A 108,193-nucleotide genomic window follows, 5' to 3' on the forward strand; every position below is an offset into this window, starting at 1 on the left:
ATTAATAATTTTTATTTTTTATCCTCAAATTTAAAGCATAAAAAAACCGCTGTAAGCATTAGCTTGCAGCGGTTTTTATTAAAGCTTAAACGCTAGAATTACTTCTTAGCAGCAGCTTCACGTTCTTTAACGTCAGCAATTACTTTTTCAGCAACACTGTTAGGACATGGGTTGTAGTGAGCGAATTCCATAGAGAATTGGCCACGACCTGATGTCATAGTACGTAGTGAACCGATGTAACCGAACATTTCTGATAACGGTACGTCAGCTTTAATACGAACGCCAGTAACACCAGCCATTTGGTCTTTAATCATGCCACGACGACGGTTAAGGTCACCAATAACATCACCAACGTTGTCATCTGGGCTGAATACGTCAACGTTCATGATAGGCTCAAGAAGTTGTGCGCCAGCTTTAGGCATAGATTGACGGAATGCGCCTTTAGCAGCGATTTCGAACGCGATAGCTGACGAATCAACTGCGTGGAAAGCACCATCTGTAAGTTCTAGTTCAACGTCTAACACAGGGAAACCAGCAACAGTACCGGTATTCATCATGCTAGCAAAGCCCTTCTCAACTGCAGGCCAGAATTCCTTAGGAACGTTACCACCAACAACTGAAGACTTGAAAGTAAAGCCAGTATTTTGCTCGCCAGGACGGATAACATAGTCAATTTTACCAAACTGACCAGAACCACCAGACTGTTTCTTATGCGTGTAGCTATCTTCTGTAACCTTAGTGATAGTTTCACGGTAAGCAACTTGAGGTTCACCAACGATTAAGTCAACACCGTAAGTACGCTTAAGGATGTCTACTTTAATGTCTAAGTGAAGCTCACCCATACCTTTAAGGATGGTTTCGCCTGAGTCTTCGTCAGTTTCTACGCGGAAAGATGGATCTTCTGCAATCATTTTACCGATAGCGATACCCATTTTCTCACTGCCGCCTTTATCTTTTGGCGCTACAGCGATAGAGATAACTGGCTCTGGGAATACCATTGCTTCAAGAGTACAAGGATGTTTAACATCACATAAAGTGTGACCAGTTTGAACATTCTTCATACCAACGATAGCGATAATGTCACCAGCTTGCGCTGAATCTAATTCGTTACGCTCATCAGCTTGCATTTCAACCATACGACCAACACGCTCAGTTTTACCTGTAAACGAGTTAAGGATGGTGTCACCTTTGTTGATCTTACCAGAGTAGATACGTACGAAGGTTAGTGCACCAAAACGGTCATCCATGATTTTGAATGCTAACGCTTTGAATGGCTCGTCAACTGAAACTAAAGCGTGTTCGCCAGTTTCGTTACCTTCTTCATCAGTAAGAGGTTGTGGGTCAACTTCAACTGGGTTAGGTAGGTAGTCAACAACAGCATCAAGAAGAAGCTGCATACCTTTGTTCTTGAACGCAGAACCACAGTATGTAGGGAAGAATGACATATCACGGGTACCCTGACGGATACAACGCTTGATTTCTTCCATAGATGGCTCTTCGCCTTCCATGTAAGCTTCCATTAGGTCATCGTCTTGCTCTACAGCAGTTTCGATTAGCATTTCACGGTATTCTTCTACCATGTCTACCATGTCAGCTGGAACGTCTTCGATTTTGTAGTTCTCAGCTTCGCCAGTTTCGTCCCATACCCAAGCTTTACGAGTTAGTAGGTCAACAACACCACTAAACTCATCTTCGATACCAATAGGAAGAACCATAACTAGTGGGTTAGCAGCTAGAACATCTTTAGTTTGCTTAACAACACGTAAGAAATCAGCACCCATACGGTCTAATTTGTTTACGAAGATGATACGAGCAACTTCTGATTCGTTAGCATAACGCCAGTTAGTTTCTGACTGAGGCTCAACACCACCAGATCCACAGAATACACCAACACCGCCATCAAGCACTTTTAGTGAACGATAAACTTCAACAGTGAAGTCAACGTGACCAGGAGTGTCAATAACGTTAAAACGGTGGTCATTCCAGAAACAGCTTACTGCTGCTGACTGAATAGTAATACCGCGCTCAGCTTCCTGTTCCATGAAGTCAGTAGTAGATTCACCATCATGAACTTCACCGATCTTATGGATCTTACCGGTTAGCTTTAGGATACGCTCGGTGGTCGTGGTTTTACCCGCGTCAACGTGAGCGAAGATACCAATGTTTCTGTATTTGGATAATTCGGTCATGATTCAACTTTAATGATTAGTTAAGAGGTAGACGGAGCGTGTAAAAACTTAGACACACCGCACATCAGGTTATTTAAGGCGCATATTGTAAGTTGGAACCTGCAATAGCGCAAATAGGACTTGCAATTTTTATCGCATTTTACGTAAATAAATTCGATAAAAATACACATTTCTTATATAAAACAGAGAAATAAAACTTATCGTTTATTTTTCGAACAATAGTGTTTTTTTACTTCTAAGCTGTTTAAATTGACCTTAGGTTACTACAACAAGGTTAATATTGACTTAATAGCCTTCATTTAGGTGAATTTAAGTTGTTCTTCGTCGACTGATGCAAAAGTATTTAATTCGCTGTCGGACATAAAAAAATCCCTAAAAAAGCTTTAGGGATTTTTGTGTCATCAAGCAATCAAGCGTTAAGCTTATTCGCCATCAAGGGGCAAAATCACAAACAGTAAGTCACCTTGAGAAACTTGCTGACCATTACCGTTTAGAATGCGCTCAATGCGATACTTTTTATCTTCAGGGTACAGCACTGCATTTTGACGGTTAAAGCCGGCTAAGCTTACTTGAGAGAACATCTTCATCGCTTCAGTTAGCGCTAATGTTTGCTCTACTGTGACTATGTCACCTTCTTTAACAAAGTCAGGCTCACCCGGTGCTGGTGAGGTATAGAAAATACCAGCGCCTTGGGCTAACACTTTAAGCTCGTTACTTTCAGCAACCCGTAAAGACTCGGTATCTAAACCAACAGTTTCGGCCGCCGCTTCCATTTCAGCAATCAAGGCAGGTACATCTAACTCAGCCATCAAGCGTGGTAGATAGTTAGTATCGTAAACACCTTGATTGAAGGTCGCATCCTTAAGGATAAGCTTCAATAATGGAATGTTAGTGGCAATACCTTTGATGTAAGCTTCATCTAAGTAAGCAGACATCTTAGTGATCACATCTTCACGAGACTCACCGCGAATAATAATTTGCGCGATTAAGCTGTCGTAATATGGCGATACTTCTTTACCCGTTTCAGCAATTGAGATGATTTCAACATCGTCTCTTTCAGGCATGAAGCACTCACTGATCTTGCCAGGGTTTGGCAACAACTGCAGTACACCATCACTATCAAGGGCTGCTTTTTCAGCAGTAATACGCACTTCCATGGCGTAACCTTGTTCAACTGGCTCTAGATCTTCAATTGAGCGACCCGCAGCAATATCAAACTGGGCACTAACAATATCGATTCCTGAGGTTGCTTCAGTCACTGGATGCTCAACTTGCAGACGGGTATTCATTTCCATGAAGTACACTTCGTTAGCATCAAGGTTGTAGATAAACTCAACCGTACCCGCACCCATGTAATCAGTGGCGTCACCTAATGCACGAGTGTATTCAAGTACCCGTTGCTTAAGCTCTTCAGGCAACATGGTTGAACCCGATTCTTCAATCACTTTTTGGTTATTACGTTGCACTGAACAGTCACGAATACCCAACACTTTGGTGTTACCAAACTTATCACGCAGTAACTGCACTTCGATATGACGCAATGAGGTGACGTATTTCTCAAGGTAAAGGTCACCGTTACCAAATGCTGCAGCCGCTTCAGTTGAAGTCTTTTGGAACAAACCAATCATGTCCTCAGCTTTAGTTACCACTTGGATGCCTTTACCACCACCACCTTGTACCGCTTTAAGCAATACAGGGTAACCAATTTCAAGCGCTACGTTTACCGCTTGCTCGGCGTTGGTCAAAATACCGTGGCTACCCGGCACAACAGGCACGTTTTGGCCTTGTGAGGTTTTAATCGCGTTTGATTTGTTACCCATAGTCGTCATCGAATGCACGCTTGGGCCAACAAAGTTTACGCCATTGTTAACACATAAAGCAGCAAATTGCGGGCTTTCTGACAAGAAGCCAATACCAGGGTGAAGCGCATCAACGTTTTCGTAATCTGCCACTTTCAGGACAGAGTAGGCATTTAAGTAACTCTCATCAGAGGTGTTACCACCAATACAAACCAGCTTATCGTTCACTTTAAGCATGTCTGCAGGCACTGAGGTCATATCAGGATCTGATGCCACCAAAACAACATTAATTTTGTTGTCATGGGCTTTACGGATCAACTTAACCGCAGTACAACCACGTGCATGGATAAGCACTTTATCAATCGGCTTCATTAACGCACGAGGATCGTCTTGAACAATCTTCTCTTCAATGGCTTTAACTTCAGGCACTAAGGTTGATACCGCTTTAGCAATGATCTCTTGGGCATGCAATGTTGGCAGTGGCATTAACGGATCAATACTTGATAATTGGCTATCAAGAGTATCGGTGAATGGGTTATGCACTAAGCCCGTCATCGCACCCGGTACTTTAGATAAGTAGTTAGATAGCGTTGCTGTTGATGGCAAGTATGCAGGCACCACCATTTGACCAGCAAATGGCATATTAGTGCCTGATAGGTAATAAGTTTGCACTAACGGATGGGTCACAAAACTTGCCTGTGCGCCACCGGTACAATCACCAAAACCAAACATCAATACCGGTAATTCATTATCACGTACAAAACGGGTGATACGGTCATTAACCACAGCCATTGAGAATAGTGCCGCTGCACCTTCTTTGGTTTGCATACCACCAGAACTGATAAAACAAACCACTGGCAATTTACGCTTAGCACATTCAATTAATAGCGCGCTGAACTTCTCAGCACTGGCCATATCAAACGCACCAGCCTGGAAGGCAATGTTTGATACCGCAACACCGACACGCAGTGTTTGACCGTTATTATCAAAGTCAGCTAAACCGGTAATTAAACCACATGGGCGAATACCTTTGTCTAATGCATCTTCAATAGATAAACGGAAACCTGGGAAGTTGAGCAAGTTGGCAGACATCTTATCGCCATTAAGCTCTTCAAATTCGGTGAAGAACTTACCAATAATATTTTCCCAACCCATTTTCCCTTGGCGCTTTTCATCACGAAGGACTTTTTGGATCAGTAGATCTTGGTAGCCCATGGTGAGGCGGTTCCAGAAATCTTTACGACGACCAATACGCACAGGGTTGATAGCACCTGTGTACTTAGATTGATCTTCTTCACTGTCGAAATACTCTGGCAATAAACGCTCAAAGAAGTAGGTTAAGATAACAAATAAACTGTCGTTTAATTGCGGGAAACCGACACTCTTCCATTGCTCTACACGGGTTAACAGTTCTGCACGGTTAGATTGCGCCATGAAGAATTTAAGCCATTTATAGAACTTGCTCTTATCGTTGGCTTCATCATTATTTGATAACGCAGTATCGATGGCGTTATGCAATAACTTATCAACTGATTCACGTGACAAGCTCTTAGACATCATCGCTTCTTTGGAAATCGACGCTAAGTTAACCACCACATTGTCATATAGTGCATTAAAGATTAATACGTTATGACATTGCCAAATGAAGTCTTCACGCAACTCATCATTGACCACAATATCAAGTACAGTCAGTTGATTCAGCTCAGGCCAAGGCGCTTGAGTAGTAGATGATGGCAATGATTCAAGGTGCTTAATTAAGCCTTTGAAGTTGTTAGCTGAGTTACCTTTCCAGCGATGATACAAAGACCAGCCGATGTTAAAGAGCAATGCCTTACGGGCTTTCTTATAGTTCTCTTTCGGCTCACCTAAGATGAAACGAGTGATCACGTTACGTTCAGCTGAAATCTCGCTACGTTTGGCATCAAAAGTGCCCCAAAGCTTATTCAACTCTTCGTCGTAAACTAATTTATCAGGCGTCGCTAACCAAGATTGAAATACACTGTCTTGCTCTTGCTGAATACGCGCCAGTAAATCACCTTCAGGTACACTCACTTTCGACAAACGGCCATACTGTTCAACCGAAATTGAATGAATACGACTGCGCACAGTGAGATAACGCAAATAACGATAAGCACTACCAAACACATTGTGGTGCATGGTTGGACTGTTCGCCACAGCTAAGCCTTGGTTATTTTCTAAGGCTGAAAGGTTTTTAGAGGGGTCTAAATAGCGCGCTAAACTACGATCATAATGCTCTCGTAAATCGTCAGATTCACGTACAAAAGTGATGGCTGCATTTTCTACCGCTTCAATACCACTGATAATCGCGCGGCGCAGGTTATGCTGACGCTCGTCTTTATCATAAGGAGAAAAATCAACTATACCGTCAATACAACCAGCAGAAAGCAACTCTTCTGGTGATACCCCCACAGACTTAGCACATTCTTGCCATGACAAGTTGTACTTGCGGGCAATGCTTTGTAAGCCTTGCGGTTGAATAGTGTTAAAAATACCGTCACGTAATGACAATAAGATGTTTGCCGCCGCTAATGGAATCGCGCCACCAGAGTAACCTGCGCCGATCACGATACCGACAGTTGGGACGTCAACATTGGCACTTTCTGCAATGGCTTTTGAAATGGTATGGGCTTGGTTTTGGCTGTTAGCCACTTCTCCCGCATCGGCGCCAGGAGTATCAATTAAGTAAACGATTGGCATTGATAACTCAGCAAAGTGACGGATCGCTTTACATGCAGCTAAATGATGCTCAGGCATCCACGCACCGTTTGCCGAGGTTCTTTCTTGGGCGATAAAACCAATGCGGCGAGTACGTGAACCGAAATTTAATTCAATTTCAGCACTGTAAAAAGAACCTAAGTGAAACTCAGTGATCAACTTACCTTTTAGATCAGCGATAACACGTTTTGCACTTGGGCGGTTTTTATCTAAAGTCGGTTGAATAACTTTAGCCACATAACTATCGACATCTAAGGTCGACAGTTCTTTTAAATTTGCTTGGATCGCATCTTCAGATAACAATCCTTTGATTTCTTCAGCTAAAGTTTGCTTACTGTGAGCTGGAAATAATGAAAAATCTTTAGCTAAATGCTCCGCTTTAAGAAAGAGCGGGTCAGCCGATTGTGCCGATGTCTTGTGTACGGGCTGCTTTTTGCTAGTCATCCTTAGATCCTCTGCTTATATAGCCTCTAAAATTTTTAGTCGGTAAATATAACTTTGTTCCCTGTACAATTACCATTAAACTATTGGGGACGCTTTGTTCCATTTTTGAGACAGTGAGGCTAAGGTGCCTGATTTAAACGGTATGATGCTGTTTGCAGCAGTAGTTAGAGCAAAAGGTTTCTCCCAAGCGGCCAGAGATATTGGCCAGCCAAAATCAACCATAAGTCGTAAAGTCGCTCAGCTAGAAGAGCAACTTGGTGTACGCTTGCTGCAACGTGATACCCGTAATTTAAGTCTGACTCAAATTGGTGCTTTGTTCTATCAACATTGTGATTCTATCCGCCAAGAAATTGAAGCCGCCAAAGCCATTATCGAAAATACCCATAGCGATATCTCCGGTTCATTGCGGATTGCCATTCCGGTGTCATTCTCTCAAGACGTCATTGCCACCCTTTGCAGTAGCTTCATGCGCCTTTATCCCAACATCGAGCTCGACGTTCAATTCACCGACAGTAATGTTGGCTTAGTCGGCGAAGGTTATGATATTGCCATAAAATATGGCCCATTAGAATCTTCTGACTTAGTGGCGCGGTTATTGTTTGAACGCCAACCTATATTAGTTGCAAGCCCTGGATATCTCAAAAAATCAGGCACACCAGCAACCCCTCAAGAGCTGGCCCAGCACAGTGGCATATTATTAGGCACCAGCATGTCGGCGCCTATTTGGCCGGTAGGTAAAGGCAATCGCAAAACCATGGCCACCTTTAAACGCAAGGTCAGGGTCAATAGTGCCAGTATGGTCAAACGCCTCGCTCAAGATGATTTTGGTATCGCCATGCTATCCAATAATAGCTGTAAGCAAGAACTGGCAGCAGGCAGTTTAGTGCCATTACTGCAAGAGTGGCCTATGGAACCCTTCAAAGTGTACGGGGTGTATTCAAGTAGACGGCAATTAGCCAGTAATATTAGCGCCTTTTTAGATTTTTTCGCGAAACGATATGGTAGCCAAGAGTCATTACAATCAATAATGAATTAGTGCTAAAGCCGTGTTAAATTAAACTCATAAAAATAAAACATCCTAAAGGAATAGTCATGTTCAAGCCCGTGTTTGCCCCCTTATTTAACCGTACTGCTTTGGCAGCTTTTACTGCCTTATTGCTAACTTCAGCCCCTACTGTTGCCCAAGGCTTCAGCATACAACGAGACGTTGAAGAGTTACGTTTACCCACAGCCCTGAGCTCAATGCCTGCCGTGGTTAATCAATATGAACACTTTAATAGCAGCTTAGGTAACAAGCTGGTTAACTCAACTGATGAGCTAGTCATTACCCAAATGGTCGCAGCCCAAGGCACCCAACTATGGCAGCAAGCGGTAGCCAATGTTCAGTCAGGCAAACACGATGATCGCGGCCTATATTGGAGTCGCCTTGCTATGCGAGAGACCTTAAAAACCGCCCATGCGGGTTATAATATTGTCCCTTGGCAGCGTGACATCTTGATTAAAGCGTTTGAGAAGTCTTCAAGAGGCTTAAGCGACATTCAGTTTTTACCCGAAAGCCAAATTAAAATTCTCGTCACAGGTTTTGACCCATTCTTTTTAGATAAGCATATTGATCAAAGTAACCCATCAGGATTAACAGCCTTGGCTTTAGATGGCGTCACTTTTAATGTTAATGGCAAACAAGCTCAAATCGAAACTGTGATGATCCCGGTGCGTTTTGCCGACTTTGATAACGGCATGATCGAATCACTATTAACGCCTATGTATCGTGATAATAGTGTTGATATGATTTTTACTGTCAGTATGGGGCGTGATAATTTTGATTTAGAGCGCTTCCCCGCAAGAGGTCGCAGCGCAGCAGCACCTGACAATTTGAACGTTTATACTGGTGCAAATAAAACCACCCCAATGGCTCCACTTTTTAATGGCGGTAACTTAAACGGTCCCGAGTTTGTGGAGTTTTCACTGCCTGTCTCTGCCATGAAGCAAGCCCAAGGTGACTGGAGCATCAATGACAATCATCAAGTGACCAGCATTAGCAGAGGTCAATTTGATGCTAAGTCCATTTACGAACTGGCTAACGAGCAATCGGTAGAAGGCTCTGGCGGCGGTTATTTATCTAATGAGATTTCATATCGCAGTATTTTATTAAAGCAACAATTTAACCGTACTTTACCGGTTGGCCATATTCATACTCCCAGAGTCGCAGGTTTTGATGCAGAAATGGAATGGAAAATGGTGCAGCAAATCCGCGAAATGATAAAACTTGCTGCGGGTTCGCTTTAGCATTAGTTTTATGCCCTGCTGATAATGCTATTATAGCCTTATCAGCAGGCGATTTCGCCTACAGCAACTTACAACTCTTTACGATTAGCTTATTATGTTCAAATCTATTTTCGCACGCCGAACATCAACCCCCATAGCAAATACCTGTACTAAACATCTTGCTTCAGAGGCTCGTATTCCATTACCGAAAACCGAAGCCCAACAGCAAGTATTATTGAAAATAGAATCCGACTATCAATTGGCCGAGCAGCAACTGCAGCGAAAATTTCCCCGTCCGAGCATTCTATTTAGCTTAAGAGGCAAAAGCGCTGGCACTGCGCATCTACAATTGAATAAACTGCGCTTTAACCCAGTGTTACTAGAAGAGAATGTCGATGCATTTGTAACCCAAGTGGTGCCCCATGAAGTTAGTCATTTATTGTGCTTTCAACTGTTTGGCAAAGTGAAGCCCCACGGTAAAGAGTGGCAACAGTTAATGAACGGCATTTATCAAATACCTGCAGACACCACCCATCAATTGGACACTAAATCCGTTGCAGGTAAACAGTTTCAGTATCATTGTCAGTGCGGCCCGGTCATGCTCAGTATTCGCCGCCACAACAAAGTCACTCGCAATCAAACTCAATACCGTTGTATCCGCTGTTCACAGGTACTAACAGCCAAAACATAGCCGTAAATAATTTTACTTTATCCTAATATTTATCATTCACTTATAGTGATATTTGCCATTGTTAGCATTGAAATAACACAATTGATTGCATCCCCAGTTTCAATCCCTTACCATCCTTCGCAAATATCAGGCTATACCACCCGTATAACGCCTGTGCCGTATATAAAAATCAGGGTCTTTTGTGCAACAGTATTTAAAACATATTTTACAGCCTCTGTGGCTGTTAGTGCTTTTCACCGCTATCATTTTAACGTCATCAAATTTACACGCAGCTGAACACCCGAAAAGTTTTCGAAGTGCTAAAAAAATTGCTCAGCAGATTTATAGTAGCTCGCTCCCCATGAGCAGTTTTTATTGTGGCTGCGACATTAAGGTGGTCGGTAAGCAGTGGAAACCCGATTTAGAAAGCTGTGGTTATCAGGTTAGGAAACAAATCCCTAGAGCTAACAGAATTGAATGGGAACATGTGGTTTCAGCTTGGGAGTTTGGCCATCAGGAACAATGCTGGCAAGATGGTGGCAGAAAAAATTGCGGCAGAGTTAGCCCAGAATTTAAGAAAATGGAAGCCGACTTACACAACCTCACTCCAACCGTGGGTGAAGTCAACGGCGACAGAAGCAATTACCGTTTTAGTCAGTGGAATGCAAAGTCTACCCTATATGGCCAATGTGATATGGTAGTCGACTTTAAGGGCCGAAAGGTGCAACCACCTGAGCAAAGCCGCGGCGCTATTGCCAGAACCTATTTTTACATGCAAGACACTTATGGGTTGTCGATTTCATCTAGCCAACAACGCTTGTTTGAAGTTTGGAACAGCTATTACCCTGTCAACGAAACAGAATGCCTGCGGGATCGTTTAATTGCAGAAAAACAGGGTAACCATAATAAAATTGTCTTAAAACAATGCCAAACCCTCAGCCTCATTGATTAAGGATTGTTATTTATGCGAGTTCCAAGAATTTATCAGCCCGTCAATGAGCTAGCGCTCAACCAACAAGTAAAGCTTGATGAAGACGGTGCAGCCCACATTGGCCGAGTGCTGCGTATGACACAAGGTGAGCAAATCAGTTTATTCAGCGGTGATGGTTATGACTATTTAGCCAATATCATCAGCGCCAATAAAAAGAATGTCACTGTGGAAATCATTACAAAAACGGCAAATGATTCAGAGTCACCGTTAGATTTACATTTAGGCCAGGTTATTTCTCGTGGTGACCGCATGGACTTTACTATTCAAAAGTCTGTTGAATTGGGTGTCAGCACCATAACCCCGCTATTTTCAGATCGCTGTGGAGTCAAACTTAATGGCGAACGGCTCGATAAAAAAATCGCTCAATGGCAAAAAATTGTCATTAGTGCTTGCGAGCAATCAGGGCGAAGTGTGGTCCCTGTTGTGCGCCCAGCCATGACCTTAAGTCAGTGGTGCGCTGAGCAAACCGATGCGCTAAAGTTGAACCTACACCCAAGAGCGGCACATGGTATTAATGGTCTGTCATTGGATGAGAGTAAAGATAGCCATAAAGTTCGTTTGCTAATTGGTCCTGAAGGCGGTTTATCAGAAGAAGAGATCGCCATGACAGAAACCCAACAATTTACCGATGTATTGCTCGGTCCAAGAGTATTACGAACAGAAACCGCTTCGCTAACGGCTATCACCGCCTTGCAACTTAGGTTTGGTGATATTGGTTAATCAATGATGCATGCATTGAGAATATAAGGATAAAAGTATGATTAAGCTCGGCATAGTAATGGATCCAATTAGTGAGATTAACATTAAAAAAGATTCTAGTTTCGCCATGTTAATGGCAGCGCAAGCTCGCGGTTATCAGTTGTTTTATATGGAAATGAATGATCTTGCTATGGTTAATGGCGAGGCTACTGCCACCATGCGTTCATTGACTGTTGCAGCAAATTCTGAAAAATGGTTTGAATTAGGCGACAGTATTGATACGCCACTGGCTGACCTTGATGTCATCTTAATGCGTAAAGACCCACCATTTGATACTGAGTTTATCTATGCAACTTATATGCTTGAGCGCGCTGAAGAGCAAGGTACACTGATCGTTAATAAGCCACAAAGTTTACGTGATGCCAATGAAAAGCTGTTTACTGCGTGGTTCTCAGAATTCACCCCAGAAACCATAGTCACCAGAGATGAGCAACGCATCCGCGCTTTCCATAAAGCCAAAGGCGATATCATTTTAAAACCACTTGATGGTATGGGTGGCAGTTCAATTTTCCGCGTTAAGAAAGATGATCCTAACTTAGGCGTTATTATTGAAACCTTAACCAATGAAGGTCAGCAATACGCCATGGCACAAGCCTTTATTCCAGATATTACTTCTGGTGATAAGCGCATTTTAGTGGTCGATGGCCAGCCAGTGCCCTTCTCACTGGCACGCATTCCACAAAAAGGCGAAACCCGTGGCAATTTAGCCGCTGGCGGCCGTGGTGTGGCGCAGCCGTTATCGGAATCTGATTGGCATATTGCTAACACTATCGGACCTGAGCTTAAAAAGCGTGGGCTTATCTTTGTTGGTCTTGACGTGATTGGCGACAAGCTAACTGAAATTAACGTCACCAGCCCAACTTGTATCAAAGAAATTGAAGCCGCATTTGATGTGGATATTACTGGGATGTTGATGGACTCAATTGAAGCGCGTATCAATAAAAAAGCATAAATCAAAAGGATAGCAGCAGTGGAGATCATTGCTGCTGATATTGTCGAACACATTTGGGACTACACATGCATTTAAGACGTACGCTAGGCTTACTGCTTAGCTTAACCCTGTGGTTTTCTAATACCACTGTTGCCAATGAACTTATCGCTGAAGCCGCCATTAATACTGATACTGCTAGCCAAACTCAAGCTGAAGCTGCTGTTACTTCCGAAGCCATTTCGGAAAAAGCAGCAATTGAACAGGTTGTAATTGATGACCCCGTAATCGTCGCGCCAATTACAGCACTAAAAAGCACTAACAAAGCTTCAACTACAGCAGCTAAACCTAAAAACATGGTCATCATGGTGGGAGATGGCATGGGCCCAGCTTACACCAGCGCCTACCGCTACTTTAAAGACAACCCCAATACCCAAGAAATCGAGCAAACCGTATTCGATCGGCTGTTAGTGGGCATGGCAAGTACCTACCCTGCTCGCAGTAGCGGTTATGTGACTGACTCTGCCGCCTCGGCAACCGCGTTAGCCACAGGATTTAAAACCTATAATGGCGCGATTTCAGTCGATGAAAATAAACGCCCACTGACCACCATTATGGAACTTGCCAAAGCGGCAGGCTTATCCACGGGTGTCGCGGTATCAAGTCAGGTGAACCACGCTACTCCTGCGGCGTTTTTAACGCACAATGAGCACCGCAAAAACTATAAAGCCATCGCACAATCATATTTAAACACCGATGCTGATGTCATTTTAGGCGGCGGCCAACAGTATTTTTCAGCTGAACTGTTGCTGCAATTTAAAGACAAAGGCTATCAACACATTACCGAGTTTGAGCAACTTGATAGTATCACTGAGCCAAAAGTACTGGGTTTATTTGCCCCAGTGCAACTGCCATGGGTCATTGATGATAAGCAAGGCCATAAACTTAGCAGCTTAACGAAAAAGGCCTTAGAGCTATTAGCTCAAAACGACCAAGGCTTTGTGTTACTGGTTGAAGGCAGCCTGATAGATTGGGCTGGACATGATAATGATATCGCCTCAGTGATGGGCGAAATGGATGAATTTGCCAATGCCATTGAAGTGGTTGAGCAATTTGTTCGTCAACGTAAAGACACCTTGATGGTGGTTACCGCCGATCACAACACCGGCGGACTTTCTATTGGTACTAATGGTGAGTATGAGTGGCAGCCACAACTCATTCACGCCATCAATGCCTCACCAACGAATATTGCTCAGCAGTTAATTGCTACTGATGACTGGCAAACTAAGTTTAATCAACTGATTGGCTTTGACGCCAGCCAAGAAGAATTGACTCAATTAAGTAACGCCCGTATGCAGGGTGAAAAGCAGCTTACTGCCACTATATTAACAATCATTGATGCCCGCACTAATACCGGCTGGACCACACTGGGTCACACTGGATTAGACGTGCAGGTTTTTGCCGCAGGTCCAGGAGAAAGACTGTTCAGTGGCCATCAAAACAACACTGATATTGCCACTAAGATGATGAGTTTATTACCCCAAAGCCAAACTGTTATTATCAGTAATTAATTACTGATGAAGAAAGCTTAAAGGGTGACAATTTTGTCACCCTTTTTATTGCCGGTATTTGCTATAATCGACAGATTATTTTTTCAAAGGTTAATCTCGTGCTTACTAACGCTTCTCAAGTCATTTTAAGAAATGCTGAATTCATTGAAAACCAAGATGTTTTAATTCTAAATCATGAAGCTGATACCTTGGCGGCTGAGTTGCTTAACAGCGCTGCATCTGTGACGAGCTTAGCATTAGACTTTAACCATTATTTATTATTGCCGCAAAAACAACAAAAAGGCTTAAGCAGTCACTTTGGTCATCAGCTGCCAACTACCGATGCAGAAAAACGCTTTGATGTCGCTATTATCTATTTCCCAAAAGCTAAGCCCCTAGCGCCTTATTTATTTAACCTCGCCGCCAAGCATTTAAAGCAGGGCGGACACCTAATTGTCGTAGGCGAAAATAAAGGTGGGGTTAAATCGTTAGCAAAGTTACTACCTGAGTATTTCTCAACCCCAAGTAAGCGCGATAATGCCCGCCATTGTTTATTATTTGTCAGTGAGTTAATCGCCCAAGCACCTGTATTTGACCTTAATAATTGGGTCAGCCAATACTCATTATCAACCCCTCAAGGGGAGATCACCATTTGTAATCTTGTGGGCGTGTTTAGCGAAAAGCGTCTCGATCAAGGTACAGAATTATTGCTATCGCATTTGCCGACATTAGAAAAACGCGTATTGGACTTTGGCTGTGGTGCTGGGGTTATTAGCGCGGCCTTACTAAAAGCAAACCCAAGTTTATCCGTTGAGTGTATTGATATTAATGCCATGGCTTTAAAAGCCTGTGAACTCACCCTTGCCGCAAATGGCATGCAAGCAAAAGTGTATCCCTCTGATGGCTTTAACCAAATTAGCGGTCAATTTAATGGCATCATTGCTAACCCACCATTTCATGATGGCTTAGCCGCAACCACCCAAATTGCCAAAGACTTTGTTAAATCAAGTGCATCAAGCCTTGCAAAAGGCGGCGTCTGGCAAATTGTCGCTAACCGAAACTTGCCGTATGCCGACACCATAGCCGCTGAATTTGGCCAAGTAAATGTGCCAGCAGAAAACAATAAATATAAATTATATCAATTTAATAAATAACAAAAATGGCTCCACGGCTATGGAGTTCACAAATTATTTGATTTAGTTATAAAACAACCAATTACTGACTAGTTTTTATCCCTAAAAAACGCTACATTTTGTTAGCTAATAATAAACGTCATCTAAGGCGTATCGTTCTACCTATTGGGCAGCCTAATAAGCTCAAATGTAGAACGTAAAAATAAGGGATTTTATGCTAGCATCAGATTTAGCGGTTTTTAATGTTGATCAAACTCAAGTTGAGCTTCGCGTTACGCCTAGCCGTCACGGCCCCATCACTGGAGATGATATAACCCAGTTACTTAATCAGCCTGAATTTGCCATGCTGCGGCCCTTAGAGCAAAACATTGCTAAGGCGACCGCTGAAGTAAATAGTCACTGCAGTGTCGATAGCGGTAAACACGAATTATTTTTTATTATTGCTGAGCGCCTTGATGGTAAAGTCATCATCGAGATCAGCGAAGATAAAATGTCAGCCTCAATGAGCTTGGTGTCTGCCTATGGCGGCCAAGACCCAACACTGCCAACCATTTTAAATGCGCTTAAATTCCATAAGGTTAAAATGGGCTTAAGCAAACCCAACATCCTATCGCTACTACAACAATTAGACACCTTACCGCCAGGTGAGCAATGTCGCTCGCTGATCGCCCACGGTAAACAGCCCCAAAATGGCACCAATGCCAGCCTAGCAAGGCAAGTGCCATTAGCCCGCGAGCGCTTATTGCAACCCCAAGAGCGAGAAGATGGATCGGTGGATATGCGCGATTTGGGCGCCATGATCATGGTAAAACCAAACGATGTATTAATGATTAAAACCCCTGCTACAGATGGTGTTGCAGGTTATAACGTCAATGGTGATGTTTTGCCGCAAATCCCCGGCAAAGACATGATTATGCAGCCAGGTAATGGCACTCAACTGGCCGTCAATGATCCTAACTTATTAATTGCGACAGTTTCAGGTCAGCCAGTTGAAACCCGCCTTGGCATGCAAGTGGATGATGTACTACAAATTAAAGACGTTGATGTCAATTTTGGCCATGTGAACTTTGAAGGCAGCGTGTTAATTAGCGGTGATGTCCATGAAGGCATGCAAGTGAAAAGTAGCGGCGATATTACCGTCATGGGGTTTGTGGACTCAGCAACACTGGATGCCAAAGGCGATATCATTGTCAGTAAAGGCATCATTGGTCGCCAAATTAAAGAGCATCAACTTAGCACCACAATTAATGCCCAAGGACAAATTTGCGCACAATTCGTGCAATACTCAAGCCTTAATGCTGACAATGATATCTTAGTGACCAAGCAATTACTTCATAGTCACGCATGTTCAAACGGTGTCATCACAGTGAGTGATCCTAGCGGCAGACGAGGCGATCTGGTTGGTGGCAAGGCGAGCGCTAGCAAAGGCATTCATGCGGTGGCAATTGGCGCTACAGCAGGCACTAAAACCGCATTATTTTGCGCCATGGATCAAGCTCAAATTCGCGCAGAAGTCAAAACTACCCATGATAAAATCAAACAGCTTGTCATTGCAGGCCTTGATATTGAAGCTAGATTACGCAAGCTGCCACCTAAAAGCGAATGGCAAACCGATGCAGGCATGATAGAGCAAGTAAAAATGATGCTGGATGAAAAGAAACAACTCGCCAGCAATCGTGCGCAGTTAGAAGCGCAGTTCAAGCAATTACAGCAAGATGCCGATGGCTACTATAATAAGCATTTTATTCAGGCCAAAAAGCATATCTTTACCAACGTTAAAATTAATATTGGCCCGTCTAAAAATACAACCCAACGGGAGCACGGCCCTTGCCTCGTCATGAATAAGCAAAATGAAATTAGTTTTGATTATGGCAACCGATAGTTGCACTATGTAACGGGTACATACTTCAAGCGGCAATAGTGTGGCCTTAAATCATTGAGTTTATCAATGGTTACTCAGTGTCACCGCCTACAGGTTTTATCATGCAAAGTATTTGTTGGCCCGCAGTCATCAAGCAGCAAAGCTGTGACGAGCTTATTTATCTAGCTAGTGATAGAGACTGGCTAGAGTTTTGCTGCTTAACTCCTCATATTGCAGGTACCTGCGATAAGTTACTCGACAGTGAAGGCAATACTTTCGATATTTCCATCAACTCAGCAACAGATACCAGCCAACCTATAACCGTAGCCGCATTGCCTCAATTAGCATTAAGCACTCAGGCTATCGACTTAATGACTTTCATTCATTATGTACGCCAACATGCCCAGCTAAATGGTCATTGCTGCAGCGCAAAGCTTATTTTCAGTACTATTAGACAAGGAATTGAAACGGTTGAATTTCTTGAGTCTGAATTTTCTTGAGTCAGCATCGCTACTCAGGCAAAATGCTGTTCCACATTTTATCCCGTAATACGAGTATCAAGCATGGAACTGTTAAACATAGAATGCCTAGGAAAACGCCTACGATTAGAGGGCTCCATGGCTGGCTGGCAACAGCTCTATTGGGATAATCAACTGGTTTCGCAAAAGTCGGCTTCTGCTGATAATCAAAGCTTTACTATCCACGAATTTGAGTTGTCTAGACCGAGTTCACTAGCAGAACCCAGTCATGATGATGTCATCACCCAAACCAACCGCCAAGTCATGAAAGTGCGCTTAGAGTCTGATTTGCAGTGGCAACCATTTATCATCAACTATACGGTTTTGGTGGACAATAACACCATTGCCGATGGCCAGCGTAACAGCAAGGACATAGAACGACAAACCCCTGAAGTGGCCCCAGTTAAACAACAAAAATTCAGTTTTGTTGGCTTAACCTCTCTAGGTTTTAAGTTACTTAAAAGCGCCAAAGTGATTAAAGCCATGCTCGCTGCAGCCAGTGTGGCGGCCTACTCTTGGCTATTTTCAATTGAGTTTGCTTTAGCCTTGATTGCCTGTTTGGTTATCCATGAATATGGTCATATCAAAGCAATGAAACACTTTGGCATGAAAACCAAAGGGATTTATTTGATCCCATTTATGGGCGGCCTTGCTGTTAGTGACGAGCGTATTAATACCCGTTGGCAGAACGTGGTGATCTCTATTATGGGGCCGACTTTTGGCCTGTTTATGTCCATCGGCTGTATGCTGGCTTATTGGCTGACGGGTAATATCTTTTTTGTCGGACTGGCCAGCTTTAACGCCCTATTAAACCTCTTTAATTTATTGCCGATACTGCCTTTAGATGGTGGTCATATTTTAAAAAGTATCACCTTTTCGATGAATAGCATGGTGGGTCTAATCGCCTGTATCGCAGGCGCAGCCGCTGGGGTATTCATTAGCTACAGCCTTGGACTGGCATTACTGGGCTTCTTATTATTAATTGGCAGTCTTGAGATTGTATTTGAATGGAAAAGCCGTCATCAAAGTCATTTATTGCCCCTTGACCGTTATGGGCAAATCTTCTCGACCTTGTGGTACTTCATTACGGTTGGCTTACTGATTGCTATTATTTGGTATTTTGCTGCATCTGGCGATGAAATGCTGTCGATGCCATTAGAAATATTAAGAAGCTAGTCAAATAAATAGCAGTGCTTAACATCAACTAAGCTAGCAAGAACTAAGCCTGAGAGAACTAAGCCTGAGAGAACTAAGTCCGTAAAAACTAAGCCCGTAAGAACTAGCTACGGGCTTAACTTGCTGAAAAAAAATTAACTTATCTATTTAGCTTATGGAATTTCAAATACCTTAGTCATGACTTTATACAGCTCAGTGCCTTGATGGACTGAAGCTGAAGCAAAATGCAGCACTGGCACGCAATCTATCGGCAAACTCACCGAAGTGACGGCATTATCACTGCCGTACTGATCTAACCTTAATAAGGTCACTAAAGGCTCGCCAGCAGCTAACGGCTCACCAACCGCTGCGCAGTATTCCACTAAACCCGCTTTAGGGGCATGAAACTTTTTATAATCCTTTAAGTAACAGCCCCAGCGTTTCATGCTGGCAGGAGCAACATGCTCTTTGATCACTCCCCGATGGCTCAAATAGGCCAAAATACCTAGGGCATCATTTTTAGCATCTGCCATATCAATACGTTCTTGGCTTGCTAGCTCTAAGGTAAAAGCCGCCACAGGCACATCGAATACGCGCCCTTTTAACGCTGCATATTCAGTTAATTGCCACCATGGACAAAAAACCGCTTCATCCATGGCGCCGCCAAATTCATTGGGGATAATTAACGATAAGGGGATCGAGAAAAACGCGGCTGCGGCTGCATCATACTCAGGGCAATAAAGGTGCTTTGCAGATTTAGGCCCGGTATGTAAATCAAGCACGATATCAGCGCCATGGGCCATATGTTGTAATGTCACAGCTAAGCGATGCCCGGTACTAATACCCCAAAGGTTGGCTAAACGTTGCTGGCAATTATTGACTAAGGTTTGCCTAAAAGCACTAAACAAGTCCTTGTCGGCAAAGTGTTGATGCTCAGTGAACCAGCTCGCAATATCAAGTGACTGATCATAATACTCTCGGTTCCAATTCACCCCAGTGATAGGATCAAATCGCCCTAAGGTAAACTCGCCACTTTTTTGATTAATGCCTAAAGGGTTGGCTAATGGCACGCAGTGAATATCGCCTAATACAGTGTAGTCTTGCAGTAAAGTCATCAGCTGATGTATCACCGCATTACCCTGCACTTCAGCCCCATGAACATTGGCCTGAATATAAACACTGGGCGCGGCGTCATCTGAGCCTTTAAAGCTAAACAGTGGCGCCGTTAACGCTTGGCCTGTGGCAAGCTCTCCCACTTCAACCCGAGACATGGTGGCTGAATAATCGTTAGCCTGTTCTGTAATTGAATTCACTGATGTCATACCTGCCACGTTAGCAATTATTCAAATAAGTTTTGGTGCAGAGAGTTAACCACATCTGCGGCTTCAGATTCAGCGACGAGAACACATAAGTTATGTGGGCTAGCCCCTTGGCAAATCATGCGCACATTATGCTGTTCAAGTACCCCAAAAACTCGGCTGCAAATACCTGCTGTTGACGCTATTTGATTACCAATAATCGCCACTAAAGCTAATTTATCTTCCACTCTTACACGGCAATTTTGTGATAGTTCTTGCAGTAATGACTCGCTTAATAACCCCTGCCCGCTGGAGTCAGAACCGGTTTTATCAAGCGTTAGTGACACATTAACTTCTGAGGTGGTAATCAAATCAACTGAAATTTTATGCTTAGCAAGCGTGGCAAAGGTGTGCGCTAAAAAGCCCTGAGCATGGAGCATTTGTAAGCTATGCAGGTTTAATAAAGTTTGATCGCGTCTTAGAGCCACAGCTCGATAAACCGGGGCATCTTCTACTTGATGACGGATCCAAGTTCCACCTTGTTCAGGTGCTTTACTGGAACCAACAAACACCTGAATTTGTTGACGCACGGCCGGTAAAATCGTCGCAGGGTGTAATACTTTAGCGCCAAAGGTAGCCATCTCAGCCGCTTCATTAAAGCTAATTTCAGCGATAGGTCTCGCATTAGGCGCTAAACGTGGGTCAGTGGTATAAATTCCGGCCACATCAGTCCAAATCTCTACCGCATCTGCTTTTAAGGCTTCAGCTAATAACGCAGCTGAATAATCACTGCCGCCACGGCCTAAGGTGGTGGTGTTGCCTGCTTCATCAGCGCCAATAAAACCTTGAGTCACGATCACTTGCTGAGCCAATAACGGCTGTAAATGCTCCGCGCCTAGGAGCGCAATTTGCTCAATTTGCGGCTCTGCTTTACCAAAATGGCTATCGGTTCTTAATACTTGGCGCACATCAAATGAACTTGATGGCGTGCCTTTTTGGCGAATAACCGCAGAGAACAATAATGATGAACATTGCTCACCCATGGATAACAGCTCATCAATGATGGCTTTGCTTCTATCGAGCACTAACTTATCACTAAGCACTGCCATTCTGCTTAATAGCTTATCAATCGTAGCAGCTACATCTTGTGGACGCGCCAGCTTATCAACAATGTCATATTGAATTTTAGCAATTTGAGTGACTAAACTTAAGCGGCGTTGGTCGTTCACATTGGCTTGAGTTAACTCAACCAGTAAATTAGTGACACCGCTAGAAGCACTAACAACAACGACGCGGGTATTGGCATTGGCTAAAATAATGTCCGCACAGCGGTTCATGGCGTCAAAATCAGCAACTGAGGTGCCACCGAACTTAGCAACAACTAAACTCATGCTGATACCTCCACGACATTCGCAGACGAACTTTTACTAGACAAAGTTTTAGTAGACAAAGTTTTAGCAGACAAACTTTGACTAAACATACTTTCAGTAGACATGGACTGAGTAGACATAAACTGCGTACACAGTATTGGAACAACTTGAAATTTAATACGTAAAAACATGATTACACTCCGAACTTACTTCGTTCGAAGAGCCTGGTGCAGTGATAACGCACCCTTAAAGAAGGGAAACAGCAATCTTTCACCAGAAGCTCTCCACCAAATAATAGGTGACAATCGCTAGGATTCAACCTAAACGACCGATACCGAATGCCAACCAAACATACCAGTACCTCGGCGCTAATCTCCCTCATAAGCTGTCATAGGAATTGGTTTTCCTCGAACTTACTACCTAGCTAACGCTCCTCTTCTGTTTCTTCCCACAGGAAGAGCATGAAAATACCAATAAATAACAACTCAAGTCAATTGGGATATGCCATAAAATCGTCAAATAACACAATACGTAAATAGAGACACTGAGCTAAATATAATGCCATTTAAGGTATTATTTAAATTTCACATAAAAAAACGATATAAAACAACAGTAATATAAAACTAAAAATCATTTTACCTAATATAGAGCCGATGTAATACTAGGCGGTCTACCAACCAAACTACGCAATTAATCAGCACTTGTTAACTATAAGGCTTCAAAAGTATAAAAATAAGCATATATCTTAGAACTGCACAAAAAAATCAATAAAAAAAAGCACTTACTTAAGTGCCTGATAAAAAATATTTACTTACTGATACATATGTCGTGAAAGTGCTCTTGATGTTACTCATCATGCAAATCAGGTAATTCACTAACCAAAACCGTCCGTTGACCAAACTCGCCAATTAACACTTCCTTGTCAGGTGCTTCACCACAGGCAAGTAATGACAACACCCCATTATCAACATAGTAAATAGCGAGCTGTTTAAACTCTCGGCCTAACGCTAACGCTTGGTCTTTTTCTATAAAGACTGCCCAACTTTTTTCCATATGAGATAAGTCTGGCGCCGCGCCAATTAAGCAACGATAGGGGCTATTAAATTGCTGAATTTTCCGTTGAAGTCGCCTATCTAACAAACGGTTTTGACACGGATTCAATTGGCTGCCTAAGGGATTATGGGCGGTGACAATGGCGAAGGGGACAGCGTAAGAAAGGCGCTGAGTAAGTAGAAATTGGGTCCCTTGATACTTAAACCAAAGGTTATCTATTGAATTATTCATCATTTATTTTTCTCAATTAAGACCAATTCAGTGTAGCAAACCAAGACTTGGACCAACACCCTGTGTGATGTAAGTCACAAGAACAATAATTATATTTGACTTAAAAATCATAAGCTTACACCAAAAAGCATTTTTGTAACAAATCTTCCCCGTAAATTTGTTAACATTTCATTTGTTAACAAATGCCTAAAACGAGTACAATATCTCACACTAGCTAGATTTTGCTACATAACGCTAAGTTGTGACACAAGCGACTACATTTACTGAAATTAAATCTTGGTAAAGTGTTCAAGCTTTTAAAATGTGTTCTACATTTTAAAAGACTGAATATAAATGTAGGACAAAATTAGGTTGCGAAGGAACTTTAATCAGCAATTTAATCTCTTAGTTTATATGAATCATCGGTTTTACAGATATTTTGACAGGTTGTGAGCTTACTCAAGCTCAGCATACGATCTGAATATTGATTTTTTATGATCAAAATTTACGTCACGTATAACTCTTTTATAGAAGTGCGATAAATATTAGTGCCTTAAACTGGTTTATATAATGTAGTTAGTCATGAAGCGTGTTTTGTTCAGGGCAGACATAGATAAACACCTATCGTGAATTTATAAATTATCGGCGTTTTCTTAGCTATATAACGCCACAGCCCTAGTGCAACATGACTAGAATCGAATTGTTTTTAATTTAGGTAAATGACATGCAAAACCCACACATTCTTATTGTTGAAGATGAAGCTGTAACCCGTAATACTCTACGTAGTATTTTTGAAGCCGAAGGGTATGTAGTAACTGAAGCAAACGATGGCGCAGAAATGCATAAAGCCATGCAGGATAATAAGATTAATCTTGTTGTTATGGATATCAACCTTCCTGGTAAAAACGGTTTATTATTAGCCCGTGAACTTCGTGAAATTAATAACATTGGCCTTATTTTCCTTACTGGCCGTGATAACGAAGTTGATAAGATCCTTGGTTTAGAAATTGGCGCTGATGACTACATCACTAAGCCATTTAACCCACGTGAATTAACTATCCGTGCTCGTAACCTATTAACTCGTGTAAACAGCGCTGGCGCTGAAACCGAAGAAAAAGGTTCAGTTGAGTTTTACCGTTTCAACGGTTGGAGCTTAGAAATCAACAGCCGTTCTTTAGTTAGCCCACAAGGTGAGTCTTACAAATTACCTCGCAGTGAATTCCGTGCGATGCTTCACTTTGTAGAAAACCCAGGCAAAATCTTAACTCGTGCAGACTTGTTAATGAAAATGACTGGCCGTGAGCTTAAGCCACATGACCGTACTGTTGACGTGACTATCCGTCGTATCCGTAAGCACTTCGAAAGCTTACCAGACACGCCAGAAATCATCGCAACTATCCACGGTGAAGGTTACCGTTTTTGTGGTAACTTAGAAGATTAATTTCGTCTGCAATTAATGTGCTTATTTGATTAAGCTCATTGGGTAGCAAATGAAAATAAAAGCCAAGTCAGTGACTTGGCTTTTTTATGGGCTATTAAAAATGAACTATCACTCATGGACGATAACAAGTGATCTATAACTAATGGGCTATTATTGCTAACCCATTACCTATTACCCATTTGCTATAAACAGCGCTACTTAAGCTCGCGTTCTAAAAAGGCAGCTAAGGATTTATACAAATGATTCCTCACCTTTTCACCGCGCATAGAATGCTTTGAGCCAGGGTAGTCTATCATTTGAAATAACTTACCTTCATCTTGCAGCGCTTTATATACGCGGGTGCTATTTTCAAACAACACATTATCGTCAGCCATACCGTGATACATCAGCAAACCAGACTGATAATTTTCCACATAAGGGGTAATGCTGCTGGCATCGTAACCTTGTTTATTCTTAGCAGGGTGACCCATATAGCGCTCGGTATAATGGGTGTCATACAAACGCCAATCGGTCACGGGCGCACCTGAAATTGCCGCTTTGAAATAATCAGGGGCTTTAAACTGGCTCATTAACGCCATATAGCCGCCATAACTATGACCATAAATAGCGATATTATCGCCATCAATAAATGGCAGACTTCTTAAGTAATCTACGCCCACTTTTTGATCGTTAACTTCTGCATCACCCATATTCTGGTAAATAACGTATTCAAACTTAGTACCACGATGGGCTGAGCCGCGGTTGTCTAATTGAAATACAGCAAAGCCTTGTTGTAATAGATATTGGGTAAAGTAATCCGCTTCACTCCAGCTATTAACCACTAATTGCGCATGTGGCCCACCGTATACTCGAACAACTACTGGGTATTTTTTGCTGGCATCAAAATCAGTGGGTTTAAATAATCGGTACTGCAGATTTTGGCCATCTTCAGCCTTTAATTGGCCAAAATCTGGTATTTGCCATAAACCCGCAACGTCATACAAAGGATGGGTTTGGTTAATTTCATTTTGTTCTACCCACATTAAATGCTCGCCAGTGTCATTGTGCAAACTCACCTGTGGCGGCTGAATTAAACTATTGAAGTAATCTAAATAAATTGGTTTTTTATCAGCAAAGACTGCTGAGTGCATCCCGGCTTTAGTTGATAGTTTTTCAATCTTGTCACTGGTTAATGACACTCTATATAAATGGCGTTCAACAACTGTGTCTTTTCGGCCTGAAAAATACACCCAGCCCGCCTGCTCATCCACAAACTCAAGATCATCAACCGCCCACAGCCCTGTGGTTAATTGCTTTATTTGTTTACCCGACAGGTCAAATAAATAAAGGTGCTTAAAACCATCACGCTCTGAGGCCCAAATAAACGCTTGTTGTTGCTTTAAGAAATGTAAGTCATCGTTAAGGTTTACCCATGCTTGGCTGCGCTCTTTGACAACCGTGTTAGCTTTAACGTCTGAACCAGGTTTTGAACCAAGGTTAATGATGCGTAAGTCCAATGCCTGCTGATCGCGGCTTTGCCATTGAAATGATAACTGCTTGCTATCTGGCAGCCATTTTACTCGCGGTAAATACATATCCTTCTCTTTACCTAAATCAATCCACTGCACTGCTTTACTCGCCAGCTCAATCACGCCAAGTTCAATCTCAACATTGGCTTTACCCGCATAAGGATAACGCTGCTCAGTCAGTTTTATACCGTCAGCATAAATCTCATTACGGGTGACTAATTCAACACCTGACTCATCAATACGAGTAAAGGCGATAGCTGATTCATCTGGCGACCACCAGTAACCTGTCATTCGGCCCATTTCTTCTTGGGCGACAAACTCTGCCATGCCGTTTTTAATCGGCCCTTTACCATCAAACGTCAGCTGAGTTAGCTTTTCTGTTGCCAGCTCCAGTACAAAAATATTTTGCTCGCGCACAAATGACACATAACGGCCTTTAGGGGACAAACGCGCATCAGTGACAAAGCCTTCACCGGTATTTAATGCCTGCGCCTTTTGATCCGCCAAGGTATAAAAATACAGCTTGCCTGCAGCTGGAATTAATAACGCTTGGCCATCATCAGCCCAAAAGTACTCCATGATCCCTTGACCATAAATACGTTGACGTTCGCGGCGGGCTTTTTCTTCATCAGATAATTCGCCCCCAGCCAGCTTATCGGCATTAAGCAACATACTGCGCTTTGCAGTGCTGATATCCATTTGCCATAAATCATAAAAATGCTGGTTATCTTCACGGCTAGCAAGATACGTCACTCGGCTACCATCGGGAGACAGTTTTAATCCCCGAGGGCTAGCGCCGGTCAAGGCTGGTGATGCATGAATTCTTTCTATGGTCAGTGGAGTGGTATTGCCGGATATTTTCATGGTAGAGGCCATTGCATGATCTGAAATAAGAGCGCCAGTAAACACTAGCGGAATTGCCGACAGCATCAACGCCGCGGTCGATTTCCATTTTTTAGTCATTATCAATCCTTGGGAAGCCATAAATTTATATTTATCGTTATTATTATTTTCGCTGCCAATATTAATTTAACCAAAAATCAACTGAAAGCATTATTTACCAGCGAGTTTATAACAAATCTACTGCAAGTCATATATTGCTCATCTTTTTCACGCTGTAATATGGACAAATCTGAGGTATTATCCTTGATAATAAAATAAAACATTAACCACTGGTTACCGACCTTAACCTCTACTGTCTTAGGAACAAGCATGCAAACTTTGACACAAACCCTGACCAACCAAGCAGTATCAGCTTCGCTTTCACAATTAGTACTTAGCCTTGCCGATTGCTCAAAAGCAATAAGTAAAGCAGTGCAACATGGTGCATTAGCTGGTGTTTTGGGCGCTACTGAACAAGAAAATGTTCAAGGCGAAACCCAAAAGAAACTCGACGTGATTACCAATGACATGCTCAAAGATGCACTTAAAGCTGAAGGCAATGTTCGCGGTCTTGCATCTGAAGAAGAAGATTATGTTGTTGAAGTCAATCAAGACGGCGAATACTTAGTTTGTTTTGATCCTCTAGACGGTTCATCAAATATCGATATCAACTCACTGGTAGGGACGATTTTCTCAGTGCTACCTGCTGGCGAAGGCGAGTTTAACGAGCAAAGCTTTTTACAAAGTGGCCGCAAACAAGTTGCCGCAGGTTATGTGCTTTACGGCCCATCAACCATGATGGCGCTCACCACAGGTCAAGGTACTCAACTTTATACCTTAGATCCTGACACTAACGAGTTCCTGCTCACCACAGCAGAAGTGAGTATCAGTAAAGATACCGCTGAATTTGCGATCAATATGTCCAATCAGCGCTTTTGGGAAGCACCAATGCAAACTTACATTGCTGACTTAGTATTAGGCACTATTGGGCCCCGTGAAAAGTCATTCAATATGCGCTGGATTGCTGCAATGGTGGGTGATGTTCACCGCGTATTATGTCGTGGCGGTATCTTTGCTTACCCAACCGATAATAAGAACCCTGAAAAGCCGTACAAGCTGCGTTTAATGTATGAAGCCAACCCTATGGCTTTATTGGTTGAACAAGCCGGTGGTAAAGCATCTACAGGCTATGGTGATATCCTAGATATCGAACCAACAGCTATCCATCAACGTGTTGCTGTTATTCTTGGTAGCGCCAACGAAGTGGATACTTGCTTAAGCTACCATGATGTTGATTACAGCCAAGAGCCGACAATTGATTAATTGCGCTTTTAGCTACTATAAAAAAACCGCCTGCTGGCGGTTTTTTTGATCTTGCTAGCTATTAGTGATTAGTAATGATTGAGCTAATAGATAACTAAGTTTTAAAAACAACATGGCCTGCAATTGCAGGCTATGTAATGTTAGCGCTTTAGCTACGATTAAATAGCGAGCTTATGCCTCAGCATTAAGCTGATGTGGTTTTTCCGTTTGATCCACTATAGTTAATACCGCAGTATCACCCACTACGTTACAAGATGTCAGTACCATATCAATAATACGATCAAGTGCTGCCACAATGGCAAAGGCTTCGACTGGTAAACCTAATTGGTAGATAAGCACACCAATCATCACCATGCCGCCGCCGGGTACGCCACCAGCGCCCACTGACAATAAAAACACACTAAATAACAATGCTGGAATTTGCTCTGCTGTAATTGGCATACCAAAAGCATTGGCCACAAAGAAAATCGCGATAGTAATGTAAATTGACACTCCGCCCATGTTCATCGTTGCCCCGAGTGGCACCCCGAATCCAGCGACAGCGCGGCTAACAGCTAACTTATCGGTTAAGGTACGCATGGTCACAGGGATGGTCGCATTTGAACTGGCGGTAGAAAGCGAGAATAAAATCTGCTCTTTGGTTTTTTCACGAAAGCTCGAGGCTGATACCGGGGTGAAAATCGACACTGCTGTAGGGTAAACCACAAAAATCCATAACAACAGCAATGCTAAGATGATAACCAGGTATTCAACCACGCTGACAAAAATAGCCGGCTCAAGGGTTGCCGCTAATTTAAACATCAAGGCAAACACACCAATTGGCGCAAGGCTCATTACCACAGTGATTAAGCGCATCATGATTTTATTGGCTGTTTGAAAACCTTGCACTGCGCCGCTAACGCTCTCACCCATTGATTTAATCACGCCGCCTAACAGCAAGGCCATGAAAATAACTTGCAGCATATTACCTGAAGTAAATGCGGCAAATGGGTTATTAGGCACTATGCTAACAATCAGCTGCATTAAGTTAGGTAACTCAGTTGCAGTAATGCTCACGCCGCCATCGCTAGACATATCAACGCCTTTACCTGGCTCCAGTAACATGGCGACTAAAAATGCCGCTGTGATAGCCACCAAGGTATTAATAATATAAAAGCTAAAGGTTTTACCGCCCAAACGGCCAAAGCTCTTTAAATCTTGCAGTTCACACACGCCGCAAACAATACTGACAAATACCAGTGGCACCACTAGCATCATAATCATATTAACGAACATGGTACCAATACCGCTGGCAGCATTGACTAAGGTGCCTGAGAAGAAGCTGACATCATTGAGGGCAAATTGGACAATACTGCCCAATATTAGTCCAAAGAATAATCCGATAAAAATGCGGCTTGATAATGATTTGGTCATATCGCGAACGTTCCTAATAAAAGTCAAATTAACGCTGATTTCGCTGTTGTAACGACTTACACAGGCTCAATACTGAGGTTAATTCGACTGAAAATTTGTTTTAATTATTTTTAACGACAAGGATACTGGGACAAGAAGCAATTTAATTCAATGCTATCGATCAATTAGTTTGAGCGGCCACTGAGCAGCAGCATTTACAACTACCACCAAACTGTTGAATTAAAACAACTTAAACTAAAACAGTTGAATTATAAATATTTTTAGCAGGATTCAAGACTAAAAAACACAACACTAACAGTATTATACACTACCGCAAGAGTACTAATGAGTTGAGAACACTACAACTCTGACGACAATTTAAGCTAATAACTAGCGTTTTATAAAAGCGCAACATTTGCTTCTATTTATCCCATGCTGGCAGCATTAACCAGTGCCCAACAAAGACAACATTAATGCAAACAAGACGCTTAATTACCACAACATTACAGCTTATTCTATTATCGGTTAATGCAGCTTTGAAGCTCGGGCTGTAGCGCTAATGAAATGACATAAAAAAGCTGCTTGGTTGGCACCAAACAGCTTTTTTGTAAATCAGTTCTGGGATGATTCACTTATCAAGTTTAAGCCAGCCATAACTCCACATCATGGATCATAAAGTTACCGTTATAAACAGGATCAGGATGGCCTATGGGCTCAAGTTCAAAATAAGCTTTGTGCTCATCGGGCAAACCTTCGTAGCCGCCAATCACTTGATAAAGCCAATTCTCAGATGCCCAGTGCAACTTATGCTCTTCTAAGTATTCCAGTGCTGATTGACGAACTCCTGAATCAATCACGGCGCAGAAGTATTCATCTACCGCTAGCTTTAGTGGATTATCAGGAATATCAAAATCCTCCACCGCAGTCATGGTCATGGACACATCGTGCTCACGCACTTTTGCCGGCAATAAGTCGCGGCTAATGGTTTTAATTCTCGCCACCGTATCGAGCAAGATAAGCTCATGGCTGGCGTTATTAACGTCGACACTGGCAGGCTTAATGATGGCTTCAGCGCAGTTAAACAATTTCGGCACAAACTTATGCGCCACATGATCATCAGGTTGATAATCAGGATGCAAATCTGTGTGCAGTAAAAAGCCTTTTAATAATCGAGTACGCCCTTGAATTTGACGAAAACGCCCCAGTAGCTCTAGCAAGCGCCCTTGCACTGCACTAATTTCTTGAATGCACTGACTTAAGGTTTCTTGCAGATTGGTCACCAGTAAGCGTCTTAGCTCGCGAATATCACCGGCGGTATCACTAAGCTCACTAAACTGGAACATTTCTAAGCCGTTGAGTAATTCAGACACCTGACTTTGGGCTAATTCATTTTCACGAATTTTGGCACTAATACTACCAACATAACCAAACTCATTATTAATACGGCCCCACAATACCCGAATGGAGTAGCGCAGGCTGTCGGTAAAGCTGTAAACGTGCTCGTTTAAGTCAGCTAAATACGCCTCTGCTGCGCCATAATCAATATTGTGCCTTGCTTCTTTGTAATGATCAGCCAGTGTTTTAATGGTGCTAAACGCCGAGCCGACATTGGCATCAATTTGCCGATTACGCTCATCACTTAAAGCTTCTTCAAGTAACGCCCGTACCGAGCGTTTTAAGCGCAGTTCTTCATCGGGCTCTGGGCGCCATAAAATGCCACTTTTTCTGAGTTTCTCAATCACTGCTGCGTCATGGGTTTGCTCATTCACTGAGCCTGCAAGATAGGCATCCATAACCACATCAGAATGGCGACTCAGCTGTTTTAGTAGCTTAACCCCCGCTTGATGTAAATTATTGCTCATAATAAATCCTTTTGGGTAGCCGTTTCAGCTTGCGCTTCAAGGCTTAACCCTTCAGTTTCATCAATAAAGCGAATCACTTCGTACAAATAATCAAGCTTGCCGGTGGCAATATAAATTTGTTTCTCGCTATTAGGTTTTACCAAATACCCCAACTCCACTAAGCGCTTAAACACCAATTTAATTTGGTTGTCGGCATTGCTACTGGTTGAGCCAAATAAGCGATATTGGCTCAACTTAGCGAGCTGCTCCATAAACGCTGGCGTATCTTCAATACGCGCTTGCAGCTCAGTTAAGCGTATTGGCGCACCTTCACTTAAAGGCGCATCTTGGCCGCTACTTTCTTGTACTAGCACCAACCATTCCACCAGCGGAATAAGCGCCGAGCAAATATCTTTAAACTGGCTAGAAATCACTTTACGTTCTTGCTCGCCAAGTTGCTGGTAGCCGCAAAAGAACACATCACCTTCTGCTGCAGAAGAAATCGTGCGGTTGATTTGATTTAAATACTGCTCCACTTTATCAAAGGTGGCACTGCTTTTCAGGGCGCGCCAGCCATCTTCATTGGTGGTGCGACAAATAAACTCACCACGAAGCAGTTGCTCAATCAGCATGCCAGTGCCAACCAGTGTTGTTTCGGTACTTGCCGTAACCTCAGACATTAAATAGCCTCCTTATTGGCATGTTGACTTAAGCGTGCAGCCAATGGGTTGGCTTTAGGTTTCACCACTTGTAATTTACGGGTTTGCTTATTGATAATGTAGCGATTAGCAAACAAGTTCAGCACTTCAGATTCTGGGTTAGGAAACGCCCCTAATACGCTGATATTGTTATTAACGCAGGCATCAAATATCTTCTTCACGTTGGTGTGGTGCAAGGTGCCCAACTCATCAATAGGCCAATGAATAGTGACATCGGCTTTACCCCGTAATAGGCGAGTAAAGGCCAGTAAGAACTTACATAAAATCAGATAAGCCATACCATGACTTGAAGATTCATTAAGCTGTCTATCGGTGCGAATAATTAAGTCGCTGTTGCCTTCTTTTAAGCGCAGCTCAATTTCCAGCAGTTTAGCAATGCCGCCACTTAACGCCGAGCGACCAATAATATCTAAGGCGCGGCGCATACTTGAGGTGTAATGCTCATCAGGCAGCTCACTAAAGCCATCTGCTTTCCACTGTTTAAAGGCTTTAACAAACACTTCAAGCTCAGGCCAAAACTCAAGTTCGCTAATGCGAGAACGAATCTTAACCGCGGATTCAGATACCCCATCAAGAAACAACTCTTCACCCACTTCGCGAGTAATACGCGCGCTTTGGGAGGCGATACGTCTGTCGATGTCTGCTAATACATCGTAATAAGCGGTTAAGTCGATACCAAAAATACGCCCTTGCTCGCGAATGGCCATCAAGGATTGCGGCACCATCACATTCAATAACTGTTCAAGTTGTGGAACCAACTTGCGATAATCCAGTAGGCGGATACCTTTATCATTGCTAAAGCTTGATTCATCTCGGGCACGTTCCCAAAACTCAGCTAAGCTCGAGCCTGACTTACTGGCAATAACCGAATCAAAATGCTCAACGTATTGTTTTACTGAGCCCAGTAAATAATCACGCTGTAGTAATAATTCTTCACCTTGTCTTAAGCGCTCACCAATGCCACCAGCGGCTTCATCTTTAGTTGGCGGCAATTTAAGCTCAGCCAGTTTTCGCATCACAGCCCGCAGCTTGGTGAGGTTTTCAGAAGCCTCAACTTGCGCAGCATCCGAGGCTTTTTTCAAGCTTTCAAAGTGTTGTTTACGCTGCTTAACGTCAGTGGTTTTATTGGCAAGCTGCTGTTCTAACTCAAGGGCTGCTTGCTTAACTTTGGATAAATCGGTTTGCAATTTCGGCTTGGCAATTAGCCAGGCATTTTGATACCAATGTTCATAACGCAATACATCACTGCGACGCTTTTCCGCATTACTGATTTGGGTTTCAAGATCCCGAATTTGCCCTTTTAATGCCACGATAGCCGCTTCATCAACCCCGCGAGATTTAAGCTCGTTTTTGTACCATGATTCACAGGCTTTTTGCTCTTGCTTAGCATTACTACGGCGAGTGTCGATATTGGCTTTAATTTGCCCTAGCTGATTATCTAGCGCACCGACCACATCTTGCCAATAGGCATTTTTTTCCATGCGGGCTTCAAGGGCTTGCTCTTTTTGCTCACTAAGCCACTCTAGGTGCTTATTGTGCTGCTGCTTGAGCTCGTTTTCTAATTGAATCAGACACTTGCTGGCATGGGCTTTACGCTCGGATAACGCTTGATTGATTTGCTCTTGTGAGCTGCGCTTTTCATCAAATAAACGCCGCACATCTTCACGGCTATTTTTATAAGCAGTGCGAGCAAAAGTCAGCTCTTTATTAAGCGTGTCTAATTGATCGTTAATGGCTACCAGTTGATCTTCGTTTTCCGACTTTAACTCTTCAGCTTGAGCTAAGGCTTCTTCAGCTTTAGCTAAGCGCAGGCGTAAATCTTGCTCTGAGGCAGCATAATCAGGCACATCAATGGCTTTAAGATCTAAGCCAATACCAAATAATACCTCGCCATTACTGTCTGCAACATGGGGATGGAGATCGGTGCGGTGTAATAGTTCAGGGGCAATAACCTTACCAAAGCTTTGCTCCCAACCTGAGGACTCTTTACGCAAAAACTCTAATAGAGTGTGTGATTGTGGAAATAACACCCCTTTGACATCATCAACATCAGCTAAGCGCTCATTCACTCTCACACTGGCGATTCGAAGTGCCTCAGAGACTTGATCGCGTTTGGCGCGCAGTTTTCTTTCTTCTATTGATAAGCGATCGACTTTTTGATTACAGCTTTCTTGTTCTTCATCAGCGCGGCTAATGCGCTCATCAAACACTGCTAAGCTCATTTTCTCTTCTTCGGTGTAGCTGACACCGTCGATTTGATGTTTCAGCTCACCTTGGCTGAGCTTGAGTTTAAATTCTTGTTCAGCAAACTGCGCTTTACCGGCATCGGTTTTTTCACGCCATAAGCTGTCGAGTTGAGTTAAATCATCGTTAGCAGATTCACGCTGGGCATCACGGGTTTCACGAATGCTATCTTGCTCTTGATGCAGTGACTCAAGCTCTCGGTGTAACTGCTCAGCAATTTTACTACGGCGGGTACTGTAAGCCGCTTCAATGTCTTGGTGCTTTTCAGTTTGTAACTTATGACGCTCTGATAAGTTTTCTAAATCACTGCGCCAATTATCTAAACTGTCTAAGTCGGCTTTAGCTTGTTCAATATTGGCATTTAAAAAGCCTTCATATTGATCTTCAATGCCATCAAGCTCAGCTTCATATTTGCGGATATCACCTTGGGCGAATGACAATTCTTGGCTGATCTCATCGCGGGCTTCTTTCCATTCTTCGTCCAGAAGGCGCAGTTGTAAACTGGTCTCTTTAGACTGATTTTCACTGCGCTCTTGGCGCTGTGCTTCAAAGGTTTCATCGGCGCGATAGCCTTTAGCTAAACTGCCTAGTCGAAGCTCGGCGCTCAGTAACTGATTAAACTCTTGTTCTAGCTTTTCAAATTCAGGGCGAATTTGCTCAAAGCCTTGGACTAACTGACTTTCACGGATCCAGCTTTCTACTCGCTGTGGATTTAAGCGTGAGGTTGGCGGGTTAACACCATCCTCTTCTAAAATAGCGGCCACCATTGACTTAACGGTTTCCATTTTGCCTTCTTTAGAATGCACCGCTTTGGCCAGTTTTTCGATATGACGTAGCGAGTATTCGCTATCACACAATGAGAACTGATGGGCGTAATTACGTAGCTCGCTTTTATTGCCGCCGGTGGACAATAAACTGCGATCATGTTGAATAATCGCGCGGTATTCTCGGGTATTCAGCAAGTTAGTATGCGGCACCGACTGGCGCTTCATTTCACGGCCTAACTCCGCCATGGTATGACAAATGATGGTATCGCCATTACGGTTTTTAACGTAATCATCAAGCTCGAAACCTTTGGCAATAAAGCGGTAATTCACCCCTTTACCGTCACCGGCGGATGCCATTAGCGCTTGATAAAGCTGGCCGTCACTCTTTTGATATTCATAGATGATGTAACTTGAATCATGGGGAAGATACCAACGCTCAAAACTATCACGGGTTGAAGGCACGACTCGGCTAGGGTACTCACCATAAAACACTGGGACTAATCGCTGCAGTGTGGTTTTACCTGAAGCATTGGTACCACAAATGTTGGTGTGTCCATCTAGCTGCAGTTCCACCACACCAGGAAGGTGAGTATTAATTAACACTATTCTGATCAAGCTTGGCATTGGCATCCTTTTGCGTACTTTCCGCAACGGCTAAAAACAAGATTTTAGGGAATTTATTTTAATGAGCTATAAGTTAAATCAAAGCGCTGAATGAAGCAATTTAGCTGATAACAAAGCGTGAAATAATAACCGATAAAGGCTGCTTTACTCGCCTAACAAAGCAGCAAACGGCCAGTATATTGTTTTTACCAGCATGAAGTTGTGGGATATCACTTAGGTTTTATGCGAGGCTAAGGCGGATAAGCTGATTCAGAGATAAAAAAACCACCTTTGCGATGGCGTTAAAAATGAATATAACCAAATAAAATTTCACTATTAGTCAGCAGCTCCCCCCCCTTTTCACTGATTCAGGAGCCCCTTTAATAACCATTCCAGTGCGTTATTTTTAACAGCGCTAAACACAAAAAAAGCCAGCTTATTTAAATAAGCTGGCTTTTTGTCAAAATTCAATAATGCGTTAAGCACTTTATAAACGCTTTTCTATCAGCGCTTTTCGATTAAGAGCACGAACAAAGTGATTCGTTTTCGTTACAACACTGTCATTGCGACTAATTAAGCCGCTTCTGTCTCAGTTTTTTCAGACTCAAGCTCAACTTGCTCAGCCGCTGACATGTCAGCTTCACTGTGTCTAATCAGATAATCAAAGGCACCGAGTGAGGCAGTCGCGCCGCTACCCATGGCAATAATGATTTGTTTATAGGCTGAGTTAGTGACATCACCTGCGGCAAATACCCCTGGTATGGAAGTTTGGCCTTTGCCATCAACAATAATTTCACCACGATTAGTTAACTCTACAGTGTCTTTTAACCATTCAGTATTTGGCACTAAACCAATTTGAACGAAAATCCCTTCAAGCGCGACATTATGCGATTCGTTAGTACTGCGATCGGTATAAGTGAGCCCGGTAACGCGTTTGCCATCACCTAGCACTTCTGTGGTCATCGCTTCAGTGATGATGGTGATATTACCCATTGAGTTGGCTTTGCGCTGCAAAACTTCATCAGCGCGAAGGCTAGTATCAAACTCAAGTACAGTAACGTGCTCAACGATATTCGCTAAATCGATAGCCGCTTCAATACCAGAATTACCGCCGCCAATCACAGCGACGCGCTTACCTTTAAATAACGGCCCATCACAATGTGGGCAATAGGCTACGCCGCTGCCGCGGTATTCTTGCTCACCAGGGACGTTCATTTCACGCCAGCGCGCGCCGGTTGCTAACAATATGGTCTTACTTGATAAAATCGCGCCGCTTTCAAGTTCGATTTCAAAACGCTCACCAGATTTAAGGGATAGCGCCCGTTGGTTGTCCATGACATCAACATCGTAATCTTTCACGTGAGCTTCAAGATTGGCAACTAATTTTGGCCCTTCGGTTTTTGACACTGAGATAAAGTTTTCAATGCCGACAGTTTCTGCCACTTGACCGCCAAACTTATCAGCCACTATGCCAGTGCGCAGGCCTTTACGCGCCGCGTAAATGGCAGCAGATGCGCCTGCAGGGCCACCACCAACCACTAATACATCAAAGCTTTGTTTATTATTTAGTTGTTCTGCTTGTCGTGCTACAGCATTGACGTCTAACTTATTTAAAATTTCTACTACGCTAATGGCGCCAACAGAAAATGGCTCGCCATTCATATATACCGTCGGTACTGACATGATATTACGGTCATTAATCTCATCTTGGAATAATGCACCATCAATCATCACGTTAGTAATATTGGGGTTAATCGCTGCCATCATATTCAGTGCTTGTACCACTTCAGGACATGTCTGACAGCTTAGTGATACGTAGGTTTCAAACTTAAACTCACCGGGCAGATCTTTAATTTGCCCAATAACCTCATCGGTTAATTTAATTGGGTGGCCACCTGAGTGCAGTAGTGCCAACACTAACGAGGTAAATTCATGGCCCATAGGTAAACCAGCAAAGCTAATGTTGCTACCAAGTTCTGGGTTAATGATACTCATTGATGGGGTTCGGATCCCTTGCTGCTCTTTAAGGCTTACAAGGTTTGATAAGCCAACAATATCATTGGCTAAAGAGCTCAATTCTTTTGCTTTCGGGCTATCGTCTGCTGACACGACAAGTTCAACTGGTCGTTTAAGGTTTTGCAGATAAGTCTTCAGTTGATTTTTAATATTCGCATCTAACATACGTGTGCTCCTAGTATTGAAGTTGAGCCAAAAAAAAGCCTAATTCATAAATGCTAAACCCATTTAGCATTAACAAAGAACCAGGCAGATTGGAGTGTGATGAAACTTAGCTGAACCGTGGATGAGGCGACTCAGCTATTGGAGAGAATTAACGCCAGTGGTTTAGATTTTACCTACTAGGTCAATTGATGGTGCTAATGTGTCTTCACCTGGCTGCCATGCTGCTGGACATACTTCGCCGTCATGTGATGCAACATATTGTGCTGCTTGAATTTTACGAACTAATTCAGCTGCGCTACGGCCAATACCTAGATCATGAATTTCAGCAACTTTGACTTCGCCTTCCGGGTTCATTACGAACGTACCACGAAGTGCTAAACCGTCTTCTTCAATCATCACACCGAAGTTGCGAGTAATTGCGCCAGTTGGGTCACCAATCATTGGGTAGTTAATTTTACCGATAGTGTCTGAACTTGAGTGCCATGCTTTATGAGTGAAGTGGGTATCTGTTGATACTGAGTAAACTTCAACACCCATTTCTTGTAACTTAGCGTAATGGTCTGCCATGTCGCCTAATTCAGTAGGACATACAAAAGTAAAATCAGCTGGATAGAAAAATACTACTGACCATTTGCCCAGTAAATCTTGTTCAGTTACTGAAACAAAGTCACCATTGTGAAAAGCAGTTGCAGAAAATGGCTTGATAGTTGAATTAATAATTGATTGAGTCATGGGTGTGCTCCGTTATATTTAAAGTAAATTCTAATTTAGTGTGTAGCTGTATCTGTTTGATGGAATAGATAATAGCGACAAGTTAGAATTAAATATAACGGGTAAAAACTATCACCCTAATCGATTTTTTAGAAAGTGAACACTAAATAAACCTTGGCAATCGAAATGCTCGATAAGCGAGCATTCGTTGGTGTAAAGGTGAGCAATGGCTATTAATTAAAGCAAAAAATAAACAATTAGCAGGATAGCCAAACTGTTGAGGCAAAGGCTGTCATTAATCGGTTGCTTGTTAGTTAGTTATTAGTACTAGCACCGCAAGTGCCACTATCATTTGCTAACAGCTATTCCCATTGAGTGAAACGTGTCAGTGAACGCCCTACTGGGTAATCAAGCTGTTGCGATAATTGCTGCAACTGCTGTTTGTTATAAGCTGAGCTAAAAGAATGTGGCTGCTTACTGGCGTAAACCACCCAATTTCCCCCTCCTGTTAAAGTGGCATAAACATTGGCAAAGTGCGCTGATAACACTTGCTTTAGCAGCTCACTTTTACTGTGCTCTTTCCAGCAGTTAAGCACTAAAAAACCTTCCGCTTTAAGGCCTTTATGACAAGTGCCAATGAACTCGCTGGTTAATTGCTTTTCATCAACCCCTTGCTCGATATACATATCAGCAAAAATAATATCCACTTTTTTGTGTTCAGCTCTGGCTAAAAATGTGCCGCCATCATCAAGTTCAATTTTAAGCTTTTTGCCAATAGGCAATTGAAAATAGCGTTTAGCAATCTCAATCACATCAGCGCGCAACTCAACTGCAGTCAGCTTAATCCCGGCATCAAAACGTCTAAGTGCATGCACCAGCCCGCCGCCACCAAGGCCAAATATGATGGCACTTTTAGGTTTGCTAAATAGCAGTACCGCTAGCATGGCCTGAACATAGGTATGCTGAGGGATATGGGGCGCCGCTTTCAGTATTTTACTCTGCTCGTCATTGTCACCAAAAGATAACACGCGAAAATCGCCATCATCTAATACATAGATGGGGCCGATATCGTCACTGACATGGTGTAACTGCTGGTACTCTGACATGGAGTTCTCATGGTTTATAGGCAGGATATTCGGCGAAATTATACCGCATAAATAGATCTTTTAAGCAGTTTTTATTGCCCCTAAAACCCCAACATTTAGCTCACCAATCGTTAAAAACAACCAAACAATAGCAACAGTTAGCCAACCTGCACACAGTAAACAAACTAGTTCAACATTTCAGATACTTAGCCATAAATAACCCAACACACTGACGTGACAGCCATCACATACTCCAAGGGAGAAATGCCTATAATCCGCAGCTGATAAAAAAATAAGAGATTGATGAAATGAAAAAGAAGTTTTTAGCAACTGCTGCAATGATCGTAACTTGTAGCCAACTATCTGGCTGTATGGGACAAATGGCCACAAGCCAAATGGTCACTAAGTTAAATTTAGATACTGTCGACAACCGTTATGGTCGTGCGGGTTTATTCGCATTATTGTCGCCAGTTTATGGTTTAGCAGCTACAGCTGATCTTTTTGTATTTAACAGCATTGAGTTCTGGACCGGGACTAACCCATTAACAGATAAAGAAGCGGTAGTTGATTTACCAACTGATGCTATTTTTAAAATGAATAAGCACGTTAGCGACGACTTTAAAACGGCGCCAGTTAAACTATCAAGTGCACAAATTAGTCAACAGGATGAGCGCACTCTGGTGATGACCTTGGCTTATGAAGATGGCTCTAAGCAAGAGTTGATTGGCAGTAAAGGCGAAGAGCATATCGATTTTTATCTTGATGACATGCTAGTGGCTCAAGTAAGCCTTGCTGAATTAGCGCAATATCAACAAGCGGCTTAAGCCATAATTCATTTGCGATTATGTCGTGAATTAATAAGCCCTGAGTACCACTCAGGGCTTATTTTTTTACTGATCCTAACAAGGTTTTACTTTAAGGTGCGCTGAAAAAAGCTCACCGCTTGCAAATACATTTGCAGTGCTAATGCCGCATCATAACGCTCGCCTTCATCACGCATAAAGGCATGCTGAGCATTCACCTCTAACCAGCTAAAGTTGGTATCAAGCTGCTCTAACTTTTGATAAATGGCTTTTCGGCCTGCTTTAGATACATGAGGATCTTGCTTGCCAAAGACTAATACCAGCTCACCATTAATATCACCACAGCGAGTTAATGAATCGTTCTCTGGCTCACAGGGCAAGGTATTTGAATGGATATCTGTGGGATATAAGCAAAAAGCACCGCTGATATCGGGGTTTAACGCTGCACGAAAAGCCAAATGGCCACCTATGCACACGCCCATCGCGCCCACTTTACAGCTGCAATATGCTTGGCTACGGGCAAAGTCGATAATCGCCTGAGTATCGCTATCATGTTGCTCTAAGGGCTTAGCAAATTTATCAGCATTGCCCTTATCTTTACCCACATCGTCATACTCAAGCACAGTGCCTAGCGGATTCAGTTCATGAAACACTTCTGGCACTAACACCACAAAACCATGTCCGGCTAAGATGGCTGCACTTCTGGCAATAGGCGCAGTTTGTTGAAAAATCTCAGAGTAGAATATGATACTGGCAAATTGCCCAGGGGCATCTGGGCGATATACATAAGTCCGCATATCACCTGTTGGGGTTTCAATATCGTGGACTTCTTTGGTAATGATCATATTGCTGATTCCTTGTTAAGTAACCTAAGCTTGGGTTAAGTCGATTTTTCTCAATCCTTTACAAACTCGAGCGACAACGGCACTAGTTGGTGAGTTCATTTACGCAGCGCTGACCATCAAGCAAGTCGGTGACATTTTGCAAGGTCGTTTGGGCAATCGCATTAAGCGCTTCAACGGTTAAGAACGCCTGATGTCCGGTAAAAATAACATTATGGCAAGCAGAAAGCCTTCTAAAGACATCATCTTGAATAATTTCATTAGAGTTATCTTGGAAAAACAGCTCTTTTTCATTTTCATAAACATCTAACGCCAATGAACCAATTTTACCGGTTTTTAACGCTTCCATGGCATCAATGGCATTGAGCAAGCCACCACGACTGGTATTAACCACCATCACCCCAGGCTTCATTTTTTCAAATGTCTTAGCAGATAACAGGTGATGATTTTCAGGTGTTAATGGACAATGTAAACTAATTACATCACATTGAGGATAGAGTGCTTCTAAGTCAATATACTCAACGCCTAATGCCTCAACTGCAGGATTAGGGTACGGATCGTAAGCCACCACTTTACAGCCAAAGCCTTGCAATATTTTGATGGTAGCAAGACCAATTTTACCGGTGCCAATCACTCCAACGGTCTTACCTTGCATATTAAAGCCCACCAGGCCAGTTAAGGCAAAATTCGCGTCTCTAGTACGTTGGTAAGCTTTATGAATTTTACGGTTTAGGGTTAACATTAAGGCAATGGTATGTTCAGCCACAGACTCTGGCGAATAGGCAGGCACATTAACCACTGTGATACCTAAGCGCTTAGCGGCATCTAAATCAACATTATTAAAGCCTGCACAGCGCATGGCGATAATCTTAGTACCGCCATTGGCAAGCTCAACCAATACCTCTTCACATAGGGAGTCATTGACAAAAGCACAAACCACTTCAAAACCATCAGCCAGTTTTACTGTTTGCATACAAAGTCGATAATCGAAATATTCAATCTCTGCGTTAAAGCCTGTATTCATGGCATCAAAATGCTGAATATCGTAGTGCTTAGCACTAAAGAACCCGATTTTCATCCTTAACTCCTGTGTTGTTTATTTGGCTCATTAAAAATGGATTGCCCGACTTTACCTATGTCAGTGCAATTGAGCGTTTGGTTAAAGCATAACAATAATTGAGTTTTTGCTACAGATCGCTGAACATTTTAGATCTTCTTGTTAAGCTGAGACATTACTCACAGGAATATGTGTATAGACATGTCAAAAAAGCAGCAGCAAGCAGTTTCAGAAGTTCAATTTTGGATTCAACGTCTAGGAAAAACCAGCCTGAGAGCATTACATATTGTTGGTGTAGTCGGCGCTGGCGGTGGCATTCTTCTTGGCTTAGAGCAACCACTTTGGCTCAATTACTGGATCTTAGCCATGGTCAGTGGACTTGCATTATTGTCATGGGAAGTCATCAGAGATTGGCGCTGGCTTATCCAGCTAAAAGGAGCACTGACTATTTTTAAAGTACTGCTATTACTGCTGTTTATCCCTATGGCCAACTGGAAACCTGAAATTACTATTTTTATCATCCTATTATCTGTCATCGTATCCCATGGCCCTGCGGGTTTAAGACATTATTCAGTGGTTCATAGAAAAGTAATACATGGCAAAAAGGAAATAAAAGGTTAACCTAGGGTTACAACACATCAAACTTAAGGTTAACAAATGTTCCCTTACCCAGAACAATATCGATTAGCAACACCGCCTTTAACCACAAGTTTTATGGTTTTTTGGGCTTTACTCAGCCACAGTATTTTTGCTGATGCGAGCCCATTTGCACTCTACCCTTTAATGGCGTTATTTCCGCTAGTGGTGTTCAGTCATGTGTTTTTAATTTGGAACGCCCAAGGGTTATCGCGCTTAGATCAAGGTTTTTATGCCTTAGTCCATATTCCGCTAGCCTTTGTGGTGTGGACATTCACCATCATGCACGTTAACGGCAATGCATTTTCATAAAAGCTTTTTAATAAACCATTAGTTCAAGTTTTGTATAAAAGCTATAACCCTCTTAAATAGGCTCAGATGACTTGCACTCACGCCAAGGGATAGGTATCTTTGCCGCGCATTCTCTATTAAGGCTAGGCGCAACACATGGCAGACTTTATCTATACTCCCCCAACCGATCCTTGGTTAGATATTATTCATGAAGATAAAGATATTATCGTTTTGAATAAGCCATCTGGATTGCTGTCTATTCCTGGCCGCCAAGCCCAATATCATGACAGCATCTATAGCCGAGTGCTTGAACGCTTTCCTAATTCACACATTGTCCATCGACTTGATATGGCTACCTCAGGGGTCATTGTAGTGGCGTTAAGGCGTAACGCTGAGCGTGAACTGAAACGGCAATTTCGCGATCGTGAAACCGCCAAAACATACTATGCCAGAGTCGCAGGCCATGTCAGTCCGGCCGTTAAGCAAGTTGATTATCCCTTAATTTGTGACTGGCCTAATAGACCAAAACAGAAAGTCGACCACCTTGTGGGGAAACCGTCTTTAACCCATGTTGAAGTGGTAAGCTATGGGAAAAAATCAACACTGGTTAAGCTAACGCCTATTACAGGGCGGTCCCATCAACTTAGAGTACATATGATGGCAATTGGCCACCCAATTTTAGGTGATGGCTTTTATGCTGATCCTTGGGCCAAAAGTCTATCAAACAGGCTGTTATTGCACGCTGCTGAATTAACCATAAAGCATCCTTACCATCAAACGCCATTAACCTTTAATGCTGAAGTGCCGTTTATAACGCCCTTAGATACACAATAATATCAGTCACAATTGACGATAAGTGCTTAGTAAAAAACTAATCATGAGAACTTTTTGATAGCCAATTATCACATTTATCCGTAAATTAATGTCTAATTATAATTTAATTAGGCATTTTACTATGGAAACTCCATTTCAGCGTGACCAGCTAGATAACCAAATCCTAGAAGCATTAATGCAAGAGGCCAGAACCCCATTTGCAGAGCTGGCAAAGCGTTTTGCAGTAAGTGCCGGCACCATTCATGTACGAGTGGAAAAAATGAAGCAAGCCGGCATTATCACTGGCGCGCGCATTACAGTAGACCCCAAAGCTCTAGGTTATGACGTTTGCTGTTTTATTGGGATTAACTTAAAAAGTGCCGGCGATTACCCTGCCGCGATCTCCAAACTCAATGCCCTTGAAGAAGTGGTAGAAGCCTATTACACCACGGGTAATTACAGTGTTTTTGTCAAAGTGATGTGCCAATCAATCGATGGCTTACAGCACGTGTTAATTAACCGCATTCAATCAATCGATGAAATTCAATCGACAGAAACCTTGATAAGCCTGCAAAATCCTATCGTTCGCGGTGTTAAGCCTTAAGCACTGAATTGTCGATACAAAAATGCCCAGCAATTGCTGGGCATTTTTGTCAGTTAATCTGGCGATAGACTAATGGTTTATCACCACTGTTGATAGGAAGTAGCCTAATACTGTTGCGGTACTCACCCCAATAAATCCAGGCACAATAAAGCTGTGATTTAGGACGTACTTACCAATATTAGTGGTACCAGAGCGGTCAAAACTGATTGCCGCTAAATCACTTGGATAAAACGGGAAAAAGAAATAAGCATAACAGGCTGGAATAACCCCAATCAGCACAGGGGCAGGAATGCCTAATGCAAAGCCCAGCGGAAACATAATGGTTAGCACGGCTGCCTGACTTTTTAAGAATATTGATGCCATAAACATCGCAATGGCAAACGACCAAGGGTAAGCACTAACTAAATCACTCAATGAGCTCACTAAGTAACTCTTATGGTGGCCAATAATGGTGTCACTTAACCATGCGATACCAAAGATAATCACCACCGCCGTCATACCGGCTGTAAACACATTGCTGCTAACGATTTTTTGCGGCGAGACTTTTGTTGCCAGTAAAATAATGGCGCCAACGGATAGCATCATAAACTGAATGGCTACCGACATTTTTACGCCTTCAGGCAGTAATTCTTTGCTGAACATTGCCAACATGATCACAGATAAAATACCGCCTAAAAACAGCATTAGACCTCTTTTAGCTATGGTATCGGTATGGGCTTGATCATCCGTTTCAATTTCTGGGTCAATTAAGTTGTTTTTAAACTCGTCATCTTTTAAACGCGCTTGAAAGTCTTCATCTTTATCAAGATCTTTACCGCGATTTAAGCTCCAAGCACAACCTGCTAATACGCCCACTAAAGTCGCCGGGATAGTGACAGATAAAACATTGATTAAGCTAATATCAAGATGATTATCCATTGCCGTTGCCATAACCACTGCGGCGGCTGCGGCAATTGGGCTGGCTGTAATGCCCATTTGTGATGCCACGGTAGCCATTGCTAAAGGACGCTCAGGGCGGATACCTTTTTTATAGGCCACGTCATAAATAACCGGTAATAATGGATAAACCGAATGACCCGTACCCACTAACACAGTTAATGAATAAGTACATAATGGTCCTAAAAAGGTAATTTGATTGGGGTGTTTTCTTAATAGTTTTTCAGCATACTTAACCAATAATTTCAGGCCACCAGTTGCTTCTAACGTCGCTGATGCCGCGACAACCGCTAAAATAATTAACATCACGCTGACAGGCGGTGAACCGGGGGCGACTCCGAAAGCAAACGCTAATACGGAAACCCCTAAGCCTCCTAATAACCCAAATGCGACCCCGCCATGACGGATCCCCACAAAGATCACTGCAAGCAATAACAACATGTGAACATAAAACATTAGCCAATCTCCTTAGCAAAACCCTATCGTTTTCGAACCTGACTTGGGACAACTAAGCCATTAGCTAACTCAACAACAGCGTTAATTATCGACAAAATCATATCGATACAATTTCAAAATATGTTTCAATTATCTGAATTTATAGCTTAAATTTTAGTTATCTTTCTTACTTAGCCACATACAAGGTTATACATGAAAAATCATCCTCAAAAGTGGGCTAAAAAACAATAAAGTGACAAAGCGCATACAATCCCATAACTATCTTTCATATTTGTGATCTACCAATAATTAAGTCATATGTGATATGCCATCTCGATTCAAAAATTAATTCGATTGCAGTTTCCCAGAGCCTATTTAAGCCAAAACATTGCCAGCAAAAAACCAGTGATAAAACCAGTTCTACCCTGGTAAAAAATACATAACTCTTCTAAGCGATATGAAAATAGCAACGATTTTATTCAGTAACGATTCAGCTAGCTCGCACTATGGTGACCTCAACAGCAAAAAAACACTGTGAGAAATTATTAATAGTGATTATTTACACTTGGAGTAAAAAATGAAAACGAAGCATCTTGTTCTAGCGGGTTTAATCTCATCAGTAATGTCAGTTCCTGCTATGGCATCAGATTGGTTTGTGGGTGGCGCAGCAGGTTATCAGCAAGATACCTATAAAATGAAACCTAGTGCAGAAAGTAATCAGAGAAATATAGAAGAAGATATAAGCTACCAATTTAGAGTGGGTAACTACCTCAATGATAACAACCGTATATACGCCACCTACGGCTATAACTCTGATGATATAGCAAGACAACAAACCTTTTTATTATCATATGATTACCTTGTTGGCTTAGGTGACAGTAATAAAATGAACTGGTTTGTTGGTGCAACTGCAGGTATGACGCATAACGGGATTAAAGACAGTGGCTTTGACTCTAAAAATACCTTTGTATGGGGCGGTCAAGCAGGTTTGATGTATAACATTAATAACAGCTGGTCTACTGAAGTGGGTTACCGCTATTTAAAACAAGATTATGATGTAAACGCATCTAACGGGGCGAATAGTGCCAGCTACTCATTAAATGATACACAGCAAGTGTATTTGGCTATTGATTATAAGTTCTAAGCTTAACGCCAATTTAAAGTCTCTATAGCCGATGAAACAAATAAGGATGCCTTGGCATCCTTTTTCATTAGCTGAAAATAAGAACACTATTATTCAACTTTATTTACGCGATCGCATCCATTCCACATAGGTCACGATTGAAAGGATTAAAGACTCAGAGCTTGTCTGAGCAATCACCCCAATAATAACTAACCTTGCTAAGTTTCATCGCTGACGAAATCAGTTCGCCCGAGTATCAGAATAGTTTTACAACATTCCTGTTTATCTAAAAAACTGCGATTAACTGCAGAGTAATGTCATTTTATGCCTATACTCAATACAAAGACATTAATTAAGGATGATTATGAAGGGTATTATTTTTTCTGAGTTTTTAGAACTTGTTGAAACCACATTTGGTTTAGAAGTATGCCAAAAAATACTTGATGAAAATGCAGATGAAGGAGTGTATACCTCCGCTGGCACCTACGATCATAAGGATTTAGTAAAACTGATTATCTCTTTGAGTAAAATAACAGGTATCAGTATTGAAGAATTACAGGCTGTATATGGTAAATCAGTATTCACTAATTTACTAGACAGTATGCCAGAGCTTAAAATTAACTCGAGCTCGACTTTTCAATTTATTACCCAAGTCGAAGAATATATTCATCTTGAAGTTAAAAAGCTTTACGGCGATGCAAAGCCACCCAAGTTTGACCTTATTTCAAGCAGTGAATATGACATGGTGTTAGATTATATTTCTGCCCGTTGTTTTTCTCATGTTTGTTTTGGCCTCATTGAAGGCTGCGCTGAATATTATAATGAAAAAATTGATATCCAAATGAAACCGATTCAAGCGGACGGTTCTCAGGTTCGCTTTACATTGACCAAAGTTTAGGCTTTATAAATGGATAGTGAAAAAACAATAGAACTGCTTAAGAAAAAGATTCAACGAGAAACTAAAATTCGCAAAGCAGCTGAATCGCTATTGGAAGAAAAAAGTACCGAACTGTATTTCGCAAAATTACTTGTGGAAGACTCTTTAGTTGTTGCAAAAAAACAAGCTGAACAAGATGAACAACTGCTGATCTTCATCAATAAATTAGAATCCACCCTGTCACATTATAACTCGCAGTTATTACAAGTCCCTCCCAGTGAGCAGGTGATCCAACAATTACTTGAAGATCTGATGGATACTGCCAGTATTAAAGCAATCCGGCTGTCTTCCAGCTTGGATATATTAGAAAATGAACACTTACAATCCGGTGAAGCAACCACCTTTGATGAGTTTCCAACCCCGAAAAATAACTTCCAATGGAATCAAGATAAAACCGAGCTAGTAGTATATCTGCAATTTGGACCTAAAAAAGTGGGCCGATTACATTTTATTTTCCGTACCAGCCCTCAAGAAAGCTGGCATCGCGTGATTGAAAAACAGTACTGTTTAATTGCCGATATGATAAGTGCCTCTTTTCAGCGCCAATTATTACTTAACAAAACCATTAAGGAAAAAATAAGAGCGGAACACTCTGAAAAGTCGACCCGTGACTTTGTGGCAATGATTAACCATGAATTAAGAACCCCCTTAAATGGCTTACTTGGGGCAGCGGAGCTCATGGAGGACACCTCCATTACCAGCTACCAAAAAAAATTACTCATGAGCGTACATCAAGCGGGAGAAATGCTTCGAGTTATTATTAATGACTTACTTGATATCAGCAAAATGAACGCTGGTATGCTTGAGTTGAAATTAGCCACTTTCAGCCCGCAAACCCTAATTGATACCATAGAACAAATTTTTACTGAGAAAATCAAAGCCAAGGGACTGACATTCAGTTGCGAAAATGACCAATCAATACCTACCACCCTGCTTGGGGATGCAGACAGGATTAAACAAATCCTAATTAACCTAATCGGCAATTCAGTTAAATTTACCAATCAAGGATCGATTCATCTACACACATCATGGCAAGACACGTCATTGATTTTTATTATCTCTGACACTGGCTGCGGCATCCCCCAAAATAAGCAAGCAAGCTTATTTGAGCCCTTCACCCAAGTCGATAACTCTAGCCAAAGAAAGTTTGAAGGAACAGGTTTAGGGCTATCCATTTGTAAGCAGTTGATTGAATTGATGAATGGTGAGGTCAGCTTCGTCAGTACCCTTGATAAAGGGACAGAGTTTACCGTTAAGCTTCCCCTTGAACTTGCCGTAGAAAATAACCAAAGTGTTATTGAGGTAAACAGGAATACTCACAGTATCAATCATCTACGCATTTTAGCCGTAGAAGACATCAAGACCAATCAAGTTATTTTAGGGATGATGCTAGATAAATTTAGCATTAACTATCAGTTCGCTGATAATGGAGAACTAGCCCTTGAAGTCTTAAAAAATAATGAATTTGATATCATTTTAATGGATTGCCGTATGCCCATTTTAGATGGATTTCAAACAACAAAGTACTTACGTAAACAGGGTTATACTAAACCGATAATTGCACTAACGGCTGGCACAACATCCACTGAAGTCGCTGAGTGCGTTGAATCAGGCATGAATGACATTTTACACAAACCTTATAAACTTAAAGAGTTGGAGGCCGCGTTAAAAAAATGGAGCTATGGGCTACAACACTATGATATTTAGCTTTCGAAGCTAGCGCTTTAGCGGGTAATTGTGTCTCATACAACAAAGCAATGAACGCAATGAACGAAATGAACGAAATGAACGAAATGAACGAAATGAACGAAATGAACGAAATGAACGAAATCAACACAATTACTATTAGGAAATTAAACCTGGCTTGGTAAATTTCAAGCACAAAAAAACCGACTTACGTCGGTTTTATCCTCAAAGAGGAGATGGTACCAGCGGTCGGACTCGAACCGACACGTCTTTCGACAGGGGATTTTGAATCCCCCATGTATACCAATTTCATCACGCTGGCATCATATTGTAGTCAATCAAGCTTGGCTCAATTGAGTGACGGAATTATACCTAGGCCAATGACAATGGCAAGCCCTTTCATAAGCAAAATGATCAAATCAATCTCAATAGCTTAAATCTCATTCAAGTAGAGTAAATTTGCGCTAATCGACATTAATAAATCTTCCCCATTAAAAAGCGCTGACTTTATTGATCAAGATCATAAATGTTAAAAATTGAAAATAGTATGTTAAAGCTAGTTTTACAATGAAAGGATAATGATTATGGCTTTTTGGTTAGATTTAATGTTTGGTAACGCAATCGGATTGCTGTCAATGATTGTTATCTTCTGCACCATGGGGATCATGTCTTACATGATGTGGATGTTTATTGTGAAATCTGCTCCTAAGGAATAGTTACTACCCTCCTTCTATAATTTTTGTTATTTGTTATTTGTTTCTTTAGGGGGCTTTCGCCCCCATTTTTATGTTTATTAAACCTAATTTTTAGATTACGCGGCATGCTTTCTAGATTGCACTAGACCATTTACAAACTGTGGTCGCGCTTTAATAAGGTGATTAAGCTCTTCCTTACTTGGCTCGCCTGCGGGTAATCTCAATACTTCACGATTTAAATACAAACGCGCTTTCATTGAAATTTTATACTCAGCAGTCGGTCCTTGAATCGCATAGTGACGCTCATTACCCACTAACTCTAAAATATTACTGTCCACTAGACCTTTAACTGCCAATTCGTTTTGCGGTAGCGCCAAAATTGTCGCTCCCTGTAAAAAGAACTCTCGCAGTAACGCTCGCTCAGCGGGATCGAGTAACTTAACTTTGGCTTCTATGGTTTCAACAGCGCGTTTTTCTTTTAAAATCCCAATCGACTCGTCAACCACAAAGGTGAATAATTGGCTTAAGAAAAAAGCGGCACCAACAATGAGCCCTAAGCCAATAAAATGGCCATAATCTGACACCAGAGCCGACAAAGAAAGCGTCTCAAGCACGTGCTGAGGTGCAACTAATAATACCGCACAAGCGATCACTAACCACAGCATAGTGCTGACTAAAACGCGTTTGATATTCACTAAATTTACAGCCTTTAATTTCATTTTCATCATCATGCTATCCACAGTGTCAGATTTTTGAATCTAGACTTAGTAAAGCAATTTCAATGCCAATAAAATGAGAAATGAATAAAAGCAGTTAACGCAATGACTTATTTAGAGGGAAGAGCAAACAACGGCAGTTAGGCGCATCAAATAAGCTGTTTAATGCGCCATGAAGATCGAAACTAAGCTATAGGTTAAATGAGATTGATAAGCTAAACGTTAAGCTTAAAAATATTGGCATTCTGTATACATTATTTGGCTGCCAATTTGGCTAATACTCGACTTGCAGCAATAAAACCAAAAGTGCCAGTAACCATAGTCACTGCGCCAAAGCCTGACGCACAATCCATTCTCATACTGCCATCGGCGCTATTTTTAGTACTGCAGACGCTACCATCATTTTGAGGATATACCAGTTGTTGCGTTGAAAACACTGCGTCAACGGCAAACCTGCGGGCAACATTTTTTGAAAAGTTATATTCTCTACGCAAAATGTTTCTGACTTTCGCTAATAATGGGTCTTGATAAGTTTTAGCTAAATCGGTTAACTGAATTTGAGTGGGATCGGTTTGACCTCCCGCGCCACCTACGGTGACAATTTTCAGCTTATTTCTTTTACACCATGCAATTAACGCCGCTTTTTGTTTGACGGCATCAATACAGTCAACCACATAATCAATCGCTAACGGACTGGCTTTACTACCCAGATGCTCCGCCAAATTATCGACAGTGATAAAGTCTTCGACTTCATTCACCACGCACTCAGGATTAATTTCAATAATTCGCTGCGCCATTACTTCAACTTTGGACTGGCCGATGGTGGATGCAATTGCGTGAGATTGACGATTGGTATTAGTGACACATATGTCATCTAAATCAATCAGTGTTATTTGCCCTATACCACTTCGAGCCAGCGATTCAGCGACCCAAGTCCCTACCCCACCAATACCGATGATCACGACATGTGCATTAGCAAAGTTTTCCAATGCCGCTTGACCGTATAGTCGACCTATACCACCAAAACGATTTAAGTATGATTCAGACAACATGTATTGCTCTTTAAACTCTCAATGTGGGGGCGGTATTTTATACGAAATCAACGCAGATCTGAATGTATTCCTCAATTAAACCTTAGTTAAACCCTAGTTACACACTGAAACACCTATTACCTAAACCCGCAACATGCAGCAAAAACAAAGAAAGCCAGTTAACCGCACCAATAAAACTGTTAACTACGATTTAAGTCATTGTAAATCATAATGATACATATAAATTAAATCCAACCTAAAGTGACATAGATCACACTTTGGTATGAACTTTTTGTGGCAATATCCTCCACAGAACAGGAATTACTATGAATAACGATAAGGTTGATAACCCAGTCGTTATTTTCTATCAATATCAGCAAGCATAGCTGATAAAAATCAATCCCTTACCAAAGGAAGATTAAGATGATGAAAAAAAACCTGATCACTGCAGCTATTTTATCTTGCACTGCAATGACCTCTTTTACTGCTCTAGCTGATGGCCCAAATTTTTATGGCCGCGCCGATCTTGCAATCACTAACTCTAGTGAAGGTATTGCAACTCAAAACCAAAAAGATGGCACTGTCCTTGAAAATAACTTTTCATGGTTAGGTGTTAAAGGTTCTGAAAAAATCAGTGATGACGTAGAAATCTTATATCAAATGGAGTTCGGCGTTTCTAACTTTGATAACTCTGGTAATACTTTTGCTGCTCGTAACAGCTTTTTAGGTATTAAAACAGTTGCAGGTACTGCATTAGTGGGTCGTAACGACACTGTGTTCAAAGCAGCAGAAGGTGGATTTGATTTATTCGGTAACACCAACTCAGACATCGATTTATTATTTGCTGGTCAAAACCGTGAAGCTGATGGTGTTAGCTACTACTCACCAAAAATTGCTGACATGCTAACGCTAAATGCGACTTACCTAGTTGATGATAACCACGACTCACAAAGCAGCTCTATGTATGCATTAAGTGCCACCATCGGTGATAAAGCATTTAAAACCCATAACTTCTATGCTGCAGCCGCTTACCAAGATGGTATCAGCGATATCGAAGCATATCGTGCTGTTGTACAAGGTAAAATTGGTAACTTCATTGTAGGTGGTTTATACCAAAACAGTGAAAGCCAAAAAGCTGAGTTAGCGCATCTAGAAGGTGACAGTTACTCAGTAAACCTAGCTTATTTATTAGGCAACGTGAAAATTAAAGCAGGCTATAGCTACGATGATTCAGGTTTAGGTAAATATGCAAGTCGTTTAGTTGGCGCTGACAACCTTGAAAACATGAGCGATTTCGAAATCAACCAGTTCAGTGTTGGTGCAGATTACCGCGTTAGCCCAAGTACCTTAGTATATGGTCACTACACTAAGTATGATGGCGACATGGTACTAAACCAAACTAGCCAAAGCTTAAATGACGATATCGTGACTGTGGGTTTACGCTACGATTTCTAACTCATCACAGCGACTTATTAACGGCTTAATCATCGTTTTTAAGCGTTAATTTATCTACCGATATGATGATTAAAAACGGTCTATTTAGGCCGTTTTTTTTGTTTTAGTCATTAGAGGTTGATTTTAATGACCTAATAGCTAAAAAAACTGCAATAACAACACTTCAAAGCTCCCACTTAAGCAATCCCTAAACCTGATGTAGATCTCATAAATTACTGGGCTAGCGCATTTTTAATTAGATGTGAACCTCTCTAAATAGGTATAACGCTATAAAAGTGTTAACCAAAACCCAAATACACAGCATTTATCACATCTTTTACACACCAATTTCACCTCAAAACAAAAAACTTGATCTAGGCCACAACTTTTTAACGATAAACCTGTAAATATTGCAACAAGTTTGTTACGCAGAGTGTTCTGCGAAAAATACCACTAAAACAATCCCATATAAATGGGGATAGAACATCATGTTCTAAAGGGAGTATGAAAGATGAAAAAGACATTATTATCTGCATCAGTTGTATCGGTTTTAACCCTCACTTCGTTCGCTGCGCTAGCCGACGGTCCTGATTTTTACGGTCGCTTAGATTTATCTATCACCAACTCCGAAACCGGCGCAACCCTGCAAGGCGGCACTAACGGTGTAACCCTAGGTGAAAGTGGCACTTACATTGAAAATAACTTCTCGCTATTGGGTGTGAAGGGCAGTGAAAAAATTACTGATGGCGTTGAAGTGCTATACCAAATGGAATTTCAGGTAGAGAACACGTCTGGCAAAGGTGATGTTTTCAAAGCGCGTAACACCTACTTAGGAATTAAAACTGAAGGCGGCTCAGTGCTAGTCGGCCGTAACGATACCGTATTTAAAGCTGCTGAAGGTGGTGTGGATATTTTTGGTAACACCAATGCCGATATGGATCGTTTAGTTGGCGGCCAAACCCGTAGTGCCGATGGTTTTTGGTACTATTCACCGCTGATTGCTGACATGTTTACCATTAATGCCACTTATTTAATGGAAGATAATCAAGCCTCTGATGACTCTCAATATGCCTTAAGCGTGACCTTTGGTGACAAAGGCCTTAAAAAACACAATTACTATGTTGCTGGTGCTTATAACAAAGCCATTGGTGGTATTGATGCATACCGCGCAGTAGCACAATTTAAAGCCGGCGATTTTAAAATTGGTGGTTTATTCCAAAACTCAGAAAGTGTGACTAATTCAGATCAAGACGGCAATACTTACTTTATTAACCTAGCTTACAACTTAAATGGCGTAAACTTGAAAGTAGAATACGGCGCTGATGAAGCAGGTTTTGGCAATTATTACAAGAACCTAACAAAAGATACTGCCGGTGTAATGCCTGATGATGTCAATGTGCAAAATATCACTATTGGTGCTGATTATCGCGTTGCTAAATCAACCTTAGTGTTTGCTCATTACGCTATGTATGAAGGTGATTACACAGTGGTTAATACTAAGACTGATCTAAAAGACGATAATGTCTTCAGTGTAGGTATGCGTTACGACTTCTAACAACGAGTTAGTCTACAACTGAAAAGCGACCTGATGGTCGCTTTTTTATTGTCTGCAGCTCACTAAAACAATAGAGAAAAGTTTATGATGATTTGCGGGTTAACAAATAAGCCGCTTCATTTAGCCAAGAAACATTCTTATTAATAAAGCGTGGGTTTTCCGCTAATACATCAGCACACTCGAGTAATTCAATCTCGAAATATGGCGCCAGGTATTGTTCAATCCACTGCGGGCTCACCGCAAATGGCGGGCCATTAAGCTCGGCTTGTGGGTAATCTAAGGTAATCAATAACCCTTTAACTTTAGCCGGAATTAACTTGGCAAGCTGTTGTGCATATTGCTGGCGCATTTGCTCTGGCCAAGCAATTAAGGCGGCGCGATCGTAAAAAGCCTGAATCGACTTTGTCGCCGTTAATGGTAGGGTAAAAATATCACCTTGAATAAGGGTTACTTGATCAGCACAAAAAAATTGATGCTCAGCTTGCGAAGTCATGCTCACAGGCAAATTATTGTCGCTAAAAAAGTCCTCAACAGCGGTTTGGCTTAGCTCACAGCCAACAACATCATGGCCTTGCTCTGCAAGGTAACACATGTCTAATGACTTGCCACATAAAGGTACAAACACCTCTGCGCTGTTATCGACGGCAAGTGTAGACCAATACTTTACTAAAAATGGATTCACTTGCGGCTGATGAAAACCGATTTGTTGTAACTGCCACTTCTCATGCCAAAAACTCGCTTCCATGTAGATAAACTCAAGTCAGTAAATAATGCGTCTAACTCTAATCACTCTAAAAGTGAGATGCAACACTAAAAAGCTTAAACCCGTAAACCACAGTTTGAACCCGACAAACGACAACTTTGATTGACTAAACCTAAGCTATAAAGCAACAGTAATGGCAATGTCTGCTACTCTTGTTCAGCTTTACCTTGAAGCACATGCTGAACTTTTTTAAGCCACTTGCAGTTATCACATTGACAATTACGACGTGATAAATGATGTGGGCTCAAATTCGAGTCAATAAAGTCCACCGCAATCAACAACTGTTGTTTCAGATCTTCCACTGATTTTTTCTCAAGGGCCACCAGTTCATCATTATGATTCATCCAAATGCACTCTTCGCCCTGATGACAAGTAGTACATTGCTCATCACTGGCATTATAAAACACCGCATGTGGACAGTGAGTAACTTCCATCGACTGTAAAATACGTTGCCGTGGAAAAGGAAATAGTGAAATTAAATCCGCTTTGTTAATGGTAGGCATAAGCACTCCTTGATTAAACCGAATATTTTTACTTACTTAAATACTACCTATCTAACGCACAAAACAATTTGACTCACGTCAAAGTTTACAACAGCTAATTTTTACGATAGGTCGGTTTGAGATCTAGGTGAGGTTAATTTGCTTTATAAAGGCTAAAACAGAAAAAAAATCGGCTCAATCAATCCAATAGCTTGCCAGCAATGTGTAAATATGAGTTTATGAGATAAGCCAATACCAATACACTCAACAGGCACCTTGGTACATAGGAAGTTAATTTTGCAAACACCGCAGTTACAGCATTTTTATATCAATGAAGAGCAATCAGTTTACCTGCTCAAGGCTGAAGATGCCCGTAAGCATCGAGCCTGGATCCGTTTATGTAAACAGCAACTAAGCAAGCTTGGTTATCATGATATCGAGTTTATCGGCAAAGGTGCCTATGGCTTTGTGTTTGCGGGTATCAATGATATTAGCCAATCCCATGTGTTTAAGTTTTCCCGCATTACCCTGCCACGAAGCGTGCAAGATAGACTTGAAGAAGAAGCCTTCATGCTCAGTCAATTAGTGCACCCTAATGTCCCTAACGCCATCAAATTTGAGCGGGTCGGCAAGCAAGGCATTATGGTCATGGAGCGAGCCAAAGGTGAAGATCTCGATAAAATCTGTCACCGAATGGGGACGTTACCCATAGCCATGATCATCAGCATTGCACGGCAATTGGCCAATTTATTGTACTACCTGCGCACAGGTAAATGCTTAGTCCATGGCGATATTAAGCCATCAAATTTAGTGTATGACATTGAAAACGACCATTTATCACTCATTGATTGGGGCTCGGCGGTGTTTGCCCAACGTGATGAGCATAATAACTCGGTTGAAGACAATGTGATGTCCTTGATGTCGAGCGATCAACAACACACCAACGCCAGAATGGGCGATGTGTACTTTATCGGTGAAGATCAGCTTAATGGGGCGTTATCCAGTCCAAGATTTGATGAGCAAGGGGTGGCAGCCACCTTATACGCACTGGCATCAGGGCAAATTAGCCGCTTTGGCAGTAAAGTGATCACCGCCAGTAGTTTAGGTTTACCCATTGAGCTGGCCCGCACTTTAGATGGCATGCTTAGCGATGACCCCAGCAGACGTAATTTAGCCGGTGATTATTTTTTAAAGAGCATGCGCCACAATCACCGTATGCACTTGCCACACCTTGGGGCTCAGCCGTTAATTGAAGATATACCACTGTGGGTTTTACCAAAGCAAAAACAAGTCGAAACCGTGAGTTACAGTTCCAGAAAATCATTTTTAAAGGAACATAACACCCAAGACCCCATTACGAAGATGGATGATATTCAATTAGAAAAATATTACCGTAATTTTCTTGCGGGCATGGGTGACACTGAAAAAGGCTTTATTGCCGCAGTGGGTAAATTAGCCCAATACCCGATTGTGGGAGGCCTTGCCATTCATTGGCGTAAAAGCGGCGTCTATATCGACTCTAACCTTGCTATTTATGACCCCGACACTAAGGAAGTGTTAATCCAAGCGGTCAATAATATGGTGACCTTAGCCCGCGGCATTCGACGTATCGGGGTATTTAAAGCCTGCTTTTTTAACGCTAAAGACACCTTACATTTAGAGCGAAACAATCCATCTGAGCCATATAAAATGGTCAACGATGCGCAATTAAGTTTTGAAGTGGGTGATGTGCCCGCATCAGAAGGCCGTTCGCGGCTACATTCTTACTTTGAAGATGGTAAAGATCCTGAAGAGAACCTTGAGCTGCCCACCGAGATCATGACAGAACTTGGTTGGATAAACCAAATTCATCATACCGGCTGTATTATTTTTGAAGCCTTACCTAACCATCTAAAAATACACAGTTATTTGCGCTTATTAAACCCGAGAAAACAAGCAGCTTTTAGAGCTTCTCTGGATAGAATCTTATTTCATGCCAGTAAGATTCAAGGCCATGGGGTCTCAGGTTTTATGAAACTGCCTTATAAAAATACCCGTCAGTTTTCCCATATTGATCATAAAGCGGATCATTTTTACCCTAAAAATCCAAAGCAAATAGCAGAGTGATTATCTGCAGATGTCATCTCATCGGCTAAATTACTGCCAATAAAAAGCCCTGTTAGTCCGAGCATACCGGCTTAACAGGGCATTTTTAGCCACGCACTTATAACGAGCAGTTCATAGCAAAAAACTAAATTGGCGAACCCGGTGGCATCATTAGAGGTTTGGCAATAAAGCGATACTCCGCTGACTCAAGCCCTTTGGCTAAACCTTGCAATAACCATTCAAAATGGGCAGCTTGATAATTACTGGCGCGATTGCTACGGCGCTTTAATTGCTTCTCGGCATACGTTAAGCGCGCTAACAATTGCGCTTTTACTTCAGCTGAGGTGTTGTCGTTATGGTAGCTAGATAGTAACTCATCTAATACCACGGTATTGACACGCATCTGCACAGCTAACAACTGCCCACGCTGTAAATCTTGAAAAAGCGTTTTCGCCAATAACTTATCGATGAGACTCACCACAGATAACTGCTCTGAATCACCCATAAAGCCTTGATTGACACGGTTTAATCTTTCTGGAACTAATATTCGGCTTACCACATGGCGGCTCATCACCTCTGCCATTCCTATGGGGTCGGTTAACACCCCAATGCCAGAATCAAAGCTTTCTCGGGTTTTGCGGTAATTACCAGCTTTAGGCACTAATAACTCAGTGACTTCAGTCGGTACTGCTAAGCTTTCAGCCGATAGTAGCGCTAATAAAGAGCTTAAGGCTTCAGTTTGTAACTTGGGCGATAAATAATGCCAGCGCTCAGCTGAGCCATGCTGCTGATAGCTATAATCACTGCCACCAATCCACTTCGCTGCGGCATCCACTTGAAAACGGGTCAGTAAGTAAATTGGCACAAACACATCGGCAAGTTCACCTAGTGGCTGCTCTTGCAGTAAGGCATTGGCATTAAACTGCTCAATTGCCTTGCGGCGCACTTGCTCTAATCGTGTTAGTTCTGCTGCTGCAGAGTTACCGTTATCCCATAAACTTGCATAGGCATGGCTTGCTGATGCTGAGCGGGAATCTGCTTCACCAATGTAACGCAATCCTGCTGTTCTGGCTTGTTTCACTAGCTCGTCAGCATTAGCTTTATCGCCATAGCCGTAAGCAATAGTAAACTTGTCCCACTCACCAATGCCTTCAACGTATGGCGCTGAAATATCAACTTGCTCCCCTTTAAGGGTAATGTTGGGATGGGGATAATCCATCACCGAAGCATTGTCATTGGTTGAGGCGGCAAAGTTATGATCTAGCCCCAAGGTATGGCCAATCTCGTGAGCTGACAATTGGCGTATACGCGCCAATGCTAAGGCCATTGATGCCTCAGCAGCGGCATCTCGGTCTTGCCAACCTGCGGTTAAACCGCGAGCAATAAGGTGGTCTTGTTTAACCCGCAAACTCCCAAGGGTGACATGGCCTTTAATGATCTCACCGGTGCGCGGATCTTTAATTGACGCGCCATAAGACCAGCCGCGAGTCGCACGATGCACCCATTGGATCATGTTATAACGAATATCTTGTGGGTCGGCATCTTCTGGTAATATCTCCAGCTTAAAACCATTAATAAAGCCTGCTTCATTAAAGGCTTCTTCCCACCAGCGGCCACCATCGAGTAATGCTGAGCGAATAGGCTCTGGCACGCCAGGATCAAGATAATAAGTAATCGGTTTAACCACTTCACTAGGAGCAATTCCTGGGGTGACTTTTTCAAGTCGATGACGTAAAAGATATTGTTTGCTTACTGGCGAGTCGATAGGCGCAGAGTAATCAAAATACTCATCTGATAAATAACCACTCATCGGCTGATAAGCGCGGGGCTGATAACCCGCTTCTGGCAAGGCCACAAAAGAGTAGCGCATTCGCACTGAAACAAACTTGCCATCTGGAGTCACCTGCTTAACAAATTCGCCAGCTTTAGCGCTATTGAAAGTCAGTAAAACATCGACATCGGCATTTTGCTCAAATGACTTAACTCCTTGGGGTAAGATAACTGAGCGGGATTTATCCAAGGTATAACTGCCTTGCTTAGTGTCAGCTAAACGCTGAGAAACCCCATGTAAATCATTAATCATTAGATCATTAACCGCAACTAGCGGCGTTTTACCTTCGACCACTTTACCGCGCCATAATACCGATTCAGCAAACGCCTCTTTGACCGCTAGCTGTTCCGCTGGGTTATCGCTTGATGCCCGATAAAAGGTATTTAACTGTTTAAGCAGAATATAAGGACCGTGGCGCTCAAATTGCACCATGCGTGTTTGCCCGAGTTGGCCTCGGTCTAGGCCTATATCATTAGAACCAACGCCATGGGGTAAACTGCTGATCAGTAAAAAGGGCTCATTGAGTCGGTTTGCTTCTAAAAACAATTCCCCAGAGCTATTTTGGAAATAAAAGTTGATAAACCCTTGGGCTTTGTCACTTTGCTTTATCACTTTCTGCGCCGCTGAGGTCGCAGCGTAAGTCATAATTGGGGTTGCCATGAGTACTGGCGTTAATGCCATGACTGAAGCAAGCGCCATACTTTTACGATCCATTCAACACTCTCCCTTGTTGTTGTGCTCAGGTTAATTGTTATTATTGGCGACTTAACTGACGCCATTATTGTTGTTATTTTTGCTGCTGATTTTTATAGTCAATCCAATGCTCTAAGGTATCAAACAATTCATTTAATACTATCGGCTTGGTGATATGGGCATTCATGCCCGCTTGAATACTTTTCTCTCTGTCACCAGACATGGCGTGGGCCGTCATGGCAATAATCGGCATTTGCTCTGTAGTGTAACGCTTACGTAATTCTCTGGCAGCAGTCAAGCCATCCATGACCGGCATTTGAATATCCATCAATACGGCATCAAACGGACGAGTATCGATCATATCTAGTGCTATTTGACCATTATCAGCCACTTCAACTTCATAACCGGCGCTTTTAAGTAGCTCGGTGGCTACCTGCTGATTAATAAAGTTATCTTCAACCAGCAAGACTAATCCGGTTTGTTTGGCAGCTTCGGAATCCTCTTCAACCACAGGCGCTACATTCAATTGAGGCTCAGCGGCAAAGGCGCCAATAATCTCATCAAACAAGGCTGATGCTTTAAAAGGCTTTTGCAAAACAGCAAACACACGACTGACATCAAACTCGGCCTCTAACGGCTCAGCACTATAAGCGGTCATTAAAATAATCACCGGACGCTTTTTAATCCGCCCATCAGCAACCATTTCATCAATGATATTAATCACATCGCCGCCGCCCATTTCAGGCATCATCCAATCAAGCAATAATAAATCTATTGGGCTGTGGGCTAAAACATCTAGTGCCTGTGCACCACTTTGCGCGGTTTTCACCCCAAAGCTAAAGTCGCGCATCAAGGTGGAATATATCTGCAAAGCACTTGGGTTATCATCCACCACTAAGGTAGTTAAGTTATTTAACTGCTTTGGCACCACCAATGGCTCAACCACATTTTCTTCAGCAATTTCAAAACTAATGGTAAAGCTGAAAGTACTCCCTTGATTGAGCTCTGATTCAACGGCCATGGTGCCGCCCATCAGCGAGACTAAATGCTTACTAATAGACAGGCCTAATCCGGTACCACCATATTTTCGAGTGGTAGAACCATCAGCTTGGGAGAAGGCATCAAACAAGTTCGCTTGTTGCTCTTGGCTAATACCAATACCGGTATCGCGTACCCAAAACTTAAGGGTAATACGGTGATCTCGCTCGCCTACATCTTCACAGCCCAGTTCAATCTCACCATTTTGAGTAAATTTAACCGCGTTAGATAATAAGTTAACTAAAATTTGCCCTAAACGCAGAGGGTCACCACTGAGAATTAGCCCAGCGGTAACCGGGGCATATAGTAGTAACTCAACGCCTTTTTCTTGAGCCTTTTGGGCATTCATATCAATGACATGATCAAGCACTTTATCCAGTGGGAATGACACCCTTTCAAGCTCTAATTTACCCGCTTCAATTTTAGAGAAATCCAAAATATCATTAATAATGCGCAGTAATGACTGAGCAGAGAATCCCGCTTTATTTAAATAATCTTTTTGCTGAGCGGTTAACTGAGTTCGCAGCGCCAATTGCAACATGCCGATAATGGCATTCATCGGAGTACGAATTTCATGGCTCATATTGGCCAAGAATTCACTCTTATACATGTTGGCTAACTCAGCATCTTGCTTAGCTTCAAGCAAGGCCACTTCGTTACTCTTTTGGCGGGTAATATCTTTATGCGTACCCAGCATTCGCTTAGACTGACCATCGGCAGCAAACTCCACTGCTCGGCCCCGAGACAGCACCCAATGATACTTTCCAGATTTAGAGCGCATACGGTATTCAATCTCATAGGTTCCTTTGGGCTTTAGCGCATATGCACTTCGATACTCTTCGACTCGCATGCGATCGTCTGGGTGAATAAGTGCATCCGTTGCTGAAATAAGCGCTGGAAATTCGTTCGGCTTATAACCTAGCATTGAATAAAATGCGGGGTTACAAATCAGCTGCTCTGAATCTAAATACCAATCCCACAAGCCATCTTCTACTGCATCCATGGCTAAATGGTAACGCTCTTCAGATAATCGTAATTGCTCAGCCGATTCATATTCACGGGTGACATCACGCCATACTGAAATAAGCCCTAATAACTCGCCGCGGCGGTTATAAAATGGCAGTTTTAAGGTATCGAGCAGTACCGTTTTACCACCAATATCGGCTTTTTCTTGATAACGCATCAGTGAGCGTTCGGTTAATACTTTTTGATCTTCTTCGCGGCTACGCACGCCTTGATCGTAACTGGTATCAAGGGACAATTGCCCGATCATGTCACTTTCTTTGCAGCCCAGCATGTACTCAGCCGATTTATTACAGCCTAAATACTTACCTTCTTTATCTTTGTAAACAATCGCCTCTGGGATTGAGTCAATCAATGAGCGTAATAGTGCAAACTCACGTTCTCGGCGCTCAGTAGTATCGCGCAAACGTTGGGTGCGCCTTGCGACTAAGTTATCCAGACGTTTATTTTGCTCGGCTAGATGACCGGTATATTGTTTGTTCTCTTCAAAAATACGACTCACCAGCAAGAACCACGGCTCCCAACCTTCAGTGATTTTTTCAGGTGGCGATTTAGGCTCGCGAGAACACTCTTCCAAATGGGTCAATAAACGTGAGGCAGGGTTAACGAATGAGCGGCGAGTTTGCCAGTGAACAATGGTCACCAGCACTGACAAGGCGAAAACCACCAGTAAGAAACTCACTTTTAACTTATCCCAAGCGTCTTGGAATAACAGGTCTTCATCTTGCAGATATAGCAAGCGCCATGGCGGGTTTTGCAGCGCGACTGAGTGAATATAGTAGCCGTTGCGCAGTATGCCATCATGGGCATCGAACATTTCAGATTCAGGCAAAGAATGCAGCTCTGACGGAATGCGCTGACTGATATGATAAACCCGGTTCATATCGCTGGCTTCAAAATCACTGTGGGACAATATATTGTTATATTGATCCAGCAAAATCACTGTACCCGGCATTTTAAAATACATCCGCATTTGCTTAGCTAACGATGCCAAAGTCATGTCTAAATTGATTGAACCAATAAACTCATCTTCAAGATATACTGGCAGACCTAGGGTGGTTAACAAACCTTGATCGGCTAAATCTACATAAGCTTCACGCCAAAAAACACTGCGCTGCGGATTCATGGCAGGAGTAGCAAGTTGGAATTGTTTTTTATTAAGCAGCTCTTCTCGAAAACGGTACTCGTCATTGGTCCACGGAAATGACGACATGATCCTTTGTTTGGATATGTAATAAATCGAAGAAGCTTTAGGGGCGGCCTCTTTCGCAACAGGGAAAGACAACGACAGCTCAAATAGCATTTCTAATTCTTGATAAAACCTGTCGCTGCGGCCATCAAGGGTACCCATACCGGTAATGCGCCCCATATTGGTAAAGGGCTCACCACTAGTGGCATAACTTGGCTCTAAGGTAAAAAATTGACCATCTTCATTGAATTTTTCGTATTGAGGTAAGCGATCTTTACGGACTAACTCGCCTAAACGTAAGTTATCTACGGCGACGTTACGTAAGCTTTTTACTGCACGGATACTCGACTCCAGCAGTAAATCAATTTGCAAGACATGACGCAATACTTGCTCTTCACGCTCTTTAATTAGCTGGGTTTTTTCACGCTCAAACAATACCCATGCCGATAAAAGTGCCATAACAATTACACCAATATAAGTATAAAAAACGGCTCGGTTATACTTTCTTTGAATAAGCGATTTTAATTGTAATTCTGGCTCGGTCGATTTCATTGAAAACCCTTTGGCTTTTCTTAGCAGCGTAGATATTTAATAAGGTAAAAAAGGAGGTACGCTAACAATGTCTATTTATGCATATTATCAGGAACATATTCGCAAGCACACGAATAAATGTTCACAAAACATGACTAATTTATTTTTCACTCCATTCCACTAAAAACATAGCAAAAATCTGACCATTATTCTTGGCAATAACCCGTAAACTGGCCGCTTACATAAAAGGCGCGTTAAAAGAGCTCGTTGAAACAGATTGCTTAAAAATAAAAAATGGCCACCTAACAGGTAGCCATAAACGGTACTTTAAAGCAGAAGTGCTTATAAGTTCTCTTCAGCAAACTCTGCTAAGCGAGATCGCACCACACCATTAAGGTAAATATTGGCACTGCCGTCAAAGTCTTTAAAACGCTCCACAATATAGGTTAAACCTGATGTCACCGCCGTCAAATAGGTTGAGTCTATTTGCGCCAAGTTACCACAACACACTAGTTTGGTGCCCTCGCCCATGCGGGTGATCATGGTTTTGATTTGTGATGCGGTCAGGTTTTGGCATTCATCTAAAATGACCACTGAATTTTGAATCGAGCGGCCACGCATAAAGTTAATCGATTTAAACTGCACGTTCGCCTTCTCCATGATGTAGTTCATGCTGCCGGTGGGGTTAACATCATTTTTATGCAGCACCTCAAGGGTATCAGTAATTGCCGCAAGCCAGGGCGCCATTTTTTCCTCTTCGGTGCCAGGTAAAAAACCGATGGACTCGGCAATTTCAGGGGTGTTACGGGTTACAATGACTTTTTCGTACTGGTTTTGCTCAACCACCAGCTCAAGCGCAGCCGCCATGGCAATTAAGGTTTTACCACAACCGGCGGGGCCGGTGAGGATCACTAAGTCAATATCTGGATCTAGCAAAGCATTTAACGCCATCCCCTGATAAATATTCTTAGGTTTAACACCCCAAGCTTGCAAATGATTAAGCCTTTCGCGGCCATAATCGATGATATTAAGATGTGTTGCGGTTTTGCTGGCAACCTTGCCGCAAAAATCAGAGGTTTCATCGATAAGGTATTGATTACTGTAGAAGGGCTCGTTACCTACGGCATCGATATCCACCTGATGGACGACTTTGCCAGCTTCTCTATCAGTAGAGACTTTATCCACCTTGTCCCAAAAATCACCGTCAAACTGATAAAAGCCTTTCGCCAAAAAGCGAATATCATCAATTAACTGATCGGTGCGATAGTCTTCAACTCGCTCAATACCCGCCCCTTTAGCTTTAAGGCGCATATTAATGTCTTTGGTGACTAATACGACCTGACGAGGCTGATGCAGATTTTGTAGATGAAGTGCGGTGTTAATAATACGATTATCGTTATTATCGCCTGGCAGAGCGCCAATGATAAAGTCGATTTGATGGTCGGGGAAAATAGATAAACTACCTGATACGTCTAAATGTCCTTCGCGGCTTGGGAGTGCAACGCCGTTTAGAATTTGTTCCGGCGAGGTCTTACCGCCAAGTATGTCTTCCAATGCCCTAATCGCGACCCGGGCATCACGGCTAATATCGTGCTTTCTATCCTTTATATTGTCTAATTCTTCTAACACAGTCATGGGAATTATTACGTCATGTTCTTTAAACGAATATATCGCTAAAGGTTCATGTAGTAACACATTGGTATCCAGTACAAACAACTTTCTGTCGTCTCGTTCCATGGCGCCTCCAGAGTGCTCAATACAAAATGTAACTATGGGATTAAAGCAATATAAACTCCTGTTCATAAGCTGGATTAATCGAATCATCATGATTGATTTTCAACCAAACTTAAATTTACTATGCCAGTAATTATATCAAGTCTCAATATCATTTTATTGATTAAAGGTTCGAGTTTAAGTTGTTAAAGTTGGCACAGAGATGACACTAAGATGTCAAAAATTCGCTGGCGTAAAAGTGAAATTCCTTCAGATGAATATTTAAATCACTGCTAGAATTTAAATTGAGTAGCGTTTGGTATAACATACGCGCCCTTTGTGTTTATCCGTCCCGAATGAGAGTAAAAAATGCCGTTTTCTTTAGGTCAACGCTGGATTAGTGATACCGAGTCAGAACTTGGTTTAGGAACTGTGGTTGCTGTTGAAGGCCGTATGGTGACAGTATTGTTTCCTGCCGCCGATGAGAACCGTTTGTTCTCCCGCAGTGAAGCGCCATTAACTCGTGTAATTTTTAATCCCGGTGACTCCGTAGAAAGCCATGAAGGCTGGAGCCTAACCATCAGTGAAGTCGAAGAAAAAGATGGTTTAGTCACCTATGTTGGTATCCACAGTGAGACCAACGAGACGGTACGTCTGCGTGAAACCTTACTAAACCACAACATTCGTTTTAATAAACCACAAGACAGATTATTTGCCGGTCAAATTGATCGTCTAGAGCGCTTTGGTATTCGTTACCAAAGCCAAATGCTACGCCATAAACTTGCCACCTCAGATTTGCTTGGGCAACAAGGCCCACGTGTTGGTTTAATTCCACATCAACAGTGGATTGCCCATGAAGTCGGTCGTCGCTATGCCCCTAGAGTACTTTTAGCCGATGAAGTAGGTTTGGGTAAAACCATTGAAGCTGGCCTTATTATCCATCAACAATTATTGACTGGCCGTGCTGAACGTATCTTAGTGATTGTGCCTGACACTTTGCGCCATCAGTGGTTAGTTGAAATGCTGCGCCGCTTTAACTTACGTTTTTCTATTTTCGATGAAGATCGCTGCGTTGAAGCCTATGCCGATAACGACAACCCTTTTTACACTGAACAATTAGTCATTTGTTCATTAGAACTATTACGTAAAAAGCGCCGTTTAGAACAAGCTGTCGATGCCGATTGGGACTTAATGGTAGTGGATGAAGCCCATCACCTTGAGTGGAGCGAAACCGCCCCAAGTCGCGCTTATCAAATCGTAGAAGCCTTAAGTGAAGAAGTGCCTGGAGTGTTATTGCTCACGGCAACGCCAGATCAATTAGGCCATGAAAGTCACTTTGCTCGTTTACGATTACTGGATCCAGATCGCTTCTACGACTACAACGCGTTTCTTGAAGAAGAAAAAAGCTATCAAAGCGTTGCAGAGGCCGCCGAAGCATTAGCTGCCAACGACAAGTTAGCTGACAGTGCTGTTGTCAGCTTAACCGAATTACTCAGCGAGAAAGACATCAGCGCAAGCATTAAGCTTATCCAAGCAGATGATGTCGATGCTCACGCCCAGCAAGCTGCCCGCGCTGAGTTATTACAAGATTTACTCGACCGTCACGGTACTGGCCGCATTTTATACCGTAACAGCCGCGCCTCTGTCAGTGGCTTCCCGACCCGTATTTTTAATCCGCATCCACTGGCTATGCCGCAAGAATACGTCACGGCTGAGCGCGTTAATGCCATGATGGGATCGAAAAAATCAGCTCAAGATCAAGCTAAGCAATCTCTAAGCCCTGAAAAACTGTATCAAGCCTTTGAAACCGATAGTGCCAGTTGGTGGAAGTTTGATCCGCGAGTCGATTGGTTAATTGAATTCTTAAAAGATAATCGCAGTAAAAAAGTGCTGATTATTGCTAGCCAAGCAGAAACGGCATTAAGCCTTGAAGAAGCACTGCGCACCCGTGAAGGTATTCAGGCAACCGTTTTCCATGAAGGGATGTCGATTATTGAACGTGACAAAGCCGGCGCGTACTTTGCTCAAGAAGAAGGCGGCGCTCAGGCGTTAATTTGTTCTGAAATTGGCTCTGAAGGGCGTAACTTCCAATTTGCGAGTCAATTAGTGCTATTTGATTTACCGCTCAACCCTGACTTACTTGAGCAACGTATTGGTCGATTAGATCGTATTGGTCAGCAAAATGATATTCAAATTCATTTGCCATACCTTGAAGACACCGCCCAAGAAAGACTGATGCATTGGTATCATCAAGGCTTAAACTCATTTGAACTTACCTGCCCAAGTGGCCATGTATTGTTCAATGAATTTGCTGATGAGCTAATGAACGTACTCAACGATGACAACCCAGAGCTAATGACAGCGCTGCTTAACGGTACCCAAAGCCGTTACCAAGCACTTAAGCAAGCGATGGAGCAAGGCCGCGATAAGCTGTTAGAGATTAACTCCCATGGCGGCGAGCAATCTAAAAAGTTAGTTGAACGCTTAGCGGAGCGAGACTCAGATACCCACTTAATTGGTTCGGTGATCCGCTTGTGGGACATTATCGGTGTGGATCAAGAAGATCGCGGCGAGAACTCAATCGTATTACGCCCAAGTGAGCACATGCTATTCCCATCGTACCCAGGTCTGCCTGAAGATGGTATTTCTGTGACATTTGATCGTGAAACTGCCCTATCACGTGATGATATTGCCTTTATCTCCCAAGAGCATCCATTAGTGCAAACGGCGTTAGACTTAATAACTGACTCAGAAACCGGAACCACCAGTGTTGCAGTGCTTAAAAACAAAGCCTTACCTGCTGGAACCTTGTTCCTTGAGTTAATTTACATGGCTGATGTTTCGGCACCTAAGTCATCACAGCTTTATCGCTATATGCCACCAACCCCTATCCGAGTGTTATTGGATAAAAGTGGCCAAAACTTAGCTGACAAAGTCGATTATAAGAGCTTTGATAAACAGTTAAGTGCGGTTAACCGTCATATTGCCAGTAAGCTTGTGAATGCATCACAACCTATTTTGCACCCGTTACTGGCAAAAGGTCAGCAACAGGCTGAAATTGAATTAGCCAAACTGGTTGAGCAAGCCCGTGAAAAAATGACCACCCAGCTAACTAGTGAGTTGACCCGACTTGAAGCGCTAAAGGCCGTGAATCCGAATATTCGAGATTCTGAAGTGGACTTTATTCGCAATCAAATGGCTGAATTGAATGGCTATATTGATGATAGTCAATTCCAACTTGACGCTATTAGAATGGTATTAGTTAGCCACGTATAATACACTGCTAACTCGAAGCAAAAAGCCCTGAACTTCAGGGCTTTTTTGTATCTATTTTTTGTCGTTGTTTTAAGTGTTTAGCGTAAACATAAGCTCATAAACATAAGCTCATAAACATAAGCGCACAAGTCTATAGTGATGACATCGCAAGATTCGTTAAGGAAGCCACATTGCTGCTAAAGCCTCTGTTTGTTTTATCTGTTACCAGTCTTTTTAGCCTCAGCCTTTTCTGTCACAATGCTATGGCAGCCAGTGAGTTGCCTACTGCTAATGCTGGAAAACAATTTATCAGCGTCCAAGATCAACAACAGCCAGTTTGGGTCAAACCTTGGCAAGGCCCGCACCAGCGCGGCGCAGCTATTATAGTCGGTCCAACCGATTCCCCCGCCAGTGGCAGTGGCCTAATTCGCTATTTACGTGATGAGATCCCCGCATTTGGCTGGGCAAGCTTGAGCATAAAACCCACTGAAGGTTTATACCGACCAAATTTTGCCACTGACGCCGAAGAAATTCCCAAAGCCGGTGAAGCGCAGTTAACCCTGAGTCGTCACCAGCAAGCCCCCAAATTTAGCTCAAACCAACTACTTGAACTGCGTAACTTTCAGCAAGAACTTATGGTGGACAGTCTCGACCAATTGCAAGCTATTGAGGCGCAGTTCCCAGGAAAAAGACTATTAATCGTCACCGATGATAGTGCGGGCATGGTCATTAACTTACTTTTTGAAGCTAAGCTAGCCAAGCCCGACTTATTAGTGGTGATCAACCCCTATCGTGAATATGAGCAGATTATTGCGCCGCAACATCGCGGTTTATCCATTGCCCAACAGCTCAGAGAAATCGATATCCCAATACTGGATCTGCAATCAGCCGATGCTCATCAAATATCTATGACTGAAAGTGCTAGCAGAAAAGCACTCAATAAAGCTAAATCGAGCCAGTATTACCGCCAATATCAATTAGCGCTTAATCTCGATAATCAAAGTGGTTGGGAGCAAGTGCTGCATCATATTGCAGGCTTTAGTAAAGTCATTACCGCACGATAAAAAGGGCCAGCATATTGCTGCCCCTTAATGGCTATTTGCTTATTTTAAGACTGAGTAATAAGGCGTATTTTCAATTTTTTCAATAACATCGCATAATAATCAATCTCCAATGGCCTTTCAGCTATTCACTAAATTTGTGCAATGCAGTATTGGCCGCACTAGTCTAAAAGCTGATTAACTCACAACTGACTCGCTCATTATCACCACCAAGGCTGACGAGACTGATAAGCTTGCTCGGTTTGCTTTATTTCACGATTAGCGGCAATGATACGGTTTTTACCCGCTAACAGGCGAACTTGGCTTAAAGACTCACGACTTAATAACCGCCTTGTTGAGGCTGACCAACTATGATTAATGCTCATTTTAATGGCCGCATTCACATCAGGAGAGCGGGTCATAAACTGCTCGGCAAGCTCAATAGCACGCTGCAATGGCTGTGAACTTTTCTCGGTCACTAAACCAAAATCTAGCGCCTGTGCGGCTGATAGCACTTCTGCGCTATAGGTAATTTTTAAGGCCTTATCTTTGGGCATCACCTGTCTAAGCGCTGCCAGTCCAGCCATATCAGGCACTAAGCCCCATTTTGATTCCATAATAGACAGCTTGGCATCATCACTTGCAATACGAATATCTGCCCCTAGCGCAATTTGCATACCGCCACCAAAACAGCAGCCATCTAATACTGCAATCACAGGGATGGGTAAACGCTGCCAGCCAATAGACACCCGCTGGGCTAAGTTGGCATTACCTGGTAGCCATTTGAACAGCAATTTGGCAATCATGGAGGGGGATTTAGCAATCGCTTTAACATCTAAGCCCGAAGAGAAATTACCATCGGCGCCGGATAATATGACCGCATTAATTTCGCTATCTTTTCTAATATTTTTAATGGTTTTATCAATGGCTTTAAACATTTCATAATTGAGCGCGTTATATTTATCTGGTCGGTTTAGCGTCACAAAAGCAATACCGTTTTGTTTTTTTAACGCCACTAACTTCTTATTCATTGTTCATCCTTAATATAAATAATAACTGGTCAGTCCAGAAGTTACGTTAGCATAAATTGGCTTACTGGCGAATAGTTAAGCTAATTTGATATTCTTCATAAGCTGCTAAAACTACAACAATATATATGTTCCCGCAGGAACAAAAGTGCCGTCAAAATTCAGATTTACTGAATTTAAGAGCATTTTTTCGTTAAACGCCAAAAAATTGTCGATTTTTGGTGCGAAAAGTCAGCAATAAGTTGTAGTATGTTTGCCCATAAAAAGTAACATTACTCATCGACTCATTTTTCTTGTTTAATCGGAGTTCGTTTAAGTGCTCGATCGAGTAATAGCTAATGCATTCAAAATAATAATACCCTGTAAAAGGATCTGCTGTAGCCATGACTATTCCTATTTTAATCTGTGATGACTCAGGATTAGCCAGAAAACAAATGGCGCGAACACTTCCCAAACATTGGGATGTTGAAATCAGTTACGCAACCAATGGTGAAGAAGGCTTGGAGGTGATCCGTCAAGGAAAAGGGGAAATTGTCTTTCTCGACCTTAATATGCCCGTCATGGATGGCTATGAAGTACTAGAAGCCATTCAGCGAGAAGACTTGCCCGCCTTAGTCATTGTGGTCTCTGGTGATATTCAATTAAAAGCCCATGAGCGAGTAAAAGCCCTTGGCGCATTAGATTTTATTCAAAAGCCGGTTAGTGCTGAGTCCATCAGCAATATCTTAGAAGAATACGGCATTTTAACTTTAGCCCTTAAACAATCAACCAATGACACGCCAATGTTTAAAGTTGATTTACGTGACGCTTGCCAAGAAATTGCCAATGTCGCCATGGGCCGCGCTGCCGACTTATTAGCGAAACTACTCGATGTTTTTGTAAAACTGCCAATCCCCAACGTCAATGTTTTAGAAGTCAGCGAACTGACCATGGCACTTAAAGCCACCGAAGAAAGCTCGAAGATTTCTGCATTATGCCAAGGTTTTATTGGCGCTGGGGTTGCTGGTGAGGCGTTATTACTGTTCCATGACTCAAGCTTTGCTGACATGGCTAAACTCATGGGCCACAGTGATCCTGAAGATGCTAACAATGAAATTGAAGTGCTCATTGATACTGGTAATGTGCTTATTGGGGCATTCTTGAATGGCATTTCAGAGCAGCTTGATATGAAATTTAGTCAAGGTCACCCCGTTGTACTTGGTCGCCACTGCACGGTAAATGAGCTTATCCATGACAACTCAGAAAAATGGCAACGCACCCTTGCCATGGAAATCAATTATCAGATTGAAGACCACAATATTCAGTGTGACTTATTACTGTTATTTACGGAAGACTCAATCCCTACATTGAATGCAAAGCTTCACTATATATTTGAATAGATTAAGATAATAATCATATAAACAGTTAGTTAATTGCAATGACTTAACATTGCATATAAAAAGAATAATACAATACGGATGTTAGAGCATGGCTACTGATCAAAGCGCAATGAACGAGCTACACTGGCTTATTGATATGGTACAAACCATTGAAGTTGGCTTGGTGGTGTTAGATCGTGACTACAATATCCAGCTTTGGAATGGTTTCATGGAAAACCATAGCGGTGTGTCACCTAACAGTATTAAAGGTCGCAATCTTTTTGAAGCGTTTAACGATTTACCCTCTGAATGGCTTAAGCAAAAAATGGAGTCGGTATTTCTACTCAAAAACCGATCTTTCATCAGCTGGGAGCAGCGCCCTTATGTCTTCCAGTTTAAAAATTATCGCCCGATCACTGGCCGCGCTGATTACATGTACCAAAACATTACTTTGCTGCCACTGGCGTCGCTAACGGGTGAAATCACCCATATTAGTATTATCGTTTATGATGTGACTGATATCGCCATCAATAAATTACAGCTTAAATCAGTCAATGAGCAACTAGAAACACTCAGCCAAACCGACAGCTTAACCCAGTTGTATAATCGCCGTCATTGGCAAGTTTGCTTTGAAAAAGAATACGAGCGCTTTGCCCGTTATGGTGAAAAAGCCAGTATGATAATGATTGATATCGATCATTTTAAAGCCATCAATGATAAATACGGCCACCCTGCAGGTGACAAAGTCATTCAAAGCCTCGCCAACATATTAAAGCAATCATTACGTGAAACTGATTTTGCCGGCCGCTATGGCGGTGAGGAGTTTGCGGTAGTATTGACTTATACCACCGCTGCTGAATCAAAATACTTCACTGAGCGACTGCGTAAAAAAGTCGAAGCCTCGCAAGTGGTTTATAACAATCAAATCATTAAAATGACCATCAGTATTGGCGTTAATGATTTATCCTCTGCCACCACTAGCAGTGTAAGTTGGTTATCTGGCGCCGATAAAGCTTTATATCAATCGAAAGAAAATGGCCGTAATCAAACCACGGTATTTGAAAAATAACCTGCAGAGGTTCATTTTATCCCCACCGCGATAAGCCATTAAAAAGCCCACAATTAAGTGGGCTTATTTATTAAACGAGTGACGCTAGTTAAGCGATAGTCGTTAATGATTTAGAAACCGTCGTCATCTTGGTCTTCATCTTCATCAAGCTCTTCTTCGTCACCAATAAAGAAGGTGCCCCAGCCGTCATAATCAACTTTTTGCTTGGCAGCAAGCAGCATTAATTGCTCGCATGCTTTATCAAGTAACGATGCTTCAAGAGCATGATTGGCGATAGCATCAAAGCAAATAATGGTTGAGCCATCTTCAAGCTCCATCTCTTCAGCGTCGTTAACTTCAAAACCTAATTTGAAAGCATCAACTGCGGCTTTTTCTAAACGATCAAAGTTAGTCGAAGAGAAATGATGCTCGATAGTATATTCAGCATCAGCTTGTGAACCATCATCAAGCAGCGCCTGAATAATTTCACGGTTCTCGGCAAATTGCTCTTTAAGTTGAGCTTCAATAGACATGGATTCTCTCCGTTAACAAATTTAAATACGCTATAGGGCTAATTATACGTGATAAAGCTACTGAGGTTTAGCCATTAATAGCGATGCTTCTTGATTTAATTCAGCTAAACGCTGTGACATCACTTGATGCACCTTAGCACAAAGCTTTTTCGCATCGGCTTTATCCACGTTTGCGGTCGACATAGGTGCCATCATTTCGACAATGACCACACCATTATTCCACTTGTTAAGTTTAATATGATTTTGGCAAGATGCTAATACTGGCACAATTGACGCTTTGGCGGCGATAGCAGTATGGAATGCCCCGACTTTAAACGGCAGTAGACCGCGCCCTCTAGAGCGTGTCCCCTCAGGGAAAATCCATACAGATAACAGTTTTTCTCTCATTCTCTTAACAGTCTTGGCCATAGTATCAAAGGCACTATGACGGTTTTTACGGTCAATCAGAATATTGCCTGATAGCCAATAAATCTGCCCAAATAATGGCATCCAAGCTAAGCTTTTTTTACCTAAACTCACCGTGGCTTCCGGCACTGCAGAGGTATGGGTAAATAAATCAAAATTATTTTGATGATTCGCTAAATAGATCTTAGGTTGCTTAAGGCTTGCTTCGGTTTCAGTGTCAGTACCAGCGTTAGCCTCAGCGCCAGTGTCTACTTGAGGGTTAATCACCGCGTTACGGGTAATCACTTTAATCCCTAAAATAGGAGCAACAGATGAAAATAGTTTAGCAATCACATGGACATTATCACGATGCATAGGTCTAACAATACAAAGGATGATTGCGAAAAAAAACGCCAGTGTTAGTAACACTGCTAGAATAATTGAACGAGCAATTAACAGCACAGCAGACTCCTACAAATAAAGTGGCGACAGTATAGCCAGCACATCTGCTGGACTCAATAGCTTAAGTTAATTTCGGTGTACAAATGTAAGCTTAAAGTAGTTATACCAAGCGGATTAATGCTCTGAATAGCTCAGATAATTAATATGCTTGGCATTATACACTGCTAAAAGTGAATTAATGATGCCTTAAACATTAACGCATCATTAATTCTGCAGCGTTACATTTCAGCCTTATTAGAACGATTACTGAGCAGTAAACGCATTAACACAGCACTGACCGCTAATGCCGCAACAATGGCTGCGCCACTAGGTAAGTCATAACTAGCCGAAAGTATAAGCCCTGCTAGGTAACCAACAAATCCCACCACATAAGCCAGCAGCAAGGTATATTTACCCACATACTGATTTAACGCTAACGCTGGCAAAATTAAGGTGCTGAAAACAAGATAAACACCCACTAACTCAACCGATAGTGTAATCACTATGGCAAATAGAAAGTAAAAACCTGCGCCTTCGAGGATCTGAGGCTTCAATGCAATTAAAGCGAGGATCGCTACTGACACCAAAGCCGGCAGCACAAGCTGCGACCAATTTACCCACAATATCTGCCCCGACATTAGCTGCTTTAACAGCTCTGCGCCATGGGGATCATTAGACAATAACAACATTGCCCCAACCGCGCTAAGCACATAAAAACAACCAATAAAGGCTTCTAATTCATCGGCAAAACGCTTGGATAACCAAGCAATAAGCCCAGCGCCGCCCAAGGCAAATATGGCAGGCATCCACACATGAGAATAAGGAATATCTTCAATTCTATGATCCATATGAGCCACAATAGCCCCCAGCGCAGCCACTTGGGCAATCGCTAAGTCGATGAAAATAATACCGCGTTTAAGTACTTGTCGACCTAACACCACATGGGTAGACAAAATGATGATTCCGGCAATAAATGCCGGAAACAAAATCAATAGCAGCTCGATATCTAGCATAGGCTTATTGCGCCTCAGTTAATAACGTCAGTACGCTGTCATATAAGCTAATCAAATCCTGACTTTGACTGTTGCCACCTACTGACATTGGCAAAATCACCACAGGCAAATCAGTGCGCTCACCTAACCAATGTGCGCCACGCTCATCCTGATATGAGGCCACTATCACCGCCATCACATCACCTTGTTGGCTGCGACTTACAAGTTTAGCTAAATGGCTACTACTGGGTGGGATGCCCGGCTTCGGCTCAAGATCTGCCACTTGCTCCATGCCGAGCCAGTTAAACAAATATCGAAAGCTTGAGTGGTAAGCAATGACCTTTTTGCCCTTCAGCGATTGCGCTTGCGCTTCCCAGCGCGGAATAGCTTGCTGCCACTGCTCAGTAAACTCAGTTAATGCAACTTGATACTCAGCACTTGAGTTAGGATCTAACTCAATCATTTTCGCTGATAACGCCTGCGCCACTTTAAGGAACTTTCTAGGGTCAAAATGTAAATGCGGATTACCTTTGGCATGGACATCACCCATAGAGCGATCCACTTGCTCAAGTTGATCTAAGGTCTCGATATGATCCGCGGCATAAAAAAGCCCAGTATCAGTTGAAAGCACCTTGTTGTTTGAGGCTTTCATCTGCAACATTGGCAACCAACCAATTTCGAGATCGGCGCCAGCACACACCACTAAGTCAGCTTGACGCATTTTAGCAATTAAGCTTGGACGCGCTTGCACTTGATGTGGATCTTGCTGCGCACTCGTGGCTGAATAGACTTTAGCATCAGGAGCTAATGCCTTTGCTAATGCGCCATACTCAGGCTCACAAGCAAATACATTAAGCGCTGCATTTGCAGAACTCGTTAACAAGCTGGCAAATATGCCAGCTGCTAATATTAGTTTTTTAGAATTGATGCGCACCGTGAGCTCCTAATGACATAACATATTGTAGAGTAATGATATTATCGTCTTCAAAACCATCAAAGTTGGTGCCTTTCTGGTTAGTATATTGTAGACGTACGGTGGAGAAATGGCTCTGATGCCACGCCAAACTTAATTCGGTTTCTTTTAGCTTTTGTGGGTCTAAGTGATCGCCGTGGGCTTCAAAGCTATCCACTTCACCATAACGTAAACCAGCAGACCAATTTGGCGAGAACTGATACACGCCACTTAAGTACCAACCTTGATGGTAATCGTCATGGCCTTCAGCACTGAGTATCTCATGTTCATGTTCATGTTCATGTTCATGTTCATGTTCATCTTCATGATCTTCTTCAAATGAGAAAATATCAGTTACCCGGAAGTACTCGCCGCTAACAGTTAAGTGTTGGTATTTGTAATTACCATTTGGTGCCCACTTGTAGACAAAGTCTGCAATATAGGTATTTTCACCAGTATAGGCTGCGCTATGGCTATGACCTTCATGGTCGTGATCGTCATCAACATGGGGCTCATGCTCATCTTCTAGATAAGTTTTACCGTTTTCATTACGTAAGTAACTTAAACCCACTTGCCAAGAACTCGAGATACCAATATCACCGCCAAACTTGGTGAATGCCGAATACACCCCTACTGAACTAAAGTCACGTTCGTCATGCTCATCTTCAGCGCGCATTTTTTTACCACTAAAGGCTTCAACACCCATAGTCCAATACAAATCTGTCGGCGCTACATAAGTTAATCTGACACCATCATCAAAGTAATGCCCGCCCATAAAGGCGCGATAAACCCCAGGACGATCAGCAAAAGCGTCGGTATGAATGTGCTGATTATTTAAATAACCCACATCAGACAAGAAACGACCAGCGCGAATACCAAAACCGCCAGGCATACCCATGGTTTGAATAAAGGCTTCTTCAAGCTCAAGTTCAGTTTCGCCGTCATGCACTTCTAATATCGCAGTGACTTTACCGTAGAACATATCATCGATATTAGCGCTGATAGCAAATTCAGTTTCACCCAAACCAAAGCCTTCACTTCTGCCACCTAAACCACGATCACCTGATTGATAAAAACCATCTAACACCGCACTGATATTAGGATTGGTTAAGCTTGAATCTTCTGCAAAAACAGAGCCTGAAGAAAAGGCACACGCGATTGCGACTGCTGACAGTCGTTTATTTGAACTAAACATAAAATCTCCAAAATACAACAAACACCCGGCTATTTTACTTAATAGTCGGGAAATATAATTTATAATTATTAATTAAACTGTTGAATTAAATGAAGATTGGCGGTGCGCGGCTATGGTAATAAGCCTGATGTGAACTAAGAGATTCTGAATTGGCTAACGGTGTGAGTTCATACTCTTGACGTACAACCGGAATGCTAAATTCAATACTTGGAAGGGTTTTGTGAACCTGATGCTTATGAAAACATAAGCTGCAGTGAGTGTTAATGCTTTCATGTTTATGAACAGATCCGTGAGCGGATGCGGCAAAAGACAATAATACGAGCATGGCGCAAAGCCACATCGCAATATTTCGTCTTATGTGCAAAGCAAATCTCACTTAACTAGTCTCATCCATTAAATCATATCAGCGAATACCCAGTAACAATGGCTGCTATTCTTATAAATTAAAACTAAAAAATCAACTACAAGTTTGTTACAAATCACTTCTACTGAAAATTTGTGATCAACAAGGGCGCTTTAACCCTCTCAACATTATGTTATTTTAAGATTAGCTTAAGCTGAAAAGGCTAATATATTTACTATAAATACCAATTTAATCTGCCAATGACAGAGGAATTATCTATGATGAATTTATTAAAAGACAATGTGGGCATTATTTTAACAATGGTGATCATCGGTGTTGTAGTTCTTGGCGGTATTTACTACGTTGAAACATCACTAGAAAATCAAGTTCAAGTAGTAGATTAATTTGTTTGAGAGCCCTCTTCAGGCGCTTCAATAACCAATAAATGATCCATTAAATGCGTTACCCCTGTAAGGATCAGCGACAGCATGATTACGGGGGTAATGATATTGGCTAATCCTGCCACAAAATAGCCTGTCAGCCCCGCACCTACCGCAGTATAAAAGCCAAGTATTTTTAACATCGTAAGATAACGATGGCGACCAAGCCAAGCCTGGCAGTGATAGCACTGAATATGCGATGAGAACCCCTTACCTCGAGTTCCACTGATCTTACTAATCGACATAGGCTTGTGACAATGTGCGCATTGCAGTGCCATGATGAGCAACCTGTAGCTGAAAATAAAAAGTGCGTTAGTCTAGCAAATTATCGTCAAACTTCCTTCAATAACTTATGATAAAGTCATTATCAATATACAGGACGTTTATCATGCCTAGAATCTTGCTTATCTTATGTTGTTTCGTCAGCTTAATGAGCTTTTCACAAAGCAGTGTTGCAGCGCCAGCTGACCCTGCAACCATTAATAAAATAGCCCAACTACAACAACGCATTGATGCCGATGTAAGCTACCTTAAAACCGCAAAAGGTGAATTAAAAGCAATCAGTGAATTCCGCATTCTGAATAAAAACAATCAACTACGAGAAAAATTAGATTCATTAGTTAATCAAGAAAACCCGGATTTAGCCTATCTCACCCCGCAAATACAGCAACAATTGGGCTTTTTAGATAATGTCGGTAAATATTTAGATGATGACATCACAGCCCTGAAACTGGCATTAGATGACGAAAATCAGACTCAAACAATGAAAGCGGTTATTGATCGTGAAGCCGACAGGGATCTTTACTTACAGGCTGAACTACAAACAATCAATTGGGCCAACACCTTAAATATTAATGTCGACAGTGCCAAAACAGCATTAACCAATGAGCTAACCCTGCGGGCTGACTATCTTGAAAGTATCGTCAACTATACCCAAAACCAACTTAAACAAGCGATTAGTGACGCATCAACTGCTGGCGCTGATATCACTGCCGAGCAAAAATCCAAAGTTATTGAACTCAAAGAGCGATTATCACAGCACAGCAGCAGTTTAAGTATTGCCGCCGATATGCTTGATGACTTAGGCCAAGACACTGCGCAAATTAAGCAAACGCTATTTAGTGTTTCAGGGGATATTACTCAAGATGTTTTAAACTTTGATGTAGCGTCAAGTTTACTGAATGACTGGATGGATATAGCTAAAAATCAAGCGCTGGAAAATGGCACAGGGCTTACCTTTAAAGTGGTTATCTTCATCATCATTTTATTTTTAACCAGCTTAGTGTCTAAATTAGTTAAAAAAGTGGTTCGCAAAGCAGTTAATTCTTCCCAGCTTAATTTCAGCATGCTATTGCAAGATTTCTTCACCTCTATTTCTGGTAACGTCATCTTCGCGTTAGGTTTGCTTATCGCACTATCACAACTTGGCTTTGAATTAGCACCACTGCTGGCAGGTTTTGGTATCGCTGGTGTGATTATCGGTTTTGCCTTGCAAGATACCTTATCTAACTTTGCCTCAGGAATGATGATTTTAATCTACCGCCCTTACGATGTCGGTGACTTAATCAATGCTGCAGGTGTTACGGGGCGTGTTAGCCATATGAGCTTAGTCTCTACCACAGTGAAAACCTTAGATAACCAACGCTTGATTATTCCTAATAATAAGATTTGGGGCGATACCATCAATAACATCACCGCCGAGCAAGAACGTCGTGTGGATATGACCTTTGGCATTGGCTATGGCGATGATATTCCTAAAGCGGAAAAAATCTTAACCGATATTGTTATGGCTCACCCAAAAGTGAAAAAGTTTCCAGAGCCGACGATTAAGTTACATACACTCGGTGAATCGTCAGTAGACTTTGTGGTTCGCCCTTGGGCAAATCCAGTGGATTACTGGGAAGTCTATTGGGATATTACTCGTGAAGTGAAAATGCAGTTTGATGCCCAAGGCGTCAGTATTCCATTCCCACAACGAGATGTGCATATTTATCATGAAAAGGCGGCAGACTAAGCTGTGACAAGTTAATCTAATAGCCTTAAAATACTAAAAAGCCCGCTGCAATTTCTTGCTGCGGGCTTTTTTGTTATGCATTTACCGATAACGCTAGGGTATCAATCTAAGTACGACATGGTACCCATTAGATGTGGTCTGCGGCCTTTAATATCACGCATTTCAAAACGCTTACCATTTTCTATGCTTTCAAAAGCAAAGGTGACATCCGAAGGCATAAATACTGGCAACTTAAACTCTACGTCCACCTTAAATGGTCTATCACCAATAAATTGCATCAACCCAGCAAGTGAACGGGCTTTAGACCACATTCCATGGGCTAAAACACGATCAAAACCAAAACGCTTAGACACCATTGGGTGCAGGTGGATCAGGTTATAATCACCTGAGGCTTTGGCATACTGACGGCCTAAATTTTCAGCTAATGACCAGGTATTGACGTCTTCCCACACCATATCAGAAGCTCGCGGTGGTCTTGCTCTGCGGCCTTTAGACTCAATACGGTATAGGTAAGTTGATAAGGCTTGCCACACGAGTTCATCACCAACATAGACTTTAGATTCTAGTTCAAATTCAAGTCCTGCATCCGTGGTTTGGCTAGTAATAAGGTTGCACTCAACCTTAAAAACCTCATCAGCGTTAATAGGCCGATACAAGCTAATGCTATTTTTAAGATGGATCATCCCCAATAAAGGAAAGGTAATCGCTTTATGGGTAAAAATGGTGGCATGTAATCTAAATGCAAGCACGTACAAAAATGTTGGCGGTAACACTTTGCCATCATAATCAAACTGACATACCTCAGCATATTGACGAATTTTCTTATCTGATAATCTAATGCCATCCGTCTGTACATGGATCTTTGGTAAAGGTTGCTGATCCCAACCAGGCTTACGCGATAATAATATTTTGCGGTATAAAGACAACAACGACGGCATTGACGTTAATGCTATAGAGTAATCGTTACTCAAGTGGCTTACCTTTTTATACGGTGAAATTACTGTGCAAAATAACGGTATTTCTCCGTTTCACACTACTCACAAATGCTTTAATGCGCGCATTATACTACAGTGTAAAAATACCGCACAGCCCCAAAGTTTACTCACTGGCGTTTATAAACACTGGGCATGCCAACAATCTGTTACCTCAGCCCCTGTTTGCTTTAATATCATCGGCATCGATTGGCGGCCCACCAAGTGGCCTGCACCGACAATGATAAACAGCTGCTGATAATTGCCTTCGTTTAATAGCGCTATGGTGCGCTGACTCATTTGCTGATTCCGCTGCCACAGCAGTTTTTCAACTAATTCTTTGGCTACATCATCGCTTTGATGCTCCATGATATCGGCAAGTTTTTGTTTATCTCCACCGCGCCAAGCGGCCACCATTTGCAGCATTTCTTCATCACTTGTCTCAACCGCTTCATCTAACATTTGCCGTTGCGTTTGCTGACTAAAAGATGAAATCAACTCAAACTGGTAGGCCACACTTTCAAGCTCTAACAAAGTGCGCCCTTGATTTTTAGCTACAAAAGTCACATCCACCCCTTCTTCAGCGCTAAACCCTAACTGACTGAAACGCACTAATGCTACTTGCGCAGCCTGAAGCCATGGCGCTAAAGGCGATAATCCCTGACAAACCGCTAAATTGAGTTTACAAAAAGCTGGATAAGCCTGCCCTAAATCGACGCTGCTTGCTGGAGTTGCTAGGCCATATTGACCTAATAGTTGTTGAGTATCGGCTTTAGTCACATCCGCTTCAATTACCAATGCATCAGCCTGAGAAAAAGCCTGCTCAATAACCGGTGCCATCGGGTAAAAATCAGCTTTGCCCACATGAATTGAGCCTAATATGAATGCCTGTTTACCTTGATAAGTGACTTTATAAAAAGGCGGCGTGTCGGTTTCAGCTGCAGTCGCTAAACCACAGCTTAAAATAGCGACGATTAACAAACTCAAATAAGCAGAGCAACGCTTTGTTGCAGCAAACGTTAATTTAAAATCCATTAGACTTGTTAGTCCCATAGCAGACCCTTATAATTTAGCTTAATTTGAAGATGTTGAATGAGGCTATCATGCCGTATACCAAAGTTATCCAGCAAATAAAAGAAAGCCTGCAAACAGGATACCGTCAAGCCATTGATGCCGATAAAAGACTCGATGAATTACACCAAGTCGGCCACGGTAAGTTTGTAGCAATTTTTACCGAAGAACAAGGCTTTAGCCAAAGTAGTAACCGCTTCTTGCCTTATGTACAAGAATTAGCTGACGAGTTAGATGAGATCCAAGAACTCAGACATATTCCGCCTGAAACCTTAGAGGCTTATGTGAAAAAGCTCGGTGCTTTGCTGCAAACCTTGCACTTATTCAAACAGAACACCAAATAGCTGACACCAGCACTTAGTGATGTTTAGGCACAAAAAAGCGGCTTATCAATAAGCCGCTTTAGATTTTAAATATAACATAAACTACTGAATCATAGATATTTATAACTTAGGTGCTACGGTTTTCTTTAACCAATCTTCAAGCATTTTAGTCTCATACTCAAACGGCTTTTGATTACGGGTTGAATGGGTGCCATACATAAAGTTCATATCAACTAACTTTTCATCACCGGCCATAATCACTTGCTCACCTTCAGTGATGCTGTAGCTAAAGGTCATACGTGGTGGGTATAAGTCTTTTACAATCCGCAGTTCACTAGCGGAGGTCGCGCCAAATGTTGGCCGCAGATCACCGGCTAAATCCACATCAGAAACCACCATCTCAAGTTTCTGCTCTGGTTTTAAAATCTTTTCAGCTTCTTTGTTGATATTTTTAGTCATAGTGTCGAAAAAGCGCTGCTGAAAACGAGATTTCACTTCATTGGCCGTTTTTAAATCTCGGTACTTTTTAGGTTCTTGCCATTGAATTTTAACCACACCGTCTTCAGTCACTGGGTTGACCACGACTTCGTCCTTAGCTGCAGCAACATTACATACCAATGCACCTGCTAATAGTAAATATTTCATTTTCATCATTTTCCCCTAGCTATGAACCTAGTGTTTAAAAAATCAACAATTCTATACTTGTCGGATTATACAAGCAGTTACCTGAATATAAGCTTAACCTACTCTAGCAATACTTGCTGAAACAACATTTGATAGAGATTAATACCGACCAACCCAAAATCTGCTCAAATAACAAACTAACTGTTCAGTAATCATTCAGTAAAAATAGGTTAATGTGTCTCTCAACAAGTACTAGCGCCTTATTTCCCTTAACAATATCAAGGTGAATATCGCGAAAGACTGACCAACGAATAAAATTTGGACATATATATCGCTCAAGGATTCAGCGCTAATAGCAATTAACGTATCAATACTGGAGTTAATATGAATAACATCGAAACCAATACAGCAATCGGCACAACTACCAGCAATAAGATGATTAAGCCTATCGCTCTCGCAGCGACAGTTTTTATCGCCATGCTGGTGTCATCTTCAAGCTTTGCCCATCAATTTGATATCGATTCAAAAGGCGCCGAAGCGATAAAACAACACCAGCAGTTAATGAACCAGCATATACAAGTCGCTGAGCAAGAGTTTAATGCTGAATTAGAGAAAAACCTTGATCAGCAGTTACAAACCGCTGCACACAAGTTTATGACTCAAGCCTGCGCTAAATACGGTTTAGAGTTTGATACTCAATCAGAAACTTGCAGTAGCTAAGTCTGCCGATTGACAGGCTTACATCTCAATTACACTAAAAATGCAGCTATAAAGCTGCATTTTTTGTGGATGCTTAATTAACTTTCAGCGATATTTAAAATGGAAAACGCTGGCTTAATAAAGGATAGTTTTTACGGAGATCTTTTTTCTTGGTACTGAACTTTTTACCTTGAGGAGTATGCTGACCAGAGGGTACAAAAGGCAGCTCTTCACCGCAGCGGTCTTCATAGATTTTTCCGGCAATCAAATCATAATCTTCAATAAAGGGATAAGCATAGTCATCTTTTGTTGGCCATAACTCAAGCTCGCCCAAACAGTCGGGGTTAGCAATAATCTTGTTATACCAAGTCTCACCTAAGGATAAAATAAACCCTCGAAACTCCACAAAGCCATAATCTGAATCACAGCCAGTAACAATGAAAGCTGCGCCCCAAATATCCCAGCGGTAACTGCGGCGCATTTGTTGGCCAAATATCTTATCAAAAGCCGCTAAGTCAGCATCATCGAGCGCCGACAATTTTTCCACTAATTGATCATGGCACGCTTGCTCTGATTGCTCAGGATGGCTACGGGTCACCAAAGACCAAAATTCCGCCTCAGTCATTACTTATCCTAATTTCTTAAAAAACGTTTTCACAAACTATCTCTACTCACGCTATTCTACACCACATGACCACTCACATAGTTCCAATAATGATAATAATACTATGAATAAACCACCGTTAAGATTAACCCTATTAATTGCATTGTACGTGTTACTGTCTATTGTGGCCCTTTGGCGCTCTTATAGCATTCAAAGTATAGATTTATTCAGTATCGGCGTTATCCCTGTGTTGGTTGGCTTATTAATGCGAACACACTGGGCCAGCATTGCCTTAAAGGTATATTTAGCCATTCAAACCTTAGCGATATTAGCACTGTCTACCACTGCTATTATCGCCTATCAAATCACTCCTGAAGATGTAAAAGTGGTGTTCAATGGCTTTAATATCCCTATTCCTGCCATTGCTGCGGTACTATTTTCACTGCTGGTGTTTCAATACTGGGTGGCATTTTGTAAAGAAACAGCGATTTATTTGAAGCCCAAAAGTTAACAAAGGCGCCCTGCTGACTATATTCATCCCTTAGCATAAGTTAACATGCGCCCATAAAACTCAGATCGAATAATAAGAAGCTATATAATGAGCCATTTATCGCCCAGTGAATTATCCATTTTGCTAGTTGAACCATCTGATGTTCAGAGAAAAATAATTATTTCACGCCTGCAACAAGAAGGCGTACATAGCATACAAACCGCCGCTAATCTTGCTCAAGCTAAAGAGATTATTGTTCGACACACGCCAGATCTCATTGTCAGCGCTTTACACTTTACTGACGGTGAAGCGACTGAACTACTCAGTTTTATTAAACAAAACTCTGACTATCAAGATATTCAATTTATGTTGGTATCCAGTGAATGTCGCCGTGAGCAACTGGAAATATTTAGGCAATCTGGAGCCGTCGCGATTTTACCTAAGCCTTTCGATGCCGATCATTTGGCCACAGCACTGAATTCCACTATTGATTTAATCAGTAATGACGAACTGGACCTAAGCCATTTTGATGTTCAGGATATTCGCACTTTAGTGGTTGATGATAGCCGCATGGCGCGAAACATTATCAAACGAACTATTACTAATTTAGGTATTCGGATGATAAGCGAGGCAACTGATGGCGCTGAAGCTATCGAATTAATGCAACAGCAAATGTTTGATTTAGTAATCACCGATTACAATATGCCAAGTGTTGATGGACTGGCATTGACCCAATATATACGCCACCAAAGCCAGCAGTCTCATGTGCCGATTTTGATGGTGTCATCAGAAGCTAACGATACCCACCTAAGCAACGTATCAAGCGCAGGTGTTAATGCGCTATGTGATAAACCCTTTGAACCTAAGTTAGTGAAGCAACTCCTGTATCAACTGTTAGAAGATTGATAGCTAACAAATTTTTGTAGGCCAAAGTTCAAAATGAGCAGCAACAAATCAATAAACTTGATAAAAACGGCAGAAGCAGTTAATTCACTCAGCCGAGTTTAAGCTAACTAGATCACTAAAAAGTTACTTATTTGCAATATAGCAGCACATTTATCAGATAAAATGCTTTCAAAGCCTTATGGCTTATGGCATGTTAATCTAGTTCTAAATAAATACATCTATGGAAAGCAGAGAATACAACATGAACAAAAGTGAATTAATTGCAAAAATTGCAGAAAATGCTGAGTTAACAAAAGCTGAAGCGGGTCGTGCACTAAAGTCTTTTGAAGAAGCGGTAACTGAAGCCATGAAAAACGGCGACAAGATTTCTATCGTAGGTTTTGGTTCTTTCGAAACATCAGTTCGTGCTGCACGTACAGGTCGTAACCCACAAACCGGCCAAGAGATCCAAATTGCTGAAGCAACAGTACCTAAGTTTAAAGCAGGTAAAACGCTAAAAAATAGTGTTAACTAAAAACCGCTAAAACGATAAAACCTCCTTTTTTGGAGGTTTTTTTATGTCTTTTTTTTGCATAAATAAGTAAAAACAACACTTAAACTGCACAATTAAAGTGCAACTACGCATCATTAAGTGGCAACATAAATGCAACATAAATGTGCAGTAATTTTTAAGCTATTGATTAATTTAGCTTTATAAACATGGCACATCATTAGCAACACGTACCTCAGATAAAACAACATTTAGCGTCGACCGGACTTTATGCAAGATGCTAATTGAATAATAAAACTTTGAGGGAATGAAAATGAAAAAATCTCTGTATCAAGCTATTGCGCTATCAACAGGTTTACTTTTAAGCACTACAGCTTTAGCTGAAGTCACGGGTAATATTGGCGCGACGTCAGACTATATTTGGCGTGGTGTGTCACAAACTAGTGGTGCTGCGGTTCAGGGGGGCATTGATTATGGCCATGAGTCAGGTTTCTATGTCGGTGGTTGGGCATCAAATGTAGATTTTGGTGACGGCACCTCTTATGAGCTTGATGTGTATGCCGGTTTCGGTGGTGACATTACAGAAGACTTAAGCTACGACATTAACTACCTTTATTACGCTTACCCAGATTCACCGGGCAGTGTTGATTTTGGTGAAGTAACAGTTGGTCTCGCGTGGAAATGGTTAGATGTCGCATACTCTTACACAGTCAATGGCGGTGATGATATTGCTGAAAGCCCATTAGATTCAAAAGATATGATGTATGCTCAAGCTAACCTGACTTTCCCATTAACTGAAAAAGTGTCACTGGGTTTCCATTATGGTTACTCAAACGGTGATGTAATCACCAGCTGGTACGGCACTGATAGCTATTCTGAGTACAACGTATCACTAAGCACTGATACTGATTTCGGTACTATCTCGTTCATGGCAACAGATACTGATTTAGAAGATGATGATGCTAAAATTGTTCTTGGTTACTCATATAGCTTCGATCTATAACCATCAAAAGTATTAAATGATGTTAGCTATTTAATCTAAATTATTAAAAAATCAAAAAACGTCACCTTAGGGTGGCGTTTTTTATTGCTCTGAGCCTCAAAATCCTCACCACAGAAGTGCGCATTTTTTTTATTAGCTGCTACATTCAAATTATGAGGTTATTTTTCTGCTGCCTAGCAAATTATTGCTCAGCAATAAAGTAGCAATATTGTGCTCACGGTTTCAAGCCGTTCAGGCTGTGATTACCGTTTATGTAAAGCCATTAATTATGCTTTACGAGTACCACCCATGTGAGGATAAAGTGATGGCTAATATTACTGAGACTATCCCAAATGATACTGAAATCGAGGCAATGGTTTCACCAAAAAATCAACGCTCGGCTGAAATTATTGAACACAAAAGACAGGTTAAGCGCCGCTTGGATGATTATCTCGAACAAGCTGAATTGCGAAAAAGCTTAGGGGAAGATGATTTATTTTAGCCTAGCCCCTGTTACGGGGTCATTAGGCCAATACTTTTTATAAAATTAAGGCTTCACCTTAATATTAAGACTTTAAGAAGTATGCAAGACCATTGCACTCTAAATAAATTGAACAGGCTGGGTAAATCATTTTGCCGCAGTCTGTGATAATGAGTGCATTACCGCCCCTTTGTTGGGTTTGCACTTTTAATTCTTTTTTCAGCATGCTGATACTGGGGACACCAACCTCTATTACTTCAGGTTTGTTAGCGCAATACGTCGTCACCACCTCACCTAGCGGTTCATTGTCATGGTTATACAATTCACTGGGCTGATAGATTTCAACCGTTGAAGCTTTAGCTTGGTAAGTAATATATTCATCAGCATTGGTTCTTATAGAGACGCCATTACAGCCACCGACGATTAATGAAGCCATAAGCAAAAAACTCAATGGAAGTATCTGGCTTGAAAGTTTCATCGATAGTACTCCTTCTGAGTAAAGGCATACACTCCCTGTGTATGCCATCGTAATTTATCGCGATAGCGATATTAGCTCTCTAATGCCTTAGCTTTTTGCTTGGCAAAATACTCTCGGGTTAAACCAAAGACCACAGGACTTAATAGGACTAGCGCAATTAAGTTAGGAATGGCCATCATTGCATTAAGCGTGTCAGCCAACAGCCAAATAAACTCTAATGAACTCACGGCGCCTATGGGTACCACAAGGGTCCATATTAAACGAAATGGTTTTACCGCTTTATCGCCAAGCAAGTATTGAACACACTTCTCACTATAAAAACTCCACCCTAGAATAGTCGTGAAGGCAAACACAGCAAGTGCTACCGCCACAATATAATTACCCATGGGCAGTGCATGTGAAAATGCATATGAAGTTAGTGCTGCGCCGTTCTCACCTGATGTCCAAGCACCGGAAACAATAATCGCTAAACCAGTAATAGAGCACACAATGATGGTATCAATGAATGTACCTAGCATGGCCACTAAGCCTTGCTTTACCGGATCATTGGTTTGCGCTGCAGCGTGAGCAATGGGCGCACTACCTAAGCCCGCTTCATTGGAGAACACACCACGGGCGACACCAAAACGAATCGCAGCCCAAACAGCTGCGCCAGCAAAACCGCCTTGAGCAGCAACTGGGTTAAACGCACTGTGAATAATTAATTCAAATGCTGCAGGAATTTGGTCTGCATATACCACTAAAACAGCTAAACCCGCGGCAATATAAAACAGGGTCATTAACGGCACGAGTTTACCAGCAACTTCTGCAATACGTTTAATACCGCCCATGAGTACTGCACCGACGAGTACCATTAAGACTAAACCAGTAACCCAGCTCGGCACGCCAAAGTTAGCACTCATGGCATCTGCCACTGAGTTAGTTTGCACGGTATTACCGATCCCAAAACCGGCAATAGAGCCCAGTATCGCAAACGCTGTCCCTAACCAGGCCCATTTGCTGCCTAAGCCATTTTTAATGTAATACATCGGTCCACCGACGTGATTGCCATTACTGTCTTTTTCACGATACTTAACTGCCAATACCGCTTCGGCAAATTTGGTCGCCATACCCACTAATGCGGTGCACCACATCCAAAATAATGCCCCTGGCCCACCAATAAAAATAGCGGTAGCCACACCAGCAATATTACCTGTTCCTATGGTGGCTGAGAGCGATGTCATTAGCGCATTAAAAGGACTAATTTCACCTTTATCAGTGCTATCACTGTCGGTTGCTCGACCCGACCACAGCAGTTTAAAACCAGTGCCTAATTTTAGGATTGGCATTAATTTTAATCCGATAGATAAAAATAATCCCACTCCTAAAATCATCACCAACATGGGTACGCCCCAAACGATGCTGTTTACTGCATTAATAAATGCCGTTAATCCTTCCATTGAAAACCTCATAATGAGTTAAATATTTATAGTTATTATTAATCGTTATCACTAAACGTTATTTTTACGGTTACTGCGTTCACACTACTAATACATCAGTGCGTGAATTTCAGATTACCTTCATTGGCACTAAATTGGAAACATCGGTACGATTCAAACCGAACAAATCAGCAAATAACAGTTTTTATCAGCCAATTAAATTAATTTAATTATAAAAAAAGCGCTAACTAAATTAGCGCTTAAATCTTATTGAACCATTACAACCTAGCCTAAACACCCTGAATAAGCAGTCATTAAGGCCTTCACTGGGACAGTTTTTGATAGCAGCTTTGACAGACGCAGGCTTTGCCCTTTAACTCTGTGCGCAGCTTGTCACTGATCACAGCTTTAGCTGAAGCGCTTAAACACCAGCAGTCTTCAATCGGTTTACCCGCACTAACCGCGCATTGATTAACCTGCTGGCAAACGGGGCACGCTAATGGCTCAAAAATCGCGTCTTGTGCCTCAGATACTAATGGTTCATTTGCTTGGTTTGGTGAGTATATTTCTACATCTTTCATCTGGTTCACTTTGTTTCGTTAACTGGTTTAATTTCCATAAAATGCTTTATGAGATAAGGCTATGCCTTAACGATTGTAGCTTAAAAGCATAAGCTTGAAACTGGTTAAAGTCCTACTTATTAACAGGAAAATTTGGATAAGCTTCGGCGCCTAAAACATTACCAAGCTGCTGCTTGCCATAAAAGCCATCATGTTGATGATAACTTTTTTGGGTTTGTGGCAGGTCTCCTTTAAAACGCGGATCTTGCGGCCTTTCATGGGCATTAACAAAAGCTGCCACATCCCAAGCCTGCTGCACTGTTAGCTGAATACTTTTACCCAGCGGCATATTCTCATAGATAAAATTAGCTGCAGTGTTCACTCTATGCATCCCTGCGCCCCAGTTGTAGCTTTGCGGCCCCCATAATGGCGGTAAAGCGCTCACATTAGCCATTTTAATGCCTTGACCATCAACGCCATGACAAGCCTGACAATGGGTTTGATAAACTATTTCGCCTCGCTCAGTTGAATAAGCTTGTTCTGGCGCTTCTAACTTGGGAAAACCTCGGCCAGCAAGTGAAGTTAAGGCTTTTTGATCCCACTTAGCTTTCACTGCAGCTGGAATTGGGAACTCTTCTCTATTGCCACCTTTTACCAGTTCTACATCACTCAACTCTGCTACTTTGCTATCGAGATTAAATTGATTCAGTAAACCGCTCATGGCTAGCCAATAAGAATAAGCTGAGATAGCCACAAGTTCCTTACTGCCTGATGCGGGGGCTGTACCATTCATTGAATAAGTAAAGCAACCTTGAATCCGTTCCTGGTAGCTATTCACTTTGTCATTTTTCTTTCGATAAGCGGGATAAGCCATATAGGCAGCCCATAGCGGTGAAGCATTGGCTTTATTACCTGCGTTCATATGACAATTAACGCAATTAAGCTCATTGCCGACATATTTATCTCTTAATTGCTGAGTATTAACAAATATCTGATAGCCCAAACGTACTTTGTCGCCAAACTCACCCTCTGGAATAGCTGATAAATCGCTAGGTTGCAGATACTGCGCTGCGGGATCTTTTGCTATAGCGGGAATCTGAGCTTGCCTATCGGGTAATTCTGCAGCGCTAACTGAACTGATAAACACACCTGCGACTAAATAATTAAACAGTTTCATGGTATGTCCTTATTTTTGTGCCAAAGGCTGTTGAGCAGCAGCATTTTGAACCAGAGGTTTTAAAGCTGAAAAGTACGCTGACAATGCGTCAATTTCATCAGCAGTCAGCTTAGCGGCAATATTAGCCATCATATTATCGACATCACCTTTTCTAGTACCATTTTGCCAAGCCAATAGTTGGTTTTTTAAATAGCTAGGTTCTTGGCCTGCAAGTCGAGGGAAGTTGGCTGCGCCAATGCCTGAAGGTCCATGACAGCTAGTACAGGCAGGTATATCGCGGCCCCAATCTCCCTGATAAGCCAATTTTTCCGCCGTATCAGTTATCACAACCTTGTCACCGCGGTATTGCAATGGGATCTCAGCTACTGTTTTAGCGGCAAAGAAATCAGCAACGACTTGGATAGCATCACCTTGTACTGTCGCAGCCATCGCCGACATTGTGGGACTTTGTCGATTACCCATTTGAAAATTAACCAGCTGCGAGGCGATATACTCACTGGATAAACCCGCCAACCTAGGCCCTATAACACCTAAACCCTCACCATTAACACCATGGCAAGTTAAACAAACTTGCGCCTGTGTGGGTACGGTTTGCAATAACTCTTTGGGAGATTGAGCAGGAATATCGGCAATAGCCAAGTTACGACTTGCCCCTATTGCTATTATCGTGATGACTTGTAAAAGGAATTTCATATACCGCCCTCTCCTTGAATGATGTTTAGCTACTGGAATAATAAATGTAGTCCATCAGATCCACTTTATATGACTTAATTGAATACTCTCCACCAAAGAAAAAGTAACCCAAATACGCTTACCAAAGAACAGACAGCGAACATTTGCAGGCTAAAGACTGATAATGAAAAGGTCGTTGTCGATTAATCATCAGCAAATCGACTGGGAGTGAAGTTAACTCTGAGCTTATGCTTTTAGCGCTATTTTATGACAATAAAAAAGGCCTATTCCGTTAGGGAATAGGCCTTTAAAGTTAATCTTTCAACCAAGTTAATCGTCGTTTAACTCGCGCTTAAGGATCACTCCTGCAGTAAATCCTTACAGATTTGTACTAAGTCAGACTGCACAGCTGCTGCGGTAACTTCTCGGCCAGCACCTGGGCCGCGAATAATTAACGGATTGCCCTGATAAAAAGTGCTGCGGATGACAAACACATTATCTCCAGGGGTTAAACTGGCATAGGGATGGTTCGAGTCGACCCATTGAATGCCTACTTCAGCATGCATTTTGCCATCGACTTTATCTAAAGATGCCACATACCTTAAGACTTTATTTTGCTCAAAGGCTGCACTATATTGCTGCAACATAAACTCATCTAACTCGCCAATGCGCGCTAAAAAGTCATCTAACGACAAGTCGGCTAATTCAGCTGGCACTAATGAATTTAATTCAATGGCATCAAGCTCAATCTCAAAGCCAATTTCACGGGCCAGAATAAGTAACTTTCGCTGCATATCTCGGCCAGATAAATCATCTCGAGGATCTGGCTCTGTAATGCCTAATCCGCGGGCTTCAACCACGAGTTCAGAAAAAGATTTTTGCCCATCGTAATGCTCAAACAGCCAACATAAAGTACCTGAAAAAATACCGCCAACAGCTTCGATATTGTCGCCACTATTGCGTAAATCGTTTAGGGCATGCTGTACTGGTAAGCCAGCGCCGCAACTGGCATTGTAACGCCAAAATAAACGCCGGTTACTTAGCTGCTGCTTAAGCTCACGGTAAAAAGGTAACGGCCCTGAGCCTGCAAGTTTATTGGCGCTCACCATATGAATCCCTCGAGCGAAAAACTCTGGGTATTGTAAGGTTAAGCTGGCGCTAGCACTGATATCCAAGGCCACCAGCTCATCGCAGTCGAGCAGCTCAAGCTGCTCAAATAAACTAGGGTAGTCCCATGTTGTTGCTGTGGTATCAAAGTCATCTTGCCAGTTATTGGCATCTATTCCTTGCTGGCAAATGAGCGCCTCTTTTGAACTCACTAAACCCACAAGTTGCACATTGGCTTCTAGTTCACGGTTAAGCATGGTGGATGAGCGCTGAAATAAATCAATCCAGGCTTCACCAATATTACCGACCCCAAGCAATAATACCCCAATACGCAATCGCGGGCCTGCGCAGCGTCGGTGTACTTTTTGGGTGAGTAAATTAACCTGAGATTTAGGCACTAAGGTCACTAAACTCAAACCATCTTGATACAGGGGTTTGGCATCGCGACTTAATAATCGGGCAAAGCTGCGGCGGTAGTGCTCTGCATCAGCACTAACCAAAGCGACTAAACCTAAATCAGTATGAGCATGGATATCGCTAATTAATAGCTCATGACTATGTAGCTCCAGTAACGCTTGTACCTGCTTTTGGTTTTCAGCAGTGAATGCCAGTTCAACTTTATGATGGGCAGAGCACCAATATGCTAGCGGCGCAATACCGGCTTGCTCAAGTAATTTGAGTGTGGTTTGAATTAGCGCTTGCTGCTTAAAGCGAAACAGCACCACTTCATTTAAACTGGTAACCACTGGAGCGCTAGCTGACGAACTTTGGGGCGCAATAAGGGTAAAGTCAGTATGTGATGCGTAACTTGAGCGCACCGCGAGACTAACATTAGTATCAAATAAGGGCTGTAAAGTTCGGCTGTGCAGTACTGGCGAGCCGAGTTTAGCTAAACGATCGGCTTCAGCAAGTGACATGCTTTCAAGTAATTTGGCATCATTAATTTTATTCGGATCAGCGTTAAATACCCCTTCAACATCGGTCCAAATAGTCACTCGTTCAATGTCCGCTAAGCTGGCAATTAAGGTGGCGCTGTAATCTGAGCCATTGCGGCCAAGTAATAATGTATCCCCTTTACTGTTGGCGCAGATAAAGCCGGTGATAACTAACCGTGTATTTGGATTAGCATCCAGCAGCTTTTGGACTTTTTCGCGGGACTCATCAAGACGAATATTCGGCACAGGCCCTTCATCAGCCACCAGCAGTGAGCAGGCATCAATATTCGCGGCAGCAACGCCAGACTCTCTTAATAAGGCTGCCATTAATCGTGCTGACCAACGCTCACCAAAGCTTAATACATGATTGAGCTGAAATTCATTGCGCTCTTCAAGGGACAATAAACTGACTAATTGCGATTTATCGGTTGATAGGCGCTCACGTAAATCGCGCGCTTGTTCGTTTGAGAGAAGTTGCTCAATCAGGTTTTGCTGATAGCTCACCAGTACTTGTAGCTCTTCTTGCCACAAGTCACCGTTTTCTCTTAAGGAGAGTAATTTATATAAAAAGTTAGTACTTTTACCCGCAGCTGAAACAACGACTAAATCATCACTGTTGCCATGAGTCAGTAAAATATGGGCAACGCGGCGATAGCAATCTGCATCAGCAAGACTTGAACCACCAAATTTATGTAAATGACTGCGGGCCATTTTTCACTCCTTAAACAACATATACCAGCCTGACTACATGAATATAGCCAAGGGAGATTAACTTAAAGCGCAGCGACAGCAGCTAAGCCTACTTCAATATCGGCAACCAAGTCTTCAGCATCTTCAATCCCGACAGATAGTCGCAGTAAAGTATCTTTAATGCCAGCTTCATACCGTGCTGCAGGCGCCATTGCTCTATGGGTCATGGTTGCAGGTACGGCAACTAAGCTTTCCACTCCGCCTAAGCTTTCAGCAACACTGAAAATAGACAGTGCATTTAAAAAGGCGACCACTTCTGCTTCACCACCTTTAAGTTCGAAACTTAACATAGCGCCGAAGCCTTGTTGTTGCTTAGCTGCAATATCGTGACCTGGGTGGTCTTTTAAGCCTGGATAATACACTTTTTCGACAAGATTGCTGGCCTGAAGTACGTCAATAACTTGCTCAGCATTTTTTTGATGCTCGCGAATACGTACAACTAAAGTACGAATGCCACGTAAGGTTAGGTAACTATCAAAAGCCGAGCCTGTTAGCCCTAAGGTGTTTGACCACCAGTGTAGTAACTCACCCAGTTCAGGGTCTTTTGCCACCACAGCGCCACCTACAACGTCACTATGACCATTGATATATTTGGTGGTGGAATGCATGACGATATCAGCGCCTAGCTCTAATGGCTGTTGCAAAATTGGCGATAAAAAGGTGTTATCAACCACAACTAAGGCATCGACTTTATGGCTTTGCTCAGCAATAGCTTTGATATCAACAACACGTAATAATGGGTTTGACGGCGTTTCTAACCACACCATTTTAGGTTTCTGAGCAATCGCATCACTGAGTGCTTGCTCATCTGTTTGATCAATCACCAGTAATTTAAATTGGCCTTTGTTGGCAAGATTTGTGAACAAACGGTAACTACCGCCATAACAATCGTGAGGCACAATCAGTAAATCATCGGGGCCTAATAAACTAGTGACCAAGGTAATCGCAGCCATACCGGTACAAGTAACCACCCCAGTAGCGCCATGTTCAAGTTTGGCAATGGCTTCACCTAACACGCAGCGCGTCGGGTTTCCTGAACGACTATAATCAAACTCTCTAGGGTTTTTATGGCCATCAAAAGAATAGTTTGTTGATAGATAAATCGGCGGGACTACAGCGCCGTATTGGGTATCTGACTCGATACCTTGGCGTACTGCTAGCGTAGCTGCGCGATGTTTGCTCATTGTAAACTCCTAAAGAATACACACTAAAGAGATGTCTAGATGGCTAAATGTACCTAAGCTAAGTCACATCGTCAATACAAATCAGCCGTTTAGACGTCTAAACATAAAGAAATCTATTTCCATTCGTTATAGAATAACCGCAATAATTTGACTGTTATTATTTAGCGGTTAAAATCTGCCACGAATCTATCGTATAAAGGTGAGTTAATGACTGAATGGAATGGCGACTATATCAGCCCATATGCCGAACATGGCAAAAAAAATGAACAAGTTAAAAAAATCACGGTATCCATACCTTTAAAAGTTTTAAAAGTATTGACTGATGAACGTACCCGCCGCCAGGTTAATAACTTACGTCATGCAACCAATAGTGAACTACTGTGTGAAGCATTTTTGCATGCCTACACTGGACAACCACTGCCAAATGACGGTGACTTATCAAAAGAAGGGCCTGATAGCATCCCATCTGAAGCAAAAGCTTTGATGGATGCCATGGGAATTGAGTGGGAAGATCTTGATTAAGTCAAGCTAGCGACTAGCGCTGAAGTACTTGCGCTAAAGTACTTGCGCTAAAGCATAAGCCTGCTCAATTAATCAAACACTGCTCGTCATTTAACGCATCGAGCTCTCAAGCTGAGAGTGAGTTGCAGTATTGCGCCTAAAGAGTCGACAATGGAATTTATCGATCCGCAGACCTTGATGCTTGCATCGGTTATCATTTTTCTAGGCGCATTAACCCAAGGCCTTATCGGTTTTGGGCTTGCGGTTGTTGCCAGTCCACTTCTCTATATCATCGACCCACAATTAGTCCCAGCCCCTGTGATTATGATGGGTTTTTCCATCGCCTTATTGACCTTATTGCGTGAACGTACTCAACTGGAGTTTAATGGGCTGCAATATGCGCTGCTGGGGCGAATACCTGGTGGCTTTATGGGCGCAGGTTTATTACTGTTTGCCCCCCAAGCAGTACTGGGGTTAGCCATTGCCTTTATTGTCGGCGCAGCGGTGTTGCTGAGTATTTTTAAGATCACAGCGCCAGTAAATCGGCTTTCGCTATTTATTGCAGGTGTCTTGTCGGGGGTATTTGGAAATATTGCCGCCATTGGTGGGCCACCATTAGCGATTTTATTAGCCGGTAAAGATGCGCCGCAGTTTAGAGCCGCGCTATCGATCTTTTTTGTTTTCAGCTCAATGATCGCACTGATTATTTTAATGCTTGCAGGCTTAGTGGAAGAAAAGCATCTGTGGTTGTCATTGATGCTATTGCCATCTGTCATACTCGGAAATATTGCCGCAGGAAAGCTAACCAATAAGGTTGATAAAAATAAGACTCGCATCGCCACTATGGTGTTATGTAGCTTAAGTGCATTATTGCTAACCCTTAAGTCGTTAATTGAATTATCAGCAGGCTAGTCGATCATCTTTTTGTGGCAGATATAAATGCAACAATGATGACAGCTAAAAATGATAACGCTTAAAAGTGATAAGAAGTTTGCAGCACAGCGCCAATGGCATCATCACCATAGCTGCCGCTCATATCCAGCTTAAAGGCTTGGCCGATGGCAAAGCCGGTGCCGAAAGAGTAAATATCTACGCTATTATCTTTTAAGTCATGGCGGTAGCCCATGCGTAAAAACAGCCAGTCAGTGGCTTTAACTTCACCGCCCACTCGCCAATACTGCACCGCATCAAACTCGCTAAAACGGCTTTGCTCCACCAGATCAATATCCGTGGTTAAGGTGACTCTGGACCAATCATAAGCAGCTCCCACTGTGACTAACGGCTCAATTTGGTATTCAAATGTCCGTCCTTGAGCTTCAACTGTGGTTATTTTTTTACTGAATAAATTACGAGCAGACAGCCCTAAGGTTAAGCTTTCTGTTGGCTCAATAGCCACCCCAAGATCAAGGTTAAATAAGCTGTCATCATTTCGATATTTATCATCATCAAAATCATCGACATCAAAGTTATTGGCACTGGCACTGTAATGATAGGTATCAATGCGTTGAAACTTAGGTGAAATCCCAACTTTTACAGGCATGTTAACTATAGATAGTGGAAAGCTTAACGCCACCCCAAAATCTGTGACTCCGGCGGCTAATACAATGCCTTGAGAGTCTAAGTCAGTGAGATCTGCAGGAGGGTTGGCGGGATCGAGATTAGTCAGCATATCAATATCACCTTGAGCAATATCAGCAACGCCCATAGCGTCAAGGTGACTTTTGTAAAATAGCGCCATTGGCACGGTTTGAGTTGGCAATACTAATGCTGCGCCAATTGCGGCTGATACCGAGGCGTTAGTGCCGTTGAGGGCATTTAAATTAATAACTAAATCATCACGAAAACCAGCAATATCATCAGTATCATTGCCGTTTATGGCCGTTTCTAAGTCATCAAAACTGTCTTGTAGTGAGTCAAACTTATCAAGCATATTGTCGCTATCATCCACTTCAGCAGCCACAACCGGTAACAGTAAGGAGAACTCATTGGTTTTTGGGGCGTAAATAGCCAGTAAAGCGGGATTAATAAAACTTGCGCCGATACGGCTAGATGAGGCTACACCTGTACCGCCCATGCTATCACTGCGAGCTTCAAAATAAAGCTGACCCGCTTGCGTATTTATCGCAAACAGCAGTAAAAACAATAGCAGCGCTAAGGATCTCATCATTCACCATTTTCATTTTTAATTATCTAATAAAGATAGTCGAAAAAATTAAAAATAGGCTTCAATCCCGTTAGACTTTTACGGCATAGATGAATTTAATCAGCCGTTTTTTAAATGTTATTTTATGAATCAGGTAGATAGCGCTTAAAATTTTCCATGGTGAATTGAATAAATTTTTTCAGCCTTTCTGGTTGGAATTTATCTTTATGGTAAAGCATATAAAAAGGCGTGTCGGGAATATGCCAATCATTAAACACATTCACTAATTGACCCGCTGCAATTTCATTAGCGCAATATAAATAAGGTAATCGCACAATGCCATTTCCTGCTAAGGCGCTGGCTTTCATAGCGCGGCCATTTTTACACTTAAAACCGCCCTTAATGGCAACGTCTACAGCTTGAGCATCTTGCCTATGGCCAAAGCGCCAATGGCTGATCGAGCCAGTAATACACAGGTGATTATTAAGCTCGCTTGGATGCTGCGGTTGACCATATTTCGCTAAGTATTCAGGGGCGACTAAAGTGCGGTTTTCGATATCCATCAGCTTTCTGGCCACCAAGCTTGAATCTGCCAGTTCGCCCATGCGAAATACAATATCAAAATGGCCCTCGATTAAATCAACCCGCTGGCTACTAAAATCAAGATCGATGGTAATTTCTGGATACTGTTTAATAAAATCATTCACCAAGGCCACTAAAATATCTTCACCAATCACCCCGCCAACGCAATTAATGTGAATATTGCCCTGTAATGTTTCAGCGCTGTCTAATGTCATTGCCACCACCTGATCGATTTGCGCTAACGCTTGCTGGCATTGCAACAGCAATTGCTGACCTTGCTCTGTCAGTCTTTGGGTTCTGGTGGTCCTAATAATTAGGCTAACACCAAGAAATTTTTCTAAACTTAATAATTGCTTTGATAAATGCGAACGTGAGCAGCCTAAGACCTGTGCAGCTTGAGTAAAGTTACCTTGCTCAGCAATCACCACAAAGGCTCTGATATCAATCAAATTTATGTCTAAGTTCATAATAATGTCTATTTTAGTTTGTGGTCATCAACAAGTTATTAGGAGTCACAGGTAAATAATGATGTTCTTTGTGGATTATATATCAACAATGAGCCATTACCTATAATGGACACAACTTAACGAACGAGGTAAAAATCATGAAATCACTTGTTGTCATTACTGGCGCATCATCAGGTATTGGCGCCGCTATGGCGAATGCATTTAGCGCTAAAGGTCACCCACTACTTTTACTTGCTCGTCGCGTTGAACCAATGCAAGCACTTAACCTGCCCAACAGCTTATCTGTTAGCGTTGATGTTACTGATGCTGCAGCGATGAAAACAGCGATTGCGACTGCTGAAGCAAAGTTTGGCCCTGTTGGCTGTTTAGTCAATAACGCTGGCGTAATGCTACTTGGTCAAGCAGATGTACAAGATCCTGCCCAGTGGAGCCAAATGCTCAACATCAATGTGATGGGCGTGCTTAATGGTATTCACGCTGTGCTTGCTGATATGAAAGCCCGTAAAACAGGCACTATTATCAACGTAAGCTCTATAGCGGGTCGTAAAACATTCCCTAACCATGCAGCATATTGTGCCAGTAAGTTTGCTGTGCATGCGCTAACTGAAAATATCCGCGAAGAAGTGGCGATGGATGATGTGCGAATGGTGACTATCGCTCCAGGCGCTGTTGAAACGGCCCTGCTTAGCCACACAACCGATGAAGATATTAAAGCCGGCTACCAAGAATGGAAAGAGTTCATGGGCGGCGTTATCGAGCCTACAGCAGTTGCTGATGCGGCTGTATTTGCCTTTGAAATGCCGCAAAATGTTTGTGTACGAGAAATTGTCTTAGCGCCAACTCGCCAACAACCTTAAGAATATATCAAGTCTAGATAGGTCTACATTTCAGCTAAAAACCATGAGTTATTACTCATGGTTTTTTATTATCTTTGCATTAATTTTAATAAGCGGCCTCCCTTTACATACTCCACGCGTACCTCATGCAAACTCATTCTCTTATCCCTCGTAATAATGCCGCCATTTCGAGCAAACTCGCTGCATCTGATTAAAAATCAGTTTAACCCCAAGATGTTATATTGATTGCTTAATATTTAAATTAAGTTTGATTAAGGTAAGGAAAACTGACTAAAACAAGCTACGCTTAAATCATTGGTTTATTGATTGCTTAGTCGTTACGCATTGCGATAAAAAGGACATTTTTTGTATGCAGGAAAACTTCAGTTTATTTTCCAGGAATAAAGCCTTTCCCGAGCTATTATTGTCATCGACATTTATCAATTTATTGTCGCTTGCGCTGCCATTCACCATGCTACAAATCTACGATCGTATTCTGCCAAATCAAGGTTATGGTACTGCCACTATTCTTGTTTCTGGTGTGGCGATTGCGATTTTACTGGAATTATTACTCAGATATGGCCGCAGTTGGCTACTTGCAGCATCAGCAGCCAATTTTGAATTAGAAACCACAACCAAGGTGGTTAACAAGCTCATGCAAGCGGACTATCACCATGTTGAATCCATGGGAACAGGTAAAGTTACTAATGGTTTAGCCAGTATTGCGAGTATGCGAGAGCTCTATTCAGGGCAAGCAATTGTGGCACTGATGGATTTTCCATTTGTGCTCATTTTTCTTGCATTGGTTGCCTATATTGGTGGCCCGCTGGTATTCATTCCGATAGTCGTCTGGGTACTTGTTGGCGCTCTGGTTTATGTCATTGGCAAAAAACTCGCCATAGCCACTGAGGATCTCGCTCTTTCAGATGCTGAACGAACCCGAATGTTGATACTGGTGTTATCAGGGCTAACCACAGCCAAGGCCCTATCTTTAGAAGACCGATTAGCCAGTATTTATAATAAAATAAACCACCAGCGACTAGCACAACAGCAACAAGTCGATTGGTTATCAGCTAAGTTACAAGAAGTCATCCAAGCAGCATCGCAAGGAACAACACTAATATTAGTGATGCTAGGTTGTTTAGAAGTCCTTAACGGTTCGCTTACAACGGGTGGACTGGCTGCATGTTCAATATTAGCGGGTCGCGCCATCGCACCATTAAGTGCAATTATTAGCCTTCGTTCTCGACTTGTGAGTGCCAAAACGGCGATGTCACACGTAGATGATTTGACCGCCATTCCAGCCGAAGCGTTTAGTGCTGAAAAAATCTATCAACAAAAAATCCCTAACGGCCCTATTAGGTTTCAAAAAGTCGATAGCAGTAATTTAGGCACTGTCATTCAACAGTTGAATTTAGAGATCCTCCCTAAAACCTTAGTTACCCTGCAATCAAATCCCCTGAGTCATGCTAGCCACTTACTCAGTATCATTGCTGGATTTCAAAAGATAAGTACAGGTGAAGTCGCCATTGATGGGGTTTTACTTCATGCACACGATAGTAAAGAGTTTCGACAGTCCGTTAACTATGTTGCCCCTTGGCCAACCTTATTTGCAGGTAGTTTACTTGAGAATATGACGATGTTCCGAGCAGAGTATGAACCACAAGCAATGGCAATTGCTGACAGTTTAGGCTTAACGGCTAAAATTGCCGAATTGCCCAATGGTTATCAAACTTCAGTCGGTGAAAATGACAACCAAATGCTAAATAAAGGGGCAATTAAACTCATTGCAATAGTCAGAGCGATAGTCCAAAAACCGTCGATATTGCTATTGGATGAGCCGATGATTTCACTTGATGCCGATGCCCAAAATAAACTACTCACTTTATTGGCCCAACTGAAACAACAAATGACCATTGTAGCGGCATCCCACTACCCTGAAATCGGTAAAATTAGTGATGAAGTTGTCACAATTGAGGGACATGCTCAGCCTAAAGAAACTAATAAATCGCCGCACGTGGATAATAGTGATTCACAGGAGGTGATCCTATGAAGACTTTAGAACTAAAACCATTACTAGTTGAGCTGTTACAACAATTAGGTCTTTACACTCAAGCCAGTAACGTGGCTAGTGACACTGAAAACGATCTCAATACTCTCGCTGTTTCCCGCTTATTAAAAAAACATCAAATTGGTTTCTCTGTTATTAAACCGTCAGATAGTACCCTGCATTTAACCATCTACCCTTTCTTAGTTGTCCCAGCGAAAGACAATGCCTTTATAGCAAGAAGACAGGGACATCAGTTCGAAAAACTAGAGAATAATCATTGGCAAACGGTCGATATGACTCAGCTAACAGATGATGCATACTTATTTGTTATTGATGCCTTACCTCGTAGTAAAAAGAGTGTTCAAGCATTCGCCGCTCACATGAGTAAGAGAACTAAATGGTATCGTCCCGTTTTCTGGCTGAGTTTACTGTCCAGTATTACAGGGTTAGCAGTACCTCTGTTTACCATGGCTGTATATGACCGAGTCATTGGTGGTCAAACACCCTCCATACTCCCCAGCATAGCCTTAGGTGGAGCGCTTGCTGTTGGCGTATTAGTATCAACCCGCTTAGCGCGGGCGCAAATTCTTGCCACCACCAGTAATCGATTTGCTAGAGACCTTTCCCAGATAACCTTTTATCGACTATTACAGATGCCGTTAATGGTACTGTCACGCGTCGGCATTTCAAATCATATCGCTAGAATGCGTAATGCAGAAAAAGTCAGAATGCTCTTATCTGGCCCTGGAGGCGGCGGCTTAGTCGACCTGCCCTTCACTATTATTGCGCTGCTGGCGATTATGTTTTTAAGTGGCTGGCTAGTATTAGTGCCTATTGGCATGTTGATGCTGTATTACTTGGTGATGAAAGTCGTCAGCCGCTATGTTCAGGCAGCCTCGCCAACAATTAGTGGCGAGTATCAAAATACCCTAAGCGAACTAGCGAAAAATCTACTGCAACTCAAAGCGGCTGGTGATACTGAAGGCTGGCAAACAAAATTTATTCGTCAATGCCGTGAAAATAGTCGCCAGAATTTTCTTTATGCTAAACGAAATGGCCTAAATGCAGCCATTGCTCATTCACTGAGTTTATTCACTGCACTCATCACAGTGTTTACGGGAATATTTTTAGTACTAAATCAAACGATTTCCTCCGGTGCATTAATTGCCTGTGTGATGATGATTTGGCGGATTACAGGCCCTGCACAACTGGCATTTTCATCTCAACAAAAATTCACCATGATGGATGTTGCCGTAAAACAGTTTGATCGGTTCATGCAGGCAACAACGGAACAATCAGAATTACGCTTAGACACCCCTGATAACACTCAAGCACCAGCAATTTCATTTCAGCATTTAACCCTGAGATATAAAGCTGAAGGAGAGCCGGCACTATCAGGTGTGAATGTAGACATAGAACCCGGTGAATTAGTTGCCGTTATAGGGCCCAATGCCTGTGGTAAATCAACCTTGCTACTGAGCGCCTTAGGCGTGTTGGAAGCACAAGCTGGATTTGTCACCGTGAATGGGAAAAATTTAAAACAATATGACACTGAAATATTTAGGCATTGGGTGGCTTATAGCCCATCACAACCTGATATTTTCCCAGGGACTTTAGCTGAAAATATTCGGATAGCGAAACCAGATGCTACCGATGATGAAATTAAAACCGCAATAATTGCCGCTGGTGGGGCCAGCTTTTTTAATAGCATCAATAATGACTTATCGGTTGATTTACTCGGTGAGAATAACGCCATGCTTTCCGCTATCGAAGGGAGTTACATCAACCTTGCCCGCGCACTGATAAAACAATCGCCATTGTTATTGCTTGATGAACCATTACCTCATCGAAATCCAGAATCAAAACAGCAGTTGATAAAGACCTTATTAAACTTAAAAGGACAATCAACCGTAATGTTTACTAGCCACGATCAAGATTTAATTAAACACGCTGACAAGGTCATTATTCTTGATAAAGGCGCTGTGGTTTATGCAGGCCCAATTCCAGACCAAGCACCTCAAACGCCAGATGCCACTAACACCGTCATGCAGGAGTCTCCAACCAATGGATAATCGTCAACTAGCTAATCGAGTCTGGCCAGAACATGAATTTGCAGAAGCAATTGAAGCCCCTGCTGAGCGTAAATTAATTCGAAATATCATCTTATTGATCACCGGCTCAATTTTAATCATGTTGGTTTGGTCTGTTTTTACCAGCGTAGAAGAAATTTCAAAATCCAAAGGACAAGTGGTGCCGTTAGGCCATAGGCAGGTTATTCAAAGCCGTGCTGGTGGCACTATTGCTTCTGTCGTAGTCGAAGAAGGTGACGTTGTTAAACAAGGTGATATTTTGGCAAGCTTTGTCTCAATAGACAGCTTGTCAGCTGAGGAAGAACTATCCAGTAAACGTGCTAACTTAATGATGCGAATTGAACGTTACGAAGCCTTCATTGATGCTCGCGATGCTAATTTTGATGAGTTCGCCTATGAGTACCCGCAACTGGTTAAGCTGCATCAGTCTTCGCTTAATCGCATGATCGATGAACGAGTGGCAATTGAGCAGCTATCAGAATCTGAAATAGCCAAATCTCAAGCGGAATTGGATGGTTTGAAAACTGAAATACCTCCCCTTAGCGATCAAATCCAAACCGCAGAACAAACGTTAAAAATGATGTTGTCAGTAACAGAAGAGCAAGCCGTTTCAAAGTTACGCATTTTAGAATCACAGCAACAGCTTGATTCTTACATGCGAGAGCTAAAGGCGATGGAAAGCAAACAACAAGTTCTCACCAAGAACCTGCTAAATCTGCAGCAACAACTCAAACAAAGACAGGCTTCATTATTAAAAGAAGTCGGTGAAAAACGTACTGACACCCAAGCTGAATTATTAGGTGTCACAGCAAGGCTTAAATCATCCAGCTCACTGGTATCTCAAAACACCGTAACCGCGCCTGTTGACGGCATCATTCAATCAATCCCAACATCTTCAACTGGCAGCGTCATTCAACCAGGTGGGACTGTGGCTGTAATTGTTCCCATGACCAAAACGGGTTTGATGGAAATTAAGCTGTCACCAAGAGATATCGGCTTTGTCCATGTTGGTCAATCAGCAAGAATCAAAATCGATGCGTTTGATTACAGCCGTTATGGCGCGTTAGATGGAATCGTAAAACGTATTTCACCAAGCACAGATAAAGATGAAAAAGGCGGTGTATTTTATAAAGTGCAGCTTGCCATTGATAAGCCCTACTTTTTGGATAATCCCGATAGTTTTGCATTAATTCCTGGAATGACTGGCGAAGCAGATATTGTGACAGGTGAAAAAAGTGTCTTCCAGTACTTATGGAAACCAGTGTTCACCAACATTAACGAAGCATTTGGCGAAAGATAAATGGTAGGAGCATCCCATGAGCACGGATAATAAAGATAATAAAAATAAGCCAAATGAAAAAAATAAACTCAAAAAAGATCTGCCCGAAAATAAAATCCAGCAAGCAATAAAGAAAATTGATAATGATGCTAAAAAGTTGCGGGCAAAAGAATCTCGAGATACGGGGAACATAACCCCAAATAGACAAAATGATCTGGTAGCTGACAAGTCTTGGCAGACGAATATAGCGAATGCATCTGAGGATGATAAAGCAACTGAAGCAGATTTTACTCATGCAGCTACTAATCCAGAAGCTAATCCAGAAGCTACTCAGCAAGACGTTTTAAAAACATCCACAACGCCACAACAGTTAACAAGCTCAACACTTAAAAATGCCAGTCAAATCGCTGATAGCAACCCGATAGAACCGAGTCAGCAGCAGCCATTAAATAAGCTTATTGTAGAAACAGGTTCAACTCAAACAACAGGACTAGCAGCGAGTGCACATTTTCATAATGGTAATGTCACAACCCAAGACATAAGCCAATTTAGAACATCTCAAATTTCGTTACCTGAACAAAACTTTCAGACTGCTTTTACCATTAATTCATCATCTCATTCAGTATCAAATGTAATCACACCACAAACTGCAACACATGACGTGATTGAGACACTAAAAGGTACCCCAACACCTGACATTACCCCTCCCTCTACTGGCACTGGCACTGGCAC

Annotated in this window: 89 protein-coding genes, 1 tRNA gene and 1 riboswitch; of the genes, 45 read left to right on the plus strand and 45 right to left on the minus strand. The window is 42.2% G+C overall.

Translation table 11 applies throughout. The features are described from left to right. Window positions 1-98: 98 nt before the first annotated feature. Together fusA and BCU91_RS07415 are read right to left on the minus strand one after the other, a co-directional pair. Entirely contained in the window at window positions 99-2,189 is a 2,091-nt protein-coding gene (gene fusA, locus BCU91_RS07410; RefSeq protein WP_102436739.1) for an elongation factor G, read from the minus strand. Between the two features lie 422 nt (window positions 2,190-2,611). After that, a complete protein-coding gene (locus BCU91_RS07415; protein ID WP_102475340.1) occupies window positions 2,612-7,168 on the minus strand; it encodes a biotin carboxylase N-terminal domain-containing protein in 4,557 nt (1,518 codons plus the stop codon). Window positions 7,169-7,292: 124 nt separating this feature from the next. On the opposite strand from BCU91_RS07415, the gene BCU91_RS07420 reads away from it, so the two are divergent. The 11 genes from BCU91_RS07420 (at window position 7,293) to BCU91_RS07470 (ending at window position 19,019) form a co-directional block, all read left to right on the plus strand. Next, window positions 7,293-8,204 (plus strand): LysR family transcriptional regulator, encoded by a 912-nt coding sequence (locus tag BCU91_RS07420; RefSeq protein WP_102436735.1) that lies wholly within the window; start codon window positions 7,293-7,295, stop codon window positions 8,202-8,204. A gap of 56 nt (window positions 8,205-8,260) precedes the next feature. After that, window positions 8,261-9,454, plus strand: a complete 1,194-nt coding sequence (locus tag BCU91_RS07425) for a hypothetical protein (protein WP_102531211.1) — start codon at window positions 8,261-8,263, stop codon at window positions 9,452-9,454. Between the two features lie 94 nt (window positions 9,455-9,548). Then, on the plus strand, window positions 9,549-10,124 hold the full coding sequence (locus tag BCU91_RS07430) for a SprT family zinc-dependent metalloprotease (RefSeq protein WP_102436731.1): 576 nt from the start codon (window positions 9,549-9,551) through the stop codon (window positions 10,122-10,124). Between the two features lie 220 nt (window positions 10,125-10,344). After that, window positions 10,345-11,055 carry an endonuclease gene (locus BCU91_RS07435; RefSeq protein WP_241901138.1) on the plus strand — a complete coding sequence of 237 codons (711 nt, stop codon included), beginning with the start codon at window positions 10,345-10,347 and terminating at the stop codon, window positions 11,053-11,055. A 12-nt stretch (window positions 11,056-11,067) separates the two neighbouring features. After that, entirely contained in the window at window positions 11,068-11,814 is a 747-nt protein-coding gene (gene rsmE, locus BCU91_RS07440) for a 16S rRNA (uracil(1498)-N(3))-methyltransferase (protein WP_102475341.1), read from the plus strand. 37 nt (window positions 11,815-11,851) lie between these two features. Next, window positions 11,852-12,805 (plus strand): glutathione synthase, encoded by a 954-nt coding sequence (gshB, locus tag BCU91_RS07445; RefSeq protein WP_102436726.1) that lies wholly within the window; start codon window positions 11,852-11,854, stop codon window positions 12,803-12,805. Between the two features lie 65 nt (window positions 12,806-12,870). Beyond that, a complete protein-coding gene (locus BCU91_RS07450) occupies window positions 12,871-14,352 on the plus strand; it encodes an alkaline phosphatase (RefSeq protein ID WP_241901135.1) in 1,482 nt (493 codons plus the stop codon). A gap of 98 nt (window positions 14,353-14,450) precedes the next feature. Next, entirely contained in the window at window positions 14,451-15,485 is a 1,035-nt protein-coding gene (locus BCU91_RS07455; RefSeq protein ID WP_102436724.1) for a methyltransferase, read from the plus strand. Between the two features lie 193 nt (window positions 15,486-15,678). After that, window positions 15,679-17,346 carry a FapA family protein gene (locus tag BCU91_RS07460; protein ID WP_102531212.1) on the plus strand — a complete coding sequence of 556 codons (1,668 nt, stop codon included), beginning with the start codon at window positions 15,679-15,681 and terminating at the stop codon, window positions 17,344-17,346. A 101-nt stretch (window positions 17,347-17,447) separates the two neighbouring features. Further along, window positions 17,448-17,825, plus strand: a complete 378-nt coding sequence (locus BCU91_RS07465) for a DUF4144 family protein (protein ID WP_102436720.1) — start codon at window positions 17,448-17,450, stop codon at window positions 17,823-17,825. Window positions 17,826-17,888: 63 nt separating this feature from the next. Then, window positions 17,889-19,019, plus strand: a complete 1,131-nt coding sequence (locus BCU91_RS07470; protein WP_102531213.1) for a site-2 protease family protein — start codon at window positions 17,889-17,891, stop codon at window positions 19,017-19,019. 152 nt (window positions 19,020-19,171) lie between these two features. On the opposite strand, the gene BCU91_RS07475 is transcribed toward BCU91_RS07470, so the two are convergent. The 3 genes from BCU91_RS07475 to BCU91_RS07485 form a co-directional block, all read right to left on the minus strand. After that, window positions 19,172-20,320 carry a succinylglutamate desuccinylase/aspartoacylase family protein gene (locus tag BCU91_RS07475; RefSeq protein WP_102531214.1) on the minus strand — a complete coding sequence of 383 codons (1,149 nt, stop codon included), beginning with the start codon at window positions 20,318-20,320 and terminating at the stop codon, window positions 19,172-19,174. A 17-nt stretch (window positions 20,321-20,337) separates the two neighbouring features. Beyond that, complete coding sequence (lysC, locus tag BCU91_RS07480) at window positions 20,338-21,687, minus strand: lysine-sensitive aspartokinase 3 (RefSeq protein ID WP_102436714.1); 1,350 nt, start codon at window positions 21,685-21,687, stop codon at window positions 20,338-20,340. Window positions 21,688-21,935: 248 nt separating this feature from the next. Continuing rightward, window positions 21,936-22,112: riboswitch (Lysine riboswitch) on the minus strand. Between the two features lie 400 nt (window positions 22,113-22,512). Next, a complete protein-coding gene (locus BCU91_RS07485; protein WP_102531233.1) occupies window positions 22,513-22,950 on the minus strand; it encodes a DUF3293 domain-containing protein in 438 nt (145 codons plus the stop codon). Between the two features lie 703 nt (window positions 22,951-23,653). Here BCU91_RS07485 and arcA point away from each other — a divergent pair. Continuing rightward, window positions 23,654-24,370: a two-component system response regulator ArcA gene (gene arcA, locus BCU91_RS07490; protein WP_076540527.1), complete on the plus strand. Its 717-nt coding sequence runs from the start codon at window positions 23,654-23,656 to the stop codon at window positions 24,368-24,370. Window positions 24,371-24,564: 194 nt separating this feature from the next. Here the strand turns inward: arcA and BCU91_RS07495 are convergent, their stop codons facing one another. Further along, on the minus strand, window positions 24,565-26,841 hold the full coding sequence (locus tag BCU91_RS07495) for a S9 family peptidase (protein WP_102531215.1): 2,277 nt from the start codon (window positions 26,839-26,841) through the stop codon (window positions 24,565-24,567). Between the two features lie 249 nt (window positions 26,842-27,090). Between BCU91_RS07495 and BCU91_RS07500 the strand changes: the two genes are divergently transcribed. Continuing rightward, window positions 27,091-28,083, plus strand: coding sequence for a class 1 fructose-bisphosphatase (locus tag BCU91_RS07500; protein WP_102436710.1), 993 nt, complete (start codon window positions 27,091-27,093; stop codon window positions 28,081-28,083). A 171-nt stretch (window positions 28,084-28,254) separates the two neighbouring features. Here the strand turns inward: BCU91_RS07500 and BCU91_RS07505 are convergent, their stop codons facing one another. The 7 genes from BCU91_RS07505 to BCU91_RS07535 all read right to left on the minus strand — a co-directional run bounded on the left by BCU91_RS07505 (window position 28,255) and on the right by BCU91_RS07535 (window position 39,647). Further along, window positions 28,255-29,496, minus strand: coding sequence for a dicarboxylate/amino acid:cation symporter (locus tag BCU91_RS07505; RefSeq protein WP_102436708.1), 1,242 nt, complete (start codon window positions 29,494-29,496; stop codon window positions 28,255-28,257). A 620-nt stretch (window positions 29,497-30,116) separates the two neighbouring features. Next, window positions 30,117-31,337: a phosphoenolpyruvate carboxylase gene (locus tag BCU91_RS07510; RefSeq protein ID WP_102436706.1), complete on the minus strand. Its 1,221-nt coding sequence runs from the start codon at window positions 31,335-31,337 to the stop codon at window positions 30,117-30,119. Further along, the gene (locus BCU91_RS07515; protein WP_076540535.1) at window positions 31,334-31,996 is read right to left on the minus strand and encodes a hypothetical protein; all 663 of its coding nucleotides are present in this window, start codon (window positions 31,994-31,996) and stop codon (window positions 31,334-31,336) included. The genes BCU91_RS07510 and BCU91_RS07515 overlap by 4 nt, the downstream gene beginning before the upstream one ends. Then, window positions 31,996-35,670 (minus strand): ATP-binding protein, encoded by a 3,675-nt coding sequence (locus BCU91_RS07520; protein WP_102531216.1) that lies wholly within the window; start codon window positions 35,668-35,670, stop codon window positions 31,996-31,998. Before BCU91_RS07520 ends, BCU91_RS07515 begins: the two co-directional genes overlap by 1 nt. A gap of 552 nt (window positions 35,671-36,222) precedes the next feature. After that, window positions 36,223-37,830, minus strand: a complete 1,608-nt coding sequence (gene ahpF / locus BCU91_RS07525; RefSeq protein ID WP_102436702.1) for an alkyl hydroperoxide reductase subunit F — start codon at window positions 37,828-37,830, stop codon at window positions 36,223-36,225. A gap of 162 nt (window positions 37,831-37,992) precedes the next feature. Continuing rightward, a complete protein-coding gene (gene ahpC, locus BCU91_RS07530) occupies window positions 37,993-38,562 on the minus strand; it encodes an alkyl hydroperoxide reductase subunit C (RefSeq protein WP_076540540.1) in 570 nt (189 codons plus the stop codon). A gap of 341 nt (window positions 38,563-38,903) precedes the next feature. Beyond that, on the minus strand, window positions 38,904-39,647 hold the full coding sequence (locus BCU91_RS07535) for a fused MFS/spermidine synthase (protein ID WP_102436700.1): 744 nt from the start codon (window positions 39,645-39,647) through the stop codon (window positions 38,904-38,906). A gap of 287 nt (window positions 39,648-39,934) precedes the next feature. Here BCU91_RS07535 and BCU91_RS07540 point away from each other — a divergent pair, with 287 nt between their 5' ends. Beyond that, the gene (locus BCU91_RS07540; protein WP_102436698.1) at window positions 39,935-40,450 is read left to right on the plus strand and encodes a DUF3332 domain-containing protein; all 516 of its coding nucleotides are present in this window, start codon (window positions 39,935-39,937) and stop codon (window positions 40,448-40,450) included. A gap of 86 nt (window positions 40,451-40,536) precedes the next feature. On the opposite strand, the gene BCU91_RS07545 is transcribed toward BCU91_RS07540, so the two are convergent. Both BCU91_RS07545 and BCU91_RS07550 read right to left on the minus strand, forming a co-directional pair. After that, on the minus strand, window positions 40,537-41,274 hold the full coding sequence (locus BCU91_RS07545) for a dienelactone hydrolase family protein (protein WP_102436696.1): 738 nt from the start codon (window positions 41,272-41,274) through the stop codon (window positions 40,537-40,539). A gap of 82 nt (window positions 41,275-41,356) precedes the next feature. Further along, entirely contained in the window at window positions 41,357-42,349 is a 993-nt protein-coding gene (locus BCU91_RS07550) for a 2-hydroxyacid dehydrogenase (protein WP_102436694.1), read from the minus strand. A gap of 180 nt (window positions 42,350-42,529) precedes the next feature. Between BCU91_RS07550 and BCU91_RS07555 the strand changes: the two genes are divergently transcribed. From BCU91_RS07555 to asnC, 4 genes are all read left to right on the plus strand, one after another. Next, entirely contained in the window at window positions 42,530-42,949 is a 420-nt protein-coding gene (locus BCU91_RS07555; protein ID WP_102531217.1) for a hypothetical protein, read from the plus strand. A gap of 36 nt (window positions 42,950-42,985) precedes the next feature. Then, window positions 42,986-43,276, plus strand: a complete 291-nt coding sequence (locus BCU91_RS07560) for a hypothetical protein (RefSeq protein WP_102436690.1) — start codon at window positions 42,986-42,988, stop codon at window positions 43,274-43,276. Window positions 43,277-43,411: 135 nt separating this feature from the next. Continuing rightward, entirely contained in the window at window positions 43,412-44,089 is a 678-nt protein-coding gene (gene rluA / locus BCU91_RS07565) for a bifunctional tRNA pseudouridine(32) synthase/23S rRNA pseudouridine(746) synthase RluA (protein WP_102436688.1), read from the plus strand. A gap of 121 nt (window positions 44,090-44,210) precedes the next feature. Next, window positions 44,211-44,672 carry a transcriptional regulator AsnC gene (asnC, locus tag BCU91_RS07570; RefSeq protein ID WP_076540553.1) on the plus strand — a complete coding sequence of 154 codons (462 nt, stop codon included), beginning with the start codon at window positions 44,211-44,213 and terminating at the stop codon, window positions 44,670-44,672. A gap of 69 nt (window positions 44,673-44,741) precedes the next feature. Here asnC and BCU91_RS07575 read toward each other — a convergent pair whose 3' ends face one another. After that, window positions 44,742-46,064 carry an anaerobic C4-dicarboxylate transporter gene (locus BCU91_RS07575; protein ID WP_102475352.1) on the minus strand — a complete coding sequence of 441 codons (1,323 nt, stop codon included), beginning with the start codon at window positions 46,062-46,064 and terminating at the stop codon, window positions 44,742-44,744. 556 nt (window positions 46,065-46,620) lie between these two features. On the opposite strand from BCU91_RS07575, the gene BCU91_RS07580 reads away from it, so the two are divergent. The 3 genes from BCU91_RS07580 to BCU91_RS07590 all read left to right on the plus strand — a co-directional run bounded on the left by BCU91_RS07580 (window position 46,621) and on the right by BCU91_RS07590 (window position 49,810). Continuing rightward, entirely contained in the window at window positions 46,621-47,187 is a 567-nt protein-coding gene (locus tag BCU91_RS07580; protein ID WP_102531218.1) for an outer membrane beta-barrel protein, read from the plus strand. Window positions 47,188-47,530: 343 nt separating this feature from the next. Next, the gene (locus tag BCU91_RS07585) at window positions 47,531-48,064 is read left to right on the plus strand and encodes a heme NO-binding domain-containing protein (protein ID WP_102531219.1); all 534 of its coding nucleotides are present in this window, start codon (window positions 47,531-47,533) and stop codon (window positions 48,062-48,064) included. Window positions 48,065-48,073: 9 nt separating this feature from the next. Next, window positions 48,074-49,810: an ATP-binding protein gene (locus tag BCU91_RS07590; RefSeq protein ID WP_102475354.1), complete on the plus strand. Its 1,737-nt coding sequence runs from the start codon at window positions 48,074-48,076 to the stop codon at window positions 49,808-49,810. A 216-nt stretch (window positions 49,811-50,026) separates the two neighbouring features. Here the strand turns inward: BCU91_RS07590 and BCU91_RS07595 are convergent. Then, window positions 50,027-50,111, minus strand: a tRNA-Leu gene (locus BCU91_RS07595). Window positions 50,112-50,373: 262 nt separating this feature from the next. Here BCU91_RS07595 and BCU91_RS07600 point away from each other — a divergent pair. Continuing rightward, the gene (locus BCU91_RS07600) at window positions 50,374-50,505 is read left to right on the plus strand and encodes a DUF3149 domain-containing protein (protein ID WP_076540587.1); all 132 of its coding nucleotides are present in this window, start codon (window positions 50,374-50,376) and stop codon (window positions 50,503-50,505) included. A gap of 95 nt (window positions 50,506-50,600) precedes the next feature. Here BCU91_RS07600 and BCU91_RS07605 read toward each other — a convergent pair whose 3' ends face one another. Together BCU91_RS07605 and tcdA are read right to left on the minus strand one after the other, a co-directional pair. Continuing rightward, the gene (locus tag BCU91_RS07605) at window positions 50,601-51,212 is read right to left on the minus strand and encodes a superinfection exclusion B family protein (protein WP_102436678.1); all 612 of its coding nucleotides are present in this window, start codon (window positions 51,210-51,212) and stop codon (window positions 50,601-50,603) included. Window positions 51,213-51,454: 242 nt separating this feature from the next. Next, entirely contained in the window at window positions 51,455-52,249 is a 795-nt protein-coding gene (gene tcdA, locus BCU91_RS07610; protein WP_102436769.1) for a tRNA cyclic N6-threonylcarbamoyladenosine(37) synthase TcdA, read from the minus strand. A gap of 408 nt (window positions 52,250-52,657) precedes the next feature. Between tcdA and BCU91_RS07615 the strand changes: the two genes are divergently transcribed. Continuing rightward, window positions 52,658-53,686, plus strand: a complete 1,029-nt coding sequence (locus BCU91_RS07615; RefSeq protein WP_102475378.1) for a porin — start codon at window positions 52,658-52,660, stop codon at window positions 53,684-53,686. Between the two features lie 490 nt (window positions 53,687-54,176). Next, the gene (locus tag BCU91_RS07620) at window positions 54,177-55,220 is read left to right on the plus strand and encodes a porin (RefSeq protein WP_102475355.1); all 1,044 of its coding nucleotides are present in this window, start codon (window positions 54,177-54,179) and stop codon (window positions 55,218-55,220) included. Window positions 55,221-55,302: 82 nt separating this feature from the next. Here BCU91_RS07620 and BCU91_RS07625 read toward each other — a convergent pair whose 3' ends face one another. Both BCU91_RS07625 and BCU91_RS07630 read right to left on the minus strand, forming a co-directional pair. After that, window positions 55,303-55,965, minus strand: a complete 663-nt coding sequence (locus tag BCU91_RS07625) for a thiopurine S-methyltransferase (RefSeq protein WP_102475356.1) — start codon at window positions 55,963-55,965, stop codon at window positions 55,303-55,305. Window positions 55,966-56,129: 164 nt separating this feature from the next. Next, the gene (locus BCU91_RS07630) at window positions 56,130-56,486 is read right to left on the minus strand and encodes a hypothetical protein (RefSeq protein ID WP_076540594.1); all 357 of its coding nucleotides are present in this window, start codon (window positions 56,484-56,486) and stop codon (window positions 56,130-56,132) included. 276 nt (window positions 56,487-56,762) lie between these two features. Here BCU91_RS07630 and BCU91_RS07635 point away from each other — a divergent pair, with 276 nt between their 5' ends. After that, window positions 56,763-58,571 (plus strand): protein kinase, encoded by a 1,809-nt coding sequence (locus BCU91_RS07635; RefSeq protein WP_102436672.1) that lies wholly within the window; start codon window positions 56,763-56,765, stop codon window positions 58,569-58,571. 124 nt (window positions 58,572-58,695) lie between these two features. Here the strand turns inward: BCU91_RS07635 and BCU91_RS07640 are convergent, their stop codons facing one another. The 3 genes from BCU91_RS07640 to BCU91_RS07650 form a co-directional block, all read right to left on the minus strand. Next, entirely contained in the window at window positions 58,696-61,095 is a 2,400-nt protein-coding gene (locus BCU91_RS07640; protein ID WP_102531220.1) for a zinc-dependent metalloprotease, read from the minus strand. Window positions 61,096-61,168: 73 nt separating this feature from the next. Continuing rightward, on the minus strand, window positions 61,169-64,876 hold the full coding sequence (locus tag BCU91_RS07645) for a response regulator (protein ID WP_102531221.1): 3,708 nt from the start codon (window positions 64,874-64,876) through the stop codon (window positions 61,169-61,171). A gap of 321 nt (window positions 64,877-65,197) precedes the next feature. Next, a complete protein-coding gene (locus BCU91_RS07650) occupies window positions 65,198-66,592 on the minus strand; it encodes a PhoH family protein (protein ID WP_102436666.1) in 1,395 nt (464 codons plus the stop codon). A gap of 345 nt (window positions 66,593-66,937) precedes the next feature. Between BCU91_RS07650 and rapA the strand changes: the two genes are divergently transcribed. Together rapA and BCU91_RS07660 are read left to right on the plus strand one after the other, a co-directional pair. After that, the gene (gene rapA, locus BCU91_RS07655) at window positions 66,938-69,844 is read left to right on the plus strand and encodes an RNA polymerase-associated protein RapA (protein ID WP_102531222.1); all 2,907 of its coding nucleotides are present in this window, start codon (window positions 66,938-66,940) and stop codon (window positions 69,842-69,844) included. 170 nt (window positions 69,845-70,014) lie between these two features. Further along, the gene (locus BCU91_RS07660) at window positions 70,015-70,887 is read left to right on the plus strand and encodes a DUF3530 family protein (RefSeq protein ID WP_102436662.1); all 873 of its coding nucleotides are present in this window, start codon (window positions 70,015-70,017) and stop codon (window positions 70,885-70,887) included. Between the two features lie 200 nt (window positions 70,888-71,087). Here BCU91_RS07660 and BCU91_RS07665 read toward each other — a convergent pair whose 3' ends face one another. Then, window positions 71,088-71,894, minus strand: a complete 807-nt coding sequence (locus tag BCU91_RS07665; RefSeq protein ID WP_102475359.1) for a crotonase/enoyl-CoA hydratase family protein — start codon at window positions 71,892-71,894, stop codon at window positions 71,088-71,090. 380 nt (window positions 71,895-72,274) lie between these two features. Between BCU91_RS07665 and BCU91_RS07675 the strand changes: the two genes are divergently transcribed. After that, window positions 72,275-73,270, plus strand: coding sequence for a response regulator (locus BCU91_RS07675; RefSeq protein WP_102436656.1), 996 nt, complete (start codon window positions 72,275-72,277; stop codon window positions 73,268-73,270). Between the two features lie 88 nt (window positions 73,271-73,358). Beyond that, complete coding sequence (locus BCU91_RS07680) at window positions 73,359-74,318, plus strand: sensor domain-containing diguanylate cyclase (RefSeq protein WP_102436654.1); 960 nt, start codon at window positions 73,359-73,361, stop codon at window positions 74,316-74,318. A 110-nt stretch (window positions 74,319-74,428) separates the two neighbouring features. Here BCU91_RS07680 and rraB read toward each other — a convergent pair whose 3' ends face one another. The 6 genes from rraB to BCU91_RS20160 all read right to left on the minus strand — a co-directional run bounded on the left by rraB (window position 74,429) and on the right by BCU91_RS20160 (window position 79,158). Beyond that, on the minus strand, window positions 74,429-74,830 hold the full coding sequence (gene rraB, locus BCU91_RS07685; RefSeq protein WP_102436652.1) for a ribonuclease E inhibitor RraB: 402 nt from the start codon (window positions 74,828-74,830) through the stop codon (window positions 74,429-74,431). Window positions 74,831-74,887: 57 nt separating this feature from the next. Continuing rightward, window positions 74,888-75,676 carry a 1-acylglycerol-3-phosphate O-acyltransferase gene (locus BCU91_RS07690; RefSeq protein ID WP_102436650.1) on the minus strand — a complete coding sequence of 263 codons (789 nt, stop codon included), beginning with the start codon at window positions 75,674-75,676 and terminating at the stop codon, window positions 74,888-74,890. Window positions 75,677-75,894: 218 nt separating this feature from the next. Next, window positions 75,895-76,668 (minus strand): metal ABC transporter permease, encoded by a 774-nt coding sequence (locus tag BCU91_RS07695; protein ID WP_102436648.1) that lies wholly within the window; start codon window positions 76,666-76,668, stop codon window positions 75,895-75,897. A gap of 4 nt (window positions 76,669-76,672) precedes the next feature. After that, window positions 76,673-77,575 carry a zinc ABC transporter substrate-binding protein gene (locus BCU91_RS07700; RefSeq protein WP_241901140.1) on the minus strand — a complete coding sequence of 301 codons (903 nt, stop codon included), beginning with the start codon at window positions 77,573-77,575 and terminating at the stop codon, window positions 76,673-76,675. After that, the gene (locus BCU91_RS07705) at window positions 77,565-78,794 is read right to left on the minus strand and encodes a hypothetical protein (RefSeq protein ID WP_102531223.1); all 1,230 of its coding nucleotides are present in this window, start codon (window positions 78,792-78,794) and stop codon (window positions 77,565-77,567) included. The genes BCU91_RS07700 and BCU91_RS07705 overlap by 11 nt, the downstream gene beginning before the upstream one ends. An 85-nt stretch (window positions 78,795-78,879) precedes the next feature. Beyond that, window positions 78,880-79,158 (minus strand): ABC-type zinc uptake system zinc chaperone, encoded by a 279-nt coding sequence (locus tag BCU91_RS20160; protein ID WP_198590837.1) that lies wholly within the window; start codon window positions 79,156-79,158, stop codon window positions 78,880-78,882. A 257-nt stretch (window positions 79,159-79,415) separates the two neighbouring features. Here BCU91_RS20160 and BCU91_RS20680 point away from each other — a divergent pair, with 257 nt between their 5' ends. Further along, window positions 79,416-79,541, plus strand: a complete 126-nt coding sequence (locus BCU91_RS20680; RefSeq protein WP_277869338.1) for a hypothetical protein — start codon at window positions 79,416-79,418, stop codon at window positions 79,539-79,541. Here the strand turns inward: BCU91_RS20680 and BCU91_RS07710 are convergent. Then, window positions 79,538-79,855, minus strand: coding sequence for a hypothetical protein (locus BCU91_RS07710; protein WP_102436642.1), 318 nt, complete (start codon window positions 79,853-79,855; stop codon window positions 79,538-79,540). The two genes, BCU91_RS20680 and BCU91_RS07710, sit on opposite strands and share 4 nt — an antisense overlap. 110 nt (window positions 79,856-79,965) lie before the next feature. On the opposite strand from BCU91_RS07710, the gene BCU91_RS07715 reads away from it, so the two are divergent. Beyond that, on the plus strand, window positions 79,966-81,591 hold the full coding sequence (locus BCU91_RS07715) for a mechanosensitive ion channel family protein (protein WP_102436640.1): 1,626 nt from the start codon (window positions 79,966-79,968) through the stop codon (window positions 81,589-81,591). A 101-nt stretch (window positions 81,592-81,692) separates the two neighbouring features. Here BCU91_RS07715 and BCU91_RS07720 read toward each other — a convergent pair whose 3' ends face one another. Together BCU91_RS07720 and BCU91_RS07725 are read right to left on the minus strand one after the other, a co-directional pair. After that, complete coding sequence (locus BCU91_RS07720) at window positions 81,693-82,562, minus strand: MaoC/PaaZ C-terminal domain-containing protein (protein ID WP_241901136.1); 870 nt, start codon at window positions 82,560-82,562, stop codon at window positions 81,693-81,695. A 141-nt stretch (window positions 82,563-82,703) separates the two neighbouring features. After that, window positions 82,704-83,615 (minus strand): TraB/GumN family protein, encoded by a 912-nt coding sequence (locus BCU91_RS07725; RefSeq protein WP_102531224.1) that lies wholly within the window; start codon window positions 83,613-83,615, stop codon window positions 82,704-82,706. Between the two features lie 50 nt (window positions 83,616-83,665). On the opposite strand from BCU91_RS07725, the gene BCU91_RS07730 reads away from it, so the two are divergent. After that, window positions 83,666-83,977 carry a prephenate dehydrogenase gene (locus tag BCU91_RS07730; protein WP_076540628.1) on the plus strand — a complete coding sequence of 104 codons (312 nt, stop codon included), beginning with the start codon at window positions 83,666-83,668 and terminating at the stop codon, window positions 83,975-83,977. A 99-nt stretch (window positions 83,978-84,076) separates the two neighbouring features. On the opposite strand, the gene BCU91_RS07735 is transcribed toward BCU91_RS07730, so the two are convergent. Beyond that, complete coding sequence (locus BCU91_RS07735; protein ID WP_102436634.1) at window positions 84,077-84,607, minus strand: DUF3016 domain-containing protein; 531 nt, start codon at window positions 84,605-84,607, stop codon at window positions 84,077-84,079. 357 nt (window positions 84,608-84,964) lie between these two features. Between BCU91_RS07735 and BCU91_RS07740 the strand changes: the two genes are divergently transcribed. After that, window positions 84,965-85,300 (plus strand): hypothetical protein, encoded by a 336-nt coding sequence (locus BCU91_RS07740; protein WP_102436632.1) that lies wholly within the window; start codon window positions 84,965-84,967, stop codon window positions 85,298-85,300. A 94-nt stretch (window positions 85,301-85,394) separates the two neighbouring features. Here the strand turns inward: BCU91_RS07740 and BCU91_RS07745 are convergent, their stop codons facing one another. Then, the gene (locus BCU91_RS07745; RefSeq protein ID WP_102531225.1) at window positions 85,395-85,904 is read right to left on the minus strand and encodes a DUF4240 domain-containing protein; all 510 of its coding nucleotides are present in this window, start codon (window positions 85,902-85,904) and stop codon (window positions 85,395-85,397) included. Between the two features lie 103 nt (window positions 85,905-86,007). Here BCU91_RS07745 and BCU91_RS07750 point away from each other — a divergent pair, with 103 nt between their 5' ends. The 5 genes from BCU91_RS07750 (at window position 86,008) to BCU91_RS20380 (ending at window position 89,253) form a co-directional block, all read left to right on the plus strand. Next, a complete protein-coding gene (locus BCU91_RS07750) occupies window positions 86,008-86,394 on the plus strand; it encodes a hypothetical protein (protein WP_102436628.1) in 387 nt (128 codons plus the stop codon). 87 nt (window positions 86,395-86,481) lie between these two features. Then, window positions 86,482-87,279 carry a response regulator gene (locus BCU91_RS07755; RefSeq protein WP_102436626.1) on the plus strand — a complete coding sequence of 266 codons (798 nt, stop codon included), beginning with the start codon at window positions 86,482-86,484 and terminating at the stop codon, window positions 87,277-87,279. Window positions 87,280-87,520: 241 nt separating this feature from the next. Then, window positions 87,521-87,793, plus strand: coding sequence for an HU family DNA-binding protein (locus tag BCU91_RS07760; RefSeq protein WP_102436624.1), 273 nt, complete (start codon window positions 87,521-87,523; stop codon window positions 87,791-87,793). Between the two features lie 289 nt (window positions 87,794-88,082). Further along, complete coding sequence (locus BCU91_RS07765; RefSeq protein WP_102436622.1) at window positions 88,083-88,772, plus strand: TorF family putative porin; 690 nt, start codon at window positions 88,083-88,085, stop codon at window positions 88,770-88,772. 304 nt (window positions 88,773-89,076) lie between these two features. Then, window positions 89,077-89,253, plus strand: coding sequence for a hypothetical protein (locus tag BCU91_RS20380; RefSeq protein ID WP_198590449.1), 177 nt, complete (start codon window positions 89,077-89,079; stop codon window positions 89,251-89,253). Between the two features lie 64 nt (window positions 89,254-89,317). On the opposite strand, the gene BCU91_RS07770 is transcribed toward BCU91_RS20380, so the two are convergent. The 7 genes from BCU91_RS07770 to metB all read right to left on the minus strand — a co-directional run bounded on the left by BCU91_RS07770 (window position 89,318) and on the right by metB (window position 97,513). After that, the gene (locus tag BCU91_RS07770; RefSeq protein WP_102531226.1) at window positions 89,318-89,710 is read right to left on the minus strand and encodes a hypothetical protein; all 393 of its coding nucleotides are present in this window, start codon (window positions 89,708-89,710) and stop codon (window positions 89,318-89,320) included. Between the two features lie 71 nt (window positions 89,711-89,781). Then, the gene (locus BCU91_RS07775) at window positions 89,782-91,149 is read right to left on the minus strand and encodes a sodium:alanine symporter family protein (RefSeq protein WP_102436618.1); all 1,368 of its coding nucleotides are present in this window, start codon (window positions 91,147-91,149) and stop codon (window positions 89,782-89,784) included. A 302-nt stretch (window positions 91,150-91,451) separates the two neighbouring features. Beyond that, window positions 91,452-91,709 carry a cysteine-rich CWC family protein gene (locus BCU91_RS07780; protein WP_102531227.1) on the minus strand — a complete coding sequence of 86 codons (258 nt, stop codon included), beginning with the start codon at window positions 91,707-91,709 and terminating at the stop codon, window positions 91,452-91,454. Between the two features lie 112 nt (window positions 91,710-91,821). After that, window positions 91,822-92,865 (minus strand): c-type cytochrome, encoded by a 1,044-nt coding sequence (locus BCU91_RS07785; RefSeq protein WP_102436614.1) that lies wholly within the window; start codon window positions 92,863-92,865, stop codon window positions 91,822-91,824. A 9-nt stretch (window positions 92,866-92,874) separates the two neighbouring features. Then, window positions 92,875-93,558, minus strand: a complete 684-nt coding sequence (locus tag BCU91_RS07790; protein WP_102436612.1) for a c-type cytochrome — start codon at window positions 93,556-93,558, stop codon at window positions 92,875-92,877. Between the two features lie 338 nt (window positions 93,559-93,896). Next, window positions 93,897-96,290 (minus strand): bifunctional aspartate kinase/homoserine dehydrogenase II, encoded by a 2,394-nt coding sequence (locus tag BCU91_RS07795; RefSeq protein ID WP_102436610.1) that lies wholly within the window; start codon window positions 96,288-96,290, stop codon window positions 93,897-93,899. A 62-nt stretch (window positions 96,291-96,352) separates the two neighbouring features. Then, the gene (metB, locus tag BCU91_RS07800; protein WP_102531228.1) at window positions 96,353-97,513 is read right to left on the minus strand and encodes a cystathionine gamma-synthase; all 1,161 of its coding nucleotides are present in this window, start codon (window positions 97,511-97,513) and stop codon (window positions 96,353-96,355) included. Between the two features lie 207 nt (window positions 97,514-97,720). Here metB and metJ point away from each other — a divergent pair, with 207 nt between their 5' ends. Beyond that, window positions 97,721-98,035 (plus strand): met regulon transcriptional regulator MetJ, encoded by a 315-nt coding sequence (gene metJ, locus BCU91_RS07805; RefSeq protein ID WP_076538901.1) that lies wholly within the window; start codon window positions 97,721-97,723, stop codon window positions 98,033-98,035. 150 nt (window positions 98,036-98,185) lie between these two features. Beyond that, window positions 98,186-98,926, plus strand: a complete 741-nt coding sequence (locus tag BCU91_RS07810; protein WP_102475366.1) for a sulfite exporter TauE/SafE family protein — start codon at window positions 98,186-98,188, stop codon at window positions 98,924-98,926. 61 nt (window positions 98,927-98,987) lie between these two features. On the opposite strand, the gene BCU91_RS07815 is transcribed toward BCU91_RS07810, so the two are convergent. Both BCU91_RS07815 and BCU91_RS07820 read right to left on the minus strand, forming a co-directional pair. Then, window positions 98,988-100,178, minus strand: a complete 1,191-nt coding sequence (locus BCU91_RS07815) for a conjugal transfer protein TraF (protein ID WP_102436604.1) — start codon at window positions 100,176-100,178, stop codon at window positions 98,988-98,990. A gap of 122 nt (window positions 100,179-100,300) precedes the next feature. Then, window positions 100,301-101,206 carry a LysR family transcriptional regulator gene (locus tag BCU91_RS07820; protein ID WP_102531229.1) on the minus strand — a complete coding sequence of 302 codons (906 nt, stop codon included), beginning with the start codon at window positions 101,204-101,206 and terminating at the stop codon, window positions 100,301-100,303. A gap of 137 nt (window positions 101,207-101,343) precedes the next feature. Here BCU91_RS07820 and BCU91_RS07825 point away from each other — a divergent pair, with 137 nt between their 5' ends. The 5 genes from BCU91_RS07825 to BCU91_RS07845 form a co-directional block, all read left to right on the plus strand. Continuing rightward, a complete protein-coding gene (locus BCU91_RS07825) occupies window positions 101,344-102,063 on the plus strand; it encodes an SDR family oxidoreductase (RefSeq protein ID WP_102475367.1) in 720 nt (239 codons plus the stop codon). 349 nt (window positions 102,064-102,412) lie between these two features. Next, window positions 102,413-104,095, plus strand: a complete 1,683-nt coding sequence (locus BCU91_RS07830; RefSeq protein ID WP_102531230.1) for an ABC transporter transmembrane domain-containing protein — start codon at window positions 102,413-102,415, stop codon at window positions 104,093-104,095. Then, entirely contained in the window at window positions 104,092-106,164 is a 2,073-nt protein-coding gene (locus BCU91_RS07835; RefSeq protein WP_102531231.1) for an ATP-binding cassette domain-containing protein, read from the plus strand. Before BCU91_RS07830 ends, BCU91_RS07835 begins: the two co-directional genes overlap by 4 nt. Continuing rightward, window positions 106,157-107,482 (plus strand): HlyD family type I secretion periplasmic adaptor subunit, encoded by a 1,326-nt coding sequence (locus BCU91_RS07840; RefSeq protein WP_102531232.1) that lies wholly within the window; start codon window positions 106,157-106,159, stop codon window positions 107,480-107,482. Before BCU91_RS07835 ends, BCU91_RS07840 begins: the two co-directional genes overlap by 8 nt. A 16-nt stretch (window positions 107,483-107,498) precedes the next feature. Beyond that, window positions 107,499-108,193 (plus strand): hypothetical protein (locus BCU91_RS07845; RefSeq protein ID WP_133126591.1); only part of this gene is annotated, 695 nt, incomplete at its 3' end.

Source organism: Shewanella sp. 10N.286.52.B9 (genome assembly GCF_002873635.1).
Lineage (GTDB): Bacteria > Pseudomonadota > Gammaproteobacteria > Enterobacterales > Shewanellaceae > Shewanella.

Excerpts from the sequence above, each read along its gene's own strand:
- BCU91_RS07545 (WP_102436696.1), bottom strand. The coding sequence starts at position 41,274 with ATGATCATTACCAAAGAAGTCCACGATATTGAAACCCCAACAGGTGAT.
- BCU91_RS20380 (WP_198590449.1), top strand. The coding sequence starts at position 89,077 with ATGGCTAATATTACTGAGACTATCCCAAATGATACTGAAATCGAGGCA.
- BCU91_RS07715 (WP_102436640.1), top strand. The coding sequence starts at position 79,966 with ATGCCTAGAATCTTGCTTATCTTATGTTGTTTCGTCAGCTTAATGAGC.
- BCU91_RS07750 (WP_102436628.1), top strand. The coding sequence starts at position 86,008 with ATGAATAAACCACCGTTAAGATTAACCCTATTAATTGCATTGTACGTG.
- BCU91_RS07505 (WP_102436708.1), bottom strand. The coding sequence starts at position 29,496 with ATGACCAAATCATTATCAAGCCGCATTTTTATCGGATTATTCTTTGGA.
- BCU91_RS07510 (WP_102436706.1), bottom strand. The coding sequence starts at position 31,337 with ATGAGCAATAATTTACATCAAGCGGGGGTTAAGCTACTAAAACAGCTG.
- BCU91_RS07585 (WP_102531219.1), top strand. The coding sequence starts at position 47,531 with ATGAAGGGTATTATTTTTTCTGAGTTTTTAGAACTTGTTGAAACCACA.
- BCU91_RS07640 (WP_102531220.1), bottom strand. The coding sequence starts at position 61,095 with ATGGATCGTAAAAGTATGGCGCTTGCTTCAGTCATGGCATTAACGCCA.
- BCU91_RS07840 (WP_102531232.1), top strand. The coding sequence starts at position 106,157 with ATGGATAATCGTCAACTAGCTAATCGAGTCTGGCCAGAACATGAATTT.
- BCU91_RS07710 (WP_102436642.1), bottom strand. The coding sequence starts at position 79,855 with ATGGCACTGCAATGCGCACATTGTCACAAGCCTATGTCGATTAGTAAG.
- BCU91_RS07575 (WP_102475352.1), bottom strand. The coding sequence starts at position 46,064 with ATGTTTTATGTTCACATGTTGTTATTGCTTGCAGTGATCTTTGTGGGG.
- BCU91_RS07460 (WP_102531212.1), top strand. The coding sequence starts at position 15,679 with ATGCTAGCATCAGATTTAGCGGTTTTTAATGTTGATCAAACTCAAGTT.
- BCU91_RS07790 (WP_102436612.1), bottom strand. The coding sequence starts at position 93,558 with ATGAAATTCCTTTTACAAGTCATCACGATAATAGCAATAGGGGCAAGT.
- BCU91_RS07605 (WP_102436678.1), bottom strand. The coding sequence starts at position 51,212 with ATGATGAAAATGAAATTAAAGGCTGTAAATTTAGTGAATATCAAACGC.
- BCU91_RS07620 (WP_102475355.1), top strand. The coding sequence starts at position 54,177 with ATGAAAAAGACATTATTATCTGCATCAGTTGTATCGGTTTTAACCCTC.
- BCU91_RS20680 (WP_277869338.1), top strand. The coding sequence starts at position 79,416 with ATGATGAATTTATTAAAAGACAATGTGGGCATTATTTTAACAATGGTG.
- BCU91_RS07415 (WP_102475340.1), bottom strand. The coding sequence starts at position 7,168 with ATGACTAGCAAAAAGCAGCCCGTACACAAGACATCGGCACAATCGGCT.
- BCU91_RS07430 (WP_102436731.1), top strand. The coding sequence starts at position 9,549 with ATGTTCAAATCTATTTTCGCACGCCGAACATCAACCCCCATAGCAAAT.
- BCU91_RS07625 (WP_102475356.1), bottom strand. The coding sequence starts at position 55,965 with ATGGAAGCGAGTTTTTGGCATGAGAAGTGGCAGTTACAACAAATCGGT.
- BCU91_RS07645 (WP_102531221.1), bottom strand. The coding sequence starts at position 64,876 with ATGAAATCGACCGAGCCAGAATTACAATTAAAATCGCTTATTCAAAGA.
- BCU91_RS07780 (WP_102531227.1), bottom strand. The coding sequence starts at position 91,709 with ATGAAAGATGTAGAAATATACTCACCAAACCAAGCAAATGAACCATTA.
- lysC (WP_102436714.1), bottom strand. The coding sequence starts at position 21,687 with ATGAGTTTAGTTGTTGCTAAGTTCGGTGGCACCTCAGTTGCTGATTTT.
- gshB (WP_102436726.1), top strand. The coding sequence starts at position 11,852 with ATGATTAAGCTCGGCATAGTAATGGATCCAATTAGTGAGATTAACATT.
- metB (WP_102531228.1), bottom strand. The coding sequence starts at position 97,513 with ATGAGCAAACATCGCGCAGCTACGCTAGCAGTACGCCAAGGTATCGAG.
- BCU91_RS07495 (WP_102531215.1), bottom strand. The coding sequence starts at position 26,841 with ATGACTAAAAAATGGAAATCGACCGCGGCGTTGATGCTGTCGGCAATT.
- rluA (WP_102436688.1), top strand. The coding sequence starts at position 43,412 with ATGGCAGACTTTATCTATACTCCCCCAACCGATCCTTGGTTAGATATT.
- BCU91_RS07730 (WP_076540628.1), top strand. The coding sequence starts at position 83,666 with ATGCCGTATACCAAAGTTATCCAGCAAATAAAAGAAAGCCTGCAAACA.
- BCU91_RS07590 (WP_102475354.1), top strand. The coding sequence starts at position 48,074 with ATGGATAGTGAAAAAACAATAGAACTGCTTAAGAAAAAGATTCAACGA.
- rraB (WP_102436652.1), bottom strand. The coding sequence starts at position 74,830 with ATGTCTATTGAAGCTCAACTTAAAGAGCAATTTGCCGAGAACCGTGAA.
- BCU91_RS07815 (WP_102436604.1), bottom strand. The coding sequence starts at position 100,178 with ATGAGATCCTTAGCGCTGCTATTGTTTTTACTGCTGTTTGCGATAAAT.
- asnC (WP_076540553.1), top strand. The coding sequence starts at position 44,211 with ATGGAAACTCCATTTCAGCGTGACCAGCTAGATAACCAAATCCTAGAA.
- BCU91_RS07705 (WP_102531223.1), bottom strand. The coding sequence starts at position 78,794 with ATGTTTAGTTCAAATAAACGACTGTCAGCAGTCGCAATCGCGTGTGCC.
- BCU91_RS07550 (WP_102436694.1), bottom strand. The coding sequence starts at position 42,349 with ATGAAAATCGGGTTCTTTAGTGCTAAGCACTACGATATTCAGCATTTT.
- BCU91_RS07470 (WP_102531213.1), top strand. The coding sequence starts at position 17,889 with ATGGAACTGTTAAACATAGAATGCCTAGGAAAACGCCTACGATTAGAG.
- fusA (WP_102436739.1), bottom strand. The coding sequence starts at position 2,189 with ATGACCGAATTATCCAAATACAGAAACATTGGTATCTTCGCTCACGTT.
- BCU91_RS07825 (WP_102475367.1), top strand. The coding sequence starts at position 101,344 with ATGAAATCACTTGTTGTCATTACTGGCGCATCATCAGGTATTGGCGCC.
- rsmE (WP_102475341.1), top strand. The coding sequence starts at position 11,068 with ATGCGAGTTCCAAGAATTTATCAGCCCGTCAATGAGCTAGCGCTCAAC.
- BCU91_RS07475 (WP_102531214.1), bottom strand. The coding sequence starts at position 20,320 with ATGACATCAGTGAATTCAATTACAGAACAGGCTAACGATTATTCAGCC.
- BCU91_RS07740 (WP_102436632.1), top strand. The coding sequence starts at position 84,965 with ATGAATAACATCGAAACCAATACAGCAATCGGCACAACTACCAGCAAT.
- BCU91_RS07830 (WP_102531230.1), top strand. The coding sequence starts at position 102,413 with ATGCAGGAAAACTTCAGTTTATTTTCCAGGAATAAAGCCTTTCCCGAG.
- ahpC (WP_076540540.1), bottom strand. The coding sequence starts at position 38,562 with ATGACTCAATCAATTATTAATTCAACTATCAAGCCATTTTCTGCAACT.
- BCU91_RS07835 (WP_102531231.1), top strand. The coding sequence starts at position 104,092 with ATGAAGACTTTAGAACTAAAACCATTACTAGTTGAGCTGTTACAACAA.
- BCU91_RS07775 (WP_102436618.1), bottom strand. The coding sequence starts at position 91,149 with ATGGAAGGATTAACGGCATTTATTAATGCAGTAAACAGCATCGTTTGG.
- BCU91_RS07600 (WP_076540587.1), top strand. The coding sequence starts at position 50,374 with ATGGCTTTTTGGTTAGATTTAATGTTTGGTAACGCAATCGGATTGCTG.
- BCU91_RS07760 (WP_102436624.1), top strand. The coding sequence starts at position 87,521 with ATGAACAAAAGTGAATTAATTGCAAAAATTGCAGAAAATGCTGAGTTA.
- BCU91_RS07540 (WP_102436698.1), top strand. The coding sequence starts at position 39,935 with ATGAAAAAGAAGTTTTTAGCAACTGCTGCAATGATCGTAACTTGTAGC.
- BCU91_RS07735 (WP_102436634.1), bottom strand. The coding sequence starts at position 84,607 with ATGAAAATGAAATATTTACTATTAGCAGGTGCATTGGTATGTAATGTT.
- BCU91_RS07680 (WP_102436654.1), top strand. The coding sequence starts at position 73,359 with ATGGCTACTGATCAAAGCGCAATGAACGAGCTACACTGGCTTATTGAT.
- BCU91_RS07425 (WP_102531211.1), top strand. The coding sequence starts at position 8,261 with ATGTTCAAGCCCGTGTTTGCCCCCTTATTTAACCGTACTGCTTTGGCA.
- BCU91_RS07465 (WP_102436720.1), top strand. The coding sequence starts at position 17,448 with ATGCAAAGTATTTGTTGGCCCGCAGTCATCAAGCAGCAAAGCTGTGAC.
- metJ (WP_076538901.1), top strand. The coding sequence starts at position 97,721 with ATGACTGAATGGAATGGCGACTATATCAGCCCATATGCCGAACATGGC.
- BCU91_RS07580 (WP_102531218.1), top strand. The coding sequence starts at position 46,621 with ATGAAAACGAAGCATCTTGTTCTAGCGGGTTTAATCTCATCAGTAATG.
- BCU91_RS07485 (WP_102531233.1), bottom strand. The coding sequence starts at position 22,950 with ATGAATAATTCAATAGATAACCTTTGGTTTAAGTATCAAGGGACCCAA.
- BCU91_RS07535 (WP_102436700.1), bottom strand. The coding sequence starts at position 39,647 with ATGTCAGAGTACCAGCAGTTACACCATGTCAGTGACGATATCGGCCCC.
- BCU91_RS07520 (WP_102531216.1), bottom strand. The coding sequence starts at position 35,670 with ATGCCAAGCTTGATCAGAATAGTGTTAATTAATACTCACCTTCCTGGT.
- BCU91_RS07770 (WP_102531226.1), bottom strand. The coding sequence starts at position 89,710 with ATGAAACTTTCAAGCCAGATACTTCCATTGAGTTTTTTGCTTATGGCT.
- ahpF (WP_102436702.1), bottom strand. The coding sequence starts at position 37,830 with ATGTTAGATGCGAATATTAAAAATCAACTGAAGACTTATCTGCAAAAC.
- BCU91_RS07630 (WP_076540594.1), bottom strand. The coding sequence starts at position 56,486 with ATGCCTACCATTAACAAAGCGGATTTAATTTCACTATTTCCTTTTCCA.
- BCU91_RS07615 (WP_102475378.1), top strand. The coding sequence starts at position 52,658 with ATGAAAAAAAACCTGATCACTGCAGCTATTTTATCTTGCACTGCAATG.
- BCU91_RS07500 (WP_102436710.1), top strand. The coding sequence starts at position 27,091 with ATGCAAACTTTGACACAAACCCTGACCAACCAAGCAGTATCAGCTTCG.
- BCU91_RS07515 (WP_076540535.1), bottom strand. The coding sequence starts at position 31,996 with ATGTCTGAGGTTACGGCAAGTACCGAAACAACACTGGTTGGCACTGGC.
- BCU91_RS07755 (WP_102436626.1), top strand. The coding sequence starts at position 86,482 with ATGAGCCATTTATCGCCCAGTGAATTATCCATTTTGCTAGTTGAACCA.
- BCU91_RS07450 (WP_241901135.1), top strand. The coding sequence starts at position 12,871 with ATGCATTTAAGACGTACGCTAGGCTTACTGCTTAGCTTAACCCTGTGG.
- BCU91_RS07725 (WP_102531224.1), bottom strand. The coding sequence starts at position 83,615 with ATGGGACTAACAAGTCTAATGGATTTTAAATTAACGTTTGCTGCAACA.
- BCU91_RS07785 (WP_102436614.1), bottom strand. The coding sequence starts at position 92,865 with ATGAAACTGTTTAATTATTTAGTCGCAGGTGTGTTTATCAGTTCAGTT.
- arcA (WP_076540527.1), top strand. The coding sequence starts at position 23,654 with ATGCAAAACCCACACATTCTTATTGTTGAAGATGAAGCTGTAACCCGT.
- BCU91_RS07665 (WP_102475359.1), bottom strand. The coding sequence starts at position 71,894 with ATGAATAAGAAGTTAGTGGCGTTAAAAAAACAAAACGGTATTGCTTTT.
- BCU91_RS07765 (WP_102436622.1), top strand. The coding sequence starts at position 88,083 with ATGAAAAAATCTCTGTATCAAGCTATTGCGCTATCAACAGGTTTACTT.
- BCU91_RS07745 (WP_102531225.1), bottom strand. The coding sequence starts at position 85,904 with ATGACTGAGGCGGAATTTTGGTCTTTGGTGACCCGTAGCCATCCTGAG.
- BCU91_RS07695 (WP_102436648.1), bottom strand. The coding sequence starts at position 76,668 with ATGCTAGATATCGAGCTGCTATTGATTTTGTTTCCGGCATTTATTGCC.
- BCU91_RS07795 (WP_102436610.1), bottom strand. The coding sequence starts at position 96,290 with ATGGCCCGCAGTCATTTACATAAATTTGGTGGTTCAAGTCTTGCTGAT.
- BCU91_RS07560 (WP_102436690.1), top strand. The coding sequence starts at position 42,986 with ATGTTCCCTTACCCAGAACAATATCGATTAGCAACACCGCCTTTAACC.
- BCU91_RS07675 (WP_102436656.1), top strand. The coding sequence starts at position 72,275 with ATGACTATTCCTATTTTAATCTGTGATGACTCAGGATTAGCCAGAAAA.
- BCU91_RS07555 (WP_102531217.1), top strand. The coding sequence starts at position 42,530 with ATGTCAAAAAAGCAGCAGCAAGCAGTTTCAGAAGTTCAATTTTGGATT.
- BCU91_RS07650 (WP_102436666.1), bottom strand. The coding sequence starts at position 66,592 with ATGGAACGAGACGACAGAAAGTTGTTTGTACTGGATACCAATGTGTTA.
- rapA (WP_102531222.1), top strand. The coding sequence starts at position 66,938 with ATGCCGTTTTCTTTAGGTCAACGCTGGATTAGTGATACCGAGTCAGAA.
- BCU91_RS07820 (WP_102531229.1), bottom strand. The coding sequence starts at position 101,206 with ATGAACTTAGACATAAATTTGATTGATATCAGAGCCTTTGTGGTGATT.
- BCU91_RS07810 (WP_102475366.1), top strand. The coding sequence starts at position 98,186 with ATGGAATTTATCGATCCGCAGACCTTGATGCTTGCATCGGTTATCATT.